Origin of the sequence: Sinomonas susongensis, assembly GCF_005877005.1 — a bacterium.
GTDB classification, from domain to species: domain Bacteria; phylum Actinomycetota; class Actinomycetes; order Actinomycetales; family Micrococcaceae; genus Sinomonas; species Sinomonas susongensis.
On sequence record NZ_SSNH01000005.1, the window covers coordinates 57,672 to 170,841 of the forward strand.

General features: G+C 68.9%; 103 protein-coding genes, 3 tRNA genes and 1 riboswitch (1 of these 107 running past the window's edge). Of the genes, 63 read left to right on the forward strand and 43 right to left on the reverse strand.

From position 1 onward, the window contains the following. On the forward strand, nt 1–2,799 hold the 3' portion of the coding sequence (mfd, locus tag E6A21_RS08195) for a transcription-repair coupling factor (protein WP_246036269.1). It extends 894 nt beyond the left edge of the window; only the last 2,799 of its 3,693 coding nucleotides appear in the window; its start codon lies beyond the left edge, outside the window; it ends in the stop codon at nt 2,797–2,799. 177 nt (nt 2,800–2,976) lie between these two features. On the opposite strand, the gene E6A21_RS08200 is transcribed toward mfd, so the two are convergent. The 6 genes from E6A21_RS08200 to nirB all read right to left on the reverse strand — a co-directional run bounded on the left by E6A21_RS08200 (nt 2,977) and on the right by nirB (nt 10,364). Continuing rightward, nucleotides 2,977–3,489 (reverse strand): hypothetical protein, encoded by a 513-nt coding sequence (locus tag E6A21_RS08200; RefSeq protein ID WP_246036272.1) that lies wholly within the window; start codon nt 3,487–3,489, stop codon nt 2,977–2,979. 732 nt (nt 3,490–4,221) lie between these two features. Next, nucleotides 4,222–4,455: a DUF2207 domain-containing protein gene (locus E6A21_RS08205; protein ID WP_138443665.1), complete on the reverse strand. Its 234-nt coding sequence runs from the start codon at nt 4,453–4,455 to the stop codon at nt 4,222–4,224. Between the two features lie 34 nt (nt 4,456–4,489). Next, nucleotides 4,490–5,233, reverse strand: coding sequence for a deoxyribose-phosphate aldolase (gene deoC / locus E6A21_RS08210; RefSeq protein WP_425471534.1), 744 nt, complete (start codon nt 5,231–5,233; stop codon nt 4,490–4,492). Nucleotides 5,234–5,302: 69 nt separating this feature from the next. After that, a complete protein-coding gene (locus E6A21_RS08215) occupies nt 5,303–6,460 on the reverse strand; it encodes a uroporphyrinogen-III synthase (RefSeq protein WP_138443667.1) in 1,158 nt (385 codons plus the stop codon). Between the two features lie 90 nt (nt 6,461–6,550). Next, on the reverse strand, nt 6,551–7,645 hold the full coding sequence (gene cobA / locus E6A21_RS08220) for a uroporphyrinogen-III C-methyltransferase (RefSeq protein ID WP_138443668.1): 1,095 nt from the start codon (nt 7,643–7,645) through the stop codon (nt 6,551–6,553). 1 nt (nt 7,646) lies between these two features. Continuing rightward, nucleotides 7,647–10,364 carry a nitrite reductase large subunit NirB gene (gene nirB / locus E6A21_RS08225; RefSeq protein ID WP_138443832.1) on the reverse strand — a complete coding sequence of 906 codons (2,718 nt, stop codon included), beginning with the start codon at nt 10,362–10,364 and terminating at the stop codon, nt 7,647–7,649. 210 nt (nt 10,365–10,574) lie between these two features. Between nirB and nirD the strand changes: the two genes are divergently transcribed. Beyond that, nucleotides 10,575–10,958, forward strand: a complete 384-nt coding sequence (gene nirD / locus E6A21_RS08230; RefSeq protein WP_138443669.1) for a nitrite reductase small subunit NirD — start codon at nt 10,575–10,577, stop codon at nt 10,956–10,958. A gap of 128 nt (nt 10,959–11,086) precedes the next feature. Here the strand turns inward: nirD and E6A21_RS08235 are convergent, their stop codons facing one another. Then, the gene (locus tag E6A21_RS08235) at nt 11,087–12,853 is read right to left on the reverse strand and encodes a phospho-sugar mutase (RefSeq protein ID WP_138443670.1); all 1,767 of its coding nucleotides are present in this window, start codon (nt 12,851–12,853) and stop codon (nt 11,087–11,089) included. Nucleotides 12,854–12,862: 9 nt separating this feature from the next. After that, nucleotides 12,863–13,666 carry a purine-nucleoside phosphorylase gene (locus tag E6A21_RS08240; RefSeq protein WP_246036274.1) on the reverse strand — a complete coding sequence of 268 codons (804 nt, stop codon included), beginning with the start codon at nt 13,664–13,666 and terminating at the stop codon, nt 12,863–12,865. A 124-nt stretch (nt 13,667–13,790) separates the two neighbouring features. Here E6A21_RS08240 and E6A21_RS08245 point away from each other — a divergent pair, with 124 nt between their 5' ends. Both E6A21_RS08245 and E6A21_RS08250 read left to right on the forward strand, forming a co-directional pair. Further along, on the forward strand, nt 13,791–15,200 hold the full coding sequence (locus tag E6A21_RS08245; protein ID WP_138443671.1) for an NAD(P)H-quinone dehydrogenase: 1,410 nt from the start codon (nt 13,791–13,793) through the stop codon (nt 15,198–15,200). A 95-nt stretch (nt 15,201–15,295) separates the two neighbouring features. Continuing rightward, a complete protein-coding gene (locus E6A21_RS08250; RefSeq protein ID WP_138443672.1) occupies nt 15,296–15,769 on the forward strand; it encodes a hemerythrin domain-containing protein in 474 nt (157 codons plus the stop codon). A 24-nt stretch (nt 15,770–15,793) separates the two neighbouring features. Here E6A21_RS08250 and E6A21_RS08255 read toward each other — a convergent pair whose 3' ends face one another. From E6A21_RS08255 to E6A21_RS08265, 3 genes are read right to left on the reverse strand one after another with little or no spacing between them, the layout of a single operon-like run. Beyond that, nucleotides 15,794–17,383, reverse strand: coding sequence for an FAD-dependent oxidoreductase (locus tag E6A21_RS08255; RefSeq protein ID WP_246036276.1), 1,590 nt, complete (start codon nt 17,381–17,383; stop codon nt 15,794–15,796). Continuing rightward, complete coding sequence (locus E6A21_RS08260) at nt 17,380–19,617, reverse strand: molybdopterin oxidoreductase family protein (protein ID WP_138443673.1); 2,238 nt, start codon at nt 19,615–19,617, stop codon at nt 17,380–17,382. The genes E6A21_RS08255 and E6A21_RS08260 overlap by 4 nt, the downstream gene beginning before the upstream one ends. A gap of 1 nt (nt 19,618) precedes the next feature. Beyond that, nucleotides 19,619–21,037, reverse strand: a complete 1,419-nt coding sequence (locus E6A21_RS08265) for an MFS transporter (RefSeq protein ID WP_138443674.1) — start codon at nt 21,035–21,037, stop codon at nt 19,619–19,621. A 279-nt stretch (nt 21,038–21,316) separates the two neighbouring features. Between E6A21_RS08265 and E6A21_RS08270 the strand changes: the two genes are divergently transcribed. Beyond that, nucleotides 21,317–22,726: an MFS transporter gene (locus E6A21_RS08270; RefSeq protein ID WP_138443675.1), complete on the forward strand. Its 1,410-nt coding sequence runs from the start codon at nt 21,317–21,319 to the stop codon at nt 22,724–22,726. Between the two features lie 115 nt (nt 22,727–22,841). Here E6A21_RS08270 and E6A21_RS08275 read toward each other — a convergent pair whose 3' ends face one another. From E6A21_RS08275 to E6A21_RS08310, 8 genes are all read right to left on the reverse strand, one after another. Further along, on the reverse strand, nt 22,842–24,626 hold the full coding sequence (locus E6A21_RS08275) for an acetyl/propionyl/methylcrotonyl-CoA carboxylase subunit alpha (RefSeq protein WP_138443676.1): 1,785 nt from the start codon (nt 24,624–24,626) through the stop codon (nt 22,842–22,844). Nucleotides 24,627–24,762: 136 nt separating this feature from the next. Beyond that, nucleotides 24,763–25,392, reverse strand: coding sequence for a Maf family protein (locus tag E6A21_RS08280; protein ID WP_138443835.1), 630 nt, complete (start codon nt 25,390–25,392; stop codon nt 24,763–24,765). A gap of 93 nt (nt 25,393–25,485) precedes the next feature. After that, the gene (locus tag E6A21_RS08285; RefSeq protein ID WP_138443677.1) at nt 25,486–27,978 is read right to left on the reverse strand and encodes an MMPL family transporter; all 2,493 of its coding nucleotides are present in this window, start codon (nt 27,976–27,978) and stop codon (nt 25,486–25,488) included. Between the two features lie 70 nt (nt 27,979–28,048). Then, nucleotides 28,049–28,666, reverse strand: a complete 618-nt coding sequence (locus tag E6A21_RS08290; protein WP_246036278.1) for a TetR/AcrR family transcriptional regulator — start codon at nt 28,664–28,666, stop codon at nt 28,049–28,051. Between the two features lie 134 nt (nt 28,667–28,800). Then, nucleotides 28,801–30,213, reverse strand: a complete 1,413-nt coding sequence (locus tag E6A21_RS08295; RefSeq protein ID WP_138443678.1) for a dicarboxylate/amino acid:cation symporter — start codon at nt 30,211–30,213, stop codon at nt 28,801–28,803. Between the two features lie 152 nt (nt 30,214–30,365). Then, the gene (locus tag E6A21_RS08300) at nt 30,366–32,117 is read right to left on the reverse strand and encodes a DUF885 domain-containing protein (RefSeq protein WP_138443679.1); all 1,752 of its coding nucleotides are present in this window, start codon (nt 32,115–32,117) and stop codon (nt 30,366–30,368) included. Between the two features lie 32 nt (nt 32,118–32,149). Continuing rightward, the gene (locus tag E6A21_RS08305) at nt 32,150–32,413 is read right to left on the reverse strand and encodes an acyl-CoA carboxylase epsilon subunit (RefSeq protein ID WP_138443680.1); all 264 of its coding nucleotides are present in this window, start codon (nt 32,411–32,413) and stop codon (nt 32,150–32,152) included. Further along, the gene (locus E6A21_RS08310; protein ID WP_138443681.1) at nt 32,410–34,005 is read right to left on the reverse strand and encodes an acyl-CoA carboxylase subunit beta; all 1,596 of its coding nucleotides are present in this window, start codon (nt 34,003–34,005) and stop codon (nt 32,410–32,412) included. The genes E6A21_RS08305 and E6A21_RS08310 overlap by 4 nt, the downstream gene beginning before the upstream one ends. 223 nt (nt 34,006–34,228) lie before the next feature. Between E6A21_RS08310 and E6A21_RS08315 the strand changes: the two genes are divergently transcribed. The 8 genes from E6A21_RS08315 to E6A21_RS08350 are packed head-to-tail and all read left to right on the forward strand — an operon-like array spanning nt 34,229 to nt 42,264. Then, entirely contained in the window at nt 34,229–35,104 is an 876-nt protein-coding gene (locus E6A21_RS08315) for an SDR family oxidoreductase (RefSeq protein WP_138443682.1), read from the forward strand. 50 nt (nt 35,105–35,154) lie between these two features. Beyond that, entirely contained in the window at nt 35,155–36,051 is an 897-nt protein-coding gene (locus E6A21_RS08320; RefSeq protein WP_138443683.1) for a biotin--[acetyl-CoA-carboxylase] ligase, read from the forward strand. Further along, the gene (locus tag E6A21_RS08325; protein ID WP_138443684.1) at nt 36,044–36,649 is read left to right on the forward strand and encodes a PH domain-containing protein; all 606 of its coding nucleotides are present in this window, start codon (nt 36,044–36,046) and stop codon (nt 36,647–36,649) included. Before E6A21_RS08320 ends, E6A21_RS08325 begins: the two co-directional genes overlap by 8 nt. An 11-nt stretch (nt 36,650–36,660) precedes the next feature. Further along, a complete protein-coding gene (locus E6A21_RS08330; RefSeq protein ID WP_138443685.1) occupies nt 36,661–37,851 on the forward strand; it encodes an adenylate/guanylate cyclase domain-containing protein in 1,191 nt (396 codons plus the stop codon). 23 nt (nt 37,852–37,874) lie between these two features. Further along, entirely contained in the window at nt 37,875–38,663 is a 789-nt protein-coding gene (locus tag E6A21_RS08335; RefSeq protein ID WP_138443686.1) for a PP2C family protein-serine/threonine phosphatase, read from the forward strand. A 15-nt stretch (nt 38,664–38,678) separates the two neighbouring features. Continuing rightward, the gene (ligA, locus tag E6A21_RS08340; RefSeq protein ID WP_342777847.1) at nt 38,679–40,910 is read left to right on the forward strand and encodes an NAD-dependent DNA ligase LigA; all 2,232 of its coding nucleotides are present in this window, start codon (nt 38,679–38,681) and stop codon (nt 40,908–40,910) included. Between the two features lie 9 nt (nt 40,911–40,919). Then, the gene (locus E6A21_RS08345; protein WP_425471535.1) at nt 40,920–41,756 is read left to right on the forward strand and encodes an inositol monophosphatase family protein; all 837 of its coding nucleotides are present in this window, start codon (nt 40,920–40,922) and stop codon (nt 41,754–41,756) included. Nucleotides 41,757–41,766: 10 nt separating this feature from the next. Continuing rightward, a complete protein-coding gene (locus tag E6A21_RS08350) occupies nt 41,767–42,264 on the forward strand; it encodes a GNAT family N-acetyltransferase (protein ID WP_138443689.1) in 498 nt (165 codons plus the stop codon). Between the two features lie 62 nt (nt 42,265–42,326). On the opposite strand, the gene E6A21_RS08355 is transcribed toward E6A21_RS08350, so the two are convergent. Together E6A21_RS08355 and E6A21_RS08360 are read right to left on the reverse strand one after the other, a co-directional pair. After that, the gene (locus E6A21_RS08355) at nt 42,327–42,986 is read right to left on the reverse strand and encodes a response regulator (RefSeq protein WP_138443690.1); all 660 of its coding nucleotides are present in this window, start codon (nt 42,984–42,986) and stop codon (nt 42,327–42,329) included. Further along, the gene (locus E6A21_RS08360; RefSeq protein ID WP_171041328.1) at nt 42,983–44,710 is read right to left on the reverse strand and encodes a sensor histidine kinase; all 1,728 of its coding nucleotides are present in this window, start codon (nt 44,708–44,710) and stop codon (nt 42,983–42,985) included. Before E6A21_RS08360 ends, E6A21_RS08355 begins: the two co-directional genes overlap by 4 nt. A 154-nt stretch (nt 44,711–44,864) precedes the next feature. Between E6A21_RS08360 and E6A21_RS08365 the strand changes: the two genes are divergently transcribed. The 5 genes from E6A21_RS08365 to E6A21_RS08385 all read left to right on the forward strand — a co-directional run bounded on the left by E6A21_RS08365 (nt 44,865) and on the right by E6A21_RS08385 (nt 50,576). Further along, nucleotides 44,865–46,292, forward strand: a complete 1,428-nt coding sequence (locus E6A21_RS08365) for a CitMHS family transporter (protein WP_138443691.1) — start codon at nt 44,865–44,867, stop codon at nt 46,290–46,292. Between the two features lie 152 nt (nt 46,293–46,444). After that, nucleotides 46,445–46,741 (forward strand): Asp-tRNA(Asn)/Glu-tRNA(Gln) amidotransferase subunit GatC, encoded by a 297-nt coding sequence (gatC, locus tag E6A21_RS08370; protein WP_138443692.1) that lies wholly within the window; start codon nt 46,445–46,447, stop codon nt 46,739–46,741. A gap of 8 nt (nt 46,742–46,749) precedes the next feature. Next, entirely contained in the window at nt 46,750–48,294 is a 1,545-nt protein-coding gene (gene gatA / locus E6A21_RS08375; protein ID WP_171041329.1) for an Asp-tRNA(Asn)/Glu-tRNA(Gln) amidotransferase subunit GatA, read from the forward strand. Further along, a complete protein-coding gene (gatB, locus tag E6A21_RS08380) occupies nt 48,295–49,800 on the forward strand; it encodes an Asp-tRNA(Asn)/Glu-tRNA(Gln) amidotransferase subunit GatB (protein WP_138443694.1) in 1,506 nt (501 codons plus the stop codon). 275 nt (nt 49,801–50,075) lie between these two features. Beyond that, on the forward strand, nt 50,076–50,576 hold the full coding sequence (locus E6A21_RS08385; RefSeq protein ID WP_138443695.1) for a hypothetical protein: 501 nt from the start codon (nt 50,076–50,078) through the stop codon (nt 50,574–50,576). Here E6A21_RS08385 and E6A21_RS08390 read toward each other — a convergent pair. From E6A21_RS08390 to E6A21_RS08415, 7 genes are read right to left on the reverse strand one after another with little or no spacing between them, the layout of a single operon-like run. Further along, on the reverse strand, nt 50,524–51,486 hold the full coding sequence (locus E6A21_RS08390) for a LysR family transcriptional regulator (RefSeq protein WP_138443696.1): 963 nt from the start codon (nt 51,484–51,486) through the stop codon (nt 50,524–50,526). The two genes, E6A21_RS08385 and E6A21_RS08390, sit on opposite strands and share 53 nt — an antisense overlap. 41 nt (nt 51,487–51,527) lie before the next feature. Then, nucleotides 51,528–52,139 carry an ABC transporter ATP-binding protein gene (locus tag E6A21_RS17845; RefSeq protein WP_171041330.1) on the reverse strand — a complete coding sequence of 204 codons (612 nt, stop codon included), beginning with the start codon at nt 52,137–52,139 and terminating at the stop codon, nt 51,528–51,530. Further along, nucleotides 52,136–53,635 carry a hypothetical protein gene (locus E6A21_RS17850; protein ID WP_171041331.1) on the reverse strand — a complete coding sequence of 500 codons (1,500 nt, stop codon included), beginning with the start codon at nt 53,633–53,635 and terminating at the stop codon, nt 52,136–52,138. The genes E6A21_RS17845 and E6A21_RS17850 overlap by 4 nt, the downstream gene beginning before the upstream one ends. Then, nucleotides 53,632–54,003 carry a hypothetical protein gene (locus E6A21_RS08400; protein WP_138443697.1) on the reverse strand — a complete coding sequence of 124 codons (372 nt, stop codon included), beginning with the start codon at nt 54,001–54,003 and terminating at the stop codon, nt 53,632–53,634. The genes E6A21_RS17850 and E6A21_RS08400 overlap by 4 nt, the downstream gene beginning before the upstream one ends. 8 nt (nt 54,004–54,011) lie before the next feature. Next, nucleotides 54,012–54,584 (reverse strand): hypothetical protein, encoded by a 573-nt coding sequence (locus E6A21_RS08405; protein ID WP_138443698.1) that lies wholly within the window; start codon nt 54,582–54,584, stop codon nt 54,012–54,014. Next, nucleotides 54,581–55,156, reverse strand: a complete 576-nt coding sequence (locus E6A21_RS08410) for a stage II sporulation protein M (protein ID WP_138443699.1) — start codon at nt 55,154–55,156, stop codon at nt 54,581–54,583. The genes E6A21_RS08405 and E6A21_RS08410 overlap by 4 nt, the downstream gene beginning before the upstream one ends. 18 nt (nt 55,157–55,174) lie before the next feature. Further along, nucleotides 55,175–55,444 carry a hypothetical protein gene (locus tag E6A21_RS08415; protein WP_212745892.1) on the reverse strand — a complete coding sequence of 90 codons (270 nt, stop codon included), beginning with the start codon at nt 55,442–55,444 and terminating at the stop codon, nt 55,175–55,177. A 294-nt stretch (nt 55,445–55,738) separates the two neighbouring features. On the opposite strand from E6A21_RS08415, the gene tdh reads away from it, so the two are divergent. The 5 genes from tdh (at nt 55,739) to E6A21_RS08440 (ending at nt 61,423) form a co-directional block, all read left to right on the forward strand. Further along, nucleotides 55,739–56,785, forward strand: a complete 1,047-nt coding sequence (gene tdh, locus E6A21_RS08420; protein WP_138443700.1) for an L-threonine 3-dehydrogenase — start codon at nt 55,739–55,741, stop codon at nt 56,783–56,785. Nucleotides 56,786–56,823: 38 nt separating this feature from the next. Beyond that, nucleotides 56,824–58,059 (forward strand): glycine C-acetyltransferase, encoded by a 1,236-nt coding sequence (locus tag E6A21_RS08425; protein ID WP_138443701.1) that lies wholly within the window; start codon nt 56,824–56,826, stop codon nt 58,057–58,059. A gap of 49 nt (nt 58,060–58,108) precedes the next feature. Continuing rightward, complete coding sequence (locus E6A21_RS08430; RefSeq protein ID WP_138443702.1) at nt 58,109–59,233, forward strand: NAD(P)/FAD-dependent oxidoreductase; 1,125 nt, start codon at nt 58,109–58,111, stop codon at nt 59,231–59,233. 11 nt (nt 59,234–59,244) lie between these two features. Then, nucleotides 59,245–60,492, forward strand: a complete 1,248-nt coding sequence (locus E6A21_RS08435; RefSeq protein WP_138443703.1) for an amidohydrolase family protein — start codon at nt 59,245–59,247, stop codon at nt 60,490–60,492. A 145-nt stretch (nt 60,493–60,637) separates the two neighbouring features. Continuing rightward, nucleotides 60,638–61,423, forward strand: coding sequence for a CPBP family intramembrane glutamic endopeptidase (locus E6A21_RS08440; protein WP_138443704.1), 786 nt, complete (start codon nt 60,638–60,640; stop codon nt 61,421–61,423). A gap of 11 nt (nt 61,424–61,434) precedes the next feature. Here the strand turns inward: E6A21_RS08440 and E6A21_RS08445 are convergent, their stop codons facing one another. From E6A21_RS08445 to E6A21_RS08465, 5 genes are read right to left on the reverse strand one after another with little or no spacing between them, the layout of a single operon-like run. Beyond that, nucleotides 61,435–62,073 carry a VOC family protein gene (locus E6A21_RS08445; RefSeq protein ID WP_138443705.1) on the reverse strand — a complete coding sequence of 213 codons (639 nt, stop codon included), beginning with the start codon at nt 62,071–62,073 and terminating at the stop codon, nt 61,435–61,437. Nucleotides 62,074–62,120: 47 nt separating this feature from the next. After that, nucleotides 62,121–63,158, reverse strand: coding sequence for a sensor histidine kinase (locus E6A21_RS08450; protein ID WP_138443706.1), 1,038 nt, complete (start codon nt 63,156–63,158; stop codon nt 62,121–62,123). Further along, a complete protein-coding gene (locus E6A21_RS08455) occupies nt 63,155–63,823 on the reverse strand; it encodes a response regulator transcription factor (RefSeq protein ID WP_342777848.1) in 669 nt (222 codons plus the stop codon). The genes E6A21_RS08450 and E6A21_RS08455 overlap by 4 nt, the downstream gene beginning before the upstream one ends. 54 nt (nt 63,824–63,877) lie before the next feature. Continuing rightward, nucleotides 63,878–64,534, reverse strand: a complete 657-nt coding sequence (locus E6A21_RS08460; RefSeq protein ID WP_138443708.1) for a DedA family protein — start codon at nt 64,532–64,534, stop codon at nt 63,878–63,880. 19 nt (nt 64,535–64,553) lie between these two features. Beyond that, complete coding sequence (locus tag E6A21_RS08465) at nt 64,554–65,291, reverse strand: phosphatase PAP2 family protein (RefSeq protein ID WP_138443709.1); 738 nt, start codon at nt 65,289–65,291, stop codon at nt 64,554–64,556. Between the two features lie 287 nt (nt 65,292–65,578). On the opposite strand from E6A21_RS08465, the gene E6A21_RS08470 reads away from it, so the two are divergent. The 6 genes from E6A21_RS08470 (at nt 65,579) to E6A21_RS08495 (ending at nt 71,148) form a co-directional block, all read left to right on the forward strand. Beyond that, nucleotides 65,579–65,803 carry a helix-turn-helix transcriptional regulator gene (locus E6A21_RS08470; protein ID WP_138443710.1) on the forward strand — a complete coding sequence of 75 codons (225 nt, stop codon included), beginning with the start codon at nt 65,579–65,581 and terminating at the stop codon, nt 65,801–65,803. After that, nucleotides 65,800–67,020, forward strand: a complete 1,221-nt coding sequence (locus tag E6A21_RS08475; RefSeq protein WP_138443711.1) for a type II toxin-antitoxin system HipA family toxin — start codon at nt 65,800–65,802, stop codon at nt 67,018–67,020. The genes E6A21_RS08470 and E6A21_RS08475 overlap by 4 nt, the downstream gene beginning before the upstream one ends. Before the next feature lie 151 nt (nt 67,021–67,171). Then, a riboswitch (SAM riboswitch) is annotated at nt 67,172–67,283 on the forward strand. A 13-nt stretch (nt 67,284–67,296) separates the two neighbouring features. Beyond that, entirely contained in the window at nt 67,297–68,676 is a 1,380-nt protein-coding gene (locus E6A21_RS08480) for a bifunctional o-acetylhomoserine/o-acetylserine sulfhydrylase (protein ID WP_138443712.1), read from the forward strand. Next, on the forward strand, nt 68,673–69,833 hold the full coding sequence (gene metX, locus E6A21_RS08485) for a homoserine O-acetyltransferase MetX (RefSeq protein WP_138443713.1): 1,161 nt from the start codon (nt 68,673–68,675) through the stop codon (nt 69,831–69,833). The genes E6A21_RS08480 and metX overlap by 4 nt, the downstream gene beginning before the upstream one ends. A gap of 123 nt (nt 69,834–69,956) precedes the next feature. After that, complete coding sequence (locus E6A21_RS08490) at nt 69,957–70,250, forward strand: hypothetical protein (protein WP_138443714.1); 294 nt, start codon at nt 69,957–69,959, stop codon at nt 70,248–70,250. Between the two features lies 1 nt (nt 70,251). Next, entirely contained in the window at nt 70,252–71,148 is an 897-nt protein-coding gene (locus E6A21_RS08495) for an FAD:protein FMN transferase (RefSeq protein WP_212745893.1), read from the forward strand. Here E6A21_RS08495 and E6A21_RS08500 read toward each other — a convergent pair. After that, nucleotides 71,135–71,707, reverse strand: coding sequence for a hypothetical protein (locus tag E6A21_RS08500; protein WP_138443716.1), 573 nt, complete (start codon nt 71,705–71,707; stop codon nt 71,135–71,137). The genes E6A21_RS08495 and E6A21_RS08500 overlap by 14 nt on opposite strands. Before the next feature lie 9 nt (nt 71,708–71,716). After that, nucleotides 71,717–72,601 (reverse strand): SGNH/GDSL hydrolase family protein, encoded by an 885-nt coding sequence (locus E6A21_RS08505; protein ID WP_138443717.1) that lies wholly within the window; start codon nt 72,599–72,601, stop codon nt 71,717–71,719. Nucleotides 72,602–72,771: 170 nt separating this feature from the next. On the opposite strand from E6A21_RS08505, the gene E6A21_RS08510 reads away from it, so the two are divergent. Next, the gene (locus tag E6A21_RS08510; protein WP_138443718.1) at nt 72,772–73,512 is read left to right on the forward strand and encodes an alpha/beta hydrolase; all 741 of its coding nucleotides are present in this window, start codon (nt 72,772–72,774) and stop codon (nt 73,510–73,512) included. A gap of 78 nt (nt 73,513–73,590) precedes the next feature. On the opposite strand, the gene E6A21_RS08515 is transcribed toward E6A21_RS08510, so the two are convergent. Further along, nucleotides 73,591–73,806, reverse strand: coding sequence for an RNA-binding S4 domain-containing protein (locus E6A21_RS08515; protein ID WP_138443719.1), 216 nt, complete (start codon nt 73,804–73,806; stop codon nt 73,591–73,593). Between the two features lie 86 nt (nt 73,807–73,892). Here E6A21_RS08515 and E6A21_RS08520 point away from each other — a divergent pair, with 86 nt between their 5' ends. From E6A21_RS08520 to E6A21_RS08530, 3 genes are read left to right on the forward strand one after another with little or no spacing between them, the layout of a single operon-like run. Beyond that, the gene (locus tag E6A21_RS08520; protein WP_138443720.1) at nt 73,893–75,278 is read left to right on the forward strand and encodes a glycine--tRNA ligase; all 1,386 of its coding nucleotides are present in this window, start codon (nt 73,893–73,895) and stop codon (nt 75,276–75,278) included. A gap of 57 nt (nt 75,279–75,335) precedes the next feature. Then, nucleotides 75,336–76,337, forward strand: a complete 1,002-nt coding sequence (locus E6A21_RS08525; protein WP_138443721.1) for a GNAT family N-acetyltransferase — start codon at nt 75,336–75,338, stop codon at nt 76,335–76,337. Between the two features lie 24 nt (nt 76,338–76,361). Continuing rightward, a complete protein-coding gene (locus E6A21_RS08530) occupies nt 76,362–77,636 on the forward strand; it encodes a YibE/F family protein (protein WP_138443840.1) in 1,275 nt (424 codons plus the stop codon). Here the strand turns inward: E6A21_RS08530 and E6A21_RS08535 are convergent. Continuing rightward, nucleotides 77,633–78,289 (reverse strand): NADPH-dependent F420 reductase, encoded by a 657-nt coding sequence (locus E6A21_RS08535; RefSeq protein ID WP_138443841.1) that lies wholly within the window; start codon nt 78,287–78,289, stop codon nt 77,633–77,635. The two genes, E6A21_RS08530 and E6A21_RS08535, sit on opposite strands and share 4 nt — an antisense overlap. Before the next feature lie 137 nt (nt 78,290–78,426). On the opposite strand from E6A21_RS08535, the gene E6A21_RS08540 reads away from it, so the two are divergent. The 13 genes from E6A21_RS08540 to E6A21_RS08600 all read left to right on the forward strand — a co-directional run bounded on the left by E6A21_RS08540 (nt 78,427) and on the right by E6A21_RS08600 (nt 89,655). After that, on the forward strand, nt 78,427–79,311 hold the full coding sequence (locus E6A21_RS08540) for an ATP-grasp domain-containing protein (protein ID WP_138443722.1): 885 nt from the start codon (nt 78,427–78,429) through the stop codon (nt 79,309–79,311). A 403-nt stretch (nt 79,312–79,714) separates the two neighbouring features. Beyond that, nucleotides 79,715–80,377, forward strand: coding sequence for a hypothetical protein (locus tag E6A21_RS08545; RefSeq protein WP_138443723.1), 663 nt, complete (start codon nt 79,715–79,717; stop codon nt 80,375–80,377). Between the two features lie 47 nt (nt 80,378–80,424). Continuing rightward, complete coding sequence (gene dusB, locus E6A21_RS08550) at nt 80,425–81,627, forward strand: tRNA dihydrouridine synthase DusB (protein ID WP_138443842.1); 1,203 nt, start codon at nt 80,425–80,427, stop codon at nt 81,625–81,627. Then, nucleotides 81,611–82,912: a deoxyguanosinetriphosphate triphosphohydrolase gene (locus tag E6A21_RS08555; protein ID WP_138443724.1), complete on the forward strand. Its 1,302-nt coding sequence runs from the start codon at nt 81,611–81,613 to the stop codon at nt 82,910–82,912. Before dusB ends, E6A21_RS08555 begins: the two co-directional genes overlap by 17 nt. A gap of 52 nt (nt 82,913–82,964) precedes the next feature. After that, on the forward strand, nt 82,965–84,914 hold the full coding sequence (gene dnaG, locus E6A21_RS08560) for a DNA primase (RefSeq protein ID WP_138443725.1): 1,950 nt from the start codon (nt 82,965–82,967) through the stop codon (nt 84,912–84,914). 65 nt (nt 84,915–84,979) lie between these two features. After that, a tRNA-Asn gene (locus tag E6A21_RS08565) sits at nt 84,980–85,052 on the forward strand. A 38-nt stretch (nt 85,053–85,090) separates the two neighbouring features. Next, nucleotides 85,091–85,163 (forward strand) — tRNA-Asn (locus E6A21_RS08570). A gap of 25 nt (nt 85,164–85,188) precedes the next feature. Then, the gene (locus E6A21_RS08575; protein ID WP_138443726.1) at nt 85,189–85,599 is read left to right on the forward strand and encodes a hypothetical protein; all 411 of its coding nucleotides are present in this window, start codon (nt 85,189–85,191) and stop codon (nt 85,597–85,599) included. A 132-nt stretch (nt 85,600–85,731) separates the two neighbouring features. After that, nucleotides 85,732–86,682 carry a phage holin family protein gene (locus E6A21_RS08580; RefSeq protein WP_138443727.1) on the forward strand — a complete coding sequence of 317 codons (951 nt, stop codon included), beginning with the start codon at nt 85,732–85,734 and terminating at the stop codon, nt 86,680–86,682. A 31-nt stretch (nt 86,683–86,713) separates the two neighbouring features. Continuing rightward, complete coding sequence (locus E6A21_RS08585) at nt 86,714–87,373, forward strand: CDP-alcohol phosphatidyltransferase family protein (protein WP_138443728.1); 660 nt, start codon at nt 86,714–86,716, stop codon at nt 87,371–87,373. Then, nucleotides 87,373–88,290: a DMT family transporter gene (locus E6A21_RS08590; protein ID WP_138443729.1), complete on the forward strand. Its 918-nt coding sequence runs from the start codon at nt 87,373–87,375 to the stop codon at nt 88,288–88,290. Before E6A21_RS08585 ends, E6A21_RS08590 begins: the two co-directional genes overlap by 1 nt. Before the next feature lie 23 nt (nt 88,291–88,313). Then, nucleotides 88,314–89,522 carry a glycosyltransferase gene (locus E6A21_RS08595; RefSeq protein ID WP_138443730.1) on the forward strand — a complete coding sequence of 403 codons (1,209 nt, stop codon included), beginning with the start codon at nt 88,314–88,316 and terminating at the stop codon, nt 89,520–89,522. Between the two features lie 56 nt (nt 89,523–89,578). Beyond that, nucleotides 89,579–89,655, forward strand: a tRNA-Ile gene (locus E6A21_RS08600). A gap of 429 nt (nt 89,656–90,084) precedes the next feature. Here the strand turns inward: E6A21_RS08600 and E6A21_RS08605 are convergent. Beyond that, nucleotides 90,085–90,390 (reverse strand): protease inhibitor I42 family protein, encoded by a 306-nt coding sequence (locus E6A21_RS08605; protein ID WP_171041332.1) that lies wholly within the window; start codon nt 90,388–90,390, stop codon nt 90,085–90,087. 149 nt (nt 90,391–90,539) lie between these two features. Between E6A21_RS08605 and E6A21_RS08610 the strand changes: the two genes are divergently transcribed. Then, nucleotides 90,540–91,718, forward strand: a complete 1,179-nt coding sequence (locus E6A21_RS08610; RefSeq protein ID WP_138443732.1) for an acyl-CoA dehydrogenase family protein — start codon at nt 90,540–90,542, stop codon at nt 91,716–91,718. A gap of 1 nt (nt 91,719) precedes the next feature. Here E6A21_RS08610 and E6A21_RS08615 read toward each other — a convergent pair whose 3' ends face one another. Further along, nucleotides 91,720–92,241: a M23 family metallopeptidase gene (locus E6A21_RS08615; protein WP_246036282.1), complete on the reverse strand. Its 522-nt coding sequence runs from the start codon at nt 92,239–92,241 to the stop codon at nt 91,720–91,722. Between the two features lie 429 nt (nt 92,242–92,670). On the opposite strand from E6A21_RS08615, the gene rpsB reads away from it, so the two are divergent. The 6 genes from rpsB (at nt 92,671) to E6A21_RS08645 (ending at nt 97,733) form a co-directional block, all read left to right on the forward strand. Then, nucleotides 92,671–93,609, forward strand: coding sequence for a 30S ribosomal protein S2 (rpsB, locus tag E6A21_RS08620; RefSeq protein ID WP_138443733.1), 939 nt, complete (start codon nt 92,671–92,673; stop codon nt 93,607–93,609). 121 nt (nt 93,610–93,730) lie between these two features. Beyond that, on the forward strand, nt 93,731–94,567 hold the full coding sequence (tsf, locus tag E6A21_RS08625; RefSeq protein WP_138443734.1) for a translation elongation factor Ts: 837 nt from the start codon (nt 93,731–93,733) through the stop codon (nt 94,565–94,567). A 154-nt stretch (nt 94,568–94,721) separates the two neighbouring features. Further along, on the forward strand, nt 94,722–95,489 hold the full coding sequence (gene pyrH / locus E6A21_RS08630) for a UMP kinase (RefSeq protein ID WP_138443735.1): 768 nt from the start codon (nt 94,722–94,724) through the stop codon (nt 95,487–95,489). Nucleotides 95,490–95,562: 73 nt separating this feature from the next. Beyond that, the gene (gene frr, locus E6A21_RS08635) at nt 95,563–96,120 is read left to right on the forward strand and encodes a ribosome recycling factor (RefSeq protein ID WP_138443736.1); all 558 of its coding nucleotides are present in this window, start codon (nt 95,563–95,565) and stop codon (nt 96,118–96,120) included. Further along, nucleotides 96,120–97,100 carry a phosphatidate cytidylyltransferase gene (locus E6A21_RS08640; RefSeq protein ID WP_138443737.1) on the forward strand — a complete coding sequence of 327 codons (981 nt, stop codon included), beginning with the start codon at nt 96,120–96,122 and terminating at the stop codon, nt 97,098–97,100. The genes frr and E6A21_RS08640 overlap by 1 nt, the downstream gene beginning before the upstream one ends. Before the next feature lie 54 nt (nt 97,101–97,154). After that, nucleotides 97,155–97,733 carry a DivIVA domain-containing protein gene (locus E6A21_RS08645; RefSeq protein ID WP_138443738.1) on the forward strand — a complete coding sequence of 193 codons (579 nt, stop codon included), beginning with the start codon at nt 97,155–97,157 and terminating at the stop codon, nt 97,731–97,733. Between the two features lie 9 nt (nt 97,734–97,742). Here E6A21_RS08645 and E6A21_RS08650 read toward each other — a convergent pair whose 3' ends face one another. Next, nucleotides 97,743–99,377: a sensor histidine kinase gene (locus E6A21_RS08650; RefSeq protein ID WP_138443739.1), complete on the reverse strand. Its 1,635-nt coding sequence runs from the start codon at nt 99,375–99,377 to the stop codon at nt 97,743–97,745. Nucleotides 99,378–99,452: 75 nt separating this feature from the next. Beyond that, nucleotides 99,453–99,926, reverse strand: coding sequence for an Lrp/AsnC family transcriptional regulator (locus E6A21_RS08655; protein WP_138443740.1), 474 nt, complete (start codon nt 99,924–99,926; stop codon nt 99,453–99,455). A 163-nt stretch (nt 99,927–100,089) separates the two neighbouring features. On the opposite strand from E6A21_RS08655, the gene pdhA reads away from it, so the two are divergent. From pdhA to E6A21_RS08670, 3 genes are read left to right on the forward strand one after another with little or no spacing between them, the layout of a single operon-like run. Next, the gene (gene pdhA, locus E6A21_RS08660; RefSeq protein ID WP_138443844.1) at nt 100,090–101,238 is read left to right on the forward strand and encodes a pyruvate dehydrogenase (acetyl-transferring) E1 component subunit alpha; all 1,149 of its coding nucleotides are present in this window, start codon (nt 100,090–100,092) and stop codon (nt 101,236–101,238) included. Then, a complete protein-coding gene (locus E6A21_RS08665) occupies nt 101,238–102,260 on the forward strand; it encodes an alpha-ketoacid dehydrogenase subunit beta (RefSeq protein ID WP_138443741.1) in 1,023 nt (340 codons plus the stop codon). The genes pdhA and E6A21_RS08665 overlap by 1 nt, the downstream gene beginning before the upstream one ends. Then, entirely contained in the window at nt 102,257–103,732 is a 1,476-nt protein-coding gene (locus E6A21_RS08670; RefSeq protein ID WP_138443742.1) for a dihydrolipoamide acetyltransferase family protein, read from the forward strand. Before E6A21_RS08665 ends, E6A21_RS08670 begins: the two co-directional genes overlap by 4 nt. On the opposite strand, the gene E6A21_RS08675 is transcribed toward E6A21_RS08670, so the two are convergent. Then, complete coding sequence (locus E6A21_RS08675) at nt 103,729–104,337, reverse strand: TetR/AcrR family transcriptional regulator (RefSeq protein ID WP_138443743.1); 609 nt, start codon at nt 104,335–104,337, stop codon at nt 103,729–103,731. The two genes, E6A21_RS08670 and E6A21_RS08675, sit on opposite strands and share 4 nt — an antisense overlap. 121 nt (nt 104,338–104,458) lie before the next feature. On the opposite strand from E6A21_RS08675, the gene E6A21_RS08680 reads away from it, so the two are divergent. The 7 genes from E6A21_RS08680 (at nt 104,459) to E6A21_RS08710 (ending at nt 112,223) form a co-directional block, all read left to right on the forward strand. After that, on the forward strand, nt 104,459–106,081 hold the full coding sequence (locus E6A21_RS08680; protein WP_138443744.1) for a carboxyl transferase domain-containing protein: 1,623 nt from the start codon (nt 104,459–104,461) through the stop codon (nt 106,079–106,081). 4 nt (nt 106,082–106,085) lie between these two features. Next, nucleotides 106,086–108,197 carry an acetyl/propionyl/methylcrotonyl-CoA carboxylase subunit alpha gene (locus tag E6A21_RS08685; protein ID WP_138443745.1) on the forward strand — a complete coding sequence of 704 codons (2,112 nt, stop codon included), beginning with the start codon at nt 106,086–106,088 and terminating at the stop codon, nt 108,195–108,197. A gap of 10 nt (nt 108,198–108,207) precedes the next feature. Beyond that, complete coding sequence (locus E6A21_RS08690; protein ID WP_138443746.1) at nt 108,208–109,383, forward strand: acyl-CoA dehydrogenase family protein; 1,176 nt, start codon at nt 108,208–108,210, stop codon at nt 109,381–109,383. A gap of 63 nt (nt 109,384–109,446) precedes the next feature. Further along, a complete protein-coding gene (locus E6A21_RS08695) occupies nt 109,447–110,223 on the forward strand; it encodes a CoA transferase subunit A (protein ID WP_138443747.1) in 777 nt (258 codons plus the stop codon). Further along, nucleotides 110,223–110,885: a CoA transferase subunit B gene (locus E6A21_RS08700; RefSeq protein WP_138443748.1), complete on the forward strand. Its 663-nt coding sequence runs from the start codon at nt 110,223–110,225 to the stop codon at nt 110,883–110,885. The genes E6A21_RS08695 and E6A21_RS08700 overlap by 1 nt, the downstream gene beginning before the upstream one ends. Beyond that, a complete protein-coding gene (locus E6A21_RS08705; protein WP_138443749.1) occupies nt 110,875–111,405 on the forward strand; it encodes a MaoC family dehydratase in 531 nt (176 codons plus the stop codon). The genes E6A21_RS08700 and E6A21_RS08705 overlap by 11 nt, the downstream gene beginning before the upstream one ends. After that, nucleotides 111,402–112,223, forward strand: a complete 822-nt coding sequence (locus E6A21_RS08710; protein ID WP_138443750.1) for an HpcH/HpaI aldolase/citrate lyase family protein — start codon at nt 111,402–111,404, stop codon at nt 112,221–112,223. The genes E6A21_RS08705 and E6A21_RS08710 overlap by 4 nt, the downstream gene beginning before the upstream one ends. A gap of 89 nt (nt 112,224–112,312) precedes the next feature. Here E6A21_RS08710 and E6A21_RS08715 read toward each other — a convergent pair whose 3' ends face one another. After that, complete coding sequence (locus E6A21_RS08715) at nt 112,313–112,900, reverse strand: hypothetical protein (RefSeq protein WP_212745894.1); 588 nt, start codon at nt 112,898–112,900, stop codon at nt 112,313–112,315. Nucleotides 112,901–113,170: the final 270 nt, after the last annotated feature.

Genomic DNA, 113,170 nt, shown 5'->3' on the forward strand with positions numbered 1-113,170 from the left:
GGAGGCATCGCGGTCGAGGGCATGGAATCGCTCGCCCCGCTTCTGGTCGATGCGATGGTCCCGTTCGTCGAGGAGCTGCCGCAGGGGTCGGTCGCGCTCCTCCTCGAGCCGGAGAAGGTCCGCACCCGTGCCCATGACCTTGCCGCGACCAACGACGAATTCCTCGCCGCGGCGTGGGCCACGGCGTCCGACGGCGGTGCCGCGCCGCTCGATCTGAGCGTCGCCGCGGGCGCCGGCGCTGGCTCCGACCCCTCGGAGCACGTGGGCCGCCTCGAGGACGCGAGCTTCGCGTCGCTCGCCGACACCCGCACGGCCGCCGTCGCCCGCTCCATCTCGTGGTGGTCCGTGACATCGCTCGGCGTCGACGAGGAGACCGTGCTCGACATCGACGTCCTCTCCATCGCCGCCCGGGAACCGCGCGGCTACCGGGGCGACGTCGCGGAGATGACCGAGTTCATCGGGTCCCGGGTCTCCGACCAGTGGCGCATCGTCGTTGCGACCGACGGTCCCGGCCCGGCGCAGCGCCTCGCCGAGCTGTTCCACGACGCAGCGATCCCGTGCAGCCGGGTGGAGGGCCTCGCGCGCGAGCCCGAGCCGGGCATCATCGAGATCACGACCGCGACAGCCGGCAAGGGGTTCGTGCTCGACGGCCTCAAGCTCGCACTGCTCACCGAGGCCGACCTCCTGGGCCGAGCAAGCGCCGCGGGCACCCGGGACATGCGCAAGATGCCCTCGCGCCGCCGCAACGCCGTCGACCCCCTGCAGCTCCACGCAGGCGACTTCGTGGTCCACGAGCAGCACGGAATCGGAAGGTTCGTGGAACTGGTGCAGCGCCGGGTCGCCGGGGGCGGGTCGGACGCGACGCGCGAGTACCTCGTCCTCGAATACGCGGCCTCGAAGCGCGGCGCCCCGGGCGACCGCCTGTTCGTCCCCACAGACCAGCTCGACCAGGTGACCCGCTACGTCGGCGGCGACGCTCCGACGCTGTCGAAGATGGGCGGCGCCGACTGGGCCGCGACCAAGTCCAAGGCCAAGCGCGCCGTCAAGGAGATCGCCGGCGAGCTCATCCGCCTGTACTCCGCGCGCATGGCCTCGCGGGGGCACGCCTTCGGACCCGATACGCCGTGGCAGCGCGAGCTCGAGGAGGCCTTCCCGTACGTCGAGACGCCCGACCAGCTCACGACGATCAACGAGGTCAAGGCAGACATGGAACGGGACATCCCCATGGACCGCCTCGTCTCCGGCGACGTCGGCTACGGCAAGACCGAGATCGCGGTCCGCGCCGCGTTCAAAGCCGTCCAGGACGGCAAGCAGGTCGCGGTGCTCGTGCCGACCACTCTGCTCGCCCAGCAGCACCTCGAGACGTTCTCGGAGCGCTTCTCCGGGTTCCCCTTGCGCGTACGGGCGCTGAGCCGGTTCCAGACCGGTTCCGAGGCGAAGGAGACGGTCGACGGCCTCAAGAACGGGAGCGTCGACGTCGTGATCGGCACGCATCGGCTGCTCTCGAAGGAGGTCGAGTTCAAGGACCTCGGGCTCGTGATCGTGGACGAGGAGCAGCGCTTCGGCGTCGAGCACAAGGAAGCGCTCAAGAAGATGCGCACCAATGTGGACGTCCTCGCGATGTCGGCTACGCCGATCCCGCGCACCCTCGAGATGTCCCTCACGGGCATCCGGGAGACATCGACGCTCGCCACGCCTCCGGAGGAACGGCATCCCGTCCTGACCTACGTGGGACCGTACACGGACAAGCAGGTCTCCGCCGCGATCCGCCGTGAGCTCATGCGCGAGGGCCAGGTCTTCTTCGTGCACAACCGCGTCTCGACGATCGAGAAGACGGCGGCGGCGGTGCGCGAGCTCGTTCCCGAGGCGCGCGTCGAGGTCGCGCACGGGCAGATGTCCGAGGGGCGCCTCGAGCAGATCATCGTCGACTTCTGGGAGAAGCGCTTCGACGTCCTCGTGTGCACGACGATCATCGAGACCGGCCTCGACATCTCGAACGCCAACACCCTCATCGTGGACCGGGCCGACTCGTACGGCCTGTCGCAGCTCCACCAGCTTCGCGGCCGCGTGGGGCGCGGCCGTGAACGGGCGTACGCGTACTTCCTCTATCCGTCCGAGAAGCCGCTCGGCGAGGTCGCGCTCGAGCGGCTCAAGGCTGTCGCGGCCCACAACGAGCTGGGCGCAGGCATGCAGCTCGCGATGAAGGACCTCGAGATCCGTGGTGCGGGCAACCTCCTCGGCGGCGAGCAGTCCGGCCACATTGCGGGCGTCGGCTTCGACCTCTACATCCGGCTCGTCGGCGAGGCGGTCGCCGACTTCCGTGGAGAGTCCGAGGAGAAGGCCGCGGAGATGAAGATCGAGCTGCCGGTCAACGCCCACCTCCCGCACGACTACGTCCCGGGGGAGCGGCTCCGGCTCGAGGCCTACCGCAAGCTCGCCGCAGCCACCGACGACGCCGCCATCGCCGAGGTCATGGACGAGCTGACCGACCGCTACGGCGAGCCTCCCGCACCCGTGGAGAACCTCGCCGCCGTCGCCCGCTTCCGGGTACGAGCGCGGGCGGCGGGCCTGACCGACGTCGCCCTCCAGGGGAACATGGTGCGGTTCGCTCCCGCTGAGCTTCCCGAGTCGAAGCAGATGCGGCTCACCCGCATGTACAAGGGGGCCCAGTACAAGCCGGCGCTCAACGCCGTCCTCGTGCCCAAGCCCAAGACTGCCGCGGTCGGGGGCCGGGACCTCCAGGACAAGGAGATCCTCGACTGGGCCGATCAGGTAGTCACGGCAATCTTCACCGACTGACCGTTTCGGGTACGCCAACTCGGCCTTGGGGTGTGTTTCGGGTACGCCAACTCGGCCTTGGGGTGTGTTTCGGGTACGCCAACTCGGCCTTGGGGTGTGTTTCGGGTACGCCAACTCGGCCTTGGGGTGTGTTTCGGGTACGCCAACTCGGCCCTGGGTCCGTCTCGGGTACGGCAACTATCCCCGATAGCCGTGGTCACGGAGGGCATCGAGGACTCGTTTCACGACATAGGCCTCGCCTCGGGCCAGGTCGTGTTTGGTGATCTTGACCTGATTCCAGCCTGAGGACCGCGTGCGTCGGTCCCGCCACACGTCCATCGCCATCTGCTCGGGGGTGGAGTGGTGCTCGCCCTCGTATTCGAGAGCAGTGCGGAACTCGACGTTTCCCAAATCGACCCACACTATTCCTCCCCAAGGGTCAACGACGGGGCAGTTGGGGACGAAGCGAGGAAGGCCTGCACGTTCAAGGATCTGGCGCACGTACGACTCCTGGGGCGAATCCACTCCGACAGCCAAGAGGTCGAGAGCGATGCGCCCGCGACCGAGGCCGACGACGCGGTGGCGGCTCTCCACGAACGATCGCAGGTCCGAGAGCCGGACGACGGCGGTGCGTGGATGGAAAGTGCGTTGATGTTCGGACACGAGATACTCGCCCGCGGCCACGACGTCGTCCATGGTCAGTCTGCGCATTCCGCAGAGGTCGACCCATGTTCTCTCCGGCGTAGTCACCCTGGTGCCCGAAAGCATTGTGATTTCATCGGGCTTGAGCCTGAGCCGGTGACCCCGGACTTCTGGTCGGCGCGGCTGTCCTAACCGATCGCTGCCGCCAGGGACGACCGCCCGAGAAAGGTCGATGAGGGTGGGATCTTGAGCCCATGAGGGGAGCGGGATCCGGTGGACCATGGCGGCGCTGAGATGGCTCAGCGCGGTGCTCTCGTGAATTGCGGTGTAAGGACGAGCCCGCTGGAGCAAGCTCTGGAGCGCCGATTCCGGAACGCGGATCCCTCGGCTCGGCCGGAAGAGGTCTGGGCCCTCGAGCCGCCGCCTGCCCACCCCGAGGCGCAGGGCCTCGTCGACGGTGAACGAAGACTCAAGGAGTTGGGCTGGGAGGGACTTTGGCGACGGCATGGGCCCATTCAGCCATAGCCCCACCCGGCCGCCGTTGGTTTATCCACAGCGCATAGATCTCGGGTACGGATACTGCTTGGGGAGGAGTAGTTCGGCTTGGGGAGGAGCAGTCGGCTATGCAAATCTCGGGACGCAGAAAGCCCGACCGGAGGGATATCCAGTCGGGCTTTCTGTACCCGAGACGCTTAGGGAGGGGGATAGCTGTACCCGAGACGCTTAGGGAGGGGGATAGCTGTACCCGAAACGCTTGGGGAGGGGGATAGCTGTACCCGAGACGCTTAGGGAGGGGTTGCGTTACCTGCGGTGCTCGCTGCCGGAGTCGGAGCGGCCGATGAACGTCATCGGGATGAAGAACGCGCCCACGAAGCACAGGATGAGGGCCGCCATTGGCCACACGTTCGTGAAGTCGAGCCACGAGACGGCGACGATACCGGCCGCGAAGATTGCGATCATCACGACGAAGATGATGATGTTGCCGACGAGCGGGTTCTCGTTCTCGATCGGCCGGTTCTTGACGTTCTCCGCCATGGTCTCTCTCCTCAAGTCCTAGTACATCCGGCGCTCAGTATGAGCCGGCCGCTGCTCCGCCGGTCACGATGGCCACACCGGAACTCGCGCCGATCCGGCTGGCGCCCGCTGCAATCATAGCCCGCGCGTCCTCGAGGGTCCGCACCCCGCCGGACGCCTTGACGCCGATGTGCGGCCCGACCGTTCGACGCAGCAGGGCGACGTCCTCGATGGTCGCGCCCCCGCCGTTGAAGCCGGTCGACGTCTTGACGAAGTCGGCCCCAGCCTCGACAGCTGCCTCGCACGCGAGCACCTTCTGCTCGTCGGTGAGGAGCGCGGTCTCGATGATCACCTTGAGGATGGCGGAACTGCCGTGGACGGCCTCGGCCACGGCGCGGAGGTCGTCGACGAGCGCTCCCCGGTCGCCGGCCTGGGCCGCGGCGACATCGATGACGACGTCGACCTCATGGGCTCCGTCGAGGGTCGCTCCCCGCGCCTCGTAGACCTTGACGTCCGTCGGAGTCGCGCCGAACGGGAACGCTGCCACCGAGCACGTCAGCACGCCGCTTCCGCGGAGCGCCTTCGTGGCCGTCTTGACCCACACGGGGTTCACGCACACCGATTTGAAGCCGTACTCGACGGCTTCGCTGCACAGCCGCAGGATGTCGGCCTCGCTTGCGGTCGGCTTGAGGAGGGTGTGGTCGATGAACCCGGCGACATCCCCGGGACGAAGGGCGGCAGCCCCAGAGGAGGCAGGCCCGGAAGACACAGGCCCGGAAGACACAGGCTCGGAAGACACAGCGGCGTCCTTTCGAATCGGGTCTTCCCATACTGGCATAGGGTCGCTGCCCCCGACGGGATGCCTCACCTACCGCCGCTCGACCTGGAGCCGATAGCCCCGCTTGACCACCGTCTGCACGAGGTCGGCGGAGGGGAGGGCGTTGCGCAGCCTGTTGACGGCCATGTCGAGGGCGTGGCTCGAGCCGCTCTGCGACAGGAGCCGGGCGAGGGAATCGCGGGGTACAACGGCCCCGCCGGCGTCGAACAGCGCACGGAACAGCAGCATCGCGGCGGGCGGGAGGCACAGTTCCTCACCTGCAACGGTGAGAGTGCGTCCCCGCAGCTCGACCGGTCCCGACGGTGTCTCGAGCCGCCGGATCTGCCGGCGGGAGAGGTTGTCGGTCACGAGCTTGATGAGCGCGCCCATGCGGAACCGGTCGGGCACCCAGGGGTGTAGCCCTGCGGCTTGAAGCGGTGCTGCCGTGACGGGGCCGACGGCGGCGGTCGCCACACGCTGCCGGAACGCGGCGAGGAGCTGGGAGTGCAGGCCGAGCTCGTGCGCCGCGCTGAAGAGCGCGTCGACGGCTGGCGCGCTCGTGAACGTCACGACGTCGAGCTCGCCCGCGCAGACAGCCTCGATGAGCCTGGCGAGCCGGTCCTCGCCCTCGGGCCGCACCCACCGGTACGGGGCCACGGTGATGAGTTCGGCTCCCGCGCGGCGGAGCCGGTCGAGCTGTGCGGCGTCGGTGTAGCCGTGGAGCTGGACGACGACGCGCCTGCCGTCGAGGCGCCCGCCTCCCTCCCGGAGGACGAGGTCGACGAGCGTGGCCGTCGTCTCGTCATGCGAGATGCCGACGTCGGCGAGTCCTGCTGCCCTGACTGCGCCGCGCGCCTTGGGGCCCCGCACGTACAGCGCGGCCGCGCCGAGCGCCTCCCGGAGGTCGTCGCCGAGTCCCGCTGCGTCGGCCACATCGGTCCAGCGCCGCATGCCGTAGGCCGTCGTGACGATGCAGATGTCCGGGCGGACGGCGATCGTGCGCCTCGTGTCCTCGATCACGCCGAGGTCCTGGTCTACCGGCGCGATGGTGAGGACCGGCGCGTGCAGCACTTCGGCCCCTCGGCGTTCAAGCGCCTCGATGAGGTCCTCGGCGCGCCGGTGGGCGGTCACTCCCACTCGGAAGCCCTTGAGGAGGGACTCGAGCTCGGCCCCTCGGGTCGGGCCTTCTTCCGCCAGCGTCGTGCTCATCGCGGATGCTGCTCCCTTCGTGGTCGGCTCATCGTCCGTCTGCCTGCCGATCCTCGGTTCACCGTCCGCCTCCATGCTCCCAGTTTCCCCTCACGCACCGATGAGCGCGCCCGCGAGCCCGCGCAGTCCTCGCTCATCGGCCAGTCCTCGCTCATCGACGTCCCCCCGGAGGGCGTCGGCGACGCGGACCACTTCTCCGACCACGATCACCGCCGGATTTCCGCACGCGGCGGTGTCCGCCTCGGCGCGACCGAGGTTCGTCATCGTGGTCCGCTGCCCGGCCAGGTGCCCGCGTTCGACGACGGCGAGCGGCGTCTCGAGCGGGAGTCCGGCGCTGCGGAGCCCGGCGGCGAGATGCGGGAGGTTGGCGATGCCCATGAGGACCACGAGCGTTCCACCCGAGGCGCAGAGACCCGCGAGGTGCAGGTGCTCCCGGGACGTGAGCGGCGCGTGGCCCGAGATCACGGTGAAGGAGTGGCTCACCTCCCGGTGCGTCACAGGGATTCCTGCGGCGGCGGGCACCGCGACCGCGCTCGAGATGCCGGAGACCACGCGGACCGGCACTCCCGCCGCCGCGCACGCCGCCGCCTCCTCGCCTCCGCGTCCGAACACGAACGGGTCACCGCCCTTGAGCCGAACCACGTTGAGACCCCGCCGGCCCTCGGCGCCCCGTGCGTGCTCCACGAGGAGGCGGTTGATCTCTTCCTGCGGCACCTTGTGGTGGCCGGGCAGCTTTCCGACGTCGACGAGTTCCGCCGTCGTGAGCCGCTCGACGCCGCGCCACGGTGCGAGCCGGTCGAACAGGACGACGTCGGCGTCCCGCAGCGCTTCGACCGCGTCGACGGTGAGGAGGCCCTGCGAACCGGGGCCTCCTCCCACAAGGGTCACGTGTCCGCGGCGACCGGCTGCCGGCTCCCGCACGATGGGCACCCCCGCGCGCCGGTAGTGTTCGAGCGCTGGCGCCCACGCGCCGTCGTCGTGCCCTGCGCCATTTCCGGCAGAGGGGCGGACGACGGCGACGAGCGCGGGGCGCGCGGGCAGCGCGGCGGCGGGGAACGCGGCCGGCGATCCGACGTGCGTCAGGGCCGCGCCCGCCCGCTGGTAGCGCGCGAGGGCCTGTCGCGCATCGTCGGCCTCGCCCAGGAGGACGACCGCTGTCCCGTCGAGAGCCATCTCGAGCTGCATCTCACGCCCCATCGAGCTGGGAGCGGACGGGGATGGTGGCGCCGAGGGCGACGCGTTCGGCCGGGGTCGCGGGACGGATCTGGTCCCGCTCGGGGACGTGCACTATCGACTCGTCGACGGCGTCGGGCGCGTTCACGAACGGGCGGAAACGGCGGAGCCGCTCGGGGTCCTTGAGGGTCGCGGCCCACTCGTCCTCGTACGACTCGACGTGCTTGGCCATGGCCTCCTCGAGGTCGGCGGCGATCCCGAGCGAGTCCTCGACGATGACCTGGCGCAGGTGCTCGAGGCCGCCGTCGAGCTCCTCCTGCCAGCGCGCGGTGCGCTGCAGACGGTCGGCGGTGCGGATGTAGTACATGAAATAGCGGTCGATGTACCTGATGAGTGTTCCGTCGTCGAGGTCCTTCGCAAGGAGCTGTGCGTGGGCCGGGGTCGCGCCGCCGTTCCCACCGACGTAGAGGTTCCAGCCGTCAACTGTCGCGATGACGCCCACATCCTTGCCCCGGGCCTCGGCGCATTCCCGGGCGCAGCCCGAGACGCCGAGCTTGAGCTTGTGCGGGCTCCGGAGCCCGCGGTAGCGAAGCTCGAGCTGGATCGCCATGCCCACGGAGTCCTGCTGGCCGTAGCGGCACCACGTCGACCCGACGCAGCTCTTCACCGTCCGGAGGCTCTTGCCGTAGGCCTGCCCGGATTCCATGCCTGCGTCGATGAGCTCCCTCCAGATCTCGGGGAGCTGTTCGAGCCGGGCACCGAACATGTCGATGCGCTGGCCGCCCGTGATCTTCGTGTAGAGCCCGTACTTCTGGGCGACGGCGGCGATCACACCGAGCTTCTCCGGCGTGATCTCGCCGCCCGGAATGCGCGGGACGACCGAGTACGTGCCGTCCTTCTGCATGTTCGCGAGTGCACGGTCGTTGGTGTCCTGGAGCGTGCCGCGGCCCTCGTCCAGGACGTAGGCGGAATGCTGGGACGCGAGGATGGAGGCGATGGTCGGTTTGCAGATGTCGCATCCGGCGCCCGTGCCGTAGCGGGCGAGGATGTCCTCGAACGAGGTGAGCTGGAGCACGCGGATGGAGTCGAAGAGCTCCTGCCGCGAGAGCTCGAAGTGCTCGCAGAGGGCTTTCGAGACACTGATGCCCGACTTCTGCAATTCGTTCTCGAGGAGCTTCTTGATCATGGGCACGCATGAGCCGCACTGGGTCCCGGCGCGGGTGCAGGCCTTGAGCCCAGCGACGTCGCGCACCGGTTCTGCTGCCGTGCCTCCCGCCGGGTGGCCCGTCCCGCACGCGTTCACAGCATCGCGCAGCCTGCCCGCCGAGACGTTGTTGCATGAGCAGAGGATCGCGTCGTCCGGGATTTCGGTCTCGGGGGCCTCGCCGCCTCCCGCCGCGCTGAGGAACGCAGCGGGTTCGGCCGGAAGTTCGCGTCCGAGCAGCGGGCGCAGGCTCTGATACGGCGCCGCGTCCCCGACGAAGATGCCGCCGAGGAGGGTCCTCGCATCGTCCGTGGTCACGATCTTCTGGTAGACGCCGCGGGCCGGGTCGGCGTAGACGATCTCGAGTGCGCCGGCTTCCGCCGCGAACGCGTCGCCGAAGCTTGCGACGTCGACCCCCGAGAGCTTGAGCTTCGTGGCCGTGTCGAACCCCGGGAAGGTGGCCGCCCCGCCGTGAAGGCGATCGGCGACGATCTCGGCCATCGTGTTGGCCGGCGCGACGAGCCCGAGGCACATCCCGCCGAAGCTCGCCACCTCCCCGATGGCCCATACGCCGTCGACGCCGGTGCCGCACGCTTCGTCGATGACGACGCCGCCGTGCGGGCCGAGCTCGAAGGTCGCCTTCCCGGCTGTGCCCGCTTCACGGATGGCGGCCCGGATCAGCTCGTCACGGGGCTGGACTCCGATCGCGGCGACGACGAGGTCAGCGTCGATGAAGCGCTGGTCCGCCAGGAGGACGCCGATGACCTGGCCGCCGTCCCCTCCGCCTGCGTCGGCTTCGGCCGCCGCGACGACTACCTCGGCCGGCCGCACCCCGCCGTGGACTTCGAAGCCCTTCGCCTCGATGAGCCGCCCGAGCGCCTGGCCGGCGCCCTCGTCGAGCTGCCTGTTCATGAGCCACGGAGCGCCGTTGACGATGACGGCCTTCGCGCCCAAGTCCTGGGCACCCGCCGCGGCTTCGAGCCCCAGGAGGCCACCGCCGATGACGGCGACGACGGGCTGGCGGCCGAGTTCCCGGGCGAGCCGCGCGATTTCGAGGCGCAGGAACCGCACGTCGTCGAGGGTGCGGTAGACGCAGCTCCTGTCGGCGCCGGGGATCGGCAGGCGTGCCGCGTCGGAGCCGGTGGCGAGGACCAGCTCGTCGTAAGGGTGTTCATGGAGGTGCCCCTCGGCGTCCTCGGCGTGGACGACGCGGGCGTCGGTGTCGATGTGCACGGCCCTCCTTCCGATGCGGAGCGTGATGCCCGGGGTGTCCCACATCGCCGCGTCGCCGAGGCTGAGGTCGACGTCGTCAAGGAGCGCCTTGGACAGGGCCACCCGGTCGTAGGGGAGATGGGCTTCCTCGGTCAGCACCGTGACCTCGAACCCCTTGAGCCCCCTGGCCGCCATAGCGTCCACGAAGCGGTGCGCGGCGGGGCCTCCGCCGACGACGGCGATCCGCCGAGGACTGGGTTCACCGGGGCTACCGGCGCTGGGTTCAACCGGACTGGGTTCCACCGGACTGGGCATGCTCACGTGGTGCCTTCCGTCGAAGGGCGCCGGGCAGTCCGGCGGGGTTTCCTCCAGCGTAGGAAGGGGCCATTTCGCCGCAGTTGCCCTCGTGTAACGGCGGATTAACTTCGCTGTCACAGGCATGTGTCGGCGTCCGTGAGGCCGGTTTTACTTGTGCGTGACCCAGGTTCAACCCGGGTGAAACGGGGGCGTCCGTAGCGTTGGGGCATGACGATCACTGCCCCTGCACCCGAGTTGGACGCCCTCGAAGCCGCCGCGGCCACAGTTCTTCCGACCTGGCACAGCGTGTGCAACCTGAACGACCTCGAGCCCAACTGGGGCGAGGCCGCGCTTGTCGCGGGCCGTCAGGTGGCCGTCTTCCGCCTCCCCGCGGGAGACGTCTACGCCGTCGACCAGCGCGACCCCTTAACCGGTGCCCACGTCATGGCCCGTGGCATCGTGGGTTCGCGGGGCGACCGCCCCACGATTGCCTCCCCGCTCCACAAGCAGGTCTACGACCTGCGCACTGGCGAGCGACTCGACGGCGACGGGACTCCGCTTGCCGCGTTCCCTGCCCGGGTCGTGGACGGCATCGTCCAGGTCGCTGCCTAGCTGGCCTCCGGAGTTCGATCTGACACAACTCACGGCCCTTTGACTCAGAAAGAGCCGGATGCGGGTTCTGAGTTGTGTCGATTCGTACCTTTCCGGCCTCGACGGGCGGTGTTCTAGACCCCCAAGCGCTAGAGCCCGAGCGCCTCGCGCACGTCCTCGAGAGCCGCGTCCATCGCCACGCGTGCGGCCGTCTGGGCGTCGGCGAGCTCGGCCGAGCTGTCGACCGGCCGGATCACCTCGAGGTAGCACTTGAGCTTCGGTTCGGTGCCGCTCGGACGGACTATCACGCGCGTCGCGTCGCGAGTCACCCACACGAGCCCCTCGGTGGGCGGCAGCTCGGTGGAGCCTTCGGAAAGGTCCACTGTCGTCTCGACCGGCGATTCCGCAAACGCGGCCGGAGGGTTCTCCCGGAGCCGGACCATCATGGCGTCGAGCAGTCCCAGATCCGCGACACGAACGCTCAGCTGGTCGGTCAGGTGGACGCCGTGGAGCACTTGAAGGGCGTCGAGCCTGTCGAGGAGGGATTCGCCGTGCGCCTTCGCGTCGGCTGCGAGCTCCGCGATGAGCAGGGCGGCGGAGATGCCGTCCTTGTCCTTCACGAGCTCGGGCGCGACGCAGTAGCCGAGGGCCTCCTCATACCCATAGGTCAGGCCCGGGACCCTCGAGATCCACTTGAACCCGGTCAGCGTCTCGCGGTGCTCGATGCCGGCCGCCTGCGCGATGCGCCCGAGGAGCCGGGACGAGACGATCGAGTTGGCGAAGACGTGGCCTGGGGCGTCGAGGCCGTCCGCTGATTGATGCCCGGCGTCCGCAGGGCCGAGGCGGCTTGCGATGTGGGCCCCGAGCAGCGCGCCCACCTCGTCGCCGTGGAGCATGCGCCACTCCCCGGTCGCAGGGTCGGGGACGGCGACGGCGCACCGGTCCGCGTCGGGGTCGTTCGCGATCACGATGTCCGCGTCGACGCTGCGCGCGGTCTCGAAGGCGAGATCGAGGGCGCCGGGCTCCTCGGGGTTCGGGAACGCGACGGTGGGGAAACCCGGATCGGGGAGGGCCTGCTGTTCGACGACGGTCACGTCGGCGAAGCCCACCTCGCGGAGGAGCCCGAGTGCCGTCGTTCCCCCGACGCCGTGCAGCGGCGTCAGGACGATCCTGAGATCGCGTGCCGGGAAGAGGTCGGGCCGGGCCAGGCCCGCCACGCTTGTCCGGTACTCGGCGGCGATGTTCGGCGTGAGGACGGTCCAGCCCGATTCGGCGAGCGGGATGTCCCCGACCGCGCCGACGGCATCGATGAGCTCGGCGATTGCGGCGTCGATGGGAGCGACAATCTGGGCCCCCCGCCCGCCGTCGTCGCAGGCGCGGCCGCCGAGGTACACCTTGTACCCGTTGTCCTGGGGCGGGTTGTGGCTCGCGGTGACCATCACGCCGCCGTCGCAGTCGAGGGCGAGGAGGGCGTAGGCGAGCACGGGGGTCGGCAGGGCCTCGGGCATGAGGAACGTCTGGATCCCCGCCGCGGTGAAGATCGCGGCCGTCTCGACGGCGAACGCGTGCGAGTTCTTGCGGGCGTCGAAGCCGACGACGGCGCGCGGGCGGTCGCCGGACGGGTGTCCGCTCACGCTCCGGAGGATGAACTCCGCGACGCCGGCCGCGGCGCGCCGGACAACGACGCGGTTCATCCGGTTGGGCCCGGGGCCGAGCGCAGCGCGCAGCCCGGCCGTCCCGAACTCGAGCGCGCCCCCGAACGCGTCGGCGAGCTCTTGGGACGCGGCGGCCTGTCCCTCGGCTGCCTGCTCGAGGGTCGCGCGCAGCTGCGCGGCGGTCTCCGGGTCCGGATCGGCGGCCGCCCAGGCTTCGGCGCGGGCGCGCAGGTCTTCCAGTTCTGCCGGTGAGGTGCTCATGGGAACCCTTCAGATCTTCGCGATGACGTCGGCAAGGAGCCTCGAGATGCGCGGGCCCGCGGCTTGGCCCGCCGCGAGCACCTCCTCGTGGCTCAGGGCGGTGGGGCTGATCCCGGCGGCGAGGTTCGTCACGAGCGAGATGCCGAACACCTCCATGCGGGAGTGGCGGGCGGCGATCGCCTCGAGGGCGGTCGACATCCCGATGAGGTCTGCTCCGATCCGGTGCGCGTACTGGACCTCGGCCGGGGTTTCGTAGTGGGGACCCGGGAACTGTGCGTACACGCCCTCGTCGAGGGACGGGTCGATTCCGTGGGCGAGTTCGCGCAGGCGCGGCGAGTAGAGGTCGGTGAGGTCCACGAACGTCGCTCCCTCGAGGGGCGAGACCCCTGTGAGGTTGATGTGGTCGCGGATGAGGACCGGTGTCCCGGGACGCCATGAGGGGTTCAGCCCCCCGCAGCCGTTGGTGAGGACCACAACCGAGCAGCCGGCTGCCGCAGCCGTGCGGACGCCGTGGACTACGGACCGCACGCCCTTGCCCTCGTAATAATGCGTGCGGGCGCCCAGGACGAGTGCCCGCTTCCCGTTCGGGAGCAGGACGGAGCGGATGGTGCCGACGTGCCCCACCACGGCGGGGGCGGAGAACCCGGGGACCTCGTCCGCCGGAAGTGTCGCCGTGACCTCTCCGATGAGGTCCGCCGCGCCGCTCCAGCCGGAGCCGAGGACGAGAGCGATATCGTGCGAGGCCGCGCCGGTCGCCTTGGCAATGTGGTCCGCGGCGGCTTGGGCCAGCACGAAGGGCTCGGAAGTCGTCACAGGTAGAAACCTACCAACGCCGTCCCGCGGGTGGCACGCCACACGGGGATCCGTGCGCCACATCACGCGGGAGTGTGCTCCAGGAGGTGGTGGTGCGGTGGACGGGCAGGCACAATGGTTATCCGTGACGACGAACCCCGACTTCAGCGTGCCCCACATCGCGATCCTGGGAGGCGGCCCTGGGGGATACGAGGCCGCTTCAGTCGCGGCCTCCCTCGGAGCCCGCGTGACCGTCGTCGAACGCGCCGGACTCGGCGGTTCCGCGGTGCTGACGGACGTCGTGCCGTCCAAGACCCTCATCGCGACTTCTGACCTCATGACGCGCGTCGAGGAGGCGTCCACACTCGGCGTCCGTTTCGGCGAGCACGACGGCCAGCCGGACAAGCGTGCCGACATCCGCGCGGTGAACACCCGTCTCCTCGGCCTCGCGCGCCAGCAGTCGGACGACATCCGGGCCGGCCTCGAGCAGCTCGGTGTCCGGCTCGTCATGGGCGAGGGGCGCCTCGTCGAGCAGCACACGATCGAGGTCACGACGGAGGACGGCGTCGAGCGCGTCGAGGCGGACGCCGTCATCCTCGCCGTGGGCGCCCACCCGCGCGAACTGCCGACGGCGCGCTACGACGGCGAGCGGATCCTCAACTGGACCCAGATCTACAAGCTCGAGGAGCTCCCCGAGCACCTCATCGTCGTCGGCTCCGGCGTGACGGGTGCGGAGTTCGCGTCCGCCTACAACGGGCTGGGGGCCAAGGTCACGCTCGTGTCCTCGAGGGACCGTGTGCTCCCGGGATCCGACGAGGATGCGGCCGAGCTGCTCGAGAAGGTCTTCTCGCGGCGCGGCGTCAACGTCCTCTCGCGTTCCCGCGCGGCCGCCGTCGAACGCACGGGCGACGGCGTCGCCGTCGTCCTCGGCGACGGCACCAAGGTGACCGGCTCGCATTGCCTCGTGTGCGTCGGCTCCATCCCGAACACCGCCGGCATCGGTCTCGAGGAGGCCGGCATCGCGCTGTCGGAGAGCGGCCACATCAAGGTCGACGGCGTCTCCCGCACGACGGCGATCAACGTCTACGCGGCGGGGGACTGCACGGGCGTCCTCGCGCTCGCCTCGGTCGCGGCCATGCAGGGTCGCATCGCCGTGGCCCACTTCCTCGGCGACCAGACGACGCCCCTCAACCTCAACTACGTCGCCTCGAACATCTTCACGTCTCCCGAAATCGCGTCCGTGGGCGTCTCCGAAGCGGACGTCGCGAGCGGGAAGGTCGCCGGCGACATCGTGACACTGCGCCTCAAGAGCAACGCGCGCGCCAAGATGCGCAACACGACGGACGGGTTCGTCAAGATCATCGCCCGCAAGGGGACGGGCACCGTGATCGGCGCCGTAGTCATGGGCTCGAACGCCTCGGAGCTCATCTTCGGCCTCGCCCTCGCAGTCGAACAGAAGCTCCACGTCGACGACATCGCCGGGACGTACGCGGTGTACCCGTCGCTCTCGGGCTCGATCTCGGAGGCGGCGCGGCGCCTGCACGTGCACATGTGACCACGGCGAGGCCATGCCGGCAGCAGGCAGGAGCCTTCGAGGCTTGACCGACTCAAGCCTTGAGGGTCCAGCCGGAGCCGGGCGATGATGTCGCCATGGCATCTCACCTCTCCGACGGGCAGGCCCTGACGGCAGTACGGAGTCACCACGCCGACATGCTCGATCGCGCGTCCGCGCTGTCCCAGACCCTGACGGCCGCCGTCGAAGCGGGGGACAGCGGCACCGTGTACGACGAGAAGGGCAACCTCATCGAGTGGTGCACCGACGAGCTCGTACCGCACTGCGTCGCGGAAGAGGACAGGATCTACCCCACTGCCGCCGCCGTCGCCGAGGCACAGCTCCTCGTGGAAGGACTCCGGCACGACCACGAGGCGATTGCCGCCCTGGTCGAGGAGCTGCGGGTCTCGGACGGGGTTCGCGCGGCGGCCGTGGGGCAGGCCGTCGTGAGGGCGTTCGCACTGCATGCCGACAAGGAGGACGCTCTCCTGTTCCCAGCGCTCGCCGACCGGGCCGGGTCCGGCTTCGCGGAGGCCGTGGAGGGGCTCGAGGAGATCCTGGGCGCCGTCTGAGCCGCGCCTTCAATGCGCGAGGGCCTATGCGCCGACTCCCGCGAGGTGCTCCTCGATGAGCGCGCGCACGGAGTCTCGGCAGCCGCCGCACCCCGTCCCTGCACGGGTCGACCTCGAGACCTCTTCAACCGTCGCGCACCCGCCGAGCACCGCCTCCTGCACGCTGCCGCGACTCACTCCGGCGCAGCGGCACAGGGTCGATTCGGGCCCCGCCGAGGAGCCCGGCACGCCGAGGGAGCTCTCCGGCCCGTCGAGTCGGAGCAGCACCGACCGGTCCGCCGGCAGTTCGGCTCCGCTGCCGAACAGGAGCGTCAGCTCGGCTGCGGCGCGCGGCATGCCCAGGGCAAGGAACCCCTCCAGGACGCCCCCGCGCGTGCACATCTTGACGTAGCGCCCATGGGCCGGGTCGGCCCACAGCGAAACCTCTAGGGGCAGCCGGCCCCCGTCGTCCGCGTCCCAGGCGATGGACTCCCACGGCTCGCGCTGGACGTCCCCGGCAGCCGCGAGGTTGACCCCGCGCGCCTTGAGGAGGATGACTCCTGGACGCTCCTCCGGCAGGGGCGCTGGGTCGGCTTCGCCGAGGAGCTCCGAGCGGAACGACGCGGCGAGCCAATCGGCCTGCCGCCACCCCGGGGCTATGAGTCCGCTCGGCGCGGACCCCCGCCGGCACGCCTCGCACGCCGGCTCTGCGCAGCGCACTTCGGCGCAGTCGCCGATCGCGAAGACGTTCTCCGCGTGCACCGCGGCGAGACCGTGGTCCACGAGGATCCCGGCGCCGACGGCGAGCCCGGCACCCTCGGCGAGCTCACGCCGCGGCTGGGCGCCGCACGCGAGGACGAGCAGGTCGCCGTCGATCGCCGACCCGTCGTCGAGGACCACCGCGCGGAACTCGCCGTCCTCGCCGGTTTCGATGCCGGTTGCCCGCGCATTGGAGGCGATCCGAAGGCCTCCGCCGCGCAGGACGGCGCTGAGCGTCGCCCCGCCGCCCCGGTCCAGCTGACGTCCCAAGGGGTGCTCCCCGTGGTGCACGAGTGTGACGGACGCGCCCTCCTCCGACGCCGCGAGTGCCGCCTCGAGACCCAGCACCCCGCCGCCGAGCACGACGATCCGTCGGCGCCCACGCACGGCCTCGGAGAGGCATTCCGCGTCGGCAAGGTCCCGCAGTGCGGCAACTCCGCGTGGCAGAACGGGGTGCAGCGGATCCGGGTCGAGGCCGGCGAGGCGGGGGATCACGGGCCGGGCACCGGTCGCGAGGACGAGCCGGTCGTAGGGGAGGGGAGCGCCGCTCGAAACGTGGACGAGCCGTCGCCTCCTGTCGATCCGAGCGACGTTCGTGCCCAGGACAACCCGCACGCCGTCGACCGCCAGCTCGTCGGGGTCGGCGAGCCGCATGGAGGCGAGCGTCGTCCGTCCGACGCCCAGGTCCGCGATCAGGACCCGGTTGTACGCAGCCTGTTCCTCTTCCCCGATCACCGTCACTTCGGCGAGTCCCGCCGTGACAGCGGGTCGGAGCTCGTCGACGAAGCGTGCCGCGACGGGCCCGAAGCCGACGACGACGATGCGCTCCGGGGCGTCCACCGGCCTGGGACCGTGTTGCTCGGCGGTGTAGCTCACCTGTGCTCCTTCCGCTGGGCGGCGGGGACGAGATGGGGATCGACGGACCGGAGGCCGGGAGGCGGAACGCCCGCGGGCTGGACGAGGACGCGCGTCGTCTTGAATTCGGGCATCCCGGAAATCGGATCCGTGCGGGCCTCCGTGACCTGGTTCGCGGCGCCGAGGCCCGGGAAGTGGAACGGCAGGAACACGGTGTCCGGACGGATGCCCGCGGTGAGTTCGACCCGGCACACCACCCCAGGGTCTGAGGGAGGCGCCCCCAGAACCGACGGGTCGGCCCGCGTGACGCGCACCCACGCCCCGTCTTCGAGGCGCAGGCGGGCGGCGGAGGCGGGGTGGAGCTGCAAGCGCGGTTCGGGCTGCGCGCTGCTGAGTGAAGGGACGCGGCGCGTCTGTGCCCCCGACTGATAGTGCTCGAGCAGGCGTCCCGTCGCGAGCTGGAACTCCTCGAGGGCCGGCGGCGGGGAGGCCCAGCCGGGGGTCGGCGCGCGGACGGCGACGAGCCGCGCCCGCCCGTCGTCGTGGGCGAAACGCCGCGCGAACAGGCGCGGGGTTCCGTGCGATCCTCGCGGGTACGGCCAATAGGCCTCTTCGCCGGCGTCGAGTGCGGGGTACGAGATCCCCGAGTAGTCGGCGGGGCCCCCGGCCGAGGCCGCGCGCAGCTCCTCGAAGACGTCCTGGGGATCGGTGGGAAAGGACGACGGCGCGTCCAGCAGTTCCGCGAGGCGGTTCAGGATCCACAGTTCGGACCGCGCGTTCGCGGGCGGTTCGACGGCTCTGCGCCGCCGCAGGACACGGCCCTCGAGATTGGTCATCGTGCCCTCTTCCTCGGCCCACTGCAGGACGGGCAGCACCACGTGGGCCTCGCGGGCCGTCTCGGAGAGGAAGAAGTCGCACACGGCAAGGAAGTCCAGCTTCCGCAGGCCCTCGAGGACCTGCGAGACGTCCGGCGCGGAGACCGCGAAGTTGGCACCGTGGACGAGGAGCGCGCGCACGCCGTCGCCCGTTCCCAGGGTTCGCAGAAGCTCGACGGCCGGGAGCCCCGGGCCGGGGATGCTCGCCTCGGGGACGCCCCACACGCCAGCGACGTGCGCCCGGGCGGCCGGATCCGTGATCTTGCGGTAGCCCGGGAGCTGGTCCGCCTTCTGACCGTGCTCCCGCCCGCCTTGGCCGTTGCCCTGGCCTGTGAGCGTTCCGTAGCCGCCGCGGGTGGAACCTGGGAGGCCCAGGAGGAGCGCGAGGTTGATCGCGGCGGTTACGGTGTCGGTGCCGTCGGCGTGCTGTTCGACGCCGCGTCCCGTGAGGATGTAGCACGAGCCGGTCCGGGCGGAGGACGCGAGGCGGTGAGCGGTCGCGCGGACGGCCTCCGCGGGCACGCCTGTCACCGCCTGGACCCGCTCGGGCCACCACGGCGCGACAGACCGGACGACGGCTTCGATCCCGTGGGTCCTCTCCGCGACGTAGGGCGAGTCCAGCAGCCCGTCGTTCACGACGACATGCGCCAGGCCCAGAAGCAGCACGAGGTCCGTGTGCGGCGCGGGCGCGAGGTGAGTGCCCGCGCCGTCGTCGGTCAGTCCGGCTGTGGCCGAGTGGCGCGGGTCGACGACGACGAGCCCGCCCGCCGCGCGCGCCCCCTCAAGGTGCCGGACGAATGGCGGCATGGTGTCGGCGACGTTGGAGCCGAGCAGGAGGATCGTGTCGGCGTCGTCAAGGTCGGCAAGCCGGAACGGGAGGCCCCGGTCGATGCCGAACGCGCGGTTCGCGGCAGCCGCCGCTGAGGACATGCAGAACCGGCCGTTGTAGTCGATGCGCGAGGTGCCGAGCGCGACCCGGGCGAACTTGCCCAGCAGGTACGCCTTCTCGTTGGTCAGGCCGCCGCCGCCGAAGACGCCGACCGCGTCCGGCCCGTGCACCGACTGGGCCCGGCGGATCTCGGCCGCAACCCGGCCGAGCGCCTCGTCCCAGCCCACGGGCCGGAGCACCCCCTGCTCGTCCCTGACGAGGGGCTCCACGAGCCGCTCGGGATGCCTCAGGAGCTCCGCCGAGGTCCAGCCCTTGCGGCACAGCGCTCCCCGGTTCGCAGGGAAGTCCCGGCCAGTCACCTCGAGGGGTGTCGCGCCTTCAGGCGCGGGCGTCAGGCTCAGTCCACACTGGAGCGCACAGTACGGGCAGTGGGTCGCCGTCGACGCCGGCTGGGCCGCGGGGTGGGGGAGACGATCCGCCGGAGCCGCCACGTCAGGCCCCCGCCCCGGCCACGGCGCTCCCGCGGCGCAGGTAGCAGGCCCACGAGACGATCAGCATGAGCGCGTATGCGCCGACGAAGCCGAAGAAGGCGGGCACATACGAGCCCGTCCCGCTGCTCGAGGCGCCGAGGAGCTGCGGGATCGCGAAGCCGCCGTACGCTCCGATCGCCGAGACCAGCCCCAGGGCGGCCGAGGACAGGCGGGCGGTCTGCGACTGCGCGGCTCCGGACCTGGCGGCCCGGCTCGCTCGGGCGAAGATCACGGGGATCATGCGGTAGGTCGAGCCGTTGCCGATGCCGCTCGCGGCGAACAGCACGAGGAAGAGGCCGAGGAACAGCCAGAAGCTCTTGAGCGGGAGCGTTGCGATGAGTGCGAGGGTCGCCGTGGCCATGACCGCGAACGACGCGACCGTGATGGGTGCGCCGCCGAACCGGTCGGCAAGCCTGCCGCCGTATGGCCGCGCGAGCGAGCCCACGAGCGGTCCCAGGAACGCGAGCGAAAGCGCGGCTGGCCCGACGGTGAAGGTCGAGTAGGGCGGGAACATGTCGTGGATGAGCTTGGGGAACACTCCGCCGAAGCCGATGAACGAACCGAACGTGCCGATGTAGAGGAAGGCGACGACCCAGAGGTGCGGCTCCTTGAGGGCCGCGAGCGAACCGGCGAGGTCGCCCTTCGCGTTCGTGAGGTTGTTCATCCTCCGAGAGGCAGCGAAGGCGGCGACGAGGATGAGCGGGACCCACATTAGGCCTGCTATCGCGAGCGTCCCGCCGGCTCCCGGAGCACCCACGCCTCCGGTCACGACGACGGCGGTGAGGCTCACCGCGATCGGCACGGCGAGCTGTGAGACCGCGGCGCCGAGATTGCCGCCCGCTGCGTTGAGGCCCAACGCCCAGCCCTTCTCCTTCGCGGGGTAGAAGAACGTGATGTTGGCCATGGAGCTCGCGAAGTTCCCGCCGCCGAACCCCGAGAGGCCCGCGACGAAGAGCATGAGCCAGAAAGGGGTCGACGGGTTCGCGACGCAGGCCGCGAGGCCGAGGGTGGGGATCAGGAGGAGGAGCGCAGAGACGATGGTCCAGTTGCGTCCCCCGAAGCGGGAGACGGCGAACGTGTACGGGATCCGCAGCGTGGCGCCCACGAGGCTCGGCATCGAGATGAGCCAGAACGTCTGGGCCGTGTCGAACTTGAAGCCGGCGGCGGGGAGCGAGACGACGACGATCGACCACAGCTGCCACACCGCGAAGCCGAGGAACTCCGCGAAGATCGACCAGGAGAGATTGCGTCGGGCGATGGCGCGTCCCTCTCGCTCCCACTGGCCCGCGTCTTCCGGGTTCCAATGCTCGATCCAGCGGCCTGCCCGGAAGTCCAGGCTCAACGGCCGGACGGTTGGCGCAGTCTGGGGTTCGGTGCTCATCTGGCCCTCCTTGAAGCGGGAACGGGGTCTGAAGCCCGGGGTCTGGTTCCCACGCTAGGAAGGGTGCGTTTCCGCGAGGGTCGCGAGCTGTAAACGGTCGGTGACATCGACCTCTCAGCCCGCGCGCGGCCTCGGTGAGCCGTAAACCCCCTGTTCGTCCGTCTCATTATCTGGACCGACTGTCCGACTATCGGACGCCGTTCATAGGATCAGGCGTACTGAGATTTCGGACCCGGTTTTCAGCAGGGGTCCAGCATTCTGTGAAAGGCGCAGGGCACCATGGCTACACGAGCGGTCGCCGAAACAGCGAAACCGCAGGGCACAGGGAAGAACAGCCGCGGGCGGGTGATCTTCTCGAGCGTCATCGGCACGACAATCGAGTTCTTCGACTTCTACGCGTACGCCACAGCGTCGGTCCTCGTCTTCCCGAAGCTCTTCTTCCCGAGCGCGACCGACATCAACGCGATCCTGAGCTCGTTCGCCATCTTCGGCGTCGCGTTCGTGGCGCGCCCGGTCGGCTCGATCGTCTTCGGCCACTTCGGCGACAGGCTCGGCCGCAAGGGGACGCTCGTCGCATCCCTCCTCACCATGGGCCTGGCCACCTTCTTCATCGGCGTCCTCCCGCCGGCCACGACGCCCGGGTGGACCGTCCTCGCCCCGCTGCTCCTCGTCGTCCTCCGCTTCCTCCAGGGCCTCGCGCTCGGGGGCGAGTGGTCCGGAGCCGCGCTGCTCGCGACCGAGAACGCGCCCGCGAACAAGCGGGCGGTCTGGGGCACGTTCCCACAGCTAGGGGCCCCGATCGGCTTCATCATCGCCAACACCATGTACGTCGTCATGAACAGCTTCCTCACGGCGAAGCAGTTCGAGGACTTCGGGTGGCGCATCCCGTTCCTGTTCAGCATCGTGATGGTCGCGATCGGCCTCTACGTTCGGCTCAAGCTCGTCGAGAGCACGTCCTTCCAGAAGGTCCTCGAGGAGGACAAGGTCGTCAAGGTCCCGCTCGCGGCGACGTTCAGGCACCACTGGCGGGCCGTCATAGCGGGAACGTTCATCATGCTCGCGACGTATGTGCTCTTCTACCTCACGACGAGCTTCACGCTCACCTACGCGACCGCGACCAACAAGGTCGAGGTGGCCCGAGCGGCCGCCCAGAAGGCGGGCAAGGCCTTCGATCCGTCGACCTTCGTGCCCGGCCTCGGCATCGATCGCGGGCTGTTCCTCTGGATGCTCATCGTCGGCGTCGTGTTCTTCGGCGTGTTCACCGTGGTCTCCGGGCCTCTGGCGGAGAAGTACGGGCGCAGGAGGTTCCTCATCTGGGTGACCTTCGGCATCCTCGCCTTCGGCTTCCTGTGGGGCCTCATGTTCGGCCCCGGCACCGGGGCGGCGATGGTCGGCCTCATCGTCGGCTTCACGCTCATGGGCGCCACGTTCGGCCCGATGGCCGCGATCCTGCCGGAGCTGTTCCCCGCGAACGTCCGCTACACCGGATCGGCGATCGCGTACAACCTGTCCTCCGTGATCGGCGCCGCACCGGCCTCGTTCATCGCCATCGCGCTCTGGCAGGCCGGGAAGGGCAGCACCGTTCTCGTGGGCGTGTACCTCGCCGTCGCGGCGGTGCTCACCCTCGTGGCCCTGTTCCTGACCCGTGAGACCAAGGACCGCGAGTTCGAGGACAACATCTCGGCCTGAGCCCAGCCAACAAGTACGGGACCCCCCAACGGCTTCTGCCGTTGCGGGGTCCCGTACTTGTTGGGCCGAGAAGCTTGTTGGGCCGAGAAGCCTTAGCGGGGCCCGGAAGCCCTGGTCAGTCCTCGATCGTCGCGATGACGGAGCCGGCCGTGACGGTCTGGCCCGGCTCGGCGGTGAGGCCGTGCACCGTTCCCGAGCGGTGCGCCGTGAGGGGCTGCTCCATCTTCATTGCCTCGAGGACGACGACGAGGTCGCCCTCCTCGACCTGCTCGCCGTTCGCGACGGCAACCTTCACGATCGTTCCCTGCATGGGCGCCGTGAGGGCATCGCCGCTCGCGACCGCCGCGGCGCCGCCCCCTCGGGACGAGCGGGCCTTCTTGGCCTTCGACCGCCCGGCCTTCGCCACACCGCCCAGGCCAGCGGGGAGCGTCACCTCGAGGCGCTTGCCGCCCACCTCGACGACGACGCTCTGGCGCTCGCCGGCGTCGTCCGCTGCGGCCTCCGGCGTGCCGGACCAGGCCGGGATCTCGTTCTCGAACTCGGTCTCGATCCAGCGCGTGTGCACCCGGAACGGCCCGGACTCCGGCGCGAAGGCGGGGTCGCGGACGACGGCGGCGTGGAACGGGACGACGGTGGGCATGCCCGTGATGACGAGCTCGTCGAGGGCGCGGCGCGCGCGCTCGAGCGCCTGCTGGCGGCTCGCCCCGCTCACGATGAGCTTCGCGAGCATCGAGTCGAAGTTTCCGCTCACGACCTCTCCGGCTTCCATGCCGGAGTCCACGCGGACGCCGGGGCCCGCCGGGTACCTCAGCGTTTCGACGGTGCCGGGCGCGGGCATGAAGTTCCGGCCGGGGTCCTCCCCGTTGATGCGGAACTCGAACGAGTGGCCGCGGATCTCGGGATCGTCGTAGCCGAGTTCCTCGCCGCGTGCGAGGCGGAACTGCTCGCGCACGAGGTCGAGCCCCGTGACCTCTTCGGACACGCAGTGCTCGACCTGGAGCCGGGTGTTGACCTCGAGGAAGCTGATCGTGCCGTCCTGGCCGACGAGGAACTCGCACGTGCCCGCCCCGAGGTAGCCGGCTTCCTTGAGGATGGCCTTCGAGGACTCGTAGAGGCGCTTGGTCTGCTCCTCGCTGAGGAACGGCGCCGGCGCCTCCTCGACGAGCTTCTGGTTGCGGCGCTGGAGGGAGCAGTCGCGGGTCGAGACGATGACGACGTTGCCGTGCACGTCGGCGAGGCACTGCGTCTCGACGTGGCGTGGGGCGTCCAGGAACCGCTCGATGAAGCACTCGCCGCGGCCGAACGCGGCGGTCGCCTCGCGCACCGCGGACTCGTAGAGGTGGGGGATCTCCTCGAGCGTGCGGGCGACCTTGATGCCGCGGCCGCCGCCGCCGTAGGCCGCCTTGATGGCGATGGGGAGTCCGTATTCACGGGCGAAGGCCAGCACCTCGTCGGCGGATTCGACCGGGTCCTTCGTACCCGGAACGAGTGGCGCGCCGACTTTCTCGGCGATGTGCCGCGCACGGACCTTGTCGCCCAGCGCCGCGATGGCCTCGGGGGAGGGGCCGATCCAAGTGAGGCCCGCGTCGATGACGCGGCGGGCGAACTCGGCGTTCTCCGAGAGGAATCCGTAGCCGGGGTGAACCGCATCAGCGCCCGAGGAACGTGCAGCCTCGAGGAGCTTGTCCATCACGAGGTACGATTCCGCAGCCGTCGTCCCGCCCAGCGCGAACGCCTCGTCTGCGAGGCGCACGTGCAGCGCGTCCCGATCCGGGTCCGCGTAGACCGCCACGGACGCGATGCCCTCGTCGCGGGCCGCGCGGATGACGCGCACGGCGATCTCCCCGCGATTCGCGATGAGGACCTTGGTGATGGGGCTGCTTCCAGCTTTGAGGGACAAGGCTTCTCCGTTCTGTGCTCCCGTGAGCCTAGCGCTCCTTTGGTGGAATCGCCCATATTGGTGGCGGTTTCGGCGGGGGAGACGGCGTTCCTTTGTGGGGTCCCTACAAAACGTCTGCCGCCGGGAGTGCGTGGCGTCAGCGGTCGACGACGGCCGGCTCCCAGAGGTCGGTCAGGGCCACGCCCCCGCGGGCCAGGAGCGAACGGAGCGTCGAGACCGAGAGCCCGACGACCGTGTGCGGATCGCCCTCCACGCGGGCGAGGAATGCCCCGCCAAAGCCGTCGATCGTGAACGAGCCTGCGCACTGCAGCGGCTCGCCCGTCGCAACGTACGCGGCGATCTCGTCGTCGGACATCTCGGTGAACTCGACGACGGCCGAGGAGAGCACGCCGTCGTCCGAGAGGATCCCGTCGCGGCAGTCCACGAGCCAATGCCCCGTGTGCAGGACGCCGCTGCGGCCGCTCATCGCCCGCAGCCTCTCGGTGGCGACTTCGGCCGTGTACGGCTTGCCGAGGGCCTCGCCGTCGAACTCGAAGACGGAATCGCAGCCGAGCACGAGCGTGCCGGCCGCCTCCGGGAGGGTCGCCACGGCCTCGGCCTTCGCGCGGGCGAGGAGGAGCGCCGTCTCCCCGGGGGTGGCGTCGGGGTGTGCGGCCGCTACCGCTTCCTCGTCGACGGCCGAGACGATGACACGGTGCGGGATCCCCGCCTCGGCAAGGAGCTTGGTGCGCGCGGGCGACTTGGAGGCAAGGACGAGGGGGGCCAGCGGGCCGGAAGACGACGGAAGGCTGGGCGGCGTGATAGTCACGCCGCCCAGCCTAGTCCCGGCGCCGGGGAGCCGGAGATCCGTCCGGCAGGGTCAGCGGGCGGCGGGCTCCGGCACCTGGGCTGGTGCCGCCGTCGTCCGCTCTAGCTGGGCGCCCTCGATGTCGAGGTCCGGCAGGAGCCGGGAGAGCCAGCGCGGCAGCCACCACGCGCCCCGGCCGATGAGGCGCATGACGGCGGGAACCAGGGTCATGCGGACCACGAACGCGTCGAGCAGCACGCCCAGTGCGAGGGCGAAGCCGAGGGGCCTGATCATCGTGACGTGGCTGAAGATGAAGCCCGCGAACACGCTCACCATGATGACCGCGGCGGCGGTCACGACGCGGGCCGCGTGGCGGAAGCCCGTCCGCACGGCGAGGTGCGCCTCCTGCCCGTGCACGAACGCCTCTCGGATCCCCGAGGTGATGAACACCTGGTAGTCCATGGCGAGGCCGAACAGGATTCCGATGAGCAGGATCGGCAGGAAGCTCAGCACTGCCCCCGGATGCGTGACGTCGAACACCGGACCGAGCCAGCCCCACTGGTAGACGGCGACGACCGCTCCGAACGCCGCGCCGAGCGAGAGGAGGAAGCCTCCGGTCGCGAGCAGCGGGACGAGGAGCGAACGGAACACGAGGAGCAGGAGGACGAGGGAGAGCCCGACGACGATCGCGAGGTACGGCGGGAGGGCGTCCGCGAGCTTCGAGGAGACGTCGACGTTCGCGGCTGTCTGGCCGGTCAGCCCGATCGTGACCCCCGTCTGCGCCTTGATCTGTGCGCCCTTGGCCCGCAGGTCGTTGACCACCTGGACGGTGCTGGCGCTTGCTGGGCCGTCCGAGGGGATGACCTGGAAGACGGCCGTCTGTCGGTTGTCGCTGAGGGCGACCGGCACGGCGGCGGTCACGTTCGTGACAGACCGGAGCTGGTCGGCGACGTCGTACTCCTTGGTCTTCGCGGCGGTCGCGTCGAGGCCCGACGGCAGCTCTCCGACCACGATGATCGGGCCCGTCATGCCCTGGCCGAAGTACTTGCCCGTCGCGTCGTACGCCTTGTAGGCGCTCGAGTCGACGGGCTCGGAGCCGCCGTCCGGCAGTGCGAGGCGGAGCTGGGCCGCGGGGAGTGCAAGGGCGCCGAGGACCACGACCGATGCGACGAGGGCGATCCAGGGGTGCCGCGTGACCCAGCCGCCCCAGCCGCGCTCGGACTTCGCGACGTCCTCGCGCGCCTCTGCCCCGTCTCGCTCATCTGTGGTTCCGAAGCGTGCGTTCTGCGCTTCGGCCTTCGCCCAGCGGCGCTTCGAGATGATGCGTCGGCCTGCGAAGCCGAGCACGGCCGGGAGGAGCGTCACGGCGACGAGGACCGAAACCGCGACCGTCGCGGCAGCGGCGATGCCCATGACGCCCAGGAACGGGAGCCCGGGGACCACGAGGGCTGCGAGGGCGATGATGACGGTGATGCCCGCGAACATGACCGCGTTGCCCGAGGTGCCGATCGCGAGCCCGACCGACTCCCGCGGAGTCATGCCCCGCAGGAGCTGCGTCCGGTGCCGGTTCACGATGAAGAGCGAGTAGTCGATTCCGACCGCGAGGCCGAGCATGAGTCCGAGCATCGGGGTCGTCGAGCTCATCTGCACCACGCCAGTGAGGGCGAAGGTGCCGCCCACGCCGACGCCGACGCCGATGAGCGCCATGAGCAGCGGCAGGCCCGCGGCGACGAAGGTACCGAGCATGACGAGCAGGACGACCGCGGCGATGACGACGCCGGTGGCCTCCGATGTGCCGAAGAGCTGCGAGATGTCCTGCGTGAGCTCCTTGCTCGCGTAGGAATTGACACCCGGGACCTGGGCCGCGAGCTTCTGGACGTTCTGGCGGAGGTCTGAGGGGAGCGCGTCGGTCGACTTGGTGAACTGGATCGTCGCGATCGCGGCCTTGCCGTCAGTCGAGACGAAGCGCAGGCCCTGCGAAGCCTGTGCCTGCCGCTGGCCGAGCGCAAGGCTGGCCTTGGCCTGAGCGAGCTGAGCGGCGCCGGAGTCGAGCTTCGCCTGGGCGCTCGCCGTCGCACTCGTGATCGCGGCCTGCGGCATGCCGCTTGCGGCGAGCTGCTGCCGCTCGGCGTCCAGCTGCTGCTGGCCGGCGGTCAGCTGGGCCTCGTTGGCGGTGAGCTGCTTCTGGGCGTCCGCGAGCTGCGCTGCGGTGCCGTCGAGCTGGGCCTGGGTGGCGAACGGGTCGGTGACGTTCTGGACGCCGTCGAGCCCCTTGACCTTCTTCAGGGCGTCGCTGATGCCCTGCTTCTGGTCCGCCGTGAACGCGGCGTTCGGGGACTCGAAGACGATCGTTGCGCTGCCGCCCGCCGAGGACGGCAGATCGCTCTGCAGCTTGTCGAGCATGCGCTGGGTCTCGGTGCCGGGGATCTGGAACGAGTTGCTCAGCGCGCCGTGGAACGCGGCCGCCGAGCCGCCCACAGCGAGCAGGATGACGAACCAGAGGGAGACGACGAGCCAGCGGCGGTCGTAGGCGAACCGGCCGAGGCGATAGAGGAGAGTAGCCATGATGCCTTCTACTGGTGGGCAGGTGGGAGAGGTGAGGCTGAAGCAGGCGGAGGGACGCGGCTCGGAGGGCCTAAGGCGCAGCGAAGCCGGACTTGAGGTGCGCGAAAGCGGCCACGAGGAGCTCGCTCAGGCGGTCGAGGGACGACGGCGCGAGGTCACCCCGGCGTTCGGCGAGCCAGACTTCGAGGGCTGCCTTGCCGCAGGACATGACGGAGCCGGCGAGGGCGTGGACGTAGACCTCGTCGAGCGACTCGCCCTCGCGCTCCCGGATGGCAGCCACGATCTTGTCGCGGCACTCGTCGAAGGCCTGCAGCTGGTACCGCGTGGCGGGATCGTTTCCGTGCGAGACGAGGAACGACTGGGCCATCGGCTCGATGAACTCGTTGTCGGCGAGCGCGAGGAGGATCTGGATGACCGATTCGAGGAGTGGCTCGCCCTTGGGGCGGTCACGGAACCGTTCGAGGGCGGTGTCGAGGAAGACGAACGTCGGGGCTGTGATCGCTTCTTCGGCGCTCGAGAAGTAGTTGAAGAAGGTGCGGCGGGAGACGCCGGCGGCGTCGGAAATGTCCTCGACCGTGAAGCCGCCGAGTCCGCGCTCACGCGCGAGCCGCATGGCGGCGACCACGATCGACTGCCTCGTCGCGGCCTTGTTGAGCTCGCGGCGGGACGGGGTCTCGGTCGATGTCACATCACTACACTAAGTGCAAGTCTGCACTCCGTGCAAGTCTATGGGAGAGCTCGTCTTCCCCGCCCGGACGACAGAAGGACGCAGGGCCGCACCAAGGAGTGGTGCGGCCCTGCGGCCCGGCTGGGGGTCAGTTGTCAGCGCGCGGCGACGAGCCCGGCATCGTCTGCCGTGGTCCCTGGATTGGCGCTGGAGACGCCTTCTGCGGCGTCGTCAGTGAAGGCCGTCCGGGTGCGCTGGGCGTTGTAGAGGCCGAGGTCCAGGATGCCCTGGCGCTTCGCGACGATAGTCGGCACGAGGGCCTGGCCCGCGACGTTCACACCGGTGCGCCCCATGTCGAGGATCGGGTCGATGGCGAGCAGGAGGCCGACGCCGGCGAGCGGCAGGCCGAGCGTCGAGAGGGTCAGGGTGAGCATGACGACGGCGCCCGTGGTCCCCGCGGTCGCGGCGGAGCCGAGTACTGAGACGATCACGATGAGCAGGTACTGGCTGAAGTCGAGATGCAGGCCGAAGAACTGCGCCACGAAGATCGACGCGACGGCGGGGTAGACCGCGGCGCAGCCATCCATCTTGGTCGTCGCCCCGAGCGGCACGGCAAATGACGCGTAGCCCTGCGGGACGCCGAGGTTGCGCTCGGCTACGCGCTGCGTGAGCGGCAGTGTGCCGATCGACGAGCGCGAGACGAACCCGAGCTGCACCGCGGGCCACACGCCGGAGAAGTACTGCTTGATGGACAGGCCATGGCTCTTGACGAGGATCGGGTAGAACACGAACAGCACGAGCACGAGGCCTACGTAGATCGCGAGGACGAACTTTCCGAGCGCGCCGATGGCGTCCCAGCCATAGGAGGCCACCGCGTTGCCGATGAGGCCGATGGTGCCCAGCGGCGCGATGCGGATGATCCACCAGAGGACCTTCTGGATGATCTCCAGGGCCGAGCGGGTGAACGAGAGGAACGGGTCGGCCTTCGCGCCGAGCTTGAGCACGGCGATGCCGACGGCGATCGCTATGACGAGGATCTGCAGGACGTTGAAGCTCACGTTCGTGGTGACGGCGCCGCCGTCGGCCGCCGTCGAGCTCGCGGTGAGTCCCAGGAAGTTGTGCGGGAACAGGCCCGTGAGGAAGGCCCACCAGTCGCCGGTCTTGCCGGAGTACTTCGCCTGCTGCGTGATGCCCGTGTTCGCGCCCGGCTGGAAGAACACCCCGAGGCCGATGCCGATCATCACCGAGACGAAGGCCGTGATCGCGAACCACAGCAGGGTGTTCCACGCGAGTTTCGCGGCGTTCGAAACCTGCCTCAGGTTCGCGATCGAGCTGACGACCGCGGTGAAGATGAGGGGGACGACGGCCGTCTGAAGCAGCGCGACGTAGCTGCTTCCCATGGTCGAGAGGGTCGCGCCGAGCCCGTTGGGCTTCGCGGACGTGCTGCCGGTGAACTTGGCGACGAGGCCGAGGATGACGCCGACGACGAGGGCAGCGATGATCTGCGTCCCGAACGAGGTCGCCCACGCCGGCAGGCGGCGGGTGCGGGTGCTGGTTGTTGTGCTCACCCATGCACTCTAGGACCAGCGCTTCTAGCACATCCAATCTCTGTTGAGAAATATGAAGCGCGGAACTGGGGCTGATTTCCGCAGATTCCCCGGAAATCAGCCCCGGACGGGAGGATTGTTACGCTATTCCTTCCGCGGCTGTGAAGTATCTCTCACGAAAGCAGCGCCCTCCGGAGGGTGTCGAGGCCCACGGAGCCGAGGTTGAGCGCACGAGTATGGAACTCCTTGAGGACGAATTCGCTCCCCTCGGACCGAGCCCTCTCAGCGAGGTCCGCTCGGATCTGCTCCCAGAGCCGCTGTCCGACCTTGTACGAGGGAGCCTGGCCCGGCCATCCGAGATACCGGTTGTACTCGAAGTCGAGCTGGCCCTCCGAGATCGCGAGGTTCTTCCGCAGGAACTCGTAGCCCTTCTCCGGCGTCCACGTGCCGGACCCCCAGCGTTCCGGAACTTCGAGCTCGAGGTGCACTCCGATGTCGAAGACGACGCGCGCGGCCCGCATCCGCTGGGCGTCGAGCATCCCCATCCGGTCGCCGGGATCGGAGAGGTATCCCAGCTCGTCCATGAGCCGCTCGGCATAGAGGGCCCAGCCCTCGCCGTGGCCGGAGACCCAGCACACGAGGCGGCGCCAGCGGTTGAGCAGTTCGCGGCGGAAGACGGCCGTGGCGCATTGGAGGTGGTGGCCGGGGACGCCCTCGTGGTACACGGTGGTCGTCTCCGACCAGGTGGTGAACGAGTCCTCTCCTTCGGGAACGGACCACCACATGCGCCCGGGGCGGGAGAAGTCGTCGGAGGGCGCTGTGTAGTAGATCCCGCCGTCGTGGGTCGGGGCGATCATGCACTCGAGTTTGCGCATGGGCTCGGCGATCTCGAAGTGGGTGCCCGCGAGGTCCGCGACGGCCCGGTCGGCGAGCCCCTGCATCCATGCCCGCAGTTCGTCGGTCCCCTTGAGCTGGCGTGCGGGATCTGCGTTGAGCGCCTTCTTGGCCTCCTCGATCGTCGCGCCCGGCGTGATCTGCCCGGCCACGGCCTCCTGCTCGGCGATGATCCGATCCAGCTCGGCCACGCCCCACGCGTAGGTCTCCTCGAGGTCCACGGCGGCGCCGAGGAAGCGGCGCGAGGCGCGCGCGTACCGTTCACGGCCCACGGCGTCCTTCTCGGGCGCCTGGGGAAGCAGCTCGTTCTCGAGGAAGTCCGCGAGCCTGCGGTATGCGGCTGCGGCGGCGCGGCAGCCTTCGGCCAGCGAGGCCGCGATCTCGACCGGGAGGCCCGTACCGTCGTCGAGCTTCGCGTTCTGGGCAAGCTGTGCGAAGAACCCAGTGCCGTCGGCGCCGTACTGGCGGGCCTGTCCGACCACGACCCGCACCTGACGCGCGGCGGCGACCCTGCCCTCGGCCGCGGCCGCGCGGAGGGACGCGACATACCCGTCGACCGCAGCCGGCACGTTGGCGGCCCGGCCCGCGATGTGGCTCCAGTGCTCAGCGGTGTCCGTCGGCATGAGGTCGAACACTGCGCGAATGTGCTGGGCAGGCGAGTCGATGTTGTTGAGGTCGGCGAGTGTCCAGCCGCTCTCGCCCTCCTCGACATCGAGGCCGAGGCGCTCGCGCATCGCGTCGAGGGTGACCTCGTCGACCTCGTCGGTGGGCTCGAGCGTTCCGAGAAGCGTGAGGGTCTCTCGGAAGACTGCCAGGCGGGCTTCGTGCCCGGCTGGGGAGTAGTCGGGGTACTCCGTCTCGTGGCCGCCGAACCCCAGCTCTGTCGCGAGCGACGGGTTGAGCTCGAGGTACCGGTCGGTGAACGTCTCGGCCGCTGCGTCGACGATCGAGGGTGCTCGCTGCGGGATCTCGGCTGAAGTGTGGGAGGTGTTCTGAGTCACGTCCCCGAGCCTAACCCCGGGCGCGGGCATCTGAAAGAACCCGTGCACACTTCGCCGTTGAGCTAGAAGCGGCCCCGCCGCTGGTTCATCATGTGCCGAGGCCGGAGGGTCGCCCGACGGATGCGCTCGCGACGCGTGAGCGCCGTCTGGCCCTCCGCCGCCTCTTCGGTCCCCCCAGAGGCGACGGCGGCGAGCACCGCCGTGACGGCGGCAAGCTCCTCGGGCGTCGGGTTGCCCGAGGTCACCGAGAAGAACGGCGAGGAGACGACGGCGGGTTCGTTGCCGTCGTCGTCCATCCCGGCAGCGGCGGCGCGTTCCGTCGTCACAGCGGGATGTTCCCGTGCTTCTTGGCGGGCATCGACGCGTGCTTGTCGCGGAGCGCACGCAGTCCGCGGAGCAGCTGGACCCGGGTCTCGGACGGGGCGATGACGGCGTCGATGTACCCGAGCTCGGCGGCCTGATACGGGTTGAGGAGTTCCTCCTCGTAATGGCGGACGAGCTCGGCGCGCTTCTCCTCGACATCGCCCGCTGTTGCGCCCGGCTGCTCCGCAACCGCGGCGAGATCGCGCCGATAGAGGATGTTGACCGCGCCCTGGGCGCCCATGACCCCGATCTGCGCCGTCGGCCACGCAAGGTTGAGGTCCGCGCCGAGCTTCTTCGAGCCCATCACGATGTACGCCCCGCCATACGCCTTCCGGCAGATGACGGTGAGCTTCGGGACCGTGGCCTCGGCGTAGGCGTAGAGGAGCTTGGCGCCCCTGCGGATGATCCCCTGGAACTCCTGGTCCTTGCCCGGGAGGAAGCCCGGGACGTCGACGAGGGTGATGATCGGGATGTTGAACGCATCGCAGTGGCGGACGAAGCGGGCGGCCTTCTCGGAAGCGGCGATGTCGAGCGTGCCGGCGAACTGGATCGGCTGGTTCGCCACGATGCCGACCGTGTGCCCCTCCATCCGGCCGTAGCCGATGATCACGTTCGGGGCGTAGAGCGCCTGCATCTCGAGGAATGCGCCCTCGTCGAGGATGCCCTCGATGACCGCGCGCATGTCGTAGCCGTGCGTCGGCGAGTCCGGCACAAGCGCGTCCAGGGCGAGATCGTCCTCGGTTTCCTCGAGCTCCTGGTCCGAATCCAGGACCGGCGCCTCGACGAGGTTGTTGGACGGGAGGTAGTCGAGGAGCTCGCGGACGAACTCGATGGCGTCCTTCTCGTCGGCCGCGAGGTAGGTCGCGGTGCCGGTCGTCGCGTTGTGCTGGCGGGCGCCCCCGAGCGTCTCCATGTCCACGGACTCGCCCGTGACGGTCTTGATGACGTCCGGCCCGGTGATGAACATGTGGCTCGTCTTGTCGACCATGACGACGTAGTCGGTCAGCGCTGGGGAGTAGGCGGCCCCTCCCGCGCACGGGCCCATGATGAGCGAGATCTGCGGTACGACGCCGGAGGCGGCCACGTTGTTGCGGAAGATGTCCGCGAACATCGCGAGCGACGCGACGCCCTCCTGGATCCGGGCACCGCCGCCGTCGTTGATGCCGACCACGGGGCAGCCGTTGCGGAGCGCGAATTCCTGGACCTTGACGATCTTCTCCCCGTTGACCTGGCTCAGCGAGCCGCCGTACACCGAGAAGTCCTGGCTGTAGACGGCCACGAGCCGCCCGTCGACCGTGCCGTACCCCGAGACGACGCCGTCCCCGAGCGGCTTCTTCTTGGCCATCCCGAACGCAGTGGAGCGGTGCACGGCCAGCGCGTCGAACTCGACGAACGAATCCTCGTCGAGCAGGAGGTCGATCCGCTCGCGCGCCGTGTTCTTGCCCCGCGCGTGCTGCTTCTCGACCGCCTCGGGACCGGACGGGAGGAGCGAAGCAGCGCGCCGCTCGCGGAAGTCCGCGATCTTGCCGGCGGTCGTGGTCAAATCGTGGGTCACGCGGGCTCCAGGTCTCGGTCGAAGTCGGGTCGGTCTCTGTCGATCTCGGATGTAGGTTCCGCACAATCTGCGGAGCTGCTACCACAGTCTAGTAAGGCTTCCATGGCTGCCGGGTGTAGGAACCCTACAATTTCTGCTCCCCTTCGGGCGTGCGACGACGCTGGGTCCGGGGCCCTCGGCCCACCTCTTGTTACTGGTGAGTAACATTGCCTAGACTGTCGCCATGACCACGAACACAGCTGAGGGCGGCGAGCCCGCGCCGCGCCGCGGGCTCGCCGGCCGAACCCTGATCATGAGCGGCGGAAGCCGGGGGATCGGCCTGGCCATCGCGAAGCGGGCGGCCGCCGACGGCGCGAACATCGTCCTGCTCGCGAAGACGGGCGAGCCCCACCCGAAGCTCCCCGGCACCGTCTTCGACGCCGCCGAGCAGATCGAGGCCTCGGGCGGACGCGCCCTTCCCGTCGTGGGCGACGTGCGCCGCGACGAGGACGTCGCCCGGGCCGTCGCACAGGCCCTCGAGGCGTTCGGCGGCATCGACGCCGTGGTCAACAACGCGTCCGCCATCGACCTCTCGCGCACGGACGAGATCGACATGAAGCGCTACGACCTCATGCAGGACGTCAACGCCCGGGGAACCTTCCTCCTCTCCAAGCTCGCCCTCCCCGCGCTCCGCGAGGCAGCCCGCCGCGGCGTCCCTGCCCACATCCTGACCCTGTCCCCGCCCCTCAACCTCGACCCCAAGTGGGCGGGCGCCCACCTCGCCTACACGATGGCCAAGTACGCGATGAGCCTCGTGACCCTGGGCCTGGCCGAGGAGCTCAAGGACGAGGGCATCGCCGCCAACTCCCTGTGGCCCCAGACGCTCATCGACACGGCCGCGATCCGGAACCTGCCCGGCGGGGCCGCGATGGCCCACGCCTCCCGGAGCCCCGAGATTGTGGCCCACGCAGCCCACGCCATCCTCACGAGCGACCCCCGGACCACGACCGGCCGCTTCTTCACGGACGAGGAAGCGCTCCGAAGCGTGGGCATCACTGACTTCTCCCGATACAGCCCCGGAGCTCCCGAGGGTGCGCTCGAGCGCGACATCTTCCTCTGACGTGGGGTTTCGCCCAGCGCCCTGATCCCACCCGTCGCTAGGATTCCCGTATGGATCAGGACACCCCAGCGGAGGCAGAAGCACGCGGACCGCTCGACCGGGAACGTCTCGGCGCGGAGCTCGCGGACAGGGCAGGGCTCTCGCGGATCGAGGTCGTCGACGAGATCGACTCGACCAACACCGAGCTCAGCCGCCTGGCTGCCGCCGAGCCCGACTCGTGGGGCGATCTCGCCGTCCTCGTCGCCGAGAAGCAGACCAGCGGACACGGTCGGCTGCACCGGCCGTGGGCGTCCCCTGCGGGCTCATCCCTCGCTGTCTCGATCCTGCTGCGCCCCCACAACGCCTCGGGCCGACCCCTGCCGACGCTGGGCTATTCGTGGTTCTCGCCCCTCGCCGCCCTCGCGCTCCGCGAGGCGCTCGCCCAGGTCGCCGGCATCGAGTCCGCCCTCAAGTGGCCCAACGACGTCGTCGTCGACGGCCTCAAGATCTCGGGGATCCTCGCCCACCTCGCCCCGGGAGCGCACGGCGAGCCGCCCGCCGTCGTCCTCGGGACCGGCGTCAACGTCTCCCTGAGCGAGGACGAGCTTCCGGTGCCTACCGCTACCTCGGCGAGCCTCGCTGCCGGGCGCCCGGTGGACCGGACCGAGCTCCTCGTGCGCTACCTCGAGGACTTCAGCCGCCGATACCGCGCCTTCTGCGCCGTGGACGGAAACGCAGACGCCCCGCTGGAGGGCGGTCGCAGCCTGCTCTCGCGAGTCCAGGACGCGACCATCACCCTGGGCCGCAGGGTGCGCGTCGAGCTTCCGGGCGGCCGCCGGCTCGAGGGCCGCGCGACCGGCCTCGACCGGCACGGTGCGCTTCAGGTGGTCGAGGACGGCGGAGAGCGGCACGCGGTGTCCGCGGGCGACGTCGTCCATCTCCGCCCGGCCGACGGCGGCTATGCGTAGACTGCTCACCCCCGGGGAGCAGGTGATCGTCGACACGCGGCGACACGCATCGCTCCTCGTGATGCCCGCCGTCGTCACGGTGCTCGTCTGCGGCGCGGCAGCGTTCGCGGCAGGATGGCTCACGAGGGGCCGTCTCGAGGCCGTCCTTCCCTGGGTCCCGGCGGGATCCGGGCCTTGGCTGGCTCTGGTGCCCGCCCTGCTCGGCGCCTGGCTGATGGTGGCCTACCCCCTGCGCCGCCTCGTGGCGTGGACCGCGCTCAGCTACACCCTGACCAGCCGCCGCGTACTGCGCAGGCAGCGGGGATTCCGGCGGAGCGACCGTGAGCTGCCGCTCGCGATGGTCCGTGACGTCGCCGTTCATCAGACGATCCTGCAGTCGCTCGTGCACTCGGGTTCGATAACCTTGACGACAGGGCAAGCCGCGAGCCTACGGCTCGACGATGTGCCCGAGGTGCGCAGCTTCCGGCAACTCGTCCTGGACGCGATCGACGAGCTGCCGCCGGACACGGGCTTCGCGGACGACGGCGGGCTGCCGCGGCCTGACGGGCCGGCCGCCCGCCTCGACCCGCGGCCGCCCTGGGATCCGAGGGATTACTGATGGAGGGCGAGATGGACCACGAACTGCCCCCTTCCGTGCCCGCCGACGTCGACGACGCTCCGGGCCCGGCTGTGCCCGTCGAAGCCGGGCAGGAGCATCCGGACAATACGGATGCAGCGCCGGGGGATGCCGCGCCGAGCTCCGAGCTCGCGCGGGCCGCCTCGGACTACCGGCGCGCGGCGAAGTCGCTCGAGAACCTCCTGCTCGGCGGCGAACGCACGCTCAAGCGCCGCGAAGTCGCCCAAGGCCTGGGCCTCTCGCTCTTCTCGGCCCGCAAGCTCTGGCGCGCGCTCGGCATGCCGAACTTCACCGACGACGACCTCGCCTTCACGACCGAGGACCTCGAGCACCTCAGGCTCATGCCGGGCCTCGTCCGCGACGGCGTGCTCACCGAGGACGCCGCGCTGTCCGTGACACGCGCGATCGGCCAGATGACCGACCGCATGGTCGTCTGGCAGGTCGAGGCCCTCGTAGAGGACATGGTGGCGACGCAGGGCATCTCCGACGCGGAGGCTCGCGTGCGTCTCGTCGAGGAGCTCCCGAACCTCATCGAGCCGCTCGAGGAGATGCTCGTGTACTCGTGGCGGCGGCAGCTCAGCGCGGGGGTGCAGCGCCTCGCCGTGCGCGCGAAGGAAGGGCTCGAGGCAAGCGAGGAGGGCCGGACCGGACGCGAGGACGACGCGCCGCTGCCGCTTGCGCGCGCCGTCGGCTTCGCGGACCTCGTCTCGTACACGAGCCTCTCGCGGCGGATGAACGAGAAGACGCTCGCCCGGCTTGTGCAGACGTTCGAGAACACGTGCGCCGAGGTCATCTCGGTCGGCGGCGGCAGGCTCGTCAAGACGGTGGGCGACGAAGTCCTGTACATCGCGGAGACGCCGACCGCCGGTGCGGAGATCGCGCTCGCACTCTCGCGCGAGATCGCGGCCGACGAGCGGCTCCCCGAGGGCCGGGTCGCCATGGTGTGGGGGCGCGTGCTGAGCCGGCTCGGCGACATCTATGGTCCCACCGTCAACCTCGCGGCACGCCTCACGGCGATCGCGGCCCCGGGGCAGGTGCTCGTCGACGAGCTCACGGCCGGCGTCCTCGGGAGCGACGCGCGCTTCGTCCTGAGCCCGCTCGCGGCCCAGAACGTGCGAGGATTCGGCGAAGTACGGCCGGTCGCGCTGAGCAGAGGCGAAGGCACGGGTATCGTGCTCGACTGATGGCTCACACAAGGGGGGTACCTATGGCCGGCGGCGAGGAGACTCCCGAACACCCGACGCATCTAGTGTTCGATGTGGGTGCGGCAACAGACCGAGGCGCCATCCGCGAGCTCAACGAGGACTCCTATCTCGCACGCGAACCCGTGTTCGCCGTGGCCGACGGCATGGGCGGGCACGAGGCAGGCGAGGTTGCGAGCGGCCTCTGCATCGAGGCCCTTGCGGACGAGGACATGCTGGTCCCGGGGCAGCCGGTGACGATGCTCGACGTCGTCCTTGCGGTGAGGCGCGCCGACTGGGCGATCCGCGAGGCGACGGGCTCGCGGGCCGGCACGACGCTCGCCGCCGCCTTCTCTGCTCAGGACGACGAGGGCGCCCCTGCCTGGATCGTCGCGAACGTGGGCGATTCTCGGGTCTATGTGACCGACCACGGCGAGTTCGACCAGATCACGGTCGACCACTCGGAGGTGTGGGAGCTCGTGGCCCGCGGGGAGATCACGCGCGAAGAGGCCCGCGTGCACCCTCGGCGCAACGTCGTGACCCGCGCCCTCGGCACGGGGTACGACGCCGACCCGGACCTCTGGCTCCTCCCGGCTTTTCCCGGCCAGCGGCTGCTCGTCTGCTCCGACGGGCTCACGACCGAACTCGAGGACCTCGAGATCGCCTCGATCCTGCGGCGGAACCCGACGTCCCAGGGCGCTGCGGACGCGCTCGTCGCGGCAGCGCTCGAATCCGGGGGGCGTGACAACGTGACGGTCGTCGTCGTCGGCGTCGAAGCCGCCGTTGATGACGCCGCTCCCGTGTCGGAGGGGTAGGGCAAGATAGGACACGTGAGCGCAGAATCCGTGATCCCCGAAGCCACCCCGTCTGCGACCCTTCGCGAAGAGTACGAGTCCCTCGCGGAGGAGGTGCGCCGGCATCGCGCGCTGTACTACAACGAGGACGCTCCGGTCATCTCGGACGCCGAGTACGACGCCCTCTTCAGACGGCTCGAGGAGTTCGAGGCCCTCCATCCCGAGCTCGTGTCGAATGACTCGCCCACCCAGGAGGTCGGCGGTGAGGCAACGGCCGCGTTCGCGCCCGTCACCCACCTGAGCCGGATGTACAGCCTCGAGGACGTCTTCTCGATCGATGAGCTGAACGCCTGGATCGCGCGGGCCGAGGCCAGCATCGAACGCTTCGGGAACCTCCCCCCGGTCCGCTGGCTCACCGAGCTCAAGATCGATGGCCTCGCGATCAACCTCCTCTACCGCCGGGGCGAGCTCGTGCGGGCTGCGACCCGCGGCGACGGCCGGACGGGCGAGGATGTGACCCACAACGTCTACACGATCAAGGACATCCCGCACCGTCTCGCCGGCGAGAACCACCCCGAGGAGGTCGAGATCCGGGGGGAGGTGTACATCCCGACGAAGGCCTTCAACGAGTTCAACGAGGCGCTCATCGCCGACGGGAAGGCGCCCCTCGCCAATCCCCGCAACGCGGCCGCGGGATCACTGCGCCAGAAGGACCCGGCGGAGACGGCGAAGCGCCCACTGAGCATGTTCGTCCACGGGGTGGGGGTGCGCGAGGGGATCCCCGCCAAGAGCCAGTCCGAGACGTACGAGCTGCTCAAGTCGTGGGGCCTGCCGACGAGCCCGTACTACGAGGTGTTCGACAGCTACGAGAAGGTGCTCGAGTTCATCGAGACCTACCGGGAGAAGCGGCACAGCCTCATCCACGAGATCGACGGCATCGTCATCAAGGCGGACGACTTCGCGACCCAGCGGGCGCTTGGGCACACGAGTCGGGTGCCCCGCTGGGCCGTCGCGTTCAAGTACCCGCCGGAGGAAGTCCACACGAAGCTCCTCGACATCGCAGTCAACGTGGGCCGGACGGGCCGCGTGACGCCCTTCGGCATCATGGTGCCCGTCAAGGTCTCTGGCTCCACGGTCGAAATGGCGACCCTGCACAACCAGGACGTCGTGAGGGCGAAGGGGGTCAAGATCGGCGACATCGTGATCCTCCGCAAGGCAGGAGACGTCATCCCGGAGATCGTGGGCCCCGTGCTCGCCCTCCGGGACCAGCAGGATCCCCCCGTGCGCGACTTCGTGATGCCGACCGAGTGCCCGTCGTGCGGGACGCCGCTCGCGCCCGCGCGGGAGGGCGACGTCGACATCCGGTGCCCCAACGCCCGCTCGTGCCCCTCCCAGCTTCGCGAGCGCGTGTTCCACCTCGCCGGGCGCGGCGCGTTCGACATCGAGGCGCTCGGCTGGGAAGCGGCGATCGCGCTGACCCAGCCTTCGGAGCCGGCGGTACCGCCGCTCGAGAACGAGGCCGGGATCTTCGACCTCACGCCCGAGGACCTGCGCCCCGTGAAGATCCGCCGCCAGAAGCGCACGAAGGGCGTCGACTCGGGGGAATGGGAGCTCGTTCCGTACTTCTGGAACAAGACTCAGACCAAGCCGACCGCGAACACCGAGAGGCTCTTCCGCGAACTCGAGAAGGCCAAGACCCAGCCCTTGTGGCGCGTCCTCGTGGCTCTCTCGATTCGCCACGTCGGGCCGACCGCGTCCCGGGCCCTCGCGACGCACTACGGCTCGATAGACGCTCTGCGCGCTGTCCTGGACTCGCCGGACGCGCGCGAGCAGCTGGCCGAGGTCGACGGCGTCGGGCCGATCATCGCGGACGCCGTCATCGAGTGGTTCGCGGAGGACTGGCACCGCGAGATCGTCGATCGGTGGAAGATGGCCGGCGTCCTCATGCGGGACGAGCAGCACGGCTCGACTCCCCGCACTCTCGAAGGCCTGACGGTCGTGGTGACTGGCTCGCTCGAGAACTTCAGCCGGGATGAGGCCAAGGAGGCGATCATCAGCCGAGGCGGGAAATCGGCGGGCTCGGTGTCCAAGAACACGGACTACGTCGTTGCGGGAGAGAATGCGGGGAGCAAGCTCGACAAGGCGGAATCGCTCAGCCTCCCCGTGCTCGACGAGGATCGGTTCCGGATCCTGCTCGAGCAGGGTCCAGCGGGTCTCGGCGACGCACCACCCGCCAGCACGGTTGAGCCTGGCCGCCAGCACGGATGAGGACGAATGATGGAATACACCAAAGATTTCCTGGCCGAGCTCCTGGCGACAGCCCGGCACGCGGCTGCCGCGGGCGCTGGCGTGCTGGCCGGGCGTGACGGCGCGCGGCTGGGCCAGGAGACGAAGAGCTCGGGCAGCGACTGGGTCACAGAGTTCGACCTCGCGGCGGAACGCGCCGTGCGGGCGGTCCTCGCGGACGAGCGTCCGCGCGACATCGTGACGGGCGAGGAACAGGGCACGACGATCGTCGATTCCCCGAGCGGCTTCCGGTGGTCCATCGATCCCCTCGACGGCACCACGAACTTCATCCGCGACATCGTCTACTACGCGACCAGCGTCGCCGTCGCCGATGAAAGCGGGAGGTGGCTGGCCGGCGTCGTCCACGCGCCAGCCCTCAGGAGGGAGTACTGGGCCGTTCGCGGCGGCGGCGCCTTCCGGTTGGACGACGGCGGCGAACCCCGGCCCCTCGACGGGCCCCTCCCCGGGCGGGACTCGGCTGGTTCGGCCCTCCTCGCGACGGGGTTCAGCTACGACCCCGGCGTCCGGGCGGAGCAGGCACGTGCCCTTCCAGCCCTCATGGACGGGTTCGGCGACATGCGGCGCCTCGGCTCGGCGGCCCTCGACCTCTGCCTCGTCGCGGACGGCACCCATGACGCATACGGCGAGCGCGGCCTCAACGAGCACGATTTCGCTGCGGGAGCGCTCATCGCGGAGGAAGCAGGGTGCTGGGTCAGGCGGCCACAGCTCACGAGCCCTCTCGAAGGCGGGCCCACAGACGAGGAGCGGCTCTCCCTCTGGACCTGCGCCGGCGGCATCGAGTTCTCCGGCCGCTTCCCGGTGGAATGAGGGGACACGAATGAGCGGGCTCGTCGTCCGGCCCGCGACCGTGGCCGACCACCCGGAAATCGCCAGGATCACGCTCGATGCCTATCTGGGAGCAGGCTACTTCCGTGACGCGGGGCACCCCTACATGCGGCAGGTGGTCGACGTGGCCTACCGGGCTGCTCGTGGAACCCTGCTGGTCGCCGAACGCGATGGCCGCGTGGTCGGGTCGGTGACGCTCATGTCGCACGGAGATGGATTCGACCAGGTGGCGCGGGAAGGCGAGTTCGAGTTCCGCCTCCTCGTCGTCGACCCGGCCGTCCAGCGCACGGGCGCCGCGACGGCCCTCGTCGCCGAGGTCGAGGCGAGGGCGCGCCGCGCCGGTGCGACGGCGGTTGTGCTCACTACCGGCGCCGACTGGGCCGCCCCGCACGCGCTGTATGCCCGTCTCGGGTATGAGCGGGCGCCCGAGCGGGACTGGCCTATCGAGGGAACCGACATCTGGCTCCCTGTCTACCGCAAGCTCCTCTGACTTGAGGGCCAGCCGCTCGGCGATCCACACGGGCGGAGGCCCCGTCGATTCCCGCGAAGGCCTCAATCGCTCAGCCCGTAGCGGTGCTCCGGCCGTCCCGTCGCCCCGTACCGGAGCTGGATCTCGACCGAACCGTCGTCGGCGAGCGCCGCGAGGTAGCGCTGGGCAGTGGCGCGCGAGACGCCGACGACGCCGGCGACCTCGGCAGCGGAGAGGAGACGCCCGGCCGCGAGTGCTTCGATCACGGCGGACTCGGTGCCCGAGCGCGGTCGGCCCTGCGTGCTCGGTTCCCTGGGGGCCATGAGGGCCCGCCGAGCCCGATCGAGACTGGTCTGGTCGAGGGTCCCCGGCGTTCCGAGGAGACGGCGGTAGCGCGAGTAGCCGCGGAGCACGGTCCCGAGCTCCTCCCCGGCGAAGGGCTTGATGAGGTAGCCGAGGGCGCCGCGGCGCAGAGCGGTCCGGACCGAGTCCGGGTCGGCCGCTGCGGTGAGCATGAACGTGTCGACGTCGAGACTGCGCAAGAGCTCCAGCCCTGGGGTGTCGGGGAGGTAGACGTCGAGCAGCACGAGGTCGGGCCGGAGCGCGTGGACGGCCTGCAGCGCGAGTGCGGCTGTGCCCACCGGGGACAGGGCTGTGAAGCCCGGAGTCGTGTCCACGCGGACTGCGTGGACACGTGCGACGTGGAAGTCGTCGTCCACGATGAGGACTCTGAAGTCGCTCACGGTGTCGTCCTCCCGACTACCCGCGCGCCGAACACTGCTCCTGGTCCGCCCGGTCGCCCGGGCGAAATGACCCAGACGTCCCCACCCCGTCGTCGGGCCAGCTGGCGGGCGAGCGGGAGCCCCAGTCCGTGCCCGCCGGGGTCCTCGAGCCGAAGCTCACTCCCTGCGACGAGCGGGGGAGCGGTGGTGTAGCCCGTCTCGAAGAGGCGTTCGGGAGCGGTCGTCCCGATCCCATCGCCTGAATCCGAGACGACGAGGTGCAGTGCGGAGCGGTCGTCGAGAAGTTCGACCTCGACCCAACGCTCGCCACGGTGGTCGGGGGAACCGATGACGGCGGCCCGGACGGCGTTGTCGACGAGATTGCCGAGGACTGTCGTGACATCCTGCGGAGCGGCGACAGGATGCCGCACAAGAGTCGCATCCCCGAGCCGAAGGACGACACCGCGCTCGGCGGCCTCGATGCCCTTCGCCCCCAGGAACGCCTGAAGGGAGGGATCGCCGAGGAGCTCGGCCTGCTCGAGCGGATAGTCGAGGGGGCCCGAGGCACCCAGCTGCTGCAGGTAGTCACGCGCCTGCGCGGCTTCGCCGATGTCCAGGAGCCCCGCGACGGCGTGGAGCTGGTTGCTGAACTCGTGCCGCTGGGCGCGGAGCGCCTCGCTCAGGGACCCGACGGCGTCGAGCTGTCGGGTCAGCCGCTGCAGCTCCGTCCGGTCGCGGAGAGTGATGACCCATCCGAGCTCTCGGGACCCGTGCACGACGCGGCGGGCACTCGCGACGAGGACGCGCTCGCCGACGACCAGCTCCCGGGCCTGGCCATCGGCGGCGGCGGTGGTCGTGAGGGAGGCCAGGACGTCGGGAACACGCACGGATGCCCACTCGCCGCCGGTGAAGTCCTCGGCGTCGCCGAGCAGGCTCCGAGCCGCACTGTTGACGACGGTCACGCGTCCAGTCCGCGAGATGCCGATGACCCCCTCGTCGATGCCCCGCAGCACGGCCTCCTGGTCCTGCACGAGTATGCCGATGTCCTCCGGCTCGAGGCCAAGGGTCAGGTGGGAGAGGCGGCGGCCGAGGGCGAGCGATGCGAGGGCCCCGGCTGTGAGCGCGAGCGCGGCGCTTCCGCCGATCGCTAGCGCTTCGGCGCCAAGGCCGTCGACGACGCCGGAACGCGCGAAGCCCGTACTGACCTCGCCGACGACGGTTCCTGGGACTTGGCGGGCCCCTTCCGGTGCGAGGACAGGCACTTTGGCGCCGACCGAGGGACCGAGGGTCCCCGTGTTCCGGACTGTCTCCTCGCGTCCGGCGAGGGCGACGTCGGGTGCGGTGCTCACGCGTTCGCCCAGCCGAGCGGGGTCCGGATGCGCAAGGCGGAGGCCCTGCTCGTCCGTCACGACGACGAACAGGGCGCCGGTACGCTGCCTGATCGCCTCGGCAGTCGCCATGATCGGCCCGGCAGCCAGCTCGGCGGCCGGGGGAGTGCCGGCTTCCGCGGCGATGGCCGCCACCTCTCGGCGCAGGTTGGGGTCGGCGGCCACGGCGCGGGCGAGAATGAGCGCGTTCTGCCCGGCCTCGGTCCACAGGCGCTCGTACGCAAGCCAGAGGTGGGCCCCGGCGGCGAGGACGACGGCGAGCAGGACAGCTGCGAGCTGGAGGATCAGGACCCGCGTCGAGAAGCGCAGGGCACGCGGACGCTCCCCGCTCGGGGCGCGCGCCGTCGTCGTGCTCATGAGCCCATGCTAGGCATGCGCAGAATGCGCAGAACCTCGTAAATGCGCACTAGTCACAGCAAGCTGAGGAAACCCTCGTCTGGCCCTGGTCCCTCGCTACGGTCTGAACCGCGCATCACACCGCGGTGATGCCGCTCACAGAGAGGAGCCAGCGATGCTGGTACTGCTCGGCTTCGCCATGATCGTCGTCTTCATGGCGTTGATCATGACCAAGAAGCTCACCCCGGTCCTCGCCCTCATCCTCGTGCCGACGGTCTTCGGCCTGTTCGCCGGCGCGGGGCTGGGCATCGGGGACATGGTCCTCACCTCGATGAAGTCGATGGCGTCGACGGCGGCCCTGCTGATGTTCGCGATCGTCTACTTCGGGCTCATGATCGACGTCGGCCTGTTCGACCCCCTCGTGAAGTTCATCCTCCGCAAGCTCGGCAACGACCCCGCCAAGGTCGTCCTCGGCACCGCGCTGCTCGCGACCGCCGTCTCTCTCGACGGCGACGGCTCCACGACCTTCATCCTCACGACCGCGGCCATGCTGCCGGTCTACCTTCGCCTCGGACTGAGTCCCGTGGTCCTCACGTGCGTCGCAGGGCTGGCCAACGGGACGATGAACATCCTCCCCTGGGGCGGCCCCACCGCCCGCGCCGCGGCGGCCCTGAAGATCGACGTGAACGACGTTTTTGTGCCAATGGTCCCGTCGCTGCTTGTCGGCGTCGTGCTGGTCCTCCTGTTCGCGTGGCAGCTCGGCCTCCGGGAGCGGCGCCGCCTCGCGGCCGAGCGCCCCGAGGTGTGGGGAGCCGGAGGTCTGGGATGGACCGGCACGAGGGACGGCGCGGGCCGGGAACGCACAACGTCCGGAGGCCCGCTCGCGCTCGCGGACGCGCCGTCGCCGGTGACCACGCTCGTGGGCGACGACTCGATGGCGGGCACGGCCCTCGACCCGACCCGTCCTACGCTTCGGCCGAAGCTCTTCTGGTTCAACCTCGGCCTCACGGTCGCCATCATGGTGCTCCTTGTAGCAAACCTGCTCCCGCTGCCCTACGTGTTCATGGTGGGGGCCGCCGTCGCGCTCGTCGTCAACTTCCCGCGGGTCAAGGACCAGGCTGCGCAGCTAGTCGCACACGCACCCTCGGTCGTCGCCGTCGTCTCGATGGTGATCGCGGCGTCGGTGCTCACGGGCGTCCTCACCGGCAAGATCGGTGGCACCACGATCGTGCAGGAGATGTCCTCCTGGCTTGTCTCGATCATCCCGTCCGAGGCGGGCCCGTTCATGGCAGTCATCACCGGCGTCCTCTCGATTCCCATGACGTTCTTCATGAGCAACGACGCGTTCTACTTCGGGGTCCTGCCGATCCTCTCCGAGACGGCCGGGCACTACGGGGTGAGCCCAGCGGAGATGGCCCGTGCCTCCATCACCGGCCAGCCGTTCCACCTGCAGAGCCCGCTCGTCCCAGCGATCCTCCTGCTTGTGTCCCTTGCGAACGTCGAGCTCGGCGACCACCACAAGCTCGTGCTCTGGAGGACCGCAGTGATCACGCTCGTCATGCTGGGGATCGGCGTCCTGATCGGGGTCATCGGCATCGGCTAGGGCCCTCTTCCCCTGGCTGAGCCCCGGGCTTCGGACCTTGCCCCGCGCTTCGGCGCAGGGCAAGGTCCGAAGCTCAGGGCAACGGCATCACTCTCGGGCACCGGCACCACTAGACTGGACGGCGATACCTAACCACCGCACAGGGGAGATCCATGGCTGAGATCACTCGTGACGACGTTGCGCACCTGGCACAGCTGGCGCGCATCGAGATGAGTGCAGACGAACTGGACCGGATGGCGGGCGAGCTCGCCCACATCGTCGATGCAGTCAAGTCGGTGAGCGAGGTTGCGGGCCCGGACATCCCGGCCACGTCGCATCCGATCGCGCTGCGCAACGTCTTCCGCGAGGACTCCGTGGGCCACGTGCTCACGCCGACCGAGGCGCTCTCGGGCGCCCCCGACGCCGCGGACGACCGCTTCAAGGTCCCGGCCATCCTGGACGAGGAGTGAGCACCCGCATGAACGAGCTGATTGCAAGCACGGCCGCTGAGCTGGCCGAGAAGCTGGCGGCCAAGGAGGTCTCCTCCGAGGAGGTCACCCGGGCACACCTCGAGCGGATCGCGGAGGTCGACGGCGGCGAGCGGGGCGTCCACGCGTTCCTGCACGTCAACACCGAGGAGGCCCTCGGCGTCGCCCGCGAGGTCGACTCCCTCCGTGCCGCTGGAGGCGACGACGCCGCGGAACTCCACCCGCTGGCCGGCGTCCCGATCGCCATCAAGGACCTGATCGTCACCGTGGGACAGCCGACCACGGCGGGCTCGCGGATGCTCGAGGGCTGGATGAGCCCCTACGACGCGACGGTCATCAAGAAGATCAGGGCCGCGAAGCTCCCGATCCTCGGCAAGACGAACCTCGACGAGTTCGCGATGGGCTCCTCGACGGAGCACTCTGCCTTCGGGCCGACCCGGAACCCATGGGACCTCGACCGCATCCCGGGCGGTTCGGGCGGCGGTTCGGCAGCCGCCGTCGCCGCCTTCGAGGCACCGCTCGCGCTAGGCACCGATACGGGCGGCTCGATCCGCCAGCCCGGCGCCGTCACCGGCACGGTCGGCGTCAAGCCGACCTACGGGGCCGTCTCCCGCTACGGCGCCATCGCCATGGCGTCGAGCCTCGACCAGATCGGGCCAGTCTCCCGTTCCGTGCTCGACGCCGCGCTCCTCCAGGAGCTCATCGGCGGACACGACCCGTTCGACTCGACGTCGCTCACCGACTCGTTCGACACGCTCGCCGAGGCGGCGAGGAACGGCAGCGTCCAGGGCCTCCGGATCGGCGTCGTCAAGGAGCTCGGCGGGGAGGGCTTCCAGCCGGGCGTCGAGGCGCGGTTCCGCGAGGCGCTCGAACTGCTTCGGGGGGCGGGGGCCGAGGTCGTCGAGGTCTCGTGCCCGAACTTCCAGTACGCCCTCGGGGCGTACTACCTCATCATGCCGTCCGAGGTCTCCTCCAACCTGGCGAAGTTCGACGGCGTGCGGTACGGCCTCCGCGTCCTGCCGAAGGACGGCCCGCTCACGATCGAGCGGGTGATGGGCGCCACGCGCGCCGCCGGGTTCGGAGACGAGGCGAAGCGCCGGATCATCCTCGGCACGTATGCGCTCTCGGCCGGCTATTACGACGCCTACTACGGCTCGGCGCAGAAGGTCCGAACGCTCATCCAGCGCGACTTCGACGCAGCGTTCGCCCAAGCGGATGTGCTCATTTCCCCGACGGCGCCCACGACCGCGTTCCGGCTCGGCGAGAAGCTCGACGACCCGTTGGCCATGTACCTCAACGACGTCGCGACGATCCCCGCGAACCTCGCGGGCGTCCCGGGCCTGTCCCTCCCGGGCGGGCTCGCGGACGAGGACGGGCTTCCTGTGGGCATCCAGCTCCTCGCGCCGGCCCGCGAGGACGCGCGCCTCTACAGGGTGGGCGCTGCGTTGGAGTCCCTGCTCGAGGCGCAGTGGGGCGGCCCGCTGCTGTCCAAGGCGCCTGTTCTCGGGGCCGCGAAGACCGGAGAGGTGAACTGAATGTCGGATCCAACGCTGTCCTTCGACGAGGCCATGGAGCAGTTCGATCCGGTCCTCGGCTTCGAGGTCCACGTCGAGCTCAACACGAAGACCAAGATGTTCTCCTCGGCCCCGAACGCGTTCGGCGACCATCCGAACTCGAACGTCAACGAGGTCGACCTCGGCCTCCCCGGCGTCCTTCCCGTCGTCAACAAGGCCGCAGTCGAGTCCTCCATCAAGATCGGCCTCGCGCTCAATTGCGAGATCGCCGAGTACTGCCGCTTTGCCCGCAAGAACTACTTCTATCCGGACACCCCGAAGAACTTCCAGACCTCGCAGTACGACGAGCCGATCGCGCACGACGGCTGGATCGACATCGAGCTCGAGGACGGCGAGGTGTTCCGGGTTGAGATCGAGCGCGCACACATGGAGGAGGACGCCGGCAAGCTGACCCACATGGGCGGCGCGACCGGCCGCATCCAGGGCGCGGAGTATTCGCTGGTCGACTACAACCGGGCCGGCGTCCCGCTCGTCGAAATCGTGACGAAGCCGATCGTTGGCGCCGGGCGCCGCGCACCGGAGCTCGCCCGGGCCTACGTCTCGGCGATCCGGGAGATCGTGAAGAACCTCGGGGTCTCGGATGCCCGGATGGAGCGCGGCAACGTCCGGTGCGATGCGAACGTCTCGCTCATGCCGAAGGGCGCCACGAAGTTCGGCATCCGTTCCGAGACGAAGAACGTGAACTCGCTGCGTTCGGTCGAGCACGCCGTCCGGCACGAGATCCAGCGTCACGCTGCGGTCCTCGCCTCCGGAGGGAAGGTCACCCAGGAGACGCGCCACTGGCACGAGGACACGCGGACGACGACGGCGGGCCGCCCCAAGAGCGACGCCGACGACTACCGCTACTTCCCTGAGCCGGACCTCGTCCCGATCGTCGCGACCCGGGAGTGGGTCGAGTCGCTCCGTGCTCAGCTCCCCGAGCCCCCGGCCGAGCGCCGCAAGCGCCTCAAGGCCGCCTGGGGCTACTCTGACCCGGAGTTCCGCGACGTAGTCAATGCGGGTGTCATGGACGCCATCGAGGAGACCATCGCCGCGGGCGCGACCCCAGCCGCAGCCAGGAAGTGGTGGATGGGCGAAATCGTCGGCCGCGCGAAGGTCGCTGACGTCGATCCGGGCGAGCTCGGCGTGACGTCCGAGGCGATCGTCGAGCTCAACGGCCTCGTCGAGGGCGGGAAGCTCAACAACAAGATGGCCGGGCAGGTCCTCGACGGCGTCATCGCGGGCGAAGGAACCCCGACCCAGGTCATGGAGGCCCGCGGCCTCGTCCTCGTGTCCGACGACGGCGCGCTCCTCGAGGCGATCGATTCGGCTCTCGCCGCACAGCCCGATGTTGCCGAGAAGATCCGCGGCGGCAAGGTGCAGGCGGTCGGTGCGATCGTCGGCGGCGTCATGAAGGCGACGCGCGGCCAAGCCGATGCGGGGCGGGTCCGCGAGCTCATCCTGGAGAAGCTCGGGGTCAACGCCTAATACTCGACGGACCACCATCAGCCCAACCTTCGGCTGAACCCATCAGCCGCCGTGTCCAGAGCTTTCTGGACACGGCGGCTGAGTTCGGAGCCAAGCGAGCGGACCACCAACCGCAGGACGGCGTGATCGTCTTCTTCGACCCCGCGGGCCACCCGTTCCGCCTCTTCGAGAACTGATCGGGCCGTACCCTCGGGGCCCGGAATTCTTAGGCCCTTCTTAGACCCGGCTTCCTACGCTGGAACCAGTCCCCGGCCAGATTCGAGCAGAAGGAAGCCATGCCTCCACAGTCCTCCAGCCTCTCGGGGACGCGTGCCGCGCGTGCTCTCGGACTCGACTTCCCCGGCGGCGGACATCAGCCGGCCGCGGCCCGGTGGATCGTGGCGACCATCGTGGCGGTCGCCGGTTCCGTTGCGGCGTGCGCGGCACTCGCCGCACTCGGCGTCGCGCTGTTTCCGGCGACAGCGGGCTACGACCACTTCCGCTTCGCCGACTACACCAAGCTCACGGTCATCGGCGTCGTCGTCGCGTGCGCGGCGTGGCCCATCGTGACGTGGTTCTCGACGAGCGCGAGGAAGCCGTTCCTCGTGCTCACGGTCCTCGTCACGCTCGGTGGTCTCGCTCCCGACGCATGGATCCTCTACAAGGGGCAGCCCGCGGTCGCCGTAGGCATCCTGGTCCTCATGCACGTAGCGATCGCGCTCGTGACCTATCCCGCGCTGGTCCTCATCGCGCCGCAGCGGAAGCCGGCGCGGCCCGCTGTTCCGCTTCAGCGATAAGCTCTCCCACCAGCGTTCGGAGCACATCCGCAACGATCTGCACCGAGCGGCGCCTGGCGTTCTCGGGTCGGATGAGCAGGTCGATGCTGCGGCGAGTCGTGATCCCTTCGAGGGGGCGGAGGACAACGCCGGGCGGCAGGCCGATCGCGGCCGTGTACCGGGGGAGCAGTCCGAGTACGCCGCCGCCGGCCACGACGGAGGCGACCGACGAGTAGTCGTTGATCCGGTGGGCGACCTCCGGCGCTCGGCTCGCGACGGCGCCGATCGCCGCGAGCACATCCGCGGGGGAGTACCCCGGGCGGCTCGAGACCCATGGTTCGCCAGCGACGTCGTCCGGTCGAAGCGACGCGAAGGCGGCTAGCGGGTGGCTGGCCGGCACGGCGACGTCGAACGGCTCCCGGGCGAGCGGCACGACGACAAGCCGATCCTCGGGCCATTCCTCGCTGTGCGCCATCCGATGCGCGAGGACCACGTCATAGCGACCGGTGAGCGCGGGGAAGCCATGCTGGGGGACGTCCTCGTCGGCAAGCCGCAAGCGCGGGGCGGAGTCGCGGTCGGCCGCTCGTGCCGCGAGCCGTGCCGCGAGTCGCCCGAAGAGGGCCTGGCCGGCTGAATGGAACGCGCTCACTGAGACTGTCCCGGCGGGGTCCCCGTGGTACGCGCCGATGGCGGCGCGGGCGTCGGCCATTGCCCGGACGACGGCGCCGCCAGCGTCCGCAAGGACCTTGCCTGCGTCCGTGAGGACGAGGCTGCGGCCCTCCTTGCGCGTGAGCGGTACGCCCGCGCTTCGAGTCAGTAGGGCCAGCTGCTGGGAGACGGCCGACGGCGTGACGAGCAACTCCTCCGCGACTGCCTTGACGCTTCCGAGTTCTCCGAGTTCACGGAGGATCTGCAGTTGCCGGACATCCATGAAGGAATCCTAAATCGTCTGAAGCTACGGTCCCGACTCTGCTAATCGTTCTCGTTGTTGCACGCCGAGAGGCTATGAAGGTCGATGACTCGTGCCGGCTGCAGACTGTGGTGCTGCGAATGCGAGATGAGCACAATCATCGCCGCTTCAGACCAGCCCCCAATTTCCAGGGCCATGACCTCTGCGCTTTCGGCATCGACCCCGTTGAATGGTTCGTCGAGGATGCCCACCGTGAAGCGCCCGAGCGTGTTCATGACAAACCAGAGTTTCTTAGCCGTGCCGGTCGACAGGCTTCCGGCGTTCTCGGCGAGCCACGGGGCGAGGCCGAGCGATCTGGCTCGGTCCAGGGCGTCCTCGAGGCTTGAACCACGCGCAGTGACCGTGAGCGCAAGGTGGTCGTGGACCGTCATGGCTGGGAAGAGCGCTGGGTCGGCTCGGCACACGCGTCGTAAGTCGCGAGCGCCACGGTCGCTCGCATTTATCCCGTTGACCAGTACCTGGCCCGACCATGGACGCAGGTAGCCGCTGCAAAGTTCGGCAAAGGTCGATTTCCCCGAACCGTTGCGTCCGCGAAGCTGGAACACTCCGGGACCGCTGATCGAAAGGTTCGCGCCGCTGAATACGGGTGAATTGCGTATGTAGCCAGCGGTCACTCTCTCGAGACTGAGGGCAGGTAGATGATACGTCGATGCAGGCACAGGGCTACTACTCCTAACAGGATGATGGCGTAGAGGGAGCTTCCACCCACGCCGATCGCCCCAGGGAGCAGGGCCAGGAGCCCCGCAGGGGACGCGGCGAGCAGAGTCAGCAGGGCCGCGGCGAGAGTGACGTCGGCGGAACCGTCGGCATGTTTGACGACCGCGGTGCTCACGCTGCTCCCCAGAAGGCTGGCAGATACGGTGGCTGCGATGACTGAAGGTGCGGCCCAGAAAGGAGCGCCCGTGACCGCCCAGCCGATGATCCCGAAAGCGGGTGACAGCAGGACCGCGGTGAAGCCCACTTGCGTCCCGAGTACACCAGCTATGAGCGTCCGGGCGGCAATGCCGTTCTCCCAGAGAACGCGGAGCCGCGGCACGAGGACGACGGGACCGTTGTCCTTGGAGAGCAACTCCGCCACCGTGAGAGCCGCGATGAATGCCATCCACGGAAGGAAGCCCCCGATCGTGCTCAACGGACCCAACGTCTCGGCGTTGACTCCGGCGAGGCGGACTGCCGACACGACGCTGGCAACGAGCGTCACGGCGGAGACCGTGCTCGCGATCGCGCTTTGATGGGGTGACCTCACGAGGTTCAGCCATAGAGCGCCCGTCACGGTGCCTGCCCTGTAGCTCGGGGGCAGGCGAATCCTCCCTCTTGAACAGAGCGGGAATGAGTCGCGGGCCATGCGCCGCCATGACAAGCTCAGAATGTGAGCCGCCCCGAGCCCTGAGGCGACTGTTCCGGCGGCGACAGGTTCCCACAGGGCCGGCAGGCTCCAGTTCCACGGCCCGAGCCCGCCGGACAGGAGGCGGGTCAGCACGAACGCCGGTATTCCAAGAGCAGCGCTTCCAAGCATGACGACGATCGCCCGGAAGGCTGACGTCAGGGGCCGGGCCTCGTGAGTGGCAAGCCACCCTCCAATGCCGAGAACGGCTGCTGTGGCCGTGAGCGGAGTTGCGGTGAGCAGGACGAGGAGAATTGGCCTCGCACACCCCGACATTGCGAGCGCCGTGATGGCACTGGCCGCTAGAGAAGCAGAAGTGAGGAGGACAACCGCACATCGTGGCCCGCACGTTGCAATGAAGACGTGGCGCATTTCGACATCGAGCGCCCGGAATAGGCCGCGATTCGGATTGCATTGGACGGCTAGTCGGCGGGGGCCGAAGATTTCCCGCAGGCAGGCGCCCCCCGTTATATAGAACACCGTGATGACGGTAGCCAAGGCCGCCGCTGATCCAGGCGCCCCATCGACCGAGATGACGCCCTCGGCTTCAAGGATGCACAGGAGCCATAGCGCAATTAGCCCGGCGCCGAAGGTTAGCAGGGCCACGATAACGGTCGCGGTGATGGCGAGCCAAGCGAGCATGCGCAGCGAAATGTTCCAGCCGACTGCGGCGAGGAAGCGGACTCGTTCAAAAGCGAACGCAGCGGTGAGGCTCGGCGGCATCATAGTCTGTTCCTGGGCGTGGATTGGGCGGTGTCAGCGTCTTCGATGAGGCCGACGGTGGCCATTCCGATGCCGAGGATCATCCAAACCCAAGTCGGGATGGAAGCGGGGAGGGTGAGCCCGCTAGTCGAGAGGAAAAGCGCGCCGCCGAGGCCCAAGAGGAAGAAGCCGATGCCGCCCTTCCGCGGGGACAGGCGGCTTTTGCCGAAGACAAGACTGATCGCTGCGAGGACGGCGGCAGTCAGTGCTGTGCCTCCAGCAATAGCCCAGGCAGGCCACTTCGCCGCAGTGGCTGAGGCGGCGAGGACAACACTCGTCAAGAGGAGGGCTGCGATCATTGTCAGAGCTGGAAGTGCGAACTTGGCGAGCATCGTGATCCTCAGAAGAGCAATGAGCCCGCGGCAATGCCGAGCGAGAGTCCGAAGGTCAGCAACCGGGCGAGTGCGGGCCGCTTGTCCCAGCACGCTGTGAACAGGAATGGGGCTGTGACGCCTACTAGTGCGACGAAGGCGAAGCTGTACCACTGGCCCTTGATGGAAACGAGCTGACCGAACGAAGCGACAGCCTGCAGGCCGACCAGCGAGACGATTGACGAGGTCCCGAGCACTCCTATGGTGAGATTTCCAAGAGCACCGCGTACCCCCGGAAGCACGCGGGTCTCGAGGACCGATGCAAGGGAGAAGTAGATGGCTGCCAAGGCGATCGACAGCACGAACGCAAGGAAGGAGCCAATCCCCACAGACAGCTCGAGAACTCCTTCGTTTGTGACATGCGAGAGTTCCGGTGCCTTGTGGACTCGTTCGACAATCAGGGGGTGGAGCTGCTGCGTCCGGACCCACAAGAAGGCGCCGGTCGCGAGCACCGCCGCCGTCCACAACACCGCGGACGTGCTGCGCTTCGGGTGTTCATGCAGACCGTCCGGGTCTGTCTTGAGCGAGGGCATATTTGTCACTGTTGGCTTCCTCCGTCGAGCACGGGATTTAGTGCGATGACAGTGGCTTCAATCGATGCAGCTGTCACTGTCAGACACATGGCTACGGCAAGGATTCGAAGCGTACTCCGAGCGCTTCCCAGATAAGCGCGGATAGGCTGCTGCTCTGAACGCAGCGACAATGCAGCCATCAATCCGGAGAGAAGCGGTAGGAGGCCCGCAGAGGCGCTGAGAACCATCGCAATGAATTCGAGCGGCGCATAAACCCAAATTGCGCCGAATACTCTATCTGGCCCAAGCAGATTCACGCTCGCACGGAGCGTTGCCCCGATATAGATCGCAAGGATTGGCCATGCGATCAGGGTGGCCAAACCAAGCGTCAGAGTCCCGCTGTAGAGGAGGGCGATGGCCGGCCCGTTTACGGTGATAACCCCGATGAAGGCGTCCCACCACGTGGGTCTCGTACTGCCGTCGCCCCTTCCGTCTGCCCCGATGTCCGCTTGGAAGCCGATCGTAAGGCCCGCAAACAGAAGCGCCAGGGAGAGTGCGAGTGCGAAGACAAACGATGGACACGCGTTCTCCCGAGCGCTCATTGTGCATGTCCTGGCCGGTTAGGCCGCAGCTGCTCTACGGCCCAGGGCAGAGATCGCCCACCGTGCAGTCCCGATGACCACTGCTGCCGTGCCTCCCGAAAGAAGTCCCATAACGACGGCGAGTACCCAACCGCCCACTGTGACTGCGTCCACAATCTGAGTGGCAAACGCGATCGAGAGGCCGAACATCCCGGCGATGTACATCGCTCCTATGCTTCCGACCGAAAGCCCGATGGCGCTGATCGCGGTTGCTGCAGCAATCGATTTGGGGGAAATGCGTGTGGCCATGACTGGCTCCTCTCAACAGATGCTGTGGCCGGGCTGGTCACGAACAGAGAGTAGGCATCTCAGCTCTACTTGTATCCACTTGTCCGGGCTGCAGGAGGAACGTTTGTGTCCGAGGCCGATGGATGCGGGTCGGAATGGGCGACACATAGGGTCATAAGGCTGCTCTGCGGTCTCCACTTGTTGCCAGCCGACATCCGCGGAAGCGTCACGGTAGTCCAAAGGTGAAGGAAACCTAATTGGTCCCATGAGACACGCACTGTTGTTCTAAGCCATCAGCTGCCCTTGAATGGCCTCATGAAAGCCCTGTTCAAGCCGGGCCCGCAGGCGGGCTTCGAGTTCGTCGAGCGCCCCGAGCCGGAAGCCGGCCCGGCGGATGTCAAGATCCGCGTGCTCGCGACAGGCATCTGCGGGACGGACCTTCACCTCCAGTCCTGGGACGCGACGGCGCAGTCCATGAGCGCGGCCCCGCTCATCCCCGGCCACGAGTTCTACGGCGAAGTCGTCGAGGTCGGGGAGGACGTTCGCGATGTGCGGCCGGGCGACCGAGTGTCCGGCGAGGGGCACATTGTGTGCGGCGTATGCCGCAACTGCCGTGCGGGACGCCGCCAGATGTGCATCCACGTCTCAAGCGTCGGAGTCCAGCGCGACGGTGCGTTCGCCGAGTACGTCGTCATCCCCGAGACGAACGTCTGGGTCCACCACGATCCTTCGGTCACGCCAGAGCTCGGCGCGATCTTCGATCCTTTCGGAAATGCGACCCACACGGCATTGAGCTTTCCGCTCGTCGGCGAGGATGTCCTCATCACGGGAGCGGGCCCGATCGGTCTCATGGCCATCTCGATCGCCCGGCACGCGGGCGCGAGGAAGATCGCCATCACCGACGTCTCGCGGCGCCGGCTCGAGCTCGCACGCGAGATGGGTGCGGATCTCGCCGTCGACGTCTCGAACATGAGCGTGCGCGAGGCCCAGCGTGAACTCGGGATGCGGGAGGGCTTCGACGTGGGCTTCGAGATGTCGGGCCGCCCGGCCGCCCTGCAGGGAATGATCGAGAACATGAACCACGGCGGCCGGATCGCCCTGCTCGGTCTGCCGGCCCAGGCAGCCGAGATCGACTGGGGCAAGGTCGTGACGCACATGCTCACACTCAAGGGCATCTACGGGCGCGAGATGTTCGAGACGTGGTACGCGATGAGCGCCATGCTCTCGTCGAATCCGGTCCTGCACCGCAACGTCGCCGCCGTCGTCACGGACGTCCTCCCGGCATCGCGCTGGGAGGAGGGCTTCGCCATCGCCCGATCTGGCAGTGGCGGCAAAGTGGTGCTGGACTGGTCGGGCGTCTAGGCCAGGCAGCGCGTGGGAGAGAGGGAAGAGGGCACTACATGTTCGCAGGAGTGAAGGAACAGCTGGAAGCGGAGCTGGCCGAGATCCGCGCGGCGGGGACGTTCAAGGAGGAGCGGCACATCGATTCGCCGCAGTCGGCCCACATCCAGGCCGGTCCGCTGGATGCCCCCGCGGGGGAGGTGCTGAACTTCTGCGCCAACAACTACCTCGGGCTCGCTGACCATCCGGACCTCATCGAGGCTGCCAAGAACGCGCTGGACGAGCGCGGCTTCGGCATGGCCTCGGTCCGCTTCATCTGCGGCACCCAGGACGCGCATCTCGCGCTCGAGCGACGGGTCTCGGAGTTCCTCGGCACCGAGGACACGATCCTCTTCTCGAGCTGCTTCGACGCCAACGGCGGCGTGTTCGAGGCGCTTCTCGGCCCCGAGGACGTGGTCATCTCCGACGCGCTCAACCACGCCTCCATCATCGACGGGATCCGGCTCTGCAAGGCGACTCGGCTCCGCTACGCGAACCGGGACATGCGCGAGCTGGAGAGCCGCCTCCGCGAGGCCACAACGGCGAACGACGGCGTCGGCGCCCGGCGCATCCTCGTCGTCACCGATGGCGTCTTCTCGATGGACGGCTACCTTGCGCCGCTGCGCGAGATCTGCGACCTCGCTGAGCGGTTCGGAGCGATGGTCATGGTCGACGACTCCCACGCGGTCGGGTTCATGGGCGAGACCGGCGCTGGGACGCCCGAACATGCGGGGGTCTCGGACCGGATCGACATCTACACGGGCACCTTCGGCAAGGCCCTCGGAGGCGCGTCCGGCGGCTACGTCTCGGGCAGGGCAGAGATCGTCGCAACGCTGCGGCAGAAGGCCCGGCCCTACCTGTTCTCCAACTCGCTCGCGCCGATGATCGTGGCCGCGACGATGCGGGCGCTCGACCTCGTGGCAGGCTCGGCAGAGCTGCGGTCCAAGCTGTTCGAGAACGCCGCGCACTTCCGGCGCCGCATGTCCGAGGAGGGCTTCGAGCTGCTTCCCGGGGAGCATGCGATCGTTCCGGTGATGTTCGGCGACGCCGCGGTGGCCGGCCAGATCGCCCGGGGGATGCTCGCCCACGGCGTGTACGTCACGGCGTTCTCGTACCCCGTGGTGCCGAAGGGCAAGGCCCGGATCCGTGTCCAGCTCTCGGCCGCGCACACCGCGGACGACGTCGAAACGGCGGTGGCCGCGTTCGTCGCCGCACGCTCGGCGGTGGAGGGGGACAGGGAACTGTCGCAGCGCTGAATTCCGAAGGGGCGGGAAAGCACCGAACTCGGGCGGTATCGTGGGCCGCATGGCCTCCCTGGACAGCACCAATGACGTAGATGTCCTCATCGTCGGCGGCGGCATCGCCGGCCTTTCGCTAGCGGCACGGCTGGCGGGGCAGTGCCGAGTGGCGCTTGTGGAGGCGGAGCAGAGCCTCGCCTATCACACGTCCGCGCGCTCGGCTCAGCAGCTCATCCCCAGCTACGGGCCGACCCCCGTCCAAGACCTCACACGGCGCACGCTCGTGACGCTCCGCAACGCCCTCGACGACGAGGGCAGGCGCCTCGCGTGGCCCAGCCGCTTCATGCTGGTGGGCCGGAGAGGCGACGTGGCCGCCGAAGCCCATGCGGGCATGCGTCACCTCGAGCCCGGGGAGGCAAGGGCGCTCTCGCCCGTCCTGCGCGAGGGCTCCTTCGAGGCGGCCGCACTCGACAACGATTCGGTCCGCACAGACGCTCCGGCGCTGCTTGCACATCATGAGGGGCGGGCCCGGCAGGGCGGCGTCGCGATCCACTTGGGGAGCGGCGTCCACACCGCCCAGCGCGTCGGCGACGGTTGGCTCGTGGGCGCGGGTTCAGAGGCCTTCCACGCGGCAAGCGTCGTGGACGCGGCAGGTGCCTGGGCGGACGACCTCGCGGTGGTCTTCGGCGTCGAGCGCCTCGGCCTCCAGCCGTACCGGCGCACGGCGGCGCTCGTCTCGCTCGCCGAGCCGCTCGACCCTGAGTCGCCGATGGTCGCAGCGGCCGACGACACTTGGTACTTCCGCCCGGACGCGGCCGGAGCCCTTGTCTCGCCCTCCGAGACCGAGCCGAGCCGGGCCGAGGACGCAATGCCCCGCCCCGGTGACGTGGAGCGCACAATCCGCCTCATCCGGCAGATCGCGGACTTGCCGGTGACAGGTATCGTCCGGGCCTGGACCGGCCTGCGCACGGCTGCGCCCGATGGGGTTCCCGTTCTCGGGTTCGACCCGGAAGCGCCGGGATTCTTCTGGCTCGCCGGGCAGGGCGGGTACGGATTCCAGACCTCCGCTGCGATGGCCGACCACGCTGCAGAGCAGCTGCTCGCCGGGCCCGACGCGATCCGGACGGGTGCGCATCCGGTATCCGAGACGGAGCGCGCCCTCGATCCGCATCGGCTGTCGGTGCGCCGCTAGAGGATGGCTGCATGAGCAGTGCGACGACCCTCCTTGTAGACAACATCGGCGAGCTCTCGACCCAGCATTGGGAGGACGGCACCGCCGCGTCCGCCGCGGCGAGCGTGATCCGGGGTGCCGCCGTCGTGCTCGAGGGGGAGCGGATCGCCTGGGTGGGGCCGTCGTCGTCGGCACCTGCCGCCGACGACAGGTACGACGCCGGGGGCCGCGCCGCTCTCCCCGGCTGGGTGGACTCGCACAGCCATCTCGTCTTCGCGGGCGACCGCACGGCCGAGTTCGAGGCGCGGATGGCCGGCGAGGCGTATGCCGCCGGCGGCATCGGGGTGACGACGGCGGCAACGCGGGAGGCGTCCGACGACGAGCTCCGCGGCCTGCTCGCGGCACGCATCAGGGAGGCGGCCGCGGGAGGGACGACGTATCTCGAGACGAAGACCGGGTACGGCCTCGACGTTCCGAACGAGCGCCGGAGCGCGGAGCTCGCGGCGGAGGTCGCGGACGAGGTGACGTACCTCGGGGCGCACCTTGTTCCCGCCGGCGCCGACCCGGACGAGTACACAGAGCTCGTGTGCACGGAGATGCTCGACGCCGTGCGGCCGTACGTCCGCTGGGCGGACGTGTTCTGCGAGCGGGGTGCGTTCACCGAGGAGCAGTCGCGCCGCGTTCTCGTGGCGTGCCGGGATGCCGGGCTCGGTCTTCGGGTGCACGGGAACCAGCTCGGCCCCGGCGCTGGCGTGCGCCTCGCGGTCGAGGTCGGTGCCGCGAGCGTGGACCACGTGAACTTCGTCGACGACGCCGACGTCGTTGCGCTGGCCCGCACTTGGAGCGATTGGGCGGGTCCGGGCTCAGCAGCCGGCGCGGGTACCGTGGCCACCGTTCTGCCCGCTTGCGACCTCTCGACCCGCGCCCCGCTGGCCCCGGCGCGTCGGCTCCTGGACGCCGGTGTCGAGGTCGCGATCGCCTCGAACTGCAACCCCGGCACGAGCTACACGAGCTCGATCGCGTTCTGCGTCACGACGGCCGTGCTCCAGATGGGCCTGAGTGTTCAGGAAGCAGTCCGGGCGGCAACGTTCGGGGGTGCGCTCGCGCTCCGGCGTCACATGGGACGCGACGAGGACGGCCAGCGCGCCGTCGGCTCGATCGCCGTCGGCCACCGCGCCGATCTCCAGCTCCTCGACGCGCCGTCGGCGACGCACCTCGCGTACCGGCCGGGCATGCCCCTCACCTACGCCGTGTGGCGGGCCGGCAAGCGCGTGCGCTGAAGGCCCGCGGCCTGGTTCCCGGCCGAAGGGCCCCGCCAATGGCCGCTCCAATCCCCGCCGCAATGGCCGTGCTGATGGTCGTGCCGGACCATGATGATCTGCGGCGGCGCGCTCATCGAGGCTCGGCCTAGGGCAGGATGGATGCATGCCCGATGCACCCGCCGTCGTCCGTTCCGCCCATCGCACGCGCTGGCGCGCCCAGCTGCTCATCGTCCTGGGGCTCTCGCTCGGACAGTCCGCGGTGTACTCGGTGGTTCAGCTCCTCGACAAGGCGACGCAGGCACCGCTCGCGCAGGGAAAGTCGACGCTCAACACGACGCTCAGCCCGCGTGAGTACTTCGATCTGGTCTACCAGCTGCTCGACATCGTGTTCTCCCTCATGCCGGTCGCGCTCGCACTGTACTTCGTGTGGGAGGCCGCGGGGCGCGGAGGCTGGCGGCTCCCCTTCAGGCGCCTCGGCCTCGATCTGCGCAGGCCGGGACGCGATGTCCTCTACGGGGTGGCGCTGTTCCTTGCCATGGGCATCCCGTCGCTCGGCCTCTACTGGGCTGGCCGGCTGCTGGGCATCACGACCTCGATCATCCCGAGCGGGCTCGACCAGTACTGGTGGACCGTCCCAGTGCTCATCCTCTCCGCGGTGCGGCACGCGCTGCTCGAGGAGACGATCGTCGTCGGCTTCATGCTCGGGTGGCTCCGGAAGCTCGGATGGGGCCCGCGGGCGGCGGCCGTCGCGAGTTCGATCCTGCGGGGGAGCTACCACCTCTACCAGGGCATCGGACCCTTCTTCGGCAACGCCGTGATGGGCCTCGTGTTCTGCTGGGTGTACCGCCGCTACGGCCGCGTGATGCCGCTCGTCATCGCCCACGCGCTGCTCGACACCTTCGCGTTCGTCGGCTTCAGCCTCGTGGGCAAGGCCATCGGCCTCGGGTGAGGCTTCGCAAATCAGATGGTGACGAGGCCCTGGCCCGTGTCGAAGGTGACCGACATGATGCCGGGGGTGCCCTTCGGCGCGACCCACTCGACCTCGACGTCCTCGAGCGGTTTCTCGACCGGCTCGCCGAGCCACTCGGTGACCCTCTCCGCCGAGCCCGCGATCGTGAGCATCGTGACTCCGACCGTTCCGGGGTACGCGTTCGAGGGGTGCAGCTCGGGGTCGCCCTCCCACTTGAGCATGTAAGGGACCTGAGGGTCGGCGATGAGCCCGAGGATGCCGATCTGCTTCCACACGAGTTCCCGACCGTCGGGGAACTTGCGGTTGCCCGGAACGGCCTTGCGGCCGAGGCGCTCTTCGATGGGGGCGAGGTCCTCGACCTCGACGCACCAGCCCATCCACCCGCCGCCGGCGGCGGAGCGGGCGCGGACCGCCTGCCCGAACGGTGCCTTGTCCGAGGCGGGGTGATCGAGGACTTCGACGACCTCGAGGTAGTGGTGCCGCGTGAGCGGGATGATCATGTTGCGGGTGCCGAACCGAGGATGGACGCCGCCCTTGACCGCCTCGACGCCGAGTGCGCTGGCAATCCTCTCCGTTGTGGCGGCCAGGCCGTCAGGCTCGCAGGCATAAGAAACATGGTCCATACGCATGCAGTCATCTTGGCACTTTGTGACTGGGCTCTCAGCTTAGGGTTGCCTTACTTGGAAATCGCGAGCGGAAGTGCCACTTCCATCGTGGTCCCGCCTGCCCCGGTTTCGGCAATCCTGACCGATCCGCCGTTCCGGACGGCGATTTCCCGGACGAGCGCGAGGCCGATTCCGTAGCTACGGCGCGCGTCAAGCCGCGCCGTCGTGCCGCCGCGGGAGAACCTCTCGAAGACCCGCTCGGGGCTCGGTCCGGAGATCCCGGGCCCGGTGTCGGCGACCGTGAGGAGCGCCATCGTTCCCCGGCCCGTCGCGGTTGCCCCCTGAGCGGTCGCGGTCCGCACGCTGACCGTGACCCTACCCCCCTCGGGCGTGTACTTGAGCGCGTTGTCGGCAAGGGCGACGATGACGCGCCGGACGGCGGGCGCCGCGACCGCAACGGGTACGGGTTCATCGGTCGCCTCGACGGCGAGGTTGATGCCACGGTCGAGGGCCATGACCTCGAGGTCGGCGACGACGGTGCGGGCGAGCTCGGCGAGGTCGGTGGGGCTCTCGGTGAGGTCGGGTCCGGAGCCGGCGACGCCATGGAGGAGATCCTCGATGACGGCGGCGAGGGACGCGGAGTCGCTCCGGAGCTCCGCGAGGACCTCGGCAGCGTCGCTGTCGGGGCCGAGGCGTTTCTGCGCGAGCTGGATGCGGGTGTCGAGGACCGCTAGCGGCGTCCGGAGCTCGTGGCTTGCGTCCTGGACGAACCTCCGCTGGAGGGCGAGCGCCTCGCCGAGCGGGCGGACGGCCCTCCGTGCGCTCAGGACCCCGACGACGCCCCCGAGCACGATGCCCGCGATCCCGCCGACCACGAGGATCCCGAGCACGTCGACGATGTCCAGCACGACCTGCGGCTCGGAACGCTGGAGGTGCGAGAGCACCTCTGCCGGCTGCGACTTGGCCCACAGGAACACGGCGGCTCCCGCGAGCAGCAGCACGACGACGACGGCGACCGCTCCCGCGATCTGCACCCCCACCCGGAGCGCGGCACGGCGGAGCGCGACTTCGTCCGAGTTCCGGGCGCGGTGCGGGCGGCGCCAGCTCATTCGAGCCCGCCGAGCTGGTATCCGATCCCGTGGACGGTCCTGATCACCGACTTGTCCGTCTTCTTCCGTAGGTAATGGACGTAGGTGTCGACAACGCCGGGCGTGTCACCCGCGTCGAACGCGACGGCGAGGAGCTCGGTGCGCGAGTGGACTCGCTCGGGCTCCCGCGCGAGCACGGTCAGCAGCGTGGCTTCGGCGCCCGAGAGCTCGACGCGATGACCGTAGGGCGAGGAGAGGATCCGGGTCCCAGGGTCGAGCTCCCATGAGCCGATCGCGAGGCGTTCGGGGCCCGGCGGCGCGTAGGTCCGCGTCATGGCCCTGATGCGGGCTGTGAGCTCGTCGGCGTCGAACGGCTTGACGAGGTAGTCGTCGGCGCCGGCATCGAGGCCCTCGACCTTGTCCGGAACGGTCCCGAGGGCCGTGAGCATGAGCACCGGCGTGGCAATGCCCCTGGACCGGAGCGCCTTCACGAGGTCCACGCCGTCGACGTGCGGGAGCCCGCGGTCGACGACGAGCGCCTCCCAGTCCTGGCCGGTCGCGAGGCGGAGGCCCTCGCGGCCGTCGGCCGCAAGGGTGACCTCGAAGTCCGAGGCGAGGAGCTCCACGACGAGCGGGCCGAGCTGGCGGTCGTCCTCGACGAGGAGCACACGGGGTCGGAGGTCCATGGGAGCCATTCTCCCAAGGATGCCGTCTCCGACCCCATCACCCATGGGCCGAGGTCAGTCCGCCTCTCCGGCGAACTCGGCAGAAGAGTCCTCGGCCCGTTCGGCCTGGGCGTTGCGCGCGTTCTTCGCTGCGCGACGGTGGCGCAGGGCCTCGATGCCGATCGGGACGACGGAGGCGACCACGATGAGAACCGAGAGCACGTCGATGTTGTTCTTGATGAACTCGACGTGGCCGAGCCACACGCCGAGCAGCGTCACGGACACCGCCCAGGCGACGGCGCCGAGCACGTTCCAGCCGAGGAACTTACGGTACGGGTACCGGGCAGCGCCCGCTACGAGCGGCGTATAGGTGCGCACGATCGGCACGAAGCGGGCCAGAACGAGCGCGCGGCCGCCGTAGCGGGTGAAGAACGATTCCGCGCTCTCGAGATGGCTGAGCTTGAGGATCCTTGCGTCCTCTTTGAACCATCGTCTGCCGACGACCCTGCCGAGCATGTAGCCCGCCTGGTCTCCCGCGATGGCAGCGATCGCAACCACGAGGATGAGGACGGGCAGCGAGAGGCCCAGCTGGGCGTGCAGGAGTCCCACGGTGAAGAGAAGCGAGTCGCCGGGGAGGAACGGGAAGAGGAGGCCGGATTCGATGAAGACGATGAGGCCGACGACGCCGAGCACCCAGGGGCCGGCACCGACGAGGAGGGAGGTGGGATCCATCAGGAGCTTCTTTCGGAGGTCAGCGGTACTCGAGGCGCGTCACGAATGGGACGCGGGCGAGCAAGGACGGAGCGAAGCGGTTCCATAGACCGCACCACAGGAGGATGCCTGCGATCGACGCGGGGAACGACGCGATGACGTCGATGGGGTAGTGGACCCCGACGTAGACGCGGGAGACGGCGACGAGGCCGGAGAAGACCATGCCCACCACGAGCACCCACTGGCCCCAGCGCTTGTGCCGGAACAGGAAGTAGAGCGCGATCGTGAGGGACACTGCAAAGCACACGTGGCCGCTCGGGAAGCTGTTGGGATCCATGTCGGGCGAGATCGGGTTGGCAAGGAGGCTCGCGTCCGGACGCTGCCGGTGCACGGCGTACTTGAACAAGAGGCTGAAGACCCAGCCGAAGCCCGTGATCGATGCGACCGCGAGGGCATCGATCGGCGTCCGCCGGACGAACCACAGGAATGCGATGAGCACGAGGAGGATCACGACGGCGCCCGACGGCCCAAGGATCTTCTCGAGGGCGAGGGAGAGGGTGTTGATCAGGCCCGTGTGCTCCGTGCTCATCGACTGGTCGATCGAGAGCTCGGCGCCTGTGATGGCAGAGCTCTTCGCGACGAAGCCGCCGATCAGGACGATGACGCTGATCACCACGGGGGTGATGATCCAGTGGCGCAGGCTCGGCAGGGTGGCCAGCCGGCTGCGCGGGGTGCGGTTCACAGGGGCGCTCTGCCCCGCGAAGTCGTATGAGGTCATGGCCCTATCCTGCCCTGTCCCATCTAAGACGGTTCTAAGAACCGCTCAGAAGTGACGAGGGCAACCAGATAGGCGCGGCACGGCACCGCGCTGGACGCGCGCTGGCGGTACGAACGTGCCGGTCCCGAGGTTCCACGGTGGCTTGACTCACAATGAGGACTGTGAGGACTATAGGACCGGAACGATCGTTCCGAGGTGCTCAAATAGGGAAGCGCTCGAATAAGAAGAATTAGGCGCACGAAGCAATTGGCGCACGCAATAGCAGTCGGAGGCGGGCAGGAGCCGGGATGAGCGAAGCGAGCGGTGAGATCGCGATGCGGGTGCGGGAGCGTCGTCGTGCGCTGGCCCTCACCCAGCAGGACCTGGCCGACCTCGCCGGAGTCTCCGAACGCTTCGTGCGCTTCGTCGAACAGGGCAAGCCCAGCATCCGCCTCGATGCGCTGACTGCGGTGCTCGAGGCGCTCGGACTCGAGCTGGACGTCGTGCCCCGTCGGGCCGGGAGGCCGAGGTGACCCGGCACCGCATCGCAGACGTCTACAAAGCAGGCGTTCTCGCGGCCCGCCTTGAGCGCGTCGAGCACGGGACCCGTTTCTCCTACCTGCCCGGCTACCTCGCAGCGCACCGGGATCCGGTCGCGACAACCCTCCCGCTCAGCCCCCACCCCGTCGAGACTCCGGCCGGAGCCGTGCCCGCGTTCTTCACCGGGCTCCTGCCCGAGGGCCGCCGGCTCGCGTCCCTCCGCCGGGCGGTCAAGACGAGCGCGGACGACGAGCTCGGGCTCCTCATGGCGGCGGGCGGTGACCCCGTGGGGGACGTCCAGATCGTGCCGCACGGAGAACCTCTCTCGGGCCACGATCGCGACCTCGACCACGCCGTGGAGTTCGATGCCCGGCAGCCACCGGACTTCGCCGCGCTCGTCGACGACCCCACGCTCGTCGACCCCAAGGCGCTCGCGGGCATCCAGGACAAGCTGAGTGCGGGGATGATCTCGCTTCCGGCTGCGGAGGCCGGGCGGCGCTACATCCTCAAGCTCAACGCACCGGAATTCCCGCACGTCGTCGAGAACGAGTACCTCATGTACCGCTTTGCCGCACGCCTGCGGCTGCCGCTGAGCCGGGTCCGGATCGTGCACGATGTCGAGGGGCGCTCGGGACTCCTCGTCGAGCGCTTCGACCGCCCCGTCCTGCTTGGCGGGGGCAACGCCCGCCTCGCGGTCGAGGACGGCTCGCAGCTCCTCGGCCTCTACCCCGCGGACAAGTACAACGTGAGCTACGAGGAGCTCTGCCGCGCGGTCGCGTCGCATTGTGCGGCGCAGCTCCCCGCGCTCCGGAACCTCTCGCTGCAGGCCGCGTTCGCCTGGCTCACCGGCAACGGCGACCTCCACGCGAAGAACGTCTCGGTCGTCCGCGGGCTCATGGCAGCGGGGGAGTGGACGGTCGCGCCCGTCTACGACATCCCCTCCACGGTGCCCTACGGCGACCGGTCGCTCGCCCTTCCGCTGGGAGGCAAGCGCACGGGCATCTCCCGGCGCCACTTCCTCGCATGGGCCGCCGAACTCGGCCTCCCACCACGGGCCGGGGTCGGCGTCGTCGACACAGCGCTGCGGGCGGCGGCGCCGCTCCTCGCGGCCCTCGAGGCGCACGACGGCGGCCCCTCGCCTTTCGGGCCCGCGCTGACCCGCTCGTGGGTCAAGGAGCTGCGCCACAGGCGCCGCCTTCTCGAGGGCTAGGCAGGGCGCTTGAGGGGTAGACGCGGCGTTCGAGGGCTGGGCACGGCGTTCGAGGGCTGGGCACGGCGTTCGAGGGCTGGGCACTGTGCGGCGCTTCACACACGGTCACACACTTGTCCGCTCGAATCCGCGGCCTCCTACACTCGCAACAGGTCATGAGTGCCAGCGTCAAACCCCGGTTTGCTGGCCGGCAACCCTCCGCTGCGGTGGGGTGCCCCGGGTGAGGACCTGGTCCGGCGGGAGCCGCCGGTCAAGTGCAGCTCAAAGGAGATTGCTATGTCCAGCAACCCCGAGTGGTCGTTCGAGACCCGTCAGATCCATGTCGGCCAGACCCCCGACGCCGAGACCGGCGCCCGGGCGCTGCCGATCTACCAGACGACGTCGTTCGTCTTCCCCAGCGCCGAGAGCGCGGCCAACCGCTTCGCGCTCGCGGAGCTCGCGCCCATCTACACGCGCATCGGCAACCCCACCCAGGACGCCGTCGAGCAGCGCATCGCAAGCCTCGAGGGCGGGGTCGGCGCGCTCCTGCTCGCCTCCGGGCAGGCCGCAACGACGTACGCGATCCTCAACGTGGCCGATTCAGGCGATCACGTGGTCGCGAGCGCGAGCCTCTACGGGGGCACCTACAACCTGCTCAAGCTCACGCTGCGCAAGTTCGGGATCGAGACGACCTTCGTCCAGGACCCCGACAGCCTCGACGAGTGGAGGTCGGCCGTCCGGCCGAACACCAAGGCGTTCTTCGCGGAGTCGATCTCGAACCCCCGCCAGAACGTCCTGGACCTCGAGGAAGTCGCTGCGGTCGCGCACGAGGCGGGTGTGCCGTTCATCGTCGACAACACCGTCGCAACCCCGTACCTCCTGCGCCCGCTCGAGCATGGAGCCGATGTCGTGGTGCACTCCGCGACGAAGTACCTGGGCGGCCACGGAACCGCGATCGCGGGCGTCATCGTCGACGGCGGCACGTTCGACTACTCGAACGAGCCGGACCGGTTCCCCGGCTTCAACACCCCTGACGAGAGCTACAACGGCCTTGTGTTCGCGCGCGATCTCGGCGTCGACGGGATCCTCGGCGCCAACCTCGCCTACATCCTCAAGGCCCGCGTCCAGCTGCTCCGCGACCTCGGCTCAGCGGTGGCGCCGTTCAACGCCTTCCTCATCGCCCAGGGGCTCGAGACCCTGAGCCTGCGGGTCGAGCGGCACGTCGAGAACGCCGCGAGGGTGGCGCAGTGGCTCGAGGCGCGCGACGACGTGGCTTCGGTGGCGTATGCGGGCCTTGAATCGAGCCCCTGGTACGAGCTGGGGCAGAAGTACGCGCCGAAGGGCCAGGGCGCGATCGTGTCGTTCGAACTCGCGAGCAGCGATGTCCCGCCGGCGGAGGCCGGGAAGGCCTTCGTCGACGCCCTCTCGCTCCATTCGCACGTGGCGAACATCGGCGACGTCCGCTCGCTCGTCATCCACCCGGCGTCGACGACCCACGCGCAGCTCTCCGAGGAGCAGCAGCGCGCGGCAGGTGTGACCCCCGGGCTCGTGCGCCTCGCCGTCGGCATCGAGAACATCTCGGACATCCTCGCCGACCTGGAGGAGGGCTTCGCGGCCGCCGCTGCCGTCAACGCCGAGGGGGCGGTCCGCACACCTGTCGCCGAGCCGGTCGAATGACGGTTGTGGATCGCTCCACGCCAGCCCCTGCTGACGCCCCTGCAGTTGCTCCTCGCACCGAGGAACCGCTCGACGGCGTACTGCGCACCGTCGCTGTCGGGGCCCTCCAGCTCGAGGCAGGCGGCGCCCTTCCAGAAGTCGAGCTCGCCTACGAGACATGGGGCACGCTCAACGCGGAGGCCTCCAACGCCGTCCTCATCCAGCACGCGCTCACGGGCGACACCCACGTGGCCGCGGGCCGCGGGCCCGAACCCGGTTGGTGGGAGGCGCTCGTGGGACCGGGCAAGCCGGTCGACACGGACAGGTACTTCGTCGTCTCGGCCAACATGCTGGGTGGCTGCTACGGGAGCACCGGCCCGGCGTCGTTCGCTCCCGACGGAAGGCCTTGGGGCTCGCGTTTCCCCTTCGTCACGATGCGCGACTCGGTACGCGCTGAGGCCCGGCTCGCCGACCGCCTCGGTATCCGCCGCTGGCACGCCGTGGTGGGCGGCTCGATGGGCGGAGCCCGAGCGCTCGAATGGGCGGCGACCTACCCCGACCGGGTGCGGCATTGCGTCGTGGTCTCGGTCGGTGCCTACAGCACCGCCGAGCAGATCGCACTCGCGCAGGCGCAGGTCCTCGCCATCCGCCAGGACCCGAACTACCGCGACGGCGACTACTACGGCGGACCGCCCCCGGAGGCGGGCCTCGGCCTTGCCCGGAGGATTGCGCACATCAGCTACCGTTCGGAGGCCGAGCTCGGCTTCCGGTTCGGGCGCCGCGGCCAGGGGTCCGAGAATCCGTTCCATGCGCCCGACGGAGCGGCCTCGCGCGGTCGGTATCAGGTGGAGAGCTACCTCGATCACCAAGCCGAGAAGCTCGTGGGGCGGTTCGATGCGAACAGCTATGTGATCTTGACCGAGGCCCTCATGAGCCACGATGTAGGGCGGGGACGGGGAGGCGTCCAGAGCGCACTCTCGTCCGCGAGGGCGGAGTTCTTCCTGGCCGCCGTCACCTCGGACCGGCTCTACTTCCCGGAGCAGAGCGAGGAGCTCGCCCGCGCCCTGCCGGGCGATGTCCCGGTTCACATGATCGACGCGAAGATCGGCCACGACGGGTTCCTCACGGAAATCGGGCAGCTCGGGACTCAGCTGAGGCGGCGCGTCTTCACTCTCTGACACCTCGGCCCTGTGGACTCCCACAGGGAGTCCACAGGCGCCACTCCTGGAAGACTCAAGGGGATGCCGCACTCTGGAACTACGGCGCTGCCGCGAGTACAACCGGAGTCAGGGAGGGCAGTCATGGGCCAGAACATCCGCGAGGCGGGACGACGCCGGGCCCGCGTTGCCGCTGTCGCGGTCGGGGCCTCGAGCGCGCTGGCGGCCGCCGCCATTGCGGCGGCCGTCTACGCTCCGGCTTCCGCCCAGAACGTGTCGAATACCTCGGGCGGCACATCGGGCAATCTCGGAACCGGCGGAAGCTCCTCCGGCTCCAATGGAGGCTCCCAGCAGGACCAGCAGCAGTTCCCGCAATTCCAGCAGGGCCTGCAGCCATCACAGGGCGGCGGGGCCTTCGGCCATTCGTCGGGTTCCTGACGTGCCCGCCTCCTCCGACTTCGAGGCCTTCACGTGCGCCTGCCGACTCGCCGTCGCGGATGAGGACGTGCTTGAGCCAGCCCTCGAATGTCTCCGATCATTCGTCGCCCAAGTGGACGAGGCCTGCAGCCGGTTCCGCCCCGATTCGGAGCTGAGCCGCCTCCAACGGGCTGGCGGGGGAGTGGCCAGCCCACTCCTCGCTTCGCTCATCCGGACAGCCCTCGACGCGGCCGAGCGCAGCAACGGCGACGTCACGCCGACTCTGGGAAACGAACTCGCGGACCTCGGCTACGGCCCTCGAGTCGAGGGCGGCATCATCGAGAGGGTGCTGCCCAGCGAGAGCTGGCGAGCGGTGCGGGTCGACGACGACGGCGTGCTCACCCTCCCGCCCGGCGTCGCCCTCGATCTGGGAGCCACGGCGAAGGCAGCAGCCGCTGACTCCGCCGCGAGGGAAATCCACGAACGCTGGGGAACGTCCGTCCTCGTCTCCCTCGGCGGGGACCTTGCAACGGCGGGACCGGATGCGTGGGAGGTCTTCGTACAAGACCTTCCCGGCGATCCATGCACCCAGGTTCGCCTCGGCGGCGGCTGGGCCATGGCGACGTCGAGCACCCAGAAGAGACGGTGGCGGTCGGGCGCTCTCGAGCTCCACCACATCCTCGACCCGCGCACGTCCCTTCCCGCCGAGCGGGTCTGGCGGAGCGTGTCCGTAGCGGCCCCCGACTGCGTGAGTGCCAACCTGGCGAGCACGGCCGCGATCGTCAGGGGTGAGCGTGCTCTGCCTTGGCTCCGTGCGCTCGGCTACCCCTCATGGCTCGTCCGCGAGGATGGCCGCGTCCTCGAGCTCAATGGCTGGCCGGTCGAGCCTCGTCCGCGTGGGCTTGTCAGCCCCGCATGACTTCGTTCCGGGCCTTCATGTACTCCTCGAGCGAGATCTTCTGCTCGGTGAACTTCCGGTCCAGCTCGGCCAGCTTCCGCGCCCGGTAGCCCTGGGGCTCCGAGCTCTCGGGAATGGGCGGCACCTCGGGAACGGTCTGTCCCGGCATGGTCTGTCCCGGCATGGTCTGTCCGGCCATGGACTGCTCAGGCATGCCGGCCATGGACTGATCCGGCATGCGCTGGGGAGCGGAGCCCGTGCGGTCAGGCGTGCGAGAAGCATCGGGGATCGTCTGCCCCGGGAAGCTTCCGGGCGGGATGGGCTGCTGCCACCAGGCACCCTCGCCGGGAGGCGTCCCCGTCGGCTGGCTCTCGGGCGGCTGGCTGCCGGAGGGCTGGCTCGGGGGTGGCGGCTGCGGCCCGGGGAAACCGCGGGGGTATGGGTTGCCGGGGTATCCGCCATAGCGGTTGTAGCCACGATCGCGCGGGGGGAGCTGCCGGCGCCGCGGATCTTGGCCCATTCGCCGGATGATGATGGGGATCACCCACCCGAAGACGACGACCAGCCAGAAGAAGCTCACGTCCGTCTCCTACCTTCCACCATCATCAGGGTCAGCGAGTGCGCCCTCGATCGCGGCGTCTCCCGATCCCAAGGGTACGCCTACCCCGAAGACGGGGGCCGCCGTCGGGCGCTTCGCCGAGATGCCGTCGCCGCTCGACTTGTGGCGGATCCGCCTGATCACCCAGGGGACGAAGTACTCGCGGGCCCACACGAGGTCTTCGCCCCGGGCAGTCCGCCATGACCGGCTCGGCAGAGGGGCCGGATCCATTGGGGAGAGCTCGTGCCGGACGTTGAGAGCCTCGAGCGCCATGATGGCGATCGTGTGATGTCCGAGCGGGGAGAAGTGGAGCCGATCGCTTGCCCACATGCGGGAGTCGGAGAGCTGCCTCAGGCTCCACATGTCGGCGATGATGGCGTCGTGGCGCGCGGCCACTGTCCGGAGATTCTCGTTGTAGATCGCGACCTTGCCCCTGATGGCGGCCAGTACCGGGGTCGAACCGATGTCGGGCCCATTGAACAGGAGCACAGTGGCACCGCTGTCGGCGAGGCGGCCGACGGCGGCGTCAAGCTTCACGGCGAGGGCGTCCGGGTCGCTCCCGGGCCGGAGGAGGTCGTTCCCACCGGCCGAGATGGTCACGAGGTCGGGAACGAGCGCGAGGGCTGGCTCGAGCTGCTCGTCGATGATCTGCTGCAGGAGACGCCCACGGATGGCGAGATTGGCGTAGGCGAAGTCCTCGCTCCCTCGAGAGAGCTCCTCGGCGAGACGGTCTGCCCAGCCGCGGTGTCCGCCCGGCGAATCCGGACTCGGGTCACCGATGCCCTCCGTGAAGGAATCGCCCATGGCGACATAGCGGTGCCACGGGTGGCGCTCGCCCTCGGCGAGCTCTGCTTCGCGTTGGCTGGTCTGGGTCATCTCGCTTTTCGCTCCGCTCCGGTTTCCTCTTTGGTGCAGCGACTTCCTCTTCGGTGCAGCGACGTTCCTTCCCTGCATTAAACGCCGCGGATGCCCCGTCTGTGCCCTCGGGCAACAGTTGGTCGGCACGCGAATGCTTGACAGTTCAACTATGTGCGAGAATGGTCGGCATGACTGAGGCTCCGAGCGTTTCCCGCTACATCGAAAGCTACCCGGCCCCGTATGCAGTCTGGAACCGCCCCGAAGAAGAGCGCCCAGAGACCCCGCTCATCGTGCTGCTGCACGGGTACGGCGCGAACGAGGCCGACCTCATGGGCTTGGCTCCGCTCCTCCCCGAGGAATTCACAGTCGTCTCGCTGCGCGCGCCGCAGGTGCTCGCCCCGGGGGCATACCAGTGGTTCCCGCTCGTCGCGGCCGACGACTTCGGCCTCGCCCAAGTCGAGGCGGCCAGCGAGTACGCCCTCGGATGGCTCGACGGCCTCCGCGCCGACCATACCTCCGTCACGCTCCTGGGGTTCTCGATGGGCATGGCCATGGCGACGACGCTCCTGCGGCGCCGCCCTGATGAATTCGCAGCCGTCGTGGGCCTCTCGGGGTTCGCGATCGACCCCTCGCTGAACGGCGGCTCGGGGCAGGACGGCTCGGGGCAGGACGGCTCGGGGCAGGACGCCTCGGGTGCGTGGGCGTACGTGCGCGACGAGGAATTGGACGGCGCAGTGCCGTTCTTCTGGGGTCGCGACCAGGCGGACCCGGTCATCACGCCGGACAAGGTCGCCTACACCCACGAGTGGCTCCGGGACCACGTCGACGTCACGAAGGTCGTCTACGAGGGGATCCGCCACAGCATCAGCGTCCCCGAGATGGGCCACGTCGCCGAGTTTTTGAGGCTCAAAGTGCTTGAGAGGGTCTGATGAGGGCTGCGGCTTCCGAGGGCTGCGGCTTCCGAGGGCTGCGGCTTCTGAGGGCTGCGGCTTCCGGTGCTGTGGTCCTCAGGCCAGCGCGACGAGTCGGACCTTCTCGCCGTTGACCTCGACGACGTCGCCCGCCGCGAGCTGGCGACCGCGGCGCTCCTCGATATCGCCGTTGACCTTGACGAGGCCGTTGCGGATGAGGTCGGCCGCCTCGACTCCGTCTTCGACGAGCGAGGCCAGCTTCAGGAGCTGCCCCAGGCGGATGGTGCCTTCACGGATCTCGACCTCATGCATGGCACTCACTTTAACCGCCGGTAGGCTTGACCGGAGGACATCACCGGACCGCACCCAGCGGCCCTGATCAGTATGGAGGACATCTCTTGGCACCCAAATCCCAACTGGACGCGATCGTCTCCCTGGCGAAGCGCCGCGGATTCGTCTTCCAGGCGGGTGAGATCTACGGAGGCTCCCGCTCGGCCTGGGACTACGGCCCGCTCGGCGTGGAGCTGAAGGAGAACATCAAGGAGCAGTGGTGGCAGACGTTCGTCCGCGGCCGCGAGGACATGGTGGGCCTCGACTCCTCCGTCATCCTCCCGAAGCAGGTGTGGGAGGCCTCCGGCCACGTCGCGACGTTCACCGACCCGCTCGTCGAGTGCCTCAACTGCCACAAGCGCCACCGTCAGGATCACCTCATCGAGGCGTACGTGGCCAAGAAGGGCCGCGAGCCCGAGAACGGCATGGAATCCATCACGTGCCCCGACTGCGGCGTCACGGGGAAATGGACGGAGCCCCAGATGTTCTCCGGCCTCATGAAGACGTTCCTCGGCCCCGTCGACAACGCAGAGGGCCTGCACTACATGCGGCCCGAGACGGCGCAGGGCATCTTCGTGAACTTCAACAACGTCGTCACGGCATCCCGGAAGAAGCCGCCGTTCGGCATCGGGCAGATCGGCAAGGCGTTCCGCAACGAGATCACGCCCGGGAACTTCATCTTCCGCACCCGTGAGTTCGAGCAGATGGAGATCGAGTACTTCACGGCGCCGGCGGACGCCGACGAGTGGTTCAAGCATTGGGTCGACGCGTGCTGGAACTGGTTCGTGGACCTCGGAATCAACCCCGACCACATGCGGAAGTTCGACGTGCCCAAGGAAGAGCGCGCGCACTACTCCGCGGGCACGATCGACCTCGAGTACCGGTTCGGGTTCCAGGGCAACGAGTGGGGCGAGCTCATGGGCGTCGCCAACCGGACGGACTTCGATCTCGGGAGCCACTCGAAGGCCTCGGGCCACGAACTGAGCTACTTCGACCAGACCACCAACGAGCGGTACATCCCGTACGTGATCGAGCCCTCGTTCGGGCTCACGCGTTCGATGATGGCGTTCCTCGTCGACGCCTACTCCGAGGATGAGGCGCCGAACACGAAGGGCGGCGTCGACAAGCGGACCGTACTGCGCCTCGATCCCCGCCTCGCCCCCGTGAAGGCGGCCGTCCTGCCGCTCAGCCGCAACGAGGACCTCTCGCCCAAGGCCCGGGACCTCGCGGCCGAGCTCCGGAAGCACTGGAACATCGACTTCGACGACGCCGGGGCGATCGGTCGGCGCTACCGCCGCCAGGACGAGGTGGGCACCCCGTTCTGCATCACCGTCGACTTCGACACGCTCGAGGACCACGCCGTGACCATCCGCGAACGCGACACGATGTCCCAGGAACGGGTCTCGCTCGACAAGGTCCAGGGCTATCTCTTCGAGCGCCTCACGAAGAACTGATCTCGTCGGTGCAACCGATGTCTCAGCAACCGATACGGCAAGGAGCGGGCGGACCGCGTGGCTGAACTGACCTACCGACCGTGGCATGCGGGCGACGACCAGAACCTCCTGCAGATCTGGGGCGACCCAGAGGGGCCTGCCGTGGAGCAGTTCCGCGGCCAGCTCGCGCCCGACGCAGACCACGACGACGCGACCGGCTCGGTCTGGCGCCGGTGCCTCGTGGCCGAGGACCAGGGGATCCCGGTGGCCGCAGGGGTCGTGTACGAGAGCACGCTTCATCCCGAGCGGATGTGGGCCTACGTCGAGGTCGCGCGGGACCACCGCCGGCATGGCGTGGGCACCGAGCTCCTCCGGCGCCTCCGCGAGGCGGCGCTGCTCGCCCCCGGCGGGGTGAAGCCGCTGCGGACGAAGGCGGCGTCGGGCAGCACGGGGGAGGCCTTTGCGGGGGTTCGCGGCTTTGCGCCGCTGCAGCGCTCGCGGCACGTCGTCGTCCGCCCCGGCACCCTGAAGCTCCCCGTGTTCGGCGACGGCTCGGAGGAGGAGAGCTCCCAGCTCGTCCAGGATCTGGCGACGGGCTCCGTCGAGCTGAGTGACGCCGTCGGCCGCTACTACGCCGCTGTGCACGCGTGGGACCCGCCTGCGCCGCTCAGCGTCGGGAGGGCGCAGCAGCTCTTCCTCTCGGACGGCTCGGGCGCGCACGGGGCCGTGGTCCTTCGGGCCCCAGCCCGCAGTGCGTTCGGGGCTGGCGCTCCGGCGACCAAGAAGGGAAGGCTGCGTGCCTTCGCCGTCAGCTACGCGTCGCCTGGGCCGGCCGCCTCCGGTAAGGGGACGGACGACGGCGAAGAGCCCACCGAGGTTCTCCTGGGCCACAACACGGAGCTCGATCCCGCCGACGCGCGCGAGGCTGTGCGTGGCCTGCTGGCGCTCATCGCCTACCAGCACCCCGTGCTGCTCGAGGTGGACGATTCGATGGAGGCCGTGCGCGCTACAGTCGATCCGCTCCTCGAGGCCGGGGCGGCCACCCAGCTCGGTCCCGACACCCTCGTCCTCGGCGACTGACCCGTGGGCTCGGGCCACGGCGGGATGGGCCACGGCGGGATAGGCCACGGCAATTCGAGCGCCGGCGAGCCTGAACTCACGCCCGCCGCGGCCCTCGCGCGTCGGCGTGCGACGTGGATCCTCGCAGCGATCCTCGTCCCACTCGGACTCGTGACCCTCGTGGCGATGATCGTCCTGTGGCCCTCGGGCGATCGGAGCGGGCTCAAGCTCTCGAACCCGTATGCCGTGGCCCAGGGTGTCTCGATGGACACGGGAACCGTCCAGACCGTGCAGCAGTCAGGGTGCACCCTCGGCCAGGCGCTCTCCCAATGCACCGTCGCCGTCACCCAGCCCGATACGGGCGGGGTCACGGTGCAGGTCGCGATGAATCCGGACGTCATGGTCTCGCACGGCGTCAAGGCCGGGGACCGGATCCGGTACCTCAACCTCTCACGGCTCCAGGCGCCATCGGCGGGCGCTGCGGCCGGGCCGGCAGCGCCGTCCTACGTCTTCGTCGACTTCGTCCGCACGGTGCCCATCCTGCTGCTCGCGGGGCTGTACGCCGTCGTCGTCGTGGCCGTCGCGCGGTGGCGCGGACTTCGGGCGCTCCTCGGGCTTGGGGGAGCCTACGCCGTGCTGGCCCTCTTCGTCCTTCCGGGCCTCGTCGAGGGCAAGCCGCCGCTCCTGCTCGCCGTCGTGGGGTCGACGGCGATCATGATGGGTGTGCTCTACTTCGCGCACGGCGTCTCCGCCCGGACGTCGACTGCGCTCCTCGGAACCATCTTCGGCCTCGGCGTGACGGCGCTCCTGGCGTGGTGGGCAGTCGACGCCGGCAATCTGACGGGCGTCGGCTCTCACGACGCAGCGTCCCTCGTGAACCTCGGCGGAAAGCTCTCGATCTCGGGCACGATCCTGTGTGGGCTCGTCATCGCCAGCCTCGGAGCGCTCAACGACGTCACCATCACCCAGGCGTCCGCGGTATGGGAGCTGTACGAGCTCGCGCCCCGCACGTCGGCTCGCAGCCTGTTCTCGTCGGCCCTGCGAATCGGGCGCGATCACATCGCCTCGACCGTCTACACGGTCGCCTTCGCCTACGCAGGGGCGGCGCTGCCGGTGCTCCTGCTCGTCATGCTCTACGACCGCCCGCTGCTCGAGGCACTCACCGGCCCCGAACTCGTCGAAGAGGTCGTCAGGACGCTTGTCGGCTCGATTGGGCTCGTCCTCGCGATTCCGTTGACGACGGCGGTTGCCGTCGCCGTTGTCAAGGCGACGGGGGCGGCCCGGCTGGCGCCGGTTCCCGCCCCCGAAGCCGCACACTAGCGCGGCGGCATGTCGCGGTAGCGCTTGGCCGCCGCGAGAGCATTCGTGAGGCCCGCCTTGTCGAGCCGCGGCCCGTACCCGGGCGTGTTCGGCTGGATGCGCCATCCCTCTGCGAGTGGCCCCGCGTCGACGACGTCGAAGCCGAATTCGTCGATGAGGTGCGTCACCTGGGCCCTCGCGCCCTCGTCGTCGCCGGCGATGAAGAGGGCACGCCGGTCCGGCGATCCTGCCGGAAGCGGGTGCTCGGTAAGCTCGCGGGCGTAGATGTGGTTGAACGCCTTCACAACATGCGAAGCCGGCAGATGGGCCTGGAGCAGTTCGGAGCTCGTCTTCTCCTCCGACTCGAGCTCGGGGATCGATCCGTCGCGCTGCGGATAGTAGTTGTTGGTGTCGATGATTGTCTTCCCGGCGAGTTCGTCGACGGGCACGTCGCCGATGTTCTTGAGCGGGATCGAGACGACGGCAATGTCCGCCGCGCGTGCCGCCTCACGGGCGGTGGCAGCCCTCGCATGCGGGCCGAGCTCGGCGACGAGCCCGGAAAGGGTCTCGGGGCCGCGCGAGTTGCTCATCACCACGTCGTAGCCGGAGCGCACCGCGAGGCGCGCGAGCTGGGAGCCGATGTGTCCACTGCCGATGAAGCCGATCGTTGTCATGTGGGGTGCAACCGCGAAGGACACGCAGTATTCCCGCTCGAACCCTCTCCCACTTCCAGGGGACTTTCCAAGGGACGAATTCCGGGGCCGAGGGCAGCGCCACCCGCCCGTGGGTCAGTCCGGGTAGGGTGATGAGAATGAATCGCAATACTGCCCGACCCGTCCTGCTCCTGGCGACGTGGCGGGGGCGCCCCGGCGGGGAAAACGGCGGAGACCGGCTCGTCCATGCTTGCGCGGAGCTGGGCGTCGACGCCCATTGGGCGGTGTGGGACGACCCGGGCGTGGACTGGTCCCGGGCCGACGCGGTCGCCATCCGGTCGACCTGGGACTATCACGAGCGCCTCCCCGAGTTCCTCGAGTGGGCCCATCGCACCGCGGCGGACACCCGCCTGCTCAACGGAGCCGAAGCCGTGGCTTGGAGTGCGGACAAGGCCTATCTCCTCGATCTCGCCCGCGCTGGTGTGCCCGCGGTCCCGACAACGGAGCTGCACCGAGACGGGACGAGGCTCGCCGAGGTGTTTACGCGGTGGGGGCCGGTGGTCGTGAAACCGAGGGTCGGCGCAGGCGGCTGCGGGGTGGCCCTCCTCGCGGACCCGGGACAGGACGGCGTCCCTGCCGCACCCGGCGTCCCTGCCGCACCCCGTGCCAATAAAGGCACCGTCGAGGCCCCTGCGTACGACGACGGCGGATGGCTCGCGCAGCCGTACGTCGGCTCCATCCACTCGTTGGGCGAGTCCTCGGTATTCGTGTTCGCCGGCGTCCCGTCCACACAGGTGGACAAGGCCGCCTCGAGGCGTGCCGTGGCCCTCGGCGATGAGCGGGCCGAGGTCGCCCTCGCCGCCGTCGGTGCAGCCGAGGATCACATCGGCCGCGTGCCGGACTACGCGCGAGTCGACCTTCTGAATTGGGAGGGGCGGTGGTGCGTCAGCGAACTCGAGCTCATCGAGCCGAGCCTCTACCTCGACGTCGAGCCACTGAACGCAAGGTATTTCGCCGCACTGGTCTGCAACTGCATCGCGTAGGCGCGGGTTCGGGGGGTTATCCACATAGGCCCCCGCCGAGGCCCCCGCTCTGGTGCGGTCACGTAGCGTCGCTCCCAACAGGCGCTCCAGAAACAGGGCGCCGGGGGGAGCGGGGGAAACCATGGGCAAGGCAGCGAGGCTGAAGAACGACCGTTCAGCGGAAACCAGCCCCGAATCACCAGACCCGTACATTCCAGGATTCACGGCGAGCAGGGCGGATCTCCTGAGGGGCCACTGCGCGGAAGCCGTCAGAAGTCTCGGCTACCGGGCGTGGGACAGACGAAGCCACATCGTCATCACGGGAGGACCTTTCCGGCCTCCCGGCGCGACCCTCGGATTCTCAGCAATCGCCCGAGAAGCGGCCCGGGCCCGAGAGGATGCTTGGCCTGATCTCGTTGCGGACATGATCGGGCAGCTCATCGCAAGCGCGCTCGCCGCCCCTCCGCACCTCGATCGGGACGAGTTGGGGAAGCAGCTGTTCCCCCGGTTCTCAGCGGCGGGCCGGATCCCCGAAGGCCGGCTCTCCGAGGACTACACCTATGCGCGAAGGGTGGGCGGGATGCCGCTCCTGCTGGCGGTCCGCCACAGCCAGGCCTCCGCGCTGCTTGCCGACATCCACCTCGCAAGGGCCGGCGGGGTTGAGGCCGCGTGGCGGGCTGCCGAATCGAACCTCTTCGAAGCGGGCCCAGGGGAGCTCTCGGTCTACACGTCCCCGGCCGGTGCGGCGGTGCTCGTATGCGAGTCCGAGCACCCTCGTCAGGCCGCATGGCTCGCGTATCCCGAGCGCCTCATGGAGGTCCTGGGGCTCGAGATCGGCCCGAGGGGAGCATTGTTCTGCGTTCCCGCGCACCGGTTGCTCGGGATTCATATCCTGGGTGAGCGCAGCACGGCTGAGACGGCTGAGGACGCGAAGGCCATGCTCGAACTTGCTCGGATTCTGGGCGAAGACGAGATCGCTCCTCTCAGCGGTGACCTCTTCTGGTGGCGGCCCGGGAAACCCGTAGTCGGGATCTCGTCGGAGGCCGTCGTGGAGGGACTGCCGGCGTTTGACACAATGGACGGGTGACTGCTGTGCCCTCTGCTCCCTCCGAAGCCATCGCGCCCGAAGGCTCGGTGCCCAAATTCCCTGCGCCTGAAGGCTCAGCGCCTGAAGGTTCAGCGCCGGCACGGCTCGAGCTGCCGCCACTGCAGCTCGGGCGCCTCACGATCGAGACGCCTGTGGTCCTGGCGCCGATGGCAGGCATCACGAATACGGCGTTCCGTCGTCTGTGCCGGGAGTTCGGCGGTGGCCTCTACGTCGCCGAGATGGTGACGTCGCGTGCCCTCGTCGAGCGGCATCCCGAATCGCTCCGCATGATTTCCCACGACGACGACGAGAAGGTGCGTTCGGTCCAGCTGTACGGCGTGGATCCGGTCACGGTGGGCCGGGCCGTCCGCATGCTCGTCGAGGAGGACCGTGCCGATCACATCGACCTCAACTTCGGCTGCCCGGTTCCCAAGGTCACCAAGCGCGGCGGGGGGTCCGCCCTCCCCTGGAAGACCGATCTGTTCACGTCCATCGTCACGACCGCCGTGCGCGAGGCGGAGCGCGGCGGCGTCCCGCTGACGGTCAAGATGCGCAAGGGGATCGACGACGACCACCTGACGTACTTGGAGGCGGGGCGGATCGCACGCGATGCAGGTGTGGCCGCCGTGGCCCTGCACGGTCGCACGTGTGCCCAGTTCTACTCGGGGACGGCGGACTGGGATGCGATCGCACGGCTTCGGGAGGCACTTCCCGACGTCCCGGTGCTCGGCAACGGCGACATCTGGAGCGCCGAGGACGCGATCCGGATGGTGCGGCAGACAGGAGTGGACGGCGTCGTCGTGGGGCGCGGCTGCCAAGGGCGTCCCTGGCTCTTCGGTGACCTCCAAGCCGCCTTCGAGGGCAGGGGCGACCGGATTCGTCCGGGGCTGGGCGAGGTGGCCGCGGCGTTCTATCGGCACGCTGAGCTCCTCGTGGACTACTTCGAGGACGAGGACAAGGCCCTCCGGGACGTCAGGAAGCATGTCGCGTGGTACTTCAAGGGCTACACCGTGGGCGGCGAGCTCCGCGCGAAGCTTGCCCAGGTTTCCACCCTCGAGGTCCTGCGCGACCTCCTCGCCGAACTCGACGGCGAAGCCCCTTACCCGGGTGCCGACGCCGAAGGGCCGCGCGGTCGGGCGGGCTCGCCCAAGCGCCCTGCGCTGCCCGACCGCTGGCTCGAGAGCCGCTCGATGGACCACGACCAGACGCGGGAGATCGCGGCCGCGGAGTTGGATGTCTCCGGTGGCTGAGGTCCTCAGGGAGGGGCGGAACGCGCTCGGCACCTACACGGAGGAAGACAGCCGGCGGTGGGTGGCGGAGCCTCGCAAGAAGGGCTACCGCAGCGACTTCGAACGTGACCGGGCCCGTGTCCTCCATTCGTCCGCGCTCCGCCGCTTGGGTGCCAAGACCCAGGTGGTCGCCCCGGACACCGACGACTTCGTGCGGACCCGCCTGACGCACTCACTCGAGGTTGCGCAGGTGGGCCGCGAGCTCGGGCGCGTCCTCGGGTGCGATCCGGACGTCGTCGACACTGCCTGCCTGAGCCACGATCTGGGCCACCCGCCCTTCGGACACAACGGCGAGAGCGCGCTCAACGAGATCGCGCACCGGATAGGCGGCTTCGAGGGCAACGCGCAGACGCTGCGGCTCCTCACGCGTCTCGAACCGAAGGTGCTCGACGCCGATGGGCGGCCCGCGGGGCTCAACCTCACGCGAGCAAGCCTCGATGCTGCCTGCAAGTATCCGTGGACAGCTCGCGCCGCCCCTCTAGTGCACGGCCAACGGACCAGCAAATTCGGGGCCTACGAGGACGACCTCGAGATCTTCGACTGGATCCGGGACGGAGCGCCTGTCGGTCGGAGCTGCATCGAGGCGCAGGTGATGGACCTCTCGGACGACATCGCCTATTCCGTGCACGACGTCGAGGACGCGATTGTGGCCGGGAAATTCCAGCTTCGTTGGATGGCGAATCCCGACCACCGTGCAAGGGTCATCGGGTACACGCAGCAGTGGTACCTCCCGCACAGCGATCCCGCCGAGATCGATGCGGCGTTGGCGCGGCTCGAATCGACGCCCGTGTGGGTGCTGGAGGCCGACGGATCCCGGAAATCGATGGCGGCGCTCAAGAACATGACGAGCCAGCTGATCGGCCGCTTCTGCGACAGCGCGCTCAAGCTCACTCGGGCTGCTTACGGCGATTCCCCGCTCACCCGATATGCCGGGGAAGTTGTCGTGCCGCAGGAGACGGTCATCGAGATTGCCGTGATGAAGGGACTCGCGACAACGTTCGTCATGACGACGGACCACCGCCAGCCGATCTATGAGCGGCAGCGTGAGGTGCTCCACTCCCTCGTGTCGGCCTTGAGCGCGACAGACGACCGGCATCTGGAGCCGATGTTCGCCGCGGACTGGCGTGCGGCCGCCGATGACTCGGCGAGGCTTCGCGTCGTGATCGACCAGGTTGCATCGCTCACCGATGCGTCGGCCCTCGCATGGTACGAGCGCCTGGTCGGAAGCCTGCCCAGCCTTTGGTAGGCGAGGCTGGCAGCTGGAGCCTCTGGCGGAAGGGACGGACTAAGGTGGTGGCGTGACAGGCCTGATCAAACCCGAGGACATCTCAGAGGTGCGCTCGCGCACCGACATCCGCGAGGTTGTCGAGGGGTATGTCACGCTCAAGAGCGCAGGCATCGGGTCGTGGAAGGGGCTGTGCCCGTTCCACGACGAGCGCACACCCTCGTTCCATGTGCGCCCACAGGTCGGGACGTATCACTGCTTCGGGTGCGGCGAGAGCGGAGACGTCATCAGCTTCGTGATGAAGCTCGACCATACGGGCTTCGCCGAGACAGTCGAGAAGCTTGCCGCCCGCATCGGTTACGAGCTCCACTACGAGGAGGGGGCCGGGCCGCGCCGCGAGGAGGTGGGGCGCCGGCAGAGGCTGCTCGACGCTCACAAGATCGCCGCCGAGTACTTCCGGGACCAGCTGCTGAGCCCTGGCGCTGCCGCCGGCCGGCAATTCCTCTTCGAGCGCGGCTTCGACCGCTCGGTCGCGGAACAGTTCGGTGTGGGGTTCGCCCCACAGGGCTGGGACGGCCTGCTCAAGCATCTCCGCGGCAAGGGCTTCCGAGAGGACGAGCTGAAGCTGACGGGGATGTTCTCCGAGGGAAACAGGGGGCTCTACGACCGCTTCCGCGGCAGGCTCGTCTGGCCCATCAAGGACATCGCGGGCGACGTCATCGGCTTCGGCGCGCGCCGGCTGTTCGATGACGACCAGGGCCCGAAGTACCTCAACACTCCAGAGACGAGCCTCTACAAGAAGTCGCAGGTCCTCTACGGGATCGACCTCGCGAAGCGCAGCATCGCGAAGAAGCGCCAGCTCGTCGTAGTCGAGGGCTACACCGACGTGATGGCCTGCCACCTCGCTGGAATCGACACGGCAGTCGCGAGCTGCGGCACCGCGTTCGGGAGCGAGCACATCAAGATCGCCCGCCGGCTCCTCTCGGACGACGGGACCGGGGGAGAGGTCGTCTTCACGTTCGACGGCGACGCCGCCGGGCAGAAGGCGGCGCTCAAGGCATTCGAGGAGGATCAGAGGTTCGTCGCGCAGACTTTCGTGGCGATCGAGCCCAGCGGCATGGACCCTTGCGAGCTGCGACAGCACCGCGGGGACGCTGCCGTGCAGGCCCTCATCGAAGCGCGTCGGCCGCTCTTCGAGTTCGCGATCCAGGCAGCTCTGCGGAAGCACGATCTGAACACGGTCGAGGGGCGCGTATCGGCGCTCAGAGAGGCAGCTCCCGTCGTCGCACAGATCCGTGACCACGCGATCCGCCCCGCTTATGCACGCGAACTCGCCAAGTGGCTCGGCATGGCGCCCGACGACGTTGCCCGCGCAGTCGGCGCAGCGACCCGCCGCCCGCCGTCGGCCGCCCCCGGCCGCCCCCAGTCAGCCGCCCCCGGCCGCCCCCAGTCAGCCGCCCCCGGCCGCCCCCAGTCATCCGCCCCCGGAGGGCCCTCCTACGCGGCCGGGGCCGGTGCTGCCTACCCTGCGGCCCGGGCCCAGGGGCCCGACCCGCGGGACCCTGTCGCGACGATGGAGCGGCAGGCCCTCGAGGTGGCACTCCAATACCCCGAGACCCTCGACGACGAGGCCTGGCAGCACTTCGGCCAAGCTCATTTCACTGCGCCCGCCTATCAGGCCGTCCACGCCGCGATGACTGCCGCTGGCAGGCCGGCCACGACGGGGGAAGGCGCCGCGGAATGGATGGAACGTATCCGCGAGGAGGCCCCCGAACCGTTGTGGCCGATGCTTGCCGAGCTCGCGGTGACGCCGCTGCCTGCGTCGACTCCTGAGTCGCTCGATCGGTACTGCAGGGACATCCTCGCCGGGCTGTTCGAGCTTCAGATTACGGCGCGGAAGGCCGAGCTCATCGGTCGGCTTCAGCGCATGGACCCGAGTGCCTCGCCCGAGGAACACCAGAGCCTCAACCGTGAGCTCATGGAGCTGGAGTTGCGACGCCGCCGATTGCGTCAGCGGGACTGAGCTGGAGGGTGCGGCCGATTTCCGATCCGCGCCGGCTCCCTGCTAATCTGGACCGCGTTGCGCCTTCCCCCGTAGCTCAATTGGCAGAGCATTCGACTGTTAATCGAAGGGTTACTGGTTCGAGTCCAGTCGGGGGAGCTTGGATCCGTCGTGCCTTTCAATGGCTGCCGGTCCATTCCCCCGTAGCTCAATTGGCAGAGCATTCGACTGTTAATCGAAGGGTTACTGGTTCGAGTCCAGTCGGGGGAGCCGGGTCGCGGAATATCATGGATCCATGGCCGCGAGGAACGTTGCCTTGCCCGCCGGATGGACCCGTTACGAAGGGCCCTTGCTGACGATCTGGCGAGTGCGCTACGAGCGGATCTACGGCGACGGATCCGCTGAGCACTACGCCGACGGCATGTTCGTCCGCGACCACCGACGCCCGATCGCACAATGGATCAACTATGCGTCCAAGGCCGCCGTGCTCGTCGCCCCTGAGACCCCCGCAGGCTGGCCGGTCCAGCGCTTTGCCATCTACTACGCCCCACCCGGCGACGGCCTCGAGCCTGTCCTGACCGCCCGTCATGAGTGGCAGCCCCGCGGGCCACGGGGCTCGGTGACTGACGCAGACGCGTTCGCGGCAGCCGTTGAGGCGGCGGAGCAGTTCCTCGTCGCCGAAACGGCGTTCGGCGCCATCGGCTGAGCAGACCACGCACCGCCTCCTTGCTTGGCCTGAGTCTGCTTGGGGCAATGGTAGCTTTGGTGACGGACCGCCATGCGGTCGCGCCGGAGACACTGGCCGCCGAGACTCGGCCGAAGGGAAGGGGCCCCAGCGATGAGTGGACGCCACACGGTTGCCGGGAGGCGGCCGCGCCTCGCGGCGCTGCCGGACCTTATGGGGCAGGCAGCGCGGCTGGCACCCCGTCAGCTCAATGACGAAATCGCGCTCGCGAAGTACGAGCTCAAGGACCGTGGCGTTCAAGCCGGCATCGGAGCTGCCCTGTTCGGGGTGGCACTCGTGTTCCTGGGCCTGCTCGTCATCGCCCTTGTGGTCGCCGCCATCCTCGGCCTCGCCACGATTATGCCGGGGTGGCTCGCCGCCCTGATCGTCGGTGCGGCCTGCCTCCTCATCCTCCTCGTCGCCTCTCTCATCGGCATGGGGCGCATCAAGAAGGCCATGCCGTTCTACCCTGCTGACGCCGTTCGCGGACTGCGGCACGATCTCGCCATCATCAAGGAGGGGCGGGACTTCGATCCGCGCGTCCTCGACCCGTCGACGATCCAGTACAAGCGGGCCCAGGCTGAGAAGGAAGCGGCAGCGGCACGGGCAAAGATGGAGAAGGCTGCCGACGACCGGGCGCACGGACGCATCAAGCCCCCGACTCCGACCGAGGCCGAACTTCGGGAGCGCATCGCCAAGCGCCGCGATCACATCCTCGATGTGCGTGACGAGCTCGTCGAAGAGCTCGACGTCAAGCGTCAGGCTGAGGGACTCGCCGAGGACGCCCGCGCTGCTCTCTACCGGGTTCGCGGCGCCGCCTTCGCAAGGGCGCGTTCAGCCGCGCAGATCCGGTCGGCCCAGTCCCGCTCGGCCCAGCCCCGAGCGATCGAGGCCGGGGGCGGCCAGGCGCAGCGGGCGCTCCCGGTGGCAGCAGAGAGGGCACAGAACGCGACGCCTTCCCAACGCGTGGGGGATGCTGTCAAGGAACGCTGGGCGCCGATCGCCGCATTCACGGTATCGAGCACCGCCTTTGTCGTGTTCCTGCGCAAGCTGGTGAAGAGCTGAGGCCCTCCAGGGCCACTAAACGGGGTTGCTGATGAGGGTGTTCGGCGCTGGTTCCCGGCCCGGACGGGCCTCGGTACCCCGCGACCGGGTGTTCACGGTCCCCAACGTCCTGACCGTCGTCCGTTTCATGGGCGTCCCCCTGTTCATGTGGCTCGTGCTCGGACCCCGCGAGTACGGCTGGGCGTTGCTCGTGCTCGGCATCATGGGATGCACCGATTGGGTTGACGGATATGTGGCCCGCCGGTTCAACCAGATGTCGGAGCTGGGCAGGGTCCTCGATCCGGCAGCCGACCGGCTGGCCCTGCTCGCTGTCGCGCTGACGCTCGTGCTCGCTGGCGTCGTCCAGTGGTGGTACCTCTTGGCCCTCGTAGTGCCGGACATCGTCCTCGGCACGGCCTCACTGTTCTACTTCCGGAACCACCCCGACCTTCCAGTGAGCCGCATCGGCAAGGTGCGCACTGCGCTCCTCCTCGTCGGGACGCCGCTCCTGGTCCTCTCGGAGCTGCGGATCGAGGGCGCTGGGGACTACCTCGTCCTCGCGTGGGTATTCCTCGCGCTGGGGCTCCTCGGCCACTGGGTCGCGGGCTACAACTACTTCTGGGCCATCGTGCGGAAGGGCCGGGGAGTGCGCAGCGAGCGGCGCCCCGGGGACGACGACGGCCCTCACGACTCAGGGGAGGTGCGCTCCTGATGGTGTGGTTCGCCGTCGTCCTCGCGCTCCTCGGAGCCCTCTTCCTCGCCCTCGGGGCGCAGCGGCAGGGGAGCGCGGTCAAGTTCGACACGGGTGGCCTCGGGCTCAGTTCCAACGGATTCCTGCGGCTCCTGCGCAATCCACGATGGCTCCTCGGGCTGTTCCTCCTCGGCCTCGGCCTGGTGTCGAACATGCTCGCCCTCGTCACCGCACCGCTCACGGTGGTGCAGCCGATTGGAGCCGTCGCGCTCGTCATCACGACAGTCGTGAACTCGAAAGACCAGGGGATCACCCTCAACCGGCCCACCGTCGTCGCCATTTCCTCCTGCGTCACCGGCTCGGCCCTCTTCGTGCTCTTGGCCGTCAATGCCACCGAGGAGAACCAGAATGTGACGTCGGGGGAGGAGCTCACGATCGTCCTCCTGCTAGCCCTTGCCATCTGCGTCTTCGGGGGCCTCGCGGCCGCCTTCCGGCAGCGGCTCAACGCGTTTGTGTTCATCCTCGGCGCCGGCGTCCTCTTCGGGTTCGTTGCAGTGCTCACCCGGATCATCGGCCGCCAGATCCTCGACCCGAACGGCCTTTTCCTGCTGAACGTTCAGTGGTACTCGATCATCGCGATCGCGGCCGCGGGCGGGTTGGGCTCGTGGTTCGTCCAGAACGCGTACTCGGCCGGTCCTCCCGATCTCGTCATCGCCGGGCTCACGGTCATCGACCCGATGGTGGGAGTGGCAATCGGCATCACGATCCTGCACGAGCTCAGGCCCCATGTCGCGCCGGTTGTGGCGATTGGCATGGCTGCAGCTGCACTCATTGCTATCGTGGGTGTCGTTGCCCTGTCCCGGCACCACCCCGAGGTCAAGAACCGACGGAACGAAGCGGCTCGCGAACTCCGCGGCTCCGCCGAACCGGGGCAGTGACCGGCCGACCAGGAGAGAGATCCGTGACCCTGCCCGACCCCGAGGCACAGAGCCATAAGCCGCTGACGATCCTGATCGCCGCCGATACGTACCCGCCGGACGTCAACGGAGCAGCGCAGTTCGGCTACCGCCTCGCGAAGGGCATGAGCGCCCGGGGCCACAGCGTGCATGTGCTGTCGAGCAGGTCTGAGAAGGGCAGGAGCTTCAGCGAGTTCCGGCCGGAGGCCACAGTTCACCGGCTTCGCTCGCATTCCGTGCCGACCCACCCGTATTTCCGCGTCGTGTTCCCCTGGGAGATCAACAAGGAGATTTCGCTCCTCTTCGATCGGGTCCAGCCGGACGTCGTGCACATCCAGAGCCACTACATGATCGGCGAACACGTCCTGTACGAGGCCGTCAGGCGAGGGATCCGGGTCGTGGCGACCAATCACTTCATGCCGGAGAACCTCAACCCGTTCCTGCCGTTCCCGCAATGGGTCAAGGACATCATCGGCCGCGTGTCCTGGAAGGACATGGGGAAGATCATGGGCAAGGCCAACGTGGTCACGACGCCGACTCCGCTCGCCGCGAAGGCCATGCGCGACCACGCGTTCCTGCACGAGGTGATCCCGCTGTCCAACGGCATCGACTCGCCCGCCTACGAGCTGAGGCCCGGGGAGCAGCTGAAGAAGAACCCTTGGCCCACTGTGCTCTTCGCGGGTCGGCTCGCGGAGGAGAAGAACATAGACGTCCTCATTGACGCCGTCACGAAGCTTCCAGCGGAGCTCGACGTGCACCTCGAGGTGGTGGGCGACGGCGAGATCCGGCCGCGCCTCGAGGCCCAGGCCGCTCGTCTCGGTCTGGGAGACAGGGTCCGATTCCTCGGTCTGGTCCCGGACGAGGAGCTGCGGGAGGCCTACCTCCGTGCGGACGTCTTCTGCATGCCCGGAACGGCTGAGCTCCAGTCGCTCGTGACGCTCGAGGCCATGAGTGCTTCTACCCCGGTAGTGCTCGCGGACGCCATGGCACTTCCGCACCTCGTCCGCGACGGCGAGAACGGCTTCCTGTTCCGCCCGAACGACAGCGGAGACCTTGCCGACAAGCTCGGCAGGATCCTCCAGCTCCCGGAACCGGAACGGATTGCGATGGGGAAGGTCAGCCACGAGATGGTGCAGAAGCACAGCATCAAGTACACCCTCGACACCTTCGAGGCGTTCTATCGCGGAGCGGACACCATCGCGCCGAACTCCTGACCTCCGATCCTGACGCTAGGATGGAAAGGCCGCACGGTTCAGGCTGTGCAGGCCGAGGGGCTATAGCTCAGCCGGTTAGAGCAGGGGACTCATAATCCCTTGGTCCTGGGTTCAAGTCCCAGTAGCCCTACCAATCGGTTGCCGACCTGTCTGGGGTCCGGGAAGATGGGCAACCAGTAGAAGCAGAGCGTTGGCTCGCACTCGGGACGGTGAGACCGGGAGGGCCGGTGGCGGACCAGAAGGGTTTTCCTCGTTGGCACTTGTGGGCGGGTGCCGCTCTGGCGGTGCTCGGCCTGGTCCTTGGGTTCGCCCTGCCAGTAGGGCCTCGCTGTGGTGCGGCCTTTCCCACGGCGTACAGTCCGGTTCCAGCCAGCGCGGTCGCGCCGCCCGGGGCCGACTGGGTGGCGGAGTGCCACTCGGCCGCCCAGGACCAATCCCATGTGTACGGTGGTCTCGTCCTCCTGGGACTCGGGCTCGTGGCGCTGGGGCTCCTCCTCCGCTTCCTCAGCCGCCGGTGGCGATCCCGCTAGGCGGCAGGTTCCGGTACTGCTAGGCGGCAGGTTCACGGGCGCACTCTGATGTCCACCGCGTGTTCCCTCACTGGATTCGATTCCCACGGTCTTCTGAGTAGAAAGAGGGCCCTGCCGGACGCGGTGCCCGCCCTGAGGACGAAGCGCTGGGCGCGAGGAGACCCGGGTCTCGAGTCCTCGACCGCCTGCGCCGGAGATTCGCCGACCACCTTTGTCCCTTCGGCAACTGTCGCCACTTCCCACCGGTAGCCTGTCCCGCCGGGCACGGAGAGGACGACCTCGAACTCTGCACCCGCGCCTACTTCGCGGACTTCGCCGGTCTCGGGTTGATCGCTCACGGTGCTGATTCTGGAGGCGCACCCCCGCCTCGGCAAGAGCCGAGGCTTTGGGCTGTCCCTTGTCTCAGTCCCACGGGCCCTGATATGTTACTTGCCAGTAACAAAGATGCTGCTGCTAGCGACGGACGAGGTCTGAGGAGGCCAAAGTGATGTCGGATTCCGCTGACCTCCCCTACGCGGACGGGGACTTCTTCTCCTTCGAGTCGCTTCTCTCCGAGAAGGAGCGCGACCGCCTGCACGAAGTGCGCGAGTGGCTCGACGTCAACGTCCGGCCCATCGCGGTCGACTTCTGGAACAGGGGAGAGTTTCCGCACCAGCTGATTCCTAGGCTCGCCGAACTCGACATTGTCAGTCCCGTCCGGCGTCAGGGCCACTCCCACCTTCTCGCTGGCCTTCTCCACGCCGAGTTCACGCGCGCGGATGCGTCGATTGCCACGTTCATGGGCGTCCATGACGGCTTGTTCACCGGGTCGCTCGAGCTGCTCGCGTCGCAGGAGCAGCAGGAGGAGTGGCTTCCCGACGTCTACGCGCTCAGGAAGATCGGTGCATTCGGCCTCACCGAGCCGCTCGGTGGGAGCGACGTCGCCGGGGGTACCCGTACGACGGCCCAGCGCGACGGATCGTCATGGATTCTCAACGGCGCCAAGCGATGGATCGGCAACGCCACCTTCTCGGACTGGGTTGTCGTCTACGCGCGCGATGTCGACGACAACCAGGTCAAGGCCTTCCTCGTCGACACGAAACTCGAGGGCTACAGGGCAAGGAAGATCGAGAACAAGATCTCGCTCCGCGCCGTGCAGAACGCCGACATCACGCTTGAGAACGTCGTGCTCCCCGAAGAGTTCAAACTCGCGCACGGCAACAGCTTCCGCGACACCAACAAGGTGCTCAGGGCCACCCGGCTTTCCGTTGCCTGGCAAGCGGTGGGCCTCATGATGGCGGCGTTCGACGTCGCCCGCGCGTACGCGGTCGAGCGGCTCCAGTTCGGGCGGCCGATCGCGTCCTTCCAGCTCGTCCAGGACCATCTCGTCACGATGCTGGGGAACACGGTCAGTTCGATGGGTCTCATGGTCCGCCTCTCGCAGCTCGCCGAGGCGGGGCAGGCCCGCGACGAGCAGTCGGCCCTCGCGAAGGCGGTCACGACTGCCCGCATGCGCGAATCGGTAGCCCTCGGGCGGGCGATCCTCGGCGGAAACGGCATCGTGACGGACTACGGCATGGCGAAGGTCTTCGCCGACGCCGAGGCAGTGTTCTCCTACGAGGGCACCCACGAGATCAACACCCTCGTGGCCGGCCGCGCGATCACGGGTATTTCAGCGATCATCTGATCTACGGGTCTCGCCAGGGGAGAAGCACGGACGGCCTCGTGTCAGCGAGGAGCTTGAGGGGATTGACGTAGTCGTCGCTGTGGCGGACGCCCCAGTGCAGGAGGACTCCTTCGCCATGGGCGGGGGAAGCCGCGACGCGTCCTATCGTCTGCCCGCGGGCCACGGGCGCACCGACGGCGAGCTCGGTCTCGGCGGGTTCGAAACTGCTGCGCAGACCTCCTGGATGGTCGACGGTGAGCACTGGGCGGTCGACGACCCATCCCGCGAACGCAATCCGCCCGTCCTGCGGTGCCAGTACCGTCTGAAGTGGCGCGGCGTCAAGGTCTATCCCGCGGTGTCCGGAGAGCCAAGGCTGGGCGGGAGGGTCGAAGGTGCGCACGACGGCGGGCCGAGGCTCAAGCGGCCAGAGCCACCCGCGCGTCGGTGCCGCTTCGACCGCGGGCGACGGCGCCGAGCCTCCGAGAAGAGCAACGGTCACGAGAAGTACGACTGCGAGCCGAACCCGCATGAGTGTTCGAGCCATGCTTCGAGCATCTGCTGCAGAAGGCCGCCCCGCTGCCGCATCCACGTGGATGTGGATGCCGCGCCGTCGCCGGCTCTGTGGAGGGCTAACGACCCCGTGGGCGTGCCGCGCCCGGCACCTTGGGCCCGGACCCCTGTAGTACACTGACAAGTGCGGCTTTCTGCGCTCTCTCGTCATGCCACATGCACCTCGTGCACGGCGTCGGTGTGCCAGAAAGTCGACTCCGCGCATCCAGAGCCTGTCGTTCCTCGACGGGCACTGCGTTCCTGACGGTCCGCCCAGTTGCTTAAACCGGGCGGCTCGGGTCCGCAGAGGATGCCAGGGACGTCGGCCGACCGGCCGTCGTCGAACAACCGTCAACATCAAGGGCAGGGGCAAGGGCAGCCGAAGAGGCTTCCTCGTGAAGGACCTGCCGGAAGGAGCGTCGGCATGCCCGTCGTCACCATGCGCCAGCTGCTCGACAGCGGCGTCCACTTCGGTCACCAGACCCGCCGTTGGAACCCGAAGATGAAGCGCTTCATCTTCACGGAGCGCAACGGCATCTACATCATCGACCTTCAGCAGTCGCTGTCCTACATCGACCGCGCCTACGAGCACGTCAAGAACACGGTCGCCAAGGGCGGCACGGTGCTCTTCGTCGGCACGAAGAAGCAGGCGCAGGAGGCCATCGCCGAGCAGGCGACCCGCGTCGGTCAGCCCTACGTCAACCAGCGCTGGCTGGGCGGCATGCTCACCAACTTCTCCACGGTCGCGAAGCGCATCCAGCGCCTCAAGGAGCTCGAGGAGATCGACTTCGAGGACGTGGCCGGTTCGGGCCGCACCAAGAAGGAGCTCCTCATCCTCCAGCGCGAGAAGGACAAGCTCGAGAAGACGCTCGGCGGTATCCGCAACCTGTCTCGCACGCCGTCCCTCCTCTGGGTCGTCGATACGAAGAAGGAACACCTCGCCGTCGACGAGGCCAAGAAGCTCGGCATCCCGGTCGTCGCGATCCTCGACACGAACTGCGATCCTGACGAGGCCAACTACCCGATCCCGGGCAATGACGACGCGATCCGCTCCGTCAACCTGCTGACCCGCGTGGTTGCCGACGCCGTCGCCGAGGGCCTCATCGCACGCACCAACCGTGCCGCCGGTTCCGAAGGCTCGTCCACCTCGGAGCCCCTGGCCGAGTGGGAGCGCGAGCTCCTCGAAGGCCAGAACGCCGAGCAGGCAGCTCCGGCTGAGCAGGCGGCGCCGGCCGAGCAGGCTGCGCCGGCCGAGGAGGCAGCTCCCGCGGAGCAGGCAGCTCCGGCTGAGCAGGCTGCTCCGGCAGCCGAGACCGCTCCCGCCGAGGCCGCCGAGGCCGAGGGCGAGCAGGCTCAGGCCTAGTCAGCCAGAAGACATGCCCGGATCGGAATCCCGATCCGGGGACGACGGCAGGATGGCACCGGTACCCGGCGCCATCCTGCCGATGTGTGAGAAGTGCTAAGAACGAGACAGAGGGGTTCACATGGCGAACTACACCGCTGCTGACATCAAGGCCCTGCGCGAGCGTACGGGCGCGGGCATGATGGACGTCAAGAAGGCTCTCGACGAGGCCAACGGCGACGCCGAGAAGGCCGTCGAGATCATCCGCATCAAGGGCCTCAAGGGTGCAACCAAGCGCGAGGGCCGCTCGACCGCCGAGGGCCTCGTGGCCGCCAAGGTTGAGAACGGCGTGGGCGTCATGGTCGAGGTGAACTGCGAGACCGACTTCGTTGCCAAGTCCGCCAAGTTCATCGAGCTCGCCGACAAGGTCCTCGGTGCCGCCGTCGCCTCGGGCGCCGCCGACCTCGATTCCCTCCTCGCAGCTCAGATCGACGGCAAGCCCGTGAGCGAGTTCGTCGTCGAGGAAGGCGCCGTCCTCGGCGAGAAGGTTGCCGTCCGCCGTGTTGCCCGCATCGAGGGCAAGACTGTCGACGCCTACCTCCACAAGACCTCGAAGGATCTCCCGGCCCAGGTCGGCGTCCTGTTCGCCGTCGACGGCGAGGGCGAGGCCGCCCAGGCTGCTGCGCACGACGTCGCCGTGCACATCGCCGCGATGGCCCCGAACTACCTCCGTCGTGAAGACGTCCCGGCCGACCTCGTCGAGTCCGAGCGTCGCATCGCCGAGGAGACGGCCCGCGCCGAGGGCAAGCCGGAGGCTGCGCTCACGAAGATCGTCGACGGTCGCGTGACCGGCTTCTTCAAGGGCGAGGTCCTCCTCGACCAGGCGTTCGCCAAGGACGCCAAGAAGAGCGTCGGCCAGGTCCTCCAGGAGGCCGGCGTCGAGGCTTCTGCGTTTGCGCGTTTCCGCGTCGGCGCCTAGCAGGCTCAAGCCGGGCTCGCCGACTCTCGCCCGGTGAAAAAGGGGCGGCCACCGCCGGTGGCCGCCCCTTTTGTGCGCCGACAATGCCGATAATCTAGACCAAGGCCAACACAGCTACCGCCCTACCCACCGGTTCGAGGGGACAGATTCACACATGGAAACCGTAGAGACCGACGTGCAGACCGCGACGCTCCCCGCCACCGACGACCCCATTCCCGAACGCCGCCGGCGCGTGCTCCTCAAGCTCTCGGGCGAGGTGTTCGGCGGAGGGAAGCTCGGCGTCGATCCCGGGACCGTGCGCGGCGTCGCCGAGCAGATCGCGGCAGCCGTCGACGACGTCGAGGTCGCCATCGTCGTGGGCGGCGGCAACTTCTTCCGAGGCGCGGAGCTCTCCCAGAGCGGCATGGACCGCTCTCGGGCGGACTACATGGGGATGCTGGGCACGGTCATGAACTGCCTCGCGCTCCAGGACTTCCTCGAGCAGGCCGGCGTCGAGACGCGGGTGCAGAGTGCCATCACTATGGGCCAGGTGGCGGAGGCGTACATTCCCCGCCGCGCGATCCGACACATGGAGAAGGGCCGCGTCGTGATCTTCGGCGCCGGTGCCGGCCTCCCGTACTTCTCGACGGACACGGTCGCCGTGCAGCGCGCGCTCGAGGTGCACGCCGACGTCGTCCTCATGGCGAAGAGTGGCGTCGACGGTGTCTACACCGCGGATCCGAAGAAGGACCCAGACGCCCGCAAGCTCGAACGCCTCACGTACGACGAGGCGCTGCGGCGCGACATCCGGGTCATGGACCAGACCGCGATGACCATGTGCAAGGACAACGGCGTGACGATGGTGGTCTTCGGAATGGAGGGCGAGGGAAACGTCACGAAGGCGATTCTGGGCGGTGAGCTCGGCACCGTGGTGACCCCGTGAGTCCGGTTAGGATGGCAACAGTCCAACAAGCAGGCCAGCATTCAGCAGCCCACCAGTCAGGAGCCAAGCAACTGTGATCGAAGAGACTCTTCTCGAGGCCGCCGAAAAGATGGAGAAGGCTGTCGAGGTGGCCAAAGAGGATTTCGCCTCGATCCGGACGGGCCGCGCGAACCCTGGCCTGTACGCCAAGGTGATGGTCGAGTACTACGGGTCGCCGACGCCGCTGCAGCAGCTCGCTTCCTTCCAGGTCTCCGACGCGCGCACGATCCTCATCACGCCGTTCGACAAGACCGCCCTGCGTGACATCGAGCGGGCCCTGAGCGACTCCGAAGTCGGGGCAAACCCTTCGAACGACGGCAACGTGATCCGCGTCGTCCTGCCGGAGCTCACCCAGGAGCGCCGCAAGGAGTACGTCAAGATCGTCAAGGGCAAGGGCGAGGACGCGAAGGTCTCGATCCGCAGCATCCGCCGCAAGGCGAAGGAGTCGCTCGACCGGCTCGTCAAGGACGGCGAGGTCGGGGAGGACGACGGCGCGCGGGGTGAGAGGGAGCTCGACGGTCTGACCAAGCAGCACACGGACAGCGTGGACGAGCTCGTGAAGCGCAAGGAAGCCGAGCTGCTCGAGGTCTGATGGCCGATCCTCAGCCTGAGGCCGGCGGCCCGCCCCCCGATGCTCCTGGCGCGCCGGCCTCCCGCCGTGCCCGGCGCGAGGCCGCGGTAGCCCACGCCGCAGCGGCGGCCAGCGCGGCGTCGTCGCCCAAGACGGGCCGGAACCTCCCGGCCGCCATCGTCGTGGGCCTCGCGCTGCTCGCGGCCGTCCTCGCCGGGCTCTTCGTGTGGCCCCTTGGCTTCGTGCTCGTCGGAACGGCCGCAGGAGTCCTCGGTGTCTGGGAGGTCTTCCGGGCACTTCAGACCCGCAGGACCAACATACCGATCGTGCCCGTGCTCATAGGCACAGTGGCGATCCCATTCTCCGCGTTCCTCGGGGGCCAGGAGGCCCAGCTGTTCGCGCTCATAGCTGCGGCGGCGGCAGTCCTCCTGTGGCAGAGCCTCGAGCGCGCCGAAGGGGCCGTGACGAACGTCGTGGGCGGGGTCTTCGTGCTCCTCTGGATCCCGTTCTTCGTGGGCTTCGCGGTGCTCCCGCTGCACGACACGGGTCTTGCCTCTCCGCCGCTGGGCCTCTGGCCTGGCCTCACCGTTCCTCCCAGCGTCCTGCAGCTCGTCGTGACGCTTCTCCTCGTCGTCGCCAACGACACGTTCGGATACATCGTCGGGGCGAGCCTCGGCAGGCATCCCATGGCGCCGAAGATCAGCCCGAAGAAGTCCTGGGAGGGCTTCGCCGGATCGGTGGCCGGGGCCATCCTCATCGGAGTCCCGGGAACGGTGTTCCTGCTCGGACGGCCCTGGTGGGTCGGGGTCATCCTCGCGATAGCGATGGTGGGCGCGGCGACGGCGGGCGATCTGGCGGAGTCGATGGTCAAGCGGGAGCTCGGCATCAAGGACATGAGCAGCATCCTGCCTGGCCACGGCGGCATGATGGATCGACTCGACTCCCTCCTCTTCGGCGTGCCCATCGCGTACATTGTGTTCAGCCTCCTGCCGTCTGCCTAGGCAGCAGGACAAGCACGGCAGGATATTCTGTGCAGACAACAGGACGGAGGCACGGTGGCGCGCACTGATTCGGGAGCCGCAGCGGGATTCAAGAGGGTGGCCCGCGGCGAGCTGGGGTACAGCCCCAAGCAGGTCGAGAAGTTCATGGAGGCTGCTCGTTCCTATCTGCGCGGTTCCCGCTCGGCCGAGCCTGTGACGAGCCACCAAGTGCGCACTGTCGCCTTCGACGCCGTCCGCGGAGGCTACGACGCCGCCCAAGTGGATGCCGCCTTAGACCGTCTCGAGGACGCGCTCGCGCGGCGCGAACGGGACGAGCTCATCGACAGCGAGGGTGAGGACGCCTGGCTCCACGAGGTGGGCTACCTCGCCGGGATTCTCCGGAACCGACTCCTTCGCCCCGACGGAGAGCGCTTCCGGAGGCCCTCCAAGAACGCTTCGCCGAGCTACAACGTCCGCGACGTCGACGACCTGTGCCACCGTCTCCTCGACTACCTCGAACACGACGCCGCAATGAACGCCGACGACGTCCGCACAGCAGTGTTCCGGACCGTCACCGGCCAGGAGGGCTACGAGGAGACGCAGGTCGACGCGTTCCTCGACCGCTGCGTGGAGCTCATCGCCAAGATCGCCTGAGCTCGCGGCCTAGTCCTGCCGTAGGGGCAGGCGGAGCGTGAAGACGCTCCCGACGCCGAGTTCGCTCGCGACGGAGAGCTCGCCGCCGTGCTGCTCGGCGACCTCTTGGGCGAGGGCGAGTCCAAGCCCGGTACCGGGGATTCCGGAGCGCACGGCTGTTGAACTCCGCTGGAACCGCTTGAACACCCTCTCGAGGTCTTCCGCCCCGATGCCGATTCCATCGTCCTCGACCGAGAGGACGGCCCACGTTCCCTCCCGCCGTGCTTCGAGCCTCACCTTCCCGCCGTCGTCCGAGTACTTCAGGGCATTCGAGACGAGGTTGTCGATGATGCGGACGACGCCGGTCCGGTCGGCGAGGATCGGCACCTGGCCGTCGGCGTCGACCTCGAGGGTGATGCAGCGGCCGGCGGCCTGAGGGGCCGAGGCCACGGCCTGCTCGCGCACGAGCCGGGCCAGGTCGAGGGGCACCCGGAAGTCCTCGGTGGCCCCGGAGGTCGCGGCGGTGAGGATGTCGTCGACCATCCTGCTGAGGTGTCTCGCGTTCCGGGCCATGACCTGGGTGTCGGAACGGGCCGCGGGGCTCAGCGAGGGGTCGTCCTGGAGGAGCTCCGCGTAGCCTATGAGGCTCGTCAGAGGCGTGCGGAATTCGTGGGACATCGCGGCGACGAAGGTCTCTCTGGCCCGGACGGCGGCGACGACCTCGGTCACATCGGAGAAGGCGAGGACCGCACCACCGCGGGAGCCGTTGGCCTCGAGGAACTCGCGCGCCGATACGGAGACGATCCGCGCCTTCGGGCCCTTCCCGAGCCGGTACACCTCGTGCGAGAACGTCTCGCCTGCGATCGCCCGGCGTGCTGGACGCTCGTGGGTTGGAACCGGCTGCTGCGAGCCGTCCCGATAGACGAGGAGGTCCGGCTCATGGGCGCGGTCGGCGTCCGGGGGCAGCGCGGTGGCGTGGAGCTCTCGCTGCTGTGCGTTCATGAGGAGGACCTCGCCCTCGCGGTCGAAGACCACCACGCCCACATCGACCGTCTCGAGAATCGTGTCGAGCAGGTGGCCACGCGTCTCGCTGCCGTCCAGCAGTTCTTGGACGCGCCGCTGCTGGGCCTTGGCGCTCTGGGCCATGACCGCGGTGACCATGCCGATGGCGAGCATCATGAAGGGCGTCAGGAACTCGGCCGCCAGAGTCGATGGGGCCGCGGTCCGGTTGGCGAAATGCGGAACCCAGACCATGAGGAGGCTCGCGACGCCTCCGAAGGCGACCATGAGCCGCGGGCGATAGCCGGAGCCCGTGAGCCAGATGATGGGAAAGGCGGCGAGCAGCCCGAGCCCGCTGAGAATGTCCCCGGAAGTGAAGCGGAGGAGCCCGATCACGTAGAAGTCGAGCACCGGGATGACAAGGTGGGACCACGGGGGGAGACGCTTCCAGGGGACCGCGGCGCAGGCCGCGAGGATCAGGAGCGCGCCTGCTTGGCTCGCGAGGAATCCGGCCTCCGTGAACTCGTCGGACCTCACCACCTCCGCGATGACGCATACGAGGAGCATCGTGAGGTTGAGCGGGAGCTGGTTGAGCACCACCCGGGCGCGGGGACCGAGCTCATGGAAGCGGACCTGTCCGAGCAGGATGTCGAGAAGCTGTTCCAATGGCGGCCCTTCCCCTAATCGATACGAGCTAGCCAATTCTGTGACAACTTCGGTCGTCTGGGGGAGCAGTCTCCGTCAGCCGGACGTCCGGGGACCTCTTTCGAGCAGGGGGTCCATCCGAAAAGGGATGAGCTCGCCCATCGCCAACGCGGTGTCGGTGCGGTCGACGCCTTCGATCGCGAGGATCTTGCCGTGGATGCGGAAGAGGTCCTCGGCGTCGACGGCGACGACCCGCAGGAGGAGGTCGGCTGTCCCCGTCAGTCCGTGGCCCTCGAGGACTTCGGGGATGCGCGCGATCTCCTCCGTGATCTCTGCGAGCTGCCGCTGCTGCACGTGGACGGTGATGAACGCGAGGAGCGGGTAGCCGAGCGAAGCGGCGTTGATCCGCCGGTCGAACGGAAGGAACGCGTGCTGCTCGAGCCGCGCCAGCCGCGCCTGCACGGTATTCCGCGACAGGCCGAGCTCCTGGGCGAGGGCAACGACAGTGCGGCGCGGATCCGCCGCGAGCGCACGAAGGATGCGGGCGTCGGTGGCATCCACAGGGTGCATGATGCGCAGACTAGCACTGTGCAGGAGCACCAGATAGGTCAGGATGCTCAACTTTGCGACGATTGGTTGTACGCGCTGCGCGATGTGAGTATGGTCACACTAACCGGGGGCCTACAGGCCTCCCGCGAGCGAAAAGGATGCGTACCAGGTGTCCACTTATCAGATGACCGCTGGCCATGGCGGATCCCCCATCCAGCTCCTTTCACCGGACGGCGTTCGGCATCCCCACGAGCGCTACGACCGATTCCTCGCCGACATCGACGGCCGCGTCGACGGTGTCGACGCCACGGCCCTCCTCGCCTCTGTGTTCGAGGACATGGTCGTGGCGCGCCGGATCGATGCGGAGGGAACCGCGCTCCAGCGGCAGGGCCAACTGGGACTCTGGCCTCCGTTCGTCGGCCAGGAGGCCGCCCAGATCGGGTCGGCCCACGCGATCGGCCAGGAGGACTTCATCTTCCCGAGCTACCGGGAAATCGGGGTCGCCTATGCCCGGGGCGCCGAACTCTCCGACCTCGTCCGCCAATGGCGCGGCAACGCGCATTCGGGCTGGGATCCGTTCGCGTTGAACATGGCGCCGTCCCAAGTGGTCATCGGTGCCCAGACCCTCCACGCCGTCGGCTACGCGATGGGGGTGCTGTTCGACGGAGCCGAGACGGCGGTCGTCACCTACTTCGGTGACGGCGCGACCAGCCAAGGCGACGTCAACGAGTCGATGGTCTTCGCTGCGAGCTTCCAGGCGCCGGTCGTCTTCTTCTGCCAGAACAATCAGTGGGCGATCTCCGAGCCCGTCGGCGTCCAGGCCCACGTGCCGATTGCCCACCGGGCCCCCGGCTTCGGCATCCCGAGCGTCCGGATCGACGGCAACGATGTCCTCGCGTGCCTCGCCGCAACCCGCGAGGCCCTTGAAAGGGCCCGCTCGGGCAACGGCCCCTCCTTTATCGAGGCGGTGACCTACCGCATGGGACCGCACACGACGGCGGACGATCCCACCCGCTATCGCGACGCCAACGAGCTCGAGGACTGGAAGGAGAAGGACCCCATCGCGCGGTTCGACGCCTATCTGACTTCGATCGGCGTCCTCGACGACGGCCTCCGAGCACGGGTCGCCGAGAAGGCAGACTCAGTCGCGGCAGCACTCCGCGAGGCGACGATCCACATGCCTGATCCCGAGCCTGACTCTCTCTTCGAGCATGTGTACTCCGGCCCGCAGCCCGTCCTGGATCGGCAGCGGGAGCACTTCGAGCGCTACCGCGCGGGCCTTGAGACCGGCATTGGCGCCGGCTCGAATCCCAGCGCAGAGGGAGGTCACTGATGTCCGAGATGACGTTCGCGAAGGCACTCAATGCCGGCCTTCGCCAGGCGATGGAACGGGACAGCAAAGTCGTCCTCATGGGCGAGGACATCGGCAGGCTCGGCGGCGTCTTCCGCATCACCGACGGACTGCAGAAGGACTTCGGTGCACACCGGGTCATCGATACGCCCCTCGCGGAGTCCGGCATCATGGGGACGGCCATTGGCATGGCCTACAGGGGTTATCGGCCCGTGGTCGAGATCCAGTTCGACGGCTTCGTCTACCCGGCCTTCGACCAGATCGTCTCGCAGGTGGCCAAACTGCATTTCCGCACCCTGGGCCGGGTCAAGGTTCCCCTGACGATCCGTATTCCGTTCGGAGGAGGGATTGGCTCTCCCGAGCACCACTCGGAGTCCCCTGAAGCGTACTTCGTGCACACCTCCGGGCTCCGCGTGGTCGCCGTTTCGAACCCGCAGGACGCGTACTCGATGATCCAGCAGGCCATCGCGTGTGATGACCCGGTGGTCTTCTTCGAGCCCAAACGGCGGTACCACGACAAGGGAGAAGTCGACGAGGCGGTCGGCCTCGACGGGCTCGGCGGGCTCGACCTGAGCAGGGCGCGCGTGCTGACGGAGGGAACCGACGTGACCCTCGTTGCCTACGGGCCTCTCGTCAAGACCTGCCTCGACGCAGCAACGGCAGCCTCGGACGAAGGCATCTCGGTCGAGGCGATCGATCTCCGTTCCCTCTCGCCGATCGACTACGCGACCCTGGAGGCCTCGGTCCGGAAGACCGGCCGCCTAGTCGTCGCCCACGAGGCCTCTCAGACCGCGGGCCTCGGGGCAGAGATCGCTGCAAGCATCACCGAGCGCTGCTTCTACTTCCTCGAGCACGCACCCGTACGCGTGACGGGATTCGACGTCCCCTACCCCCACTCGAAGCTCGAGTTCGACCACCTCCCCGACCTCGACAGGATCCTCGACGGCGTTGACCGGGCGATGGGACGGCCGAACTCCCTCAGCGGGATCGAGGAGGGCGAATGAGCGCGGTGACGAGTGATCGGACTGCCGCCGGCTCATCTCCCGCGGCAACCACGACGGCGTCCGGCGGGACACGGCAGTTCCGTCTGCCGGACCTGGGCGAGGGGCTGACCGAGTCGGAGATCGTCTCGTGGCGTGTCAAGGTGGGTGACGTCGTCGAACTCAACCAGGTGATCGGCGAGGTCGAGACCGCCAAGGCTGTCGTCGAGCTCCCGAGCCCCTTCGCCGGCCAGGTCACCGCGCTGCTCGCGCAGCCGGGCCAGGTTGTCGCGGTCGGCGCTCCGATCGCCGAGTTCGAGGTCGCCACCGCGGCGCCTGCGCCCTCCAAGTCTGCGCCTGCGCCGTCTGCCCCCTCCGCGCCTGCGCCTGCGTCGTCTGCGAAACGCGAACCGAACCTCGTCGGGTACGGGGCCATGCCTGAAGCCGCCGGTCGTCCCGTGCGCAAAGCCCGGAGCTGGGCGACTGCTGGGCTGGCTGCCCCCGCGCCAGCTGCCGCGACCAGCCCCGCGCCAGCTGCCGCGACCAGCCCCGCGCCAGCTGCCGTGACCAGCCCCGAGCGGCCACGCTCGACCCCTCCCGTGCGGAAGCTCGCCAAGGACCTCGGGGTGGATCTCGCCGTCGTCCACGGGACGGGACCCCATGGCCTCGTGACGCGCGACGACGTGCTCGCGACTGTGGGCACGGCGGATGTGGGCACCACGGATGTGGGCACGGCGTCGACGGGCAAGCCGGAGCCGGCCGAGGCGGCACCGGCGGGCCCCCGATCAGAGAATGGGCGTGAAACCCGCATCCCGATCCAGGGGGTCCGGAAGCAGACGGCGGCGGCGATGGTCGCGAGTGCGTTCACGGCGCCGCACGCGAGCGAGTTCCTCACCGTTGACGTCACACCGACGATGGAGCTCCTGGCCAAGCTCAAGGCGTCGAAGGCGTTCGAGGCCGTGCGGCTCACTCCGATGACGCTCGCGGCGAAGGCCGTGCTCGTAGCGCTCGGCCGGCACCCCTCGCTGAACGCAAGATGGGACGAGAAGGCCCAGGAGATCATCCAGTACCACTACGTGAACCTCGGCTTCGCGGCGGCGACGCCGAGGGGACTCCTCGTGCCGAACGTCAAGGATGCCCAAGCTCTCGACCTGCGTGGGCTCGCGAACGCGATCGCGGGCCTCGCCGACTCTGCCCGCGAGGGGAGGATTGCGCCGGGCGACCTCACCGGGGGAACGATCACCATCACGAACATCGGCGTATTCGGGGTCGATGCTGGGACGCCGATCCTCAATCCCGGGGAGGCTGCGATCCTCGCCATGGGGCAGGTCCGCCGCACGCCCTGGGAGCACGGTGGCCAGGTCGCGCTCCGCGAGGTGCTCACGCTCTCGCTCTCGTTCGACCACAGGCTCGTCGACGGCGAGCAGGCGTCCCGGTTCCTCGCGGACGTCGGCGCGGTCCTCGCGGACCCGGGGATGATCGTGACGATGGTCTAGGCAGTGAGCGCAGCGAGCGCCATCGACTCCAGAAGCTGATGTGCAGTGGGGGCGGGGACCCTGCCCCCACCGCTCCGCGCGCGTCCCACCGAGTGAGGCGTCGAGTTGATGAGGCCGAACACGGCCTGCGCGCGAAGCCTCAGCTCTGGCTGCGAGGCCAGGGGCCGCAGGCGGCGGAGGGCCTGCACCCACACGTCCACATACGCGAGCTGCAGGGTCCGGACCGCACTCTGGTCATCGTGGGAGAGACTCGTGAAGTCGCGGTCCTGCACACGGATGACATCCGGTTTCGAGAGGGCGAAGTCCACGTGGAAGGCGACGAGCGCGCGGAGGGAAGCTTCGGCCTCCTCGCTCTCCGTGCCCGCCGCCCGTCGGCCGCCGGCGAGGAGCTCTTCGCTCACCCCGACGAGCAGGGCGCCGAGTACGGCCTGCTTGCCGGCGAAGTGGCGGTAGATCGCCGGTCCGCTCACGCCGGCGGCCGCACCGAGATCGGCGAGGGAGACCCCAGCGAAGCCCTGCGCGGCGAACAGGCCCGCCGCGGCGTCGAGGAGCGCCTGACGGCGGACGGCCTTCGCCTCGCTGCGGGGACTGGCGGTCTCGTTCACTCGATCTCCGAAACTAAGTGGTGGACATCACAGTTAATCCAGACTAACTTGGATTTCAGTTAATAGTCACTAACCCAGTCACTCAACCCAGTAGCCCCTGTCACTATCGGCCGGAGGTTCCATGGAGACCCTGCTCAGCCGGATCGACCCAGCCAGCCTCGAGTTCGCCGAGAACGACGCCGCGCAGCGCGCGCTCGCGGCGGAGCTCGCCGGGCGGCTCGCCGCGACGGCGCTCGGCGGCCCGCCCCGTTCCCGGGAACGGCACATCGCCCGCGGGAAGCTGCTCCCGCGTGAGCGGATCGACGTCCTGCTCGACGAGGGTTCGCCTTTCCTCGAGATCGCACCGCTTGCGGCCAACGGTATGTATGGGGACGAGAGCCCCGGGGCCGGGGTGATCGCCGGGATCGGGCTCGTCCACGGTCGCCACGTGGTGGTCATCTCGAACGACGCGACAGTCAAGGGCGGCACGTACTACCCCATGACGGTGAAGAAGCACCTGCGGGCACAGGAGGTCGCCCTCGAGAACCGGCTTCCCTGCGTCTACCTTGTCGACTCGGGCGGCGCGTTCCTGCCGCGGCAGGATGAGGTGTTCCCGGACCGCGAGCACTTCGGCCGGATCTTCTACAACCAGGCGCGCATGTCGGCTGCGAAGATCCCCCAGATCGCCGCCGTCCTCGGCTCGTGCACCGCTGGCGGGGCGTACGTGCCCGCCATGAGCGACGAGACGGTCATTGTGCGAAATCAGGGGACGATCTTCCTGGGCGGCCCTCCGCTCGTGAAGGCCGCGATCGGCGAGATCGTCACCGCCGAGGAGCTGGGGGGCGGAGAGGTGCACGCGAGGATCTCCGGGGTCGCGGACCACCTTGCCGAGAACGACGAGCACGCCCTGGAGATCGTCCGCGGGATCGTCGCGACGCTCCCGCCGCCGTCGTCCCCTCCTTGGCAGGTCCTTCCCGCCGTCGAACCCAAGGCGGACCCCAGTGAGCTCTACGGGTGCGTGCCCACCGACGTCAACGCCCGGTATGACGTGCACGAGGTGATCGCCCGGCTCATCGACGGCAGCGAGTTCCACGAGTTCAAGAAGGAGTATGGGCAGACGCTCGTCACGGGCTTCGCCCGGATCCACGGCCATCCCATCGGCATCGTGGCGAACAACGGCGTCCTCTTCTCGGAATCCGCGGTCAAGGGTGCCCACTTCATCGAACTGTGCGACCAGCGTGCCACCCCGCTCCTGTTCCTGCAGAACATCTCCGGCTTCATGGTGGGTCGGGACTACGAGCATGGCGGCATCGCCAAGCATGGGGCGAAGATGGTCACGGCCGTCGCGACGACGCGCGTGCCCAAGCTCACCGTGGTGATCGGCGGGTCCTTCGGTGCGGGCAACTACTCGATGTGCGGGCGCGCCTATTCGCCCCGCTTCCTGTGGATGTGGCCAGCGAGCCGCATCTCGGTCATGGGCGGCAATCAGGCGGCGAGCGTCCTTGCGACGGTGAAGCGCGAGCAGCTCGATGACCAGCGCAGCCGAGAAGGAGGCGACGAGTGGTCCGCGGAGGACGAGGAGGCGTTCAAGGCGCCCATCAGGGCCCAGTACGAGACGCAGGGGAGTCCCTACTATTCGACGGCCCGCCTCTGGGACGACGGCATCATCGATCCCGCGGACACGCGGCGCGTGCTCGGGATGGCGCTCGACGTCGTCGCCCAGTCGCCCCTGCCCGACACCTCCTTCGGCGTCTTCAGGATGTGAGGCGATGTTCGACAAGGTCCTTGTAGCCAACCGCGGCGAGATCGCGTGCCGCGTCATCCGCACGCTGCGCAAGCTCGGCATCCGTTCCGTTGCCGTCTACAGCGACGCCGACGCCGGGGCCCGCCACGTGCGCGAAGCCGACGAGGCTGTGCGGATCGGCCCGGCCCCCGCCACGCAGAGCTATCTCAAGATCCCTGCCATCGTGGACGCGTGCCGTGCGACCGGCGCCGACGCGGTGCACCCCGGCTACGGGTTCCTGAGCGAGAACGAGGCGTTCGCGGCCGCTCTTGCCGAGGCAGGGATCACGTTCATCGGGCCCGGGATCGAGGCGATCTCGATCATGGGGGACAAGATCCGTGCGAAGAACCACGTGGCGGGCTTCGGCGTGCCAGTTGTGCCTGGCATCGCCCGCCCCGGGCTGACCGACGCGGAGCTCATTGCCGCGGCCGACGGCGTCGGCTACCCGCTGCTCATCAAGCCCTCCGCCGGGGGCGGCGGCAAGGGCATGCACGTCGTCGGCTCGCGCGAAGAGCTGCCACGCGCCCTTGCGACCGCCCGCCGGGTCGCGGCCTCGGCCTTCGGCGACGACACGCTGTTTCTCGAGAGGCTCATCCGTGCGCCCCGGCACATCGAGGTCCAGGTCCTCGCCGACCAGCACGGCACCACAATCCACCTCGGCGAGCGCGAATGCTCCCTGCAGAGGCGCCACCAGAAGGTCATCGAGGAGGCACCGTCACCGCTGCTTGACGCCGAGACCCGGGAGCGGATCGGCCGAGCAGCGTGCGACGCCGCGCGCAGCGTCGGCTACACCGGCGCCGGCACCGTCGAATTCCTCGTGAGCGACGAGACGCCCGACCAGTTCTTCTTCATGGAGATGAATACGCGCCTTCAGGTCGAGCACCCCGTCACGGAGCTCGTGACGGGCGTGGACCTCGTCGAGCAGCAGCTCCGGGTCGCGGCCGGGGAACGCCTTGCGCTCGCCCAGTCGGACCTCCGGCTCGACGGCCACGCGATCGAGGCGCGCATCTACGCCGAGACGCTCGTCGAGACGGGGGGCGGACGGCGCGAGTTCCTCCCGGCAACGGGAACCGTCGAGTTCCTGCGCGAACCCTCGGGGAGCGGAGTCCGGGTGGACAGCTCGCTTCTCGAGGGTCTCGACGTGGGAGCCGACTACGATCCGATGCTTGCCAAGGCCATCGCGTGGGGCAGAGACCGCTCCGAGGCCTTGGCGAGGCTCGATGCGGCGCTCGCGGACTACTGCGTGCTGGGTGTCGCCACCAACATCGAGTACCTCCGACTGCTCCTCGCCGACCCCGACGTGCAGGCAGGCAGGCTCGACACGACCCTGATCGAGCGACGGCTTGAGCATCTCAGCTTCCGCGGGCCCGGGGAGGCCGAGATAGCTGCCGCCGCCCTCCTCGCCGAGCACTCACGCGGAGGGGAAGACGGTGCGGGAGCCTGGCGCCGAGACGGCTGGCGCCTGGGCGCTCCCGCTGCACGCCGCGTCACGCTCGGGACCCCGGACGGGGAAGTCGCCACTGTGCGCGTCGCGGCCGCCGACGGCGACCGCAGCTTGGACACGGGGAACGCGACCGTTACCGTCGGCGAGGGATCCGAGCGCAAGGCGAGCTTCGCCGTCGTCGGCCACTCGCTCCAGCTCGACCTCGACGGCGAGCCGCACGACTACTCCTGGGCAGTCGGGCCGTCGGAGGCTGGGGGCGCCGGAAGCCGGACGGTGTTCCTCGGCCAGGGCGGGTGGTCCGTGGCCCTCCCCGTGCTCGACCGTGCCCAGCGACTTGCGCGCGTCCTGGGCGGGATCCACCGGCACGACGGCGAGGCCTCACCCGAGGTGCGCTCCCCGATGCCCGGGACGGTCGTTTCGGTCGCCGTCGCGCCCGGGCAGAGCGTCGAGGCAGGCCAGCCGCTCGTGAGTGTCGAGGCCATGAAGATGGAACACCAGCTTGTCGCCGGCGTCGCCGGGACCGTGCAGCTCCACGTCGGGGTCGGCGCGCTCGTCAAGGCCGATCAGGTCGTGGCCACCGTTGCTGCTGTGCCTCCGACGTCCGCACGATCGCCCGAAGCCATTACAGCCAACGAACCATCCCCCGAAACCTGAGGAGCTGCTCATGGTCGACTTCCAGCTCGACGACGAATACCGGGAGCTCAGCGACACCGTCCGCGAATTCGCGGACGAGGTGGTCGCGCCCGTCTCGCAGCGACATGACGAGGAGCACAGCTTCCCCTACGAGATCGTCGCCCAGATGGGAGAGCTCGGCCTGTTCGGCCTCCCGTTCCCCGAGCAGTACGGCGGCATGGGCGGCGACTACTTCGCCCTCGCCCTCGCGCTCGAGCAGCTGGGGCGCGTGGACCAGTCCATCGCCATCACGCTCGAGGCCGGTGTCTCCCTCGGGGCGATGCCCGTCTACCGCTTCGGGACCGAGAAGCAGAAGGAGACCTGGCTCCCGGAGCTCGCCGCAGGGCGTGCGCTCGCGGGTTTCGGGCTCACCGAACCTGAGGCCGGCTCGGATGCAGGAGGCACCAAGACCTCCGCTCGCCTCGAGGACGGCACGGACGGGCGTGAATGGGTGATCAACGGGGCAAAGGAATTCATCACGAACTCCGGCACCGACATCACCAGGTTCGTCACCGTGACCGCCGTGACCGGCACCGAGCAGCGCTCGGACGGGACGAGCCGCAAGGAGATCTCGACGATCATCGTGCCCTCCGGCACGCCAGGCTTCCGGGCGGAGAAGCCGTACAACAAGGTGGGCTGGAACGCCTCGGATACCCACCCGCTCTCCTTCAAGGACGTGCGGGTGCCGGAGGAGAACCTGCTCGGCTCCCGGGGCCGCGGGTACGCGAACTTCCTCTCGATCCTCGATGAAGGCCGCATCGCCATCGCCGCGCTGGCCACTGGCGCCGCTCAGGGCTGCGTCGACTTGTCCGTCAGGTATGCGAAGGAGCGGCACGCCTTCGGGACTGCCATCGGCAGGCACCAGGCGATCCAATTCAAGATCGCCCGCATGAAGGCCCGCGCCCACACCGCGCGGCTCGCGTACTACGATGCTGCCTCCCGCATGCTCGCAGGCCGGCCATTCAAGACCGAAGCCGCGATCGCCAAGATGGTGGCCGGAGAGGCCGCCATGGACAATGCGCGCGATGCGACTCAGGTATTCGGCGGCTACGGCTTCATCAACGAGTTCACGGTGGCGCGCCACTACCGCGATTCGAAGATCCTCGAGGTCGGGGAGGGGACAACCGAGGTCCAGCTCATGCTGATCGCACGGGAGCTGGGGCTGTAGCTTGGGTGCCAGAGGGGCAAGGCCGGCGTCAACGTCAGGAAGTCAGATCCCGGAGGAGGGACTGTGATCGACAAAGTGGTGGCCACGGTCGAGGAGGCCGTGTCGGACATACCGGACGGGGCGTCCCTAGCAGTCGGGGGCTTCGGGCTGTGCGGGATCCCGGTCGGGCTCATCGACGCGCTGTTCCGCCAGGGCACGAAGGACCTCGAGACGATCAGCAACAACTGCGGCGTCGACGACTGGGGCCTCGGGGTCCTGCTCTCCGCGGGGAGGATTCGGCGCACGGTCAGCTCGTACGTTGGGGAGAACAAGGAGTTCGCGAGGCAGTTCCTCGCCGGTGAACTCGAGGTTGTCCTCACGCCCCAGGGGACGTTGGCGGAGAAGCTCCGGGCCGGGGGAGCAGGCATTCCCGCGTTCTATACGTCCGCAGGCGTCGGCACCCAGGTCGCCCAGGGCGGCCTTCCGCAGAAGTACGACGCCGAAGGGAACGTTGAGAAGGCCTCCTCGCCGAAGGAAGTGCGGACCTTCCACGGAGCTGAGTACGTGCTCGAGGAGTCGTTGACGCCCGACTTTGGCCTGGTCCACGCCCTCAAGGGGGACCGGCACGGCAACCTCGTGTTCCACGAGACGGCCATGAACTTCAATCCGCTCTGCGCGATGGCAGGCAAGGTCACGATTGCCGAGGTCGAAGAGCTTGTCGAGCCGGGAGAGCTCGACCCGGAACACATCCACACACCCGGAATCTTCGTCCAGCGGGTTGTGCACGTCCCCTCCGAGAGTCCTCTGGGGGAGAAGAGAATCGAGAAGAGGACCGTCTCGGCGAGAGGGGAGCAATCCTGATGCCCTGGACACGGAACGAGTTGGCCGCCCGCGTGGCCCGCGAGCTCGAGAACGGTCAGTATGTGAATCTCGGAATCGGCATGCCGACCCTGATACCCAATTACATCCCTGAGGGGATCGAGGTGGTGCTCCATTCGGAGAACGGAATCCTCGGTACCGGTCCGTACCCGACCGAGGATCAGATAGATCCCGACCTCATCAACGCCGGCAAGGAAACGGTGACCGTCAAGAAGGGGGCGGCGTTCTTCGATTCGGCGACGTCTTTCGGAATGGTCCGGGGCGGCCATGTCGACGTCGCTGTCCTTGGTGCGATGGAGGTCTCCCAGGCCGGCGATCTCGCGAATTGGATGATTCCGGGAAAGATGGTCAAGGGGATGGGCGGCGCTATGGACCTTGTCTTCGGTGCCAAGAAGCTCATCGTGATGATGGACCACACCGACAAGAGCGGAAAGCCGAAGCTGCTGCGTGAGTGCACGCTTCCCCTGACCGGCACCGGCTGCGTAGACCGCATCATCACAGACCTAGGCGTGATGGACGTCGTGCGGAACGGGGAACGCTCAGTCCTGGTGCTCCGGGAGCTCGCGCCGGGGGTCACGGAGGATGAGGTCGCCGCCAAGACCGACGCCGAGCTCGACGTGGAGATCCGCGACAATGAACCCTGAACCGAATGGGAAGGCGCCGAATGGGGAGCCGCCGAACGGGGACGAGCCCCGCGTCGTCGAGCAGCGGGGCCTGTACTTCGACGAGATCGAAGAGGGGGTCGTCTACGCGCACCGCCCCGGCCGGACGATTACCGAAGCGGACAATGTCTTCTTCACCACATTGACGATGAACAACCAAGCGCTCCACCTCGACGCCGCGTGGAGCGCTACCCAGCCCTTCGGTCAGCGTCTCGTCAACTCGATGTTCACGCTCGCGACGCTCGTCGGGCAGTCGGTCGCCCAGCTCACCCAAGGGACGATCGTTGCGCAGCTCGGCATTACCGACGTCTCGTTTCCGCAGCCGCTCTTTCACGGCGATACGCTCTACACGGAAACTGTCGTCGTCGAAAAGCGGCCATCGTCGTCCCGTCCCGGTCAGGGAATCGTGACGATGGAGCACACGGGCCGCAATCAGGACGGCGTCGTCGTAGCCCGTGCGAGGCGCACGTGCCTCATGTGGACCAAGGATGCCCATAGATGACTTTCGCTGCACCATTCGCCATGGGACCCGCCCTCCTGTTCTGCCCGGCCGATCGGCCGGAGCGTTTTGCGAAGGCGGCCGGGCGCGCTGACGCCGTCATCCTCGATTTGGAAGACGCAGTCGCACCGGAGGCGAAGAGGCGCGCCCGCGAGAACGTGGCCGCGACCCCGCTCGATCCTGCGCGGACCCTCGTGCGGCTCAACGCGGCGTCGACCGCCGATTTCGACGCCGACCTCGCGGCACTAAGAAGCACGCCGTATCGCACTGTCATGCTCGCCAAGGCAGAGAGCGCGGAGCAGATGCGGCGGCTCGCCGACTTCGAGGTCGTCGCCCTGTGCGAGACCGCGCTGGGCGTGCTCAATGCTCAGGCCATAGCTTCCGAGCCCAACGTTGTCGGCCTCATGTGGGGCGCGGAGGACCTCGTCGCGTCCCTGGGCGGCACGTCGAGCAGGGACGAGGACGGCGCGTACCGCGCGGTTGCACTCCATGCTCGGTCGACGGTCTTGCTCGCCGCGGGTGCGTTCGGGAAGGCGGCCATCGATGCTGTCTACACGGCTATCCCTGATGTTGCCGGGCTGAGTGCAGAGGCGGACGATGCTGCAGCCTCCGGCTTCGCAGCCAAGGCCTGCATCCATCCCAGCCAGGTGGCAGCTGTCCGTCAGGCCTATGCGCCGACGGACGCCGCTGTGGCCGCTGCACGTGACCTTCTCGCAGCTGCGGACGCCGCCGGCACCGGAGTCTTCCAATATCAGGGCCGGATGATCGACGGACCGATCCTGCGGCACGCGGAGTCAGTCCTGCGGCGCGCGACCATCTAGCAGCGCGCGAGCATCTGGCGGCGTCTGCCGAGGGGGCACCTCCGGCACCCGCCAGGGGCCAGCCCGGACGCTCCATCTGGCCGTGGGGTTCAGCAGCCTTGGCCGTGGGGGTCGGTGTTGCAGTCCTGGGCGTAGAGGCGGACCTCGGAGCGCCACACCGAGACCGGCCGGGGCGGGCTGGGGACCTCGGCGGTGCCCGGGATCGGCTGCCAGGGCCCGCCCTCGACGGAGAACTCCCCGGCGAACACGGTCACCAGCCCCACCAGGTACTCCCCGGTGGCCGTGTACCGGTGGCTCGTGGCCGTCCGCTCCCCCCACCGCTCCTGCGGGAGCGGCCCGCCCGGGGCCGCGCTGGCCAGGGACGCCCCGTCCCCGTAGTCGAAGCGGTGCTCCACCGGGCGCACCCGCACCAGCACCCCCCGGCCCAGGACCGTGGTGCGGAACGACTGCACCGCAGGGTCCGCGTAGACATTCGTCTCCGCGCCCCGGAGCGTGTGCCGCCCCGGCTGGAGCCCCAGCCCCGCCGCGGCGATCGGCAGCTCCCGCAGCTCCCGCTGCCCCAGCCCCACCACCGCGCCCCCGCCCGGACGCTCCGGGGCCTGCCCCGGGTACAGGCACCCGGCATCCAACCGCTCCGGCTCCGACCCGGGCCGCTGCCGGTACCAGTTCACCAGCATCCCACCCGGCCTCTCCCGGCACGCCCCCGCAGCAGCCGCACACGCAGGCGAATCACCGAAACCCTCCACCTCCGACAAACACGCATGCCCATACGAATAGCTGAAAGGATCGATTTGTCCGTTTGGCAATGGGGGGAATTCGACTTTGACTGCCCCGCTCTCGGTCCCGTTGACCGAGATTGACCTGTCGTCAAAATAGACGTCGGCAGCTTCGGCTCGTGCCGGGGGCACAGCGACGAGTGCAATGGCAATCAGAAGAGCGACCACTCG

Excerpts from the sequence above, each read along its gene's own strand:
- E6A21_RS08200 (WP_246036272.1), bottom strand. The coding sequence starts at position 3,489 with ATGCGCAGACTGACCATGGACGACGTCGTGGCCGCGGGCGAGTATCTC.
- E6A21_RS08205 (WP_138443665.1), bottom strand. The coding sequence starts at position 4,455 with ATGGCGGAGAACGTCAAGAACCGGCCGATCGAGAACGAGAACCCGCTC.
- E6A21_RS08215 (WP_138443667.1), bottom strand. The coding sequence starts at position 6,460 with ATGAGCACGACGCTGGCGGAAGAAGGCCCGACCCGAGGGGCCGAGCTC.
- cobA (WP_138443668.1), bottom strand. The coding sequence starts at position 7,645 with ATGCAGCTCGAGATGGCTCTCGACGGGACAGCGGTCGTCCTCCTGGGC.
- nirB (WP_138443832.1), bottom strand. The coding sequence starts at position 10,364 with ATGCCCAGTCCGGTGGAACCCAGTCCGGTTGAACCCAGCGCCGGTAGC.
- nirD (WP_138443669.1), top strand. The coding sequence starts at position 10,575 with ATGACGATCACTGCCCCTGCACCCGAGTTGGACGCCCTCGAAGCCGCC.
- E6A21_RS08235 (WP_138443670.1), bottom strand. The coding sequence starts at position 12,853 with ATGAGCACCTCACCGGCAGAACTGGAAGACCTGCGCGCCCGCGCCGAA.
- E6A21_RS08250 (WP_138443672.1), top strand. The coding sequence starts at position 15,296 with ATGGCATCTCACCTCTCCGACGGGCAGGCCCTGACGGCAGTACGGAGT.
- E6A21_RS08265 (WP_138443674.1), bottom strand. The coding sequence starts at position 21,037 with ATGAGCACCGAACCCCAGACTGCGCCAACCGTCCGGCCGTTGAGCCTG.
- E6A21_RS08270 (WP_138443675.1), top strand. The coding sequence starts at position 21,317 with ATGGCTACACGAGCGGTCGCCGAAACAGCGAAACCGCAGGGCACAGGG.
- E6A21_RS08285 (WP_138443677.1), bottom strand. The coding sequence starts at position 27,978 with ATGGCTACTCTCCTCTATCGCCTCGGCCGGTTCGCCTACGACCGCCGC.
- E6A21_RS08300 (WP_138443679.1), bottom strand. The coding sequence starts at position 32,117 with ATGCCCGCGCCCGGGGTTAGGCTCGGGGACGTGACTCAGAACACCTCC.
- E6A21_RS08315 (WP_138443682.1), top strand. The coding sequence starts at position 34,229 with ATGACCACGAACACAGCTGAGGGCGGCGAGCCCGCGCCGCGCCGCGGG.
- E6A21_RS08320 (WP_138443683.1), top strand. The coding sequence starts at position 35,155 with ATGGATCAGGACACCCCAGCGGAGGCAGAAGCACGCGGACCGCTCGAC.
- E6A21_RS08325 (WP_138443684.1), top strand. The coding sequence starts at position 36,044 with ATGCGTAGACTGCTCACCCCCGGGGAGCAGGTGATCGTCGACACGCGG.
- E6A21_RS08330 (WP_138443685.1), top strand. The coding sequence starts at position 36,661 with ATGGACCACGAACTGCCCCCTTCCGTGCCCGCCGACGTCGACGACGCT.
- E6A21_RS08335 (WP_138443686.1), top strand. The coding sequence starts at position 37,875 with ATGGCCGGCGGCGAGGAGACTCCCGAACACCCGACGCATCTAGTGTTC.
- E6A21_RS08345 (WP_425471535.1), top strand. The coding sequence starts at position 40,920 with ATGGAATACACCAAAGATTTCCTGGCCGAGCTCCTGGCGACAGCCCGG.
- E6A21_RS08350 (WP_138443689.1), top strand. The coding sequence starts at position 41,767 with ATGAGCGGGCTCGTCGTCCGGCCCGCGACCGTGGCCGACCACCCGGAA.
- E6A21_RS08360 (WP_171041328.1), bottom strand. The coding sequence starts at position 44,710 with ATGAGCACGACGACGGCGCGCGCCCCGAGCGGGGAGCGTCCGCGTGCC.
- E6A21_RS08365 (WP_138443691.1), top strand. The coding sequence starts at position 44,865 with ATGCTGGTACTGCTCGGCTTCGCCATGATCGTCGTCTTCATGGCGTTG.
- gatC (WP_138443692.1), top strand. The coding sequence starts at position 46,445 with ATGGCTGAGATCACTCGTGACGACGTTGCGCACCTGGCACAGCTGGCG.
- gatA (WP_171041329.1), top strand. The coding sequence starts at position 46,750 with ATGAACGAGCTGATTGCAAGCACGGCCGCTGAGCTGGCCGAGAAGCTG.
- gatB (WP_138443694.1), top strand. The coding sequence starts at position 48,295 with ATGTCGGATCCAACGCTGTCCTTCGACGAGGCCATGGAGCAGTTCGAT.
- E6A21_RS08385 (WP_138443695.1), top strand. The coding sequence starts at position 50,076 with ATGCCTCCACAGTCCTCCAGCCTCTCGGGGACGCGTGCCGCGCGTGCT.
- E6A21_RS08390 (WP_138443696.1), bottom strand. The coding sequence starts at position 51,486 with ATGGATGTCCGGCAACTGCAGATCCTCCGTGAACTCGGAGAACTCGGA.
- E6A21_RS17850 (WP_171041331.1), bottom strand. The coding sequence starts at position 53,635 with ATGATGCCGCCGAGCCTCACCGCTGCGTTCGCTTTTGAACGAGTCCGC.
- E6A21_RS08400 (WP_138443697.1), bottom strand. The coding sequence starts at position 54,003 with ATGCTCGCCAAGTTCGCACTTCCAGCTCTGACAATGATCGCAGCCCTC.
- E6A21_RS08410 (WP_138443699.1), bottom strand. The coding sequence starts at position 55,156 with ATGAGCGCTCGGGAGAACGCGTGTCCATCGTTTGTCTTCGCACTCGCA.
- E6A21_RS08415 (WP_212745892.1), bottom strand. The coding sequence starts at position 55,444 with ATGGCCACACGCATTTCCCCCAAATCGATTGCTGCAGCAACCGCGATC.
- tdh (WP_138443700.1), top strand. The coding sequence starts at position 55,739 with ATGAAAGCCCTGTTCAAGCCGGGCCCGCAGGCGGGCTTCGAGTTCGTC.
- E6A21_RS08425 (WP_138443701.1), top strand. The coding sequence starts at position 56,824 with ATGTTCGCAGGAGTGAAGGAACAGCTGGAAGCGGAGCTGGCCGAGATC.
- E6A21_RS08430 (WP_138443702.1), top strand. The coding sequence starts at position 58,109 with ATGGCCTCCCTGGACAGCACCAATGACGTAGATGTCCTCATCGTCGGC.
- E6A21_RS08435 (WP_138443703.1), top strand. The coding sequence starts at position 59,245 with ATGAGCAGTGCGACGACCCTCCTTGTAGACAACATCGGCGAGCTCTCG.
- E6A21_RS08440 (WP_138443704.1), top strand. The coding sequence starts at position 60,638 with ATGCCCGATGCACCCGCCGTCGTCCGTTCCGCCCATCGCACGCGCTGG.
- E6A21_RS08445 (WP_138443705.1), bottom strand. The coding sequence starts at position 62,073 with ATGCGTATGGACCATGTTTCTTATGCCTGCGAGCCTGACGGCCTGGCC.
- E6A21_RS08450 (WP_138443706.1), bottom strand. The coding sequence starts at position 63,158 with ATGAGCTGGCGCCGCCCGCACCGCGCCCGGAACTCGGACGAAGTCGCG.
- E6A21_RS08455 (WP_342777848.1), bottom strand. The coding sequence starts at position 63,823 with ATGGACCTCCGACCCCGTGTGCTCCTCGTCGAGGACGACCGCCAGCTC.
- E6A21_RS08460 (WP_138443708.1), bottom strand. The coding sequence starts at position 64,534 with ATGGATCCCACCTCCCTCCTCGTCGGTGCCGGCCCCTGGGTGCTCGGC.
- E6A21_RS08465 (WP_138443709.1), bottom strand. The coding sequence starts at position 65,291 with ATGACCTCATACGACTTCGCGGGGCAGAGCGCCCCTGTGAACCGCACC.
- E6A21_RS08470 (WP_138443710.1), top strand. The coding sequence starts at position 65,579 with ATGAGCGAAGCGAGCGGTGAGATCGCGATGCGGGTGCGGGAGCGTCGT.
- E6A21_RS08480 (WP_138443712.1), top strand. The coding sequence starts at position 67,297 with ATGTCCAGCAACCCCGAGTGGTCGTTCGAGACCCGTCAGATCCATGTC.
- metX (WP_138443713.1), top strand. The coding sequence starts at position 68,673 with ATGACGGTTGTGGATCGCTCCACGCCAGCCCCTGCTGACGCCCCTGCA.
- E6A21_RS08490 (WP_138443714.1), top strand. The coding sequence starts at position 69,957 with ATGGGCCAGAACATCCGCGAGGCGGGACGACGCCGGGCCCGCGTTGCC.
- E6A21_RS08505 (WP_138443717.1), bottom strand. The coding sequence starts at position 72,601 with ATGACCCAGACCAGCCAACGCGAAGCAGAGCTCGCCGAGGGCGAGCGC.
- E6A21_RS08510 (WP_138443718.1), top strand. The coding sequence starts at position 72,772 with ATGACTGAGGCTCCGAGCGTTTCCCGCTACATCGAAAGCTACCCGGCC.
- E6A21_RS08515 (WP_138443719.1), bottom strand. The coding sequence starts at position 73,806 with ATGCATGAGGTCGAGATCCGTGAAGGCACCATCCGCCTGGGGCAGCTC.
- E6A21_RS08530 (WP_138443840.1), top strand. The coding sequence starts at position 76,362 with ATGGGCCACGGCGGGATAGGCCACGGCAATTCGAGCGCCGGCGAGCCT.
- E6A21_RS08535 (WP_138443841.1), bottom strand. The coding sequence starts at position 78,289 with ATGACAACGATCGGCTTCATCGGCAGTGGACACATCGGCTCCCAGCTC.
- E6A21_RS08540 (WP_138443722.1), top strand. The coding sequence starts at position 78,427 with ATGAATCGCAATACTGCCCGACCCGTCCTGCTCCTGGCGACGTGGCGG.
- E6A21_RS08545 (WP_138443723.1), top strand. The coding sequence starts at position 79,715 with ATGATCGGGCAGCTCATCGCAAGCGCGCTCGCCGCCCCTCCGCACCTC.
- E6A21_RS08555 (WP_138443724.1), top strand. The coding sequence starts at position 81,611 with ATGTCTCCGGTGGCTGAGGTCCTCAGGGAGGGGCGGAACGCGCTCGGC.
- E6A21_RS08575 (WP_138443726.1), top strand. The coding sequence starts at position 85,189 with ATGGCCGCGAGGAACGTTGCCTTGCCCGCCGGATGGACCCGTTACGAA.
- E6A21_RS08580 (WP_138443727.1), top strand. The coding sequence starts at position 85,732 with ATGAGTGGACGCCACACGGTTGCCGGGAGGCGGCCGCGCCTCGCGGCG.
- E6A21_RS08585 (WP_138443728.1), top strand. The coding sequence starts at position 86,714 with ATGAGGGTGTTCGGCGCTGGTTCCCGGCCCGGACGGGCCTCGGTACCC.
- E6A21_RS08590 (WP_138443729.1), top strand. The coding sequence starts at position 87,373 with ATGGTGTGGTTCGCCGTCGTCCTCGCGCTCCTCGGAGCCCTCTTCCTC.
- E6A21_RS08610 (WP_138443732.1), top strand. The coding sequence starts at position 90,540 with ATGTCGGATTCCGCTGACCTCCCCTACGCGGACGGGGACTTCTTCTCC.
- E6A21_RS08615 (WP_246036282.1), bottom strand. The coding sequence starts at position 92,241 with ATGGCTCGAACACTCATGCGGGTTCGGCTCGCAGTCGTACTTCTCGTG.
- rpsB (WP_138443733.1), top strand. The coding sequence starts at position 92,671 with ATGCCCGTCGTCACCATGCGCCAGCTGCTCGACAGCGGCGTCCACTTC.
- tsf (WP_138443734.1), top strand. The coding sequence starts at position 93,731 with ATGGCGAACTACACCGCTGCTGACATCAAGGCCCTGCGCGAGCGTACG.
- pyrH (WP_138443735.1), top strand. The coding sequence starts at position 94,722 with ATGGAAACCGTAGAGACCGACGTGCAGACCGCGACGCTCCCCGCCACC.
- E6A21_RS08640 (WP_138443737.1), top strand. The coding sequence starts at position 96,120 with ATGGCCGATCCTCAGCCTGAGGCCGGCGGCCCGCCCCCCGATGCTCCT.
- E6A21_RS08655 (WP_138443740.1), bottom strand. The coding sequence starts at position 99,926 with ATGCACCCTGTGGATGCCACCGACGCCCGCATCCTTCGTGCGCTCGCG.
- pdhA (WP_138443844.1), top strand. The coding sequence starts at position 100,090 with ATGACCGCTGGCCATGGCGGATCCCCCATCCAGCTCCTTTCACCGGAC.
- E6A21_RS08665 (WP_138443741.1), top strand. The coding sequence starts at position 101,238 with ATGTCCGAGATGACGTTCGCGAAGGCACTCAATGCCGGCCTTCGCCAG.
- E6A21_RS08670 (WP_138443742.1), top strand. The coding sequence starts at position 102,257 with ATGAGCGCGGTGACGAGTGATCGGACTGCCGCCGGCTCATCTCCCGCG.
- E6A21_RS08680 (WP_138443744.1), top strand. The coding sequence starts at position 104,459 with ATGGAGACCCTGCTCAGCCGGATCGACCCAGCCAGCCTCGAGTTCGCC.
- E6A21_RS08685 (WP_138443745.1), top strand. The coding sequence starts at position 106,086 with ATGTTCGACAAGGTCCTTGTAGCCAACCGCGGCGAGATCGCGTGCCGC.
- E6A21_RS08690 (WP_138443746.1), top strand. The coding sequence starts at position 108,208 with ATGGTCGACTTCCAGCTCGACGACGAATACCGGGAGCTCAGCGACACC.
- E6A21_RS08700 (WP_138443748.1), top strand. The coding sequence starts at position 110,223 with ATGCCCTGGACACGGAACGAGTTGGCCGCCCGCGTGGCCCGCGAGCTC.
- E6A21_RS08705 (WP_138443749.1), top strand. The coding sequence starts at position 110,875 with ATGAACCCTGAACCGAATGGGAAGGCGCCGAATGGGGAGCCGCCGAAC.
- E6A21_RS08710 (WP_138443750.1), top strand. The coding sequence starts at position 111,402 with ATGACTTTCGCTGCACCATTCGCCATGGGACCCGCCCTCCTGTTCTGC.
- E6A21_RS08715 (WP_212745894.1), bottom strand. The coding sequence starts at position 112,900 with ATGCTGGTGAACTGGTACCGGCAGCGGCCCGGGTCGGAGCCGGAGCGG.